At 66.4% G+C, this 109,336-nt stretch carries 95 protein-coding genes and 1 pseudogene (1 of these 96 only partly in view); 44 read left to right on the top strand and 52 right to left on the bottom strand.

Going from position 1 to position 109,336, the window contains the following annotated elements; genetic code table 11:
• Window positions 1-123: 123 nt before the first annotated feature.
• Window positions 124-915, bottom strand: a complete 792-nt coding sequence (locus ACFW6D_RS16720) for a TIGR03084 family metal-binding protein (protein ID WP_379329008.1) — start codon at window positions 913-915, stop codon at window positions 124-126.
• A 106-nt stretch (window positions 916-1,021) separates the two neighbouring features.
• Window positions 1,022-2,377 (bottom strand): hypothetical protein, encoded by a 1,356-nt coding sequence (locus ACFW6D_RS16715; RefSeq protein ID WP_379329006.1) that lies wholly within the window; start codon window positions 2,375-2,377, stop codon window positions 1,022-1,024.
• A 229-nt stretch (window positions 2,378-2,606) separates the two neighbouring features.
• On the opposite strand from ACFW6D_RS16715, the gene ACFW6D_RS16710 reads away from it, so the two are divergent.
• The 3 genes from ACFW6D_RS16710 to ACFW6D_RS16700 all read left to right on the top strand — a co-directional run bounded on the left by ACFW6D_RS16710 (window position 2,607) and on the right by ACFW6D_RS16700 (window position 6,281).
• On the top strand, window positions 2,607-3,488 hold the full coding sequence (locus tag ACFW6D_RS16710; RefSeq protein WP_379329004.1) for a 3-hydroxyacyl-CoA dehydrogenase family protein: 882 nt from the start codon (window positions 2,607-2,609) through the stop codon (window positions 3,486-3,488).
• Window positions 3,489-3,492: 4 nt separating this feature from the next.
• Entirely contained in the window at window positions 3,493-4,380 is an 888-nt protein-coding gene (locus tag ACFW6D_RS16705) for a hypothetical protein (RefSeq protein WP_379329002.1), read from the top strand.
• Window positions 4,381-4,541: 161 nt separating this feature from the next.
• Window positions 4,542-6,281, top strand: a complete 1,740-nt coding sequence (locus ACFW6D_RS16700) for a protein kinase (RefSeq protein WP_379329000.1) — start codon at window positions 4,542-4,544, stop codon at window positions 6,279-6,281.
• A 316-nt stretch (window positions 6,282-6,597) separates the two neighbouring features.
• Here ACFW6D_RS16700 and ACFW6D_RS16695 read toward each other — a convergent pair whose 3' ends face one another.
• Window positions 6,598-7,215: a TetR/AcrR family transcriptional regulator gene (locus ACFW6D_RS16695; protein WP_379328998.1), complete on the bottom strand. Its 618-nt coding sequence runs from the start codon at window positions 7,213-7,215 to the stop codon at window positions 6,598-6,600.
• 83 nt (window positions 7,216-7,298) lie between these two features.
• Here ACFW6D_RS16695 and ACFW6D_RS16690 point away from each other — a divergent pair, with 83 nt between their 5' ends.
• The 4 genes from ACFW6D_RS16690 to lon all read left to right on the top strand — a co-directional run bounded on the left by ACFW6D_RS16690 (window position 7,299) and on the right by lon (window position 12,161).
• Window positions 7,299-8,078 (top strand): hypothetical protein, encoded by a 780-nt coding sequence (locus tag ACFW6D_RS16690; protein WP_379328996.1) that lies wholly within the window; start codon window positions 7,299-7,301, stop codon window positions 8,076-8,078.
• A 30-nt stretch (window positions 8,079-8,108) separates the two neighbouring features.
• Window positions 8,109-8,279: a DUF2613 domain-containing protein gene (locus tag ACFW6D_RS16685; RefSeq protein WP_379239505.1), complete on the top strand. Its 171-nt coding sequence runs from the start codon at window positions 8,109-8,111 to the stop codon at window positions 8,277-8,279.
• Complete coding sequence (locus ACFW6D_RS16680) at window positions 8,276-9,349, top strand: DUF3068 domain-containing protein (RefSeq protein WP_379328994.1); 1,074 nt, start codon at window positions 8,276-8,278, stop codon at window positions 9,347-9,349. The genes ACFW6D_RS16685 and ACFW6D_RS16680 overlap by 4 nt, the downstream gene beginning before the upstream one ends.
• Before the next feature lie 178 nt (window positions 9,350-9,527).
• A complete protein-coding gene (lon, locus tag ACFW6D_RS16675; protein WP_379328992.1) occupies window positions 9,528-12,161 on the top strand; it encodes an endopeptidase La in 2,634 nt (877 codons plus the stop codon).
• An 87-nt stretch (window positions 12,162-12,248) separates the two neighbouring features.
• Here the strand turns inward: lon and ACFW6D_RS16670 are convergent, their stop codons facing one another.
• The 4 genes and pseudogenes from ACFW6D_RS16670 to ACFW6D_RS16655 all read right to left on the bottom strand — a co-directional run bounded on the left by ACFW6D_RS16670 (window position 12,249) and on the right by ACFW6D_RS16655 (window position 14,046).
• Window positions 12,249-12,569: a type II toxin-antitoxin system PemK/MazF family toxin gene (locus ACFW6D_RS16670; RefSeq protein ID WP_379239508.1), complete on the bottom strand. Its 321-nt coding sequence runs from the start codon at window positions 12,567-12,569 to the stop codon at window positions 12,249-12,251.
• Entirely contained in the window at window positions 12,566-12,790 is a 225-nt protein-coding gene (locus tag ACFW6D_RS16665; protein ID WP_379239509.1) for a hypothetical protein, read from the bottom strand. The genes ACFW6D_RS16670 and ACFW6D_RS16665 overlap by 4 nt, the downstream gene beginning before the upstream one ends.
• A gap of 243 nt (window positions 12,791-13,033) precedes the next feature.
• Window positions 13,034-13,441, bottom strand: a pseudogene (locus tag ACFW6D_RS16660) (PaaI family thioesterase); the annotation flags it as partial.
• 41 nt (window positions 13,442-13,482) lie between these two features.
• Window positions 13,483-14,046 (bottom strand): TetR/AcrR family transcriptional regulator, encoded by a 564-nt coding sequence (locus ACFW6D_RS16655; RefSeq protein WP_379328990.1) that lies wholly within the window; start codon window positions 14,044-14,046, stop codon window positions 13,483-13,485.
• Between the two features lie 77 nt (window positions 14,047-14,123).
• Between ACFW6D_RS16655 and ACFW6D_RS16650 the strand changes: the two genes are divergently transcribed.
• Entirely contained in the window at window positions 14,124-15,191 is a 1,068-nt protein-coding gene (locus ACFW6D_RS16650) for a DNA polymerase IV (protein WP_379328988.1), read from the top strand.
• Window positions 15,192-15,452: 261 nt separating this feature from the next.
• The gene (locus ACFW6D_RS16645) at window positions 15,453-16,433 is read left to right on the top strand and encodes an acryloyl-CoA reductase (RefSeq protein ID WP_379329030.1); all 981 of its coding nucleotides are present in this window, start codon (window positions 15,453-15,455) and stop codon (window positions 16,431-16,433) included.
• A gap of 305 nt (window positions 16,434-16,738) precedes the next feature.
• On the opposite strand, the gene ACFW6D_RS16640 is transcribed toward ACFW6D_RS16645, so the two are convergent.
• Entirely contained in the window at window positions 16,739-18,622 is a 1,884-nt protein-coding gene (locus ACFW6D_RS16640; RefSeq protein ID WP_379328986.1) for an ABC transporter ATP-binding protein, read from the bottom strand.
• 357 nt (window positions 18,623-18,979) lie between these two features.
• Between ACFW6D_RS16640 and ACFW6D_RS16635 the strand changes: the two genes are divergently transcribed.
• Window positions 18,980-21,922 carry an FAD-binding and (Fe-S)-binding domain-containing protein gene (locus tag ACFW6D_RS16635; protein WP_379328984.1) on the top strand — a complete coding sequence of 981 codons (2,943 nt, stop codon included), beginning with the start codon at window positions 18,980-18,982 and terminating at the stop codon, window positions 21,920-21,922.
• A 76-nt stretch (window positions 21,923-21,998) separates the two neighbouring features.
• Window positions 21,999-22,940 (top strand): DNA-3-methyladenine glycosylase family protein, encoded by a 942-nt coding sequence (locus tag ACFW6D_RS16630; protein ID WP_379328982.1) that lies wholly within the window; start codon window positions 21,999-22,001, stop codon window positions 22,938-22,940.
• Here ACFW6D_RS16630 and ACFW6D_RS16625 read toward each other — a convergent pair.
• Window positions 22,937-23,143: a hypothetical protein gene (locus ACFW6D_RS16625; protein ID WP_379328980.1), complete on the bottom strand. Its 207-nt coding sequence runs from the start codon at window positions 23,141-23,143 to the stop codon at window positions 22,937-22,939. The two genes, ACFW6D_RS16630 and ACFW6D_RS16625, sit on opposite strands and share 4 nt — an antisense overlap.
• Before the next feature lie 176 nt (window positions 23,144-23,319).
• Between ACFW6D_RS16625 and ACFW6D_RS16620 the strand changes: the two genes are divergently transcribed.
• The 3 genes from ACFW6D_RS16620 to ACFW6D_RS16610 are packed head-to-tail and all read left to right on the top strand — an operon-like array spanning window position 23,320 to window position 24,634.
• On the top strand, window positions 23,320-24,231 hold the full coding sequence (locus ACFW6D_RS16620; RefSeq protein ID WP_379328978.1) for a helix-turn-helix domain-containing protein: 912 nt from the start codon (window positions 23,320-23,322) through the stop codon (window positions 24,229-24,231).
• Window positions 24,228-24,428 carry a DUF397 domain-containing protein gene (locus ACFW6D_RS16615; RefSeq protein ID WP_379239438.1) on the top strand — a complete coding sequence of 67 codons (201 nt, stop codon included), beginning with the start codon at window positions 24,228-24,230 and terminating at the stop codon, window positions 24,426-24,428. The genes ACFW6D_RS16620 and ACFW6D_RS16615 overlap by 4 nt, the downstream gene beginning before the upstream one ends.
• On the top strand, window positions 24,425-24,634 hold the full coding sequence (locus tag ACFW6D_RS16610) for a DUF397 domain-containing protein (protein WP_379328976.1): 210 nt from the start codon (window positions 24,425-24,427) through the stop codon (window positions 24,632-24,634). The genes ACFW6D_RS16615 and ACFW6D_RS16610 overlap by 4 nt, the downstream gene beginning before the upstream one ends.
• Before the next feature lie 327 nt (window positions 24,635-24,961).
• Here the strand turns inward: ACFW6D_RS16610 and ACFW6D_RS16605 are convergent, their stop codons facing one another.
• From ACFW6D_RS16605 to ACFW6D_RS16595, 3 genes are read right to left on the bottom strand one after another with little or no spacing between them, the layout of a single operon-like run.
• Entirely contained in the window at window positions 24,962-25,708 is a 747-nt protein-coding gene (locus ACFW6D_RS16605) for a succinate dehydrogenase/fumarate reductase iron-sulfur subunit (RefSeq protein WP_379239440.1), read from the bottom strand.
• Window positions 25,709-25,710: 2 nt separating this feature from the next.
• Complete coding sequence (locus ACFW6D_RS16600; protein WP_379328974.1) at window positions 25,711-27,633, bottom strand: fumarate reductase/succinate dehydrogenase flavoprotein subunit; 1,923 nt, start codon at window positions 27,631-27,633, stop codon at window positions 25,711-25,713.
• Window positions 27,634-27,663: 30 nt separating this feature from the next.
• Window positions 27,664-28,503 carry a hypothetical protein gene (locus ACFW6D_RS16595; RefSeq protein WP_379328972.1) on the bottom strand — a complete coding sequence of 280 codons (840 nt, stop codon included), beginning with the start codon at window positions 28,501-28,503 and terminating at the stop codon, window positions 27,664-27,666.
• A 247-nt stretch (window positions 28,504-28,750) separates the two neighbouring features.
• On the opposite strand from ACFW6D_RS16595, the gene ACFW6D_RS16590 reads away from it, so the two are divergent.
• Window positions 28,751-29,926, top strand: coding sequence for an acetyl-CoA acetyltransferase (locus ACFW6D_RS16590; RefSeq protein ID WP_379328970.1), 1,176 nt, complete (start codon window positions 28,751-28,753; stop codon window positions 29,924-29,926).
• A 469-nt stretch (window positions 29,927-30,395) separates the two neighbouring features.
• Here the strand turns inward: ACFW6D_RS16590 and ACFW6D_RS16585 are convergent, their stop codons facing one another.
• The 3 genes from ACFW6D_RS16585 to ACFW6D_RS16575 form a co-directional block, all read right to left on the bottom strand.
• On the bottom strand, window positions 30,396-30,686 hold the full coding sequence (locus tag ACFW6D_RS16585) for a hypothetical protein (RefSeq protein ID WP_379328968.1): 291 nt from the start codon (window positions 30,684-30,686) through the stop codon (window positions 30,396-30,398).
• Between the two features lie 191 nt (window positions 30,687-30,877).
• Window positions 30,878-31,825 carry an alpha/beta fold hydrolase gene (locus tag ACFW6D_RS16580; RefSeq protein WP_379328966.1) on the bottom strand — a complete coding sequence of 316 codons (948 nt, stop codon included), beginning with the start codon at window positions 31,823-31,825 and terminating at the stop codon, window positions 30,878-30,880.
• 263 nt (window positions 31,826-32,088) lie between these two features.
• Entirely contained in the window at window positions 32,089-33,270 is a 1,182-nt protein-coding gene (locus ACFW6D_RS16575; RefSeq protein ID WP_379328964.1) for an AAA family ATPase, read from the bottom strand.
• A gap of 108 nt (window positions 33,271-33,378) precedes the next feature.
• Here ACFW6D_RS16575 and ACFW6D_RS16570 point away from each other — a divergent pair, with 108 nt between their 5' ends.
• From ACFW6D_RS16570 to ACFW6D_RS16555, 4 genes are all read left to right on the top strand, one after another.
• Complete coding sequence (locus tag ACFW6D_RS16570; protein ID WP_379328963.1) at window positions 33,379-33,642, top strand: hypothetical protein; 264 nt, start codon at window positions 33,379-33,381, stop codon at window positions 33,640-33,642.
• 361 nt (window positions 33,643-34,003) lie between these two features.
• Window positions 34,004-34,543 carry a C40 family peptidase gene (locus tag ACFW6D_RS16565; protein WP_379329028.1) on the top strand — a complete coding sequence of 180 codons (540 nt, stop codon included), beginning with the start codon at window positions 34,004-34,006 and terminating at the stop codon, window positions 34,541-34,543.
• 3 nt (window positions 34,544-34,546) lie between these two features.
• Window positions 34,547-34,948 (top strand): RNA-binding S4 domain-containing protein, encoded by a 402-nt coding sequence (locus tag ACFW6D_RS16560; RefSeq protein WP_379328961.1) that lies wholly within the window; start codon window positions 34,547-34,549, stop codon window positions 34,946-34,948.
• A gap of 470 nt (window positions 34,949-35,418) precedes the next feature.
• The gene (locus ACFW6D_RS16555) at window positions 35,419-36,360 is read left to right on the top strand and encodes an MBL fold metallo-hydrolase (RefSeq protein ID WP_379328959.1); all 942 of its coding nucleotides are present in this window, start codon (window positions 35,419-35,421) and stop codon (window positions 36,358-36,360) included.
• 101 nt (window positions 36,361-36,461) lie between these two features.
• Here ACFW6D_RS16555 and ACFW6D_RS16550 read toward each other — a convergent pair whose 3' ends face one another.
• A complete protein-coding gene (locus ACFW6D_RS16550) occupies window positions 36,462-37,388 on the bottom strand; it encodes an NAD-dependent epimerase/dehydratase family protein (RefSeq protein ID WP_379328957.1) in 927 nt (308 codons plus the stop codon).
• Window positions 37,389-37,550: 162 nt separating this feature from the next.
• Between ACFW6D_RS16550 and ACFW6D_RS16545 the strand changes: the two genes are divergently transcribed.
• On the top strand, window positions 37,551-39,923 hold the full coding sequence (locus ACFW6D_RS16545) for a YbhN family protein (protein WP_379328955.1): 2,373 nt from the start codon (window positions 37,551-37,553) through the stop codon (window positions 39,921-39,923).
• 431 nt (window positions 39,924-40,354) lie between these two features.
• On the opposite strand, the gene ACFW6D_RS16540 is transcribed toward ACFW6D_RS16545, so the two are convergent.
• Window positions 40,355-41,191 carry a hypothetical protein gene (locus tag ACFW6D_RS16540; protein ID WP_379328953.1) on the bottom strand — a complete coding sequence of 279 codons (837 nt, stop codon included), beginning with the start codon at window positions 41,189-41,191 and terminating at the stop codon, window positions 40,355-40,357.
• Window positions 41,192-41,491: 300 nt separating this feature from the next.
• Here ACFW6D_RS16540 and ACFW6D_RS16535 point away from each other — a divergent pair, with 300 nt between their 5' ends.
• Entirely contained in the window at window positions 41,492-42,265 is a 774-nt protein-coding gene (locus tag ACFW6D_RS16535) for a GntR family transcriptional regulator (protein WP_379238493.1), read from the top strand.
• Window positions 42,266-42,285: 20 nt separating this feature from the next.
• Here ACFW6D_RS16535 and ACFW6D_RS16530 read toward each other — a convergent pair whose 3' ends face one another.
• The 3 genes from ACFW6D_RS16530 to ACFW6D_RS16520 all read right to left on the bottom strand — a co-directional run bounded on the left by ACFW6D_RS16530 (window position 42,286) and on the right by ACFW6D_RS16520 (window position 46,379).
• Entirely contained in the window at window positions 42,286-43,725 is a 1,440-nt protein-coding gene (locus ACFW6D_RS16530; protein ID WP_379328951.1) for a threonine/serine exporter ThrE family protein, read from the bottom strand.
• A 132-nt stretch (window positions 43,726-43,857) separates the two neighbouring features.
• A complete protein-coding gene (locus ACFW6D_RS16525) occupies window positions 43,858-44,976 on the bottom strand; it encodes an NAD(P)H-dependent flavin oxidoreductase (RefSeq protein WP_379328949.1) in 1,119 nt (372 codons plus the stop codon).
• Window positions 44,977-45,020: 44 nt separating this feature from the next.
• The gene (locus ACFW6D_RS16520) at window positions 45,021-46,379 is read right to left on the bottom strand and encodes a wax ester/triacylglycerol synthase family O-acyltransferase (protein WP_379238488.1); all 1,359 of its coding nucleotides are present in this window, start codon (window positions 46,377-46,379) and stop codon (window positions 45,021-45,023) included.
• Between the two features lie 266 nt (window positions 46,380-46,645).
• On the opposite strand from ACFW6D_RS16520, the gene ACFW6D_RS16515 reads away from it, so the two are divergent.
• Window positions 46,646-47,659: a ParB/Srx family N-terminal domain-containing protein gene (locus ACFW6D_RS16515; RefSeq protein WP_379328947.1), complete on the top strand. Its 1,014-nt coding sequence runs from the start codon at window positions 46,646-46,648 to the stop codon at window positions 47,657-47,659.
• Between the two features lie 98 nt (window positions 47,660-47,757).
• Here ACFW6D_RS16515 and ACFW6D_RS16510 read toward each other — a convergent pair whose 3' ends face one another.
• Entirely contained in the window at window positions 47,758-48,666 is a 909-nt protein-coding gene (locus tag ACFW6D_RS16510; RefSeq protein WP_379328945.1) for a hypothetical protein, read from the bottom strand.
• 67 nt (window positions 48,667-48,733) lie between these two features.
• A complete protein-coding gene (locus tag ACFW6D_RS16505; RefSeq protein ID WP_379238482.1) occupies window positions 48,734-49,183 on the bottom strand; it encodes a MarR family winged helix-turn-helix transcriptional regulator in 450 nt (149 codons plus the stop codon).
• A 106-nt stretch (window positions 49,184-49,289) separates the two neighbouring features.
• Between ACFW6D_RS16505 and ACFW6D_RS16500 the strand changes: the two genes are divergently transcribed.
• Window positions 49,290-50,462 carry an MFS transporter gene (locus tag ACFW6D_RS16500; protein ID WP_379328943.1) on the top strand — a complete coding sequence of 391 codons (1,173 nt, stop codon included), beginning with the start codon at window positions 49,290-49,292 and terminating at the stop codon, window positions 50,460-50,462.
• Window positions 50,463-50,608: 146 nt separating this feature from the next.
• Here the strand turns inward: ACFW6D_RS16500 and ACFW6D_RS16495 are convergent, their stop codons facing one another.
• From ACFW6D_RS16495 to rpsF, 8 genes are all read right to left on the bottom strand, one after another.
• Complete coding sequence (locus ACFW6D_RS16495) at window positions 50,609-52,306, bottom strand: cutinase family protein (RefSeq protein WP_379328941.1); 1,698 nt, start codon at window positions 52,304-52,306, stop codon at window positions 50,609-50,611.
• Between the two features lie 167 nt (window positions 52,307-52,473).
• Window positions 52,474-53,640, bottom strand: a complete 1,167-nt coding sequence (locus tag ACFW6D_RS16490; protein ID WP_379328939.1) for a cation:proton antiporter — start codon at window positions 53,638-53,640, stop codon at window positions 52,474-52,476.
• Window positions 53,637-54,014 carry a hypothetical protein gene (locus ACFW6D_RS16485; RefSeq protein ID WP_379329026.1) on the bottom strand — a complete coding sequence of 126 codons (378 nt, stop codon included), beginning with the start codon at window positions 54,012-54,014 and terminating at the stop codon, window positions 53,637-53,639. The genes ACFW6D_RS16490 and ACFW6D_RS16485 overlap by 4 nt, the downstream gene beginning before the upstream one ends.
• Before the next feature lie 137 nt (window positions 54,015-54,151).
• A complete protein-coding gene (gene dnaB, locus ACFW6D_RS16480) occupies window positions 54,152-55,534 on the bottom strand; it encodes a replicative DNA helicase (protein ID WP_266294617.1) in 1,383 nt (460 codons plus the stop codon).
• A gap of 582 nt (window positions 55,535-56,116) precedes the next feature.
• On the bottom strand, window positions 56,117-56,569 hold the full coding sequence (rplI, locus tag ACFW6D_RS16475; RefSeq protein WP_379328937.1) for a 50S ribosomal protein L9: 453 nt from the start codon (window positions 56,567-56,569) through the stop codon (window positions 56,117-56,119).
• 17 nt (window positions 56,570-56,586) lie between these two features.
• Window positions 56,587-56,838, bottom strand: a complete 252-nt coding sequence (gene rpsR, locus ACFW6D_RS16470) for a 30S ribosomal protein S18 (RefSeq protein WP_056823934.1) — start codon at window positions 56,836-56,838, stop codon at window positions 56,587-56,589.
• 32 nt (window positions 56,839-56,870) lie between these two features.
• Window positions 56,871-57,443 carry a single-stranded DNA-binding protein gene (locus tag ACFW6D_RS16465; RefSeq protein ID WP_379238472.1) on the bottom strand — a complete coding sequence of 191 codons (573 nt, stop codon included), beginning with the start codon at window positions 57,441-57,443 and terminating at the stop codon, window positions 56,871-56,873.
• Between the two features lie 95 nt (window positions 57,444-57,538).
• The gene (gene rpsF, locus ACFW6D_RS16460) at window positions 57,539-57,826 is read right to left on the bottom strand and encodes a 30S ribosomal protein S6 (protein WP_056823926.1); all 288 of its coding nucleotides are present in this window, start codon (window positions 57,824-57,826) and stop codon (window positions 57,539-57,541) included.
• A gap of 158 nt (window positions 57,827-57,984) precedes the next feature.
• Here rpsF and ACFW6D_RS16455 point away from each other — a divergent pair, with 158 nt between their 5' ends.
• Complete coding sequence (locus ACFW6D_RS16455; protein ID WP_379328935.1) at window positions 57,985-59,361, top strand: glycosyltransferase family 87 protein; 1,377 nt, start codon at window positions 57,985-57,987, stop codon at window positions 59,359-59,361.
• A gap of 138 nt (window positions 59,362-59,499) precedes the next feature.
• Here ACFW6D_RS16455 and ACFW6D_RS16450 read toward each other — a convergent pair whose 3' ends face one another.
• From ACFW6D_RS16450 to ACFW6D_RS16440, 3 genes are all read right to left on the bottom strand, one after another.
• Window positions 59,500-62,526: a hypothetical protein gene (locus ACFW6D_RS16450; RefSeq protein ID WP_379328933.1), complete on the bottom strand. Its 3,027-nt coding sequence runs from the start codon at window positions 62,524-62,526 to the stop codon at window positions 59,500-59,502.
• A 158-nt stretch (window positions 62,527-62,684) separates the two neighbouring features.
• The gene (locus tag ACFW6D_RS16445; RefSeq protein ID WP_379328931.1) at window positions 62,685-63,794 is read right to left on the bottom strand and encodes a DUF475 domain-containing protein; all 1,110 of its coding nucleotides are present in this window, start codon (window positions 63,792-63,794) and stop codon (window positions 62,685-62,687) included.
• Window positions 63,795-63,863: 69 nt separating this feature from the next.
• The gene (locus ACFW6D_RS16440) at window positions 63,864-64,439 is read right to left on the bottom strand and encodes a TerD family protein (RefSeq protein ID WP_379328929.1); all 576 of its coding nucleotides are present in this window, start codon (window positions 64,437-64,439) and stop codon (window positions 63,864-63,866) included.
• Window positions 64,440-64,758: 319 nt separating this feature from the next.
• Between ACFW6D_RS16440 and ACFW6D_RS16435 the strand changes: the two genes are divergently transcribed.
• The 4 genes from ACFW6D_RS16435 to ACFW6D_RS16420 are packed head-to-tail and all read left to right on the top strand — an operon-like array spanning window position 64,759 to window position 70,507.
• Window positions 64,759-65,844 carry a hypothetical protein gene (locus ACFW6D_RS16435; RefSeq protein WP_379328928.1) on the top strand — a complete coding sequence of 362 codons (1,086 nt, stop codon included), beginning with the start codon at window positions 64,759-64,761 and terminating at the stop codon, window positions 65,842-65,844.
• 33 nt (window positions 65,845-65,877) lie between these two features.
• A complete protein-coding gene (locus ACFW6D_RS16430) occupies window positions 65,878-67,089 on the top strand; it encodes an HpcH/HpaI aldolase/citrate lyase family protein (protein ID WP_379328926.1) in 1,212 nt (403 codons plus the stop codon).
• A complete protein-coding gene (locus tag ACFW6D_RS16425; protein WP_379328924.1) occupies window positions 67,086-69,680 on the top strand; it encodes a phosphoribosyltransferase in 2,595 nt (864 codons plus the stop codon). Before ACFW6D_RS16430 ends, ACFW6D_RS16425 begins: the two co-directional genes overlap by 4 nt.
• Before the next feature lie 38 nt (window positions 69,681-69,718).
• A complete protein-coding gene (locus tag ACFW6D_RS16420) occupies window positions 69,719-70,507 on the top strand; it encodes an HAD family hydrolase (RefSeq protein WP_379329024.1) in 789 nt (262 codons plus the stop codon).
• Between the two features lie 46 nt (window positions 70,508-70,553).
• Here ACFW6D_RS16420 and ACFW6D_RS16415 read toward each other — a convergent pair whose 3' ends face one another.
• The 3 genes from ACFW6D_RS16415 to ACFW6D_RS16405 are packed head-to-tail and all read right to left on the bottom strand — an operon-like array spanning window position 70,554 to window position 72,656.
• The gene (locus ACFW6D_RS16415) at window positions 70,554-71,318 is read right to left on the bottom strand and encodes an AIM24 family protein (RefSeq protein WP_379328922.1); all 765 of its coding nucleotides are present in this window, start codon (window positions 71,316-71,318) and stop codon (window positions 70,554-70,556) included.
• A 4-nt stretch (window positions 71,319-71,322) separates the two neighbouring features.
• On the bottom strand, window positions 71,323-72,024 hold the full coding sequence (locus ACFW6D_RS16410; protein WP_379328920.1) for an AIM24 family protein: 702 nt from the start codon (window positions 72,022-72,024) through the stop codon (window positions 71,323-71,325).
• Between the two features lie 8 nt (window positions 72,025-72,032).
• Entirely contained in the window at window positions 72,033-72,656 is a 624-nt protein-coding gene (locus ACFW6D_RS16405; protein ID WP_266294590.1) for an AIM24 family protein, read from the bottom strand.
• A 181-nt stretch (window positions 72,657-72,837) separates the two neighbouring features.
• On the opposite strand from ACFW6D_RS16405, the gene ACFW6D_RS16400 reads away from it, so the two are divergent.
• Window positions 72,838-74,160 (top strand): TerD family protein, encoded by a 1,323-nt coding sequence (locus tag ACFW6D_RS16400; RefSeq protein WP_379328918.1) that lies wholly within the window; start codon window positions 72,838-72,840, stop codon window positions 74,158-74,160.
• Between the two features lie 39 nt (window positions 74,161-74,199).
• Window positions 74,200-75,759 (top strand): TerD family protein, encoded by a 1,560-nt coding sequence (locus ACFW6D_RS16395; protein ID WP_379328916.1) that lies wholly within the window; start codon window positions 74,200-74,202, stop codon window positions 75,757-75,759.
• A 7-nt stretch (window positions 75,760-75,766) separates the two neighbouring features.
• Here ACFW6D_RS16395 and ACFW6D_RS16390 read toward each other — a convergent pair whose 3' ends face one another.
• The 3 genes from ACFW6D_RS16390 to ACFW6D_RS16380 all read right to left on the bottom strand — a co-directional run bounded on the left by ACFW6D_RS16390 (window position 75,767) and on the right by ACFW6D_RS16380 (window position 81,019).
• Window positions 75,767-77,500, bottom strand: a complete 1,734-nt coding sequence (locus ACFW6D_RS16390; RefSeq protein WP_379328915.1) for a glycosyltransferase family 87 protein — start codon at window positions 77,498-77,500, stop codon at window positions 75,767-75,769.
• Between the two features lie 21 nt (window positions 77,501-77,521).
• Window positions 77,522-79,681 carry a transglycosylase domain-containing protein gene (locus tag ACFW6D_RS16385; protein WP_379329022.1) on the bottom strand — a complete coding sequence of 720 codons (2,160 nt, stop codon included), beginning with the start codon at window positions 79,679-79,681 and terminating at the stop codon, window positions 77,522-77,524.
• A gap of 921 nt (window positions 79,682-80,602) precedes the next feature.
• The gene (locus ACFW6D_RS16380) at window positions 80,603-81,019 is read right to left on the bottom strand and encodes a DUF5318 domain-containing protein (RefSeq protein WP_170112103.1); all 417 of its coding nucleotides are present in this window, start codon (window positions 81,017-81,019) and stop codon (window positions 80,603-80,605) included.
• A 173-nt stretch (window positions 81,020-81,192) separates the two neighbouring features.
• On the opposite strand from ACFW6D_RS16380, the gene ACFW6D_RS16375 reads away from it, so the two are divergent.
• Both ACFW6D_RS16375 and ACFW6D_RS16370 read left to right on the top strand, forming a co-directional pair.
• A complete protein-coding gene (locus tag ACFW6D_RS16375) occupies window positions 81,193-81,750 on the top strand; it encodes a PadR family transcriptional regulator (RefSeq protein WP_379238509.1) in 558 nt (185 codons plus the stop codon).
• Complete coding sequence (locus tag ACFW6D_RS16370; protein ID WP_379328913.1) at window positions 81,743-82,852, top strand: inositol-3-phosphate synthase; 1,110 nt, start codon at window positions 81,743-81,745, stop codon at window positions 82,850-82,852. The genes ACFW6D_RS16375 and ACFW6D_RS16370 overlap by 8 nt, the downstream gene beginning before the upstream one ends.
• A gap of 54 nt (window positions 82,853-82,906) precedes the next feature.
• Here the strand turns inward: ACFW6D_RS16370 and ACFW6D_RS16365 are convergent, their stop codons facing one another.
• The 6 genes from ACFW6D_RS16365 to ACFW6D_RS16340 form a co-directional block, all read right to left on the bottom strand.
• The gene (locus ACFW6D_RS16365) at window positions 82,907-83,338 is read right to left on the bottom strand and encodes a GyrI-like domain-containing protein (RefSeq protein WP_378634896.1); all 432 of its coding nucleotides are present in this window, start codon (window positions 83,336-83,338) and stop codon (window positions 82,907-82,909) included.
• On the bottom strand, window positions 83,338-83,793 hold the full coding sequence (locus tag ACFW6D_RS16360; protein ID WP_379328911.1) for a GyrI-like domain-containing protein: 456 nt from the start codon (window positions 83,791-83,793) through the stop codon (window positions 83,338-83,340). Before ACFW6D_RS16360 ends, ACFW6D_RS16365 begins: the two co-directional genes overlap by 1 nt.
• A gap of 176 nt (window positions 83,794-83,969) precedes the next feature.
• Window positions 83,970-86,330 carry a transglycosylase domain-containing protein gene (locus ACFW6D_RS16355; protein WP_379328909.1) on the bottom strand — a complete coding sequence of 787 codons (2,361 nt, stop codon included), beginning with the start codon at window positions 86,328-86,330 and terminating at the stop codon, window positions 83,970-83,972.
• A 94-nt stretch (window positions 86,331-86,424) separates the two neighbouring features.
• Entirely contained in the window at window positions 86,425-87,312 is an 888-nt protein-coding gene (locus tag ACFW6D_RS16350) for a carbohydrate ABC transporter permease (protein ID WP_379328907.1), read from the bottom strand.
• Window positions 87,313-87,323: 11 nt separating this feature from the next.
• Window positions 87,324-88,301: a carbohydrate ABC transporter permease gene (locus ACFW6D_RS16345; RefSeq protein WP_379328905.1), complete on the bottom strand. Its 978-nt coding sequence runs from the start codon at window positions 88,299-88,301 to the stop codon at window positions 87,324-87,326.
• A gap of 45 nt (window positions 88,302-88,346) precedes the next feature.
• Window positions 88,347-89,624, bottom strand: coding sequence for an ABC transporter substrate-binding protein (locus tag ACFW6D_RS16340; protein ID WP_379328903.1), 1,278 nt, complete (start codon window positions 89,622-89,624; stop codon window positions 88,347-88,349).
• Between the two features lie 262 nt (window positions 89,625-89,886).
• On the opposite strand from ACFW6D_RS16340, the gene ACFW6D_RS16335 reads away from it, so the two are divergent.
• Window positions 89,887-90,687, top strand: a complete 801-nt coding sequence (locus ACFW6D_RS16335; RefSeq protein ID WP_379329020.1) for a DUF2786 domain-containing protein — start codon at window positions 89,887-89,889, stop codon at window positions 90,685-90,687.
• Window positions 90,688-90,885: 198 nt separating this feature from the next.
• A complete protein-coding gene (locus ACFW6D_RS16330) occupies window positions 90,886-91,413 on the top strand; it encodes a TIGR04338 family metallohydrolase (RefSeq protein ID WP_379328901.1) in 528 nt (175 codons plus the stop codon).
• Between the two features lie 305 nt (window positions 91,414-91,718).
• Here the strand turns inward: ACFW6D_RS16330 and ACFW6D_RS16325 are convergent, their stop codons facing one another.
• Together ACFW6D_RS16325 and ACFW6D_RS16320 are read right to left on the bottom strand one after the other, a co-directional pair.
• Window positions 91,719-92,669, bottom strand: coding sequence for an o-succinylbenzoate synthase (locus ACFW6D_RS16325; protein WP_379329018.1), 951 nt, complete (start codon window positions 92,667-92,669; stop codon window positions 91,719-91,721).
• Between the two features lie 230 nt (window positions 92,670-92,899).
• Window positions 92,900-94,069 carry a thiolase family protein gene (locus tag ACFW6D_RS16320; protein WP_379328899.1) on the bottom strand — a complete coding sequence of 390 codons (1,170 nt, stop codon included), beginning with the start codon at window positions 94,067-94,069 and terminating at the stop codon, window positions 92,900-92,902.
• Window positions 94,070-94,166: 97 nt separating this feature from the next.
• Between ACFW6D_RS16320 and ACFW6D_RS16315 the strand changes: the two genes are divergently transcribed.
• Window positions 94,167-94,682, top strand: coding sequence for a winged helix-turn-helix transcriptional regulator (locus ACFW6D_RS16315; protein WP_379328897.1), 516 nt, complete (start codon window positions 94,167-94,169; stop codon window positions 94,680-94,682).
• 77 nt (window positions 94,683-94,759) lie between these two features.
• Here the strand turns inward: ACFW6D_RS16315 and ACFW6D_RS16310 are convergent, their stop codons facing one another.
• Window positions 94,760-95,839 carry an ABC transporter ATP-binding protein gene (locus tag ACFW6D_RS16310; protein ID WP_379328895.1) on the bottom strand — a complete coding sequence of 360 codons (1,080 nt, stop codon included), beginning with the start codon at window positions 95,837-95,839 and terminating at the stop codon, window positions 94,760-94,762.
• Between the two features lie 156 nt (window positions 95,840-95,995).
• Between ACFW6D_RS16310 and ACFW6D_RS16305 the strand changes: the two genes are divergently transcribed.
• The 6 genes from ACFW6D_RS16305 (at window position 95,996) to ACFW6D_RS16280 (ending at window position 101,580) form a co-directional block, all read left to right on the top strand.
• The gene (locus tag ACFW6D_RS16305) at window positions 95,996-96,493 is read left to right on the top strand and encodes a hypothetical protein (RefSeq protein ID WP_379328893.1); all 498 of its coding nucleotides are present in this window, start codon (window positions 95,996-95,998) and stop codon (window positions 96,491-96,493) included.
• 44 nt (window positions 96,494-96,537) lie between these two features.
• Entirely contained in the window at window positions 96,538-97,332 is a 795-nt protein-coding gene (locus tag ACFW6D_RS16300; RefSeq protein WP_379328891.1) for an LLM class F420-dependent oxidoreductase, read from the top strand.
• A gap of 165 nt (window positions 97,333-97,497) precedes the next feature.
• Entirely contained in the window at window positions 97,498-99,276 is a 1,779-nt protein-coding gene (locus ACFW6D_RS16295; protein ID WP_379328889.1) for an ABC transporter substrate-binding protein/permease, read from the top strand.
• Window positions 99,273-99,998 carry an amino acid ABC transporter ATP-binding protein gene (locus ACFW6D_RS16290; protein WP_379328887.1) on the top strand — a complete coding sequence of 242 codons (726 nt, stop codon included), beginning with the start codon at window positions 99,273-99,275 and terminating at the stop codon, window positions 99,996-99,998. Before ACFW6D_RS16295 ends, ACFW6D_RS16290 begins: the two co-directional genes overlap by 4 nt.
• Before the next feature lie 111 nt (window positions 99,999-100,109).
• Window positions 100,110-100,406, top strand: a complete 297-nt coding sequence (locus ACFW6D_RS16285) for a hypothetical protein (protein WP_379328885.1) — start codon at window positions 100,110-100,112, stop codon at window positions 100,404-100,406.
• A 106-nt stretch (window positions 100,407-100,512) separates the two neighbouring features.
• Window positions 100,513-101,580 carry an alpha/beta hydrolase gene (locus ACFW6D_RS16280; RefSeq protein ID WP_379328883.1) on the top strand — a complete coding sequence of 356 codons (1,068 nt, stop codon included), beginning with the start codon at window positions 100,513-100,515 and terminating at the stop codon, window positions 101,578-101,580.
• A gap of 3 nt (window positions 101,581-101,583) precedes the next feature.
• Here ACFW6D_RS16280 and ACFW6D_RS16275 read toward each other — a convergent pair whose 3' ends face one another.
• From ACFW6D_RS16275 to ACFW6D_RS16260, 4 genes are all read right to left on the bottom strand, one after another.
• Window positions 101,584-102,801, bottom strand: coding sequence for a CHAT domain-containing protein (locus ACFW6D_RS16275; RefSeq protein ID WP_379329016.1), 1,218 nt, complete (start codon window positions 102,799-102,801; stop codon window positions 101,584-101,586).
• Window positions 102,802-102,920: 119 nt separating this feature from the next.
• Window positions 102,921-104,435: a tetratricopeptide repeat protein gene (locus ACFW6D_RS16270; protein WP_379328881.1), complete on the bottom strand. Its 1,515-nt coding sequence runs from the start codon at window positions 104,433-104,435 to the stop codon at window positions 102,921-102,923.
• A 116-nt stretch (window positions 104,436-104,551) separates the two neighbouring features.
• A complete protein-coding gene (locus tag ACFW6D_RS16265; protein WP_379328879.1) occupies window positions 104,552-105,874 on the bottom strand; it encodes a hypothetical protein in 1,323 nt (440 codons plus the stop codon).
• Window positions 105,874-107,160 (bottom strand): hypothetical protein, encoded by a 1,287-nt coding sequence (locus ACFW6D_RS16260; protein ID WP_379329014.1) that lies wholly within the window; start codon window positions 107,158-107,160, stop codon window positions 105,874-105,876. Before ACFW6D_RS16260 ends, ACFW6D_RS16265 begins: the two co-directional genes overlap by 1 nt.
• Before the next feature lie 157 nt (window positions 107,161-107,317).
• Here ACFW6D_RS16260 and ACFW6D_RS16255 point away from each other — a divergent pair, with 157 nt between their 5' ends.
• From ACFW6D_RS16255 to ACFW6D_RS16245, 3 genes are all read left to right on the top strand, one after another.
• Complete coding sequence (locus ACFW6D_RS16255) at window positions 107,318-107,833, top strand: lipoprotein LpqH (protein WP_379328878.1); 516 nt, start codon at window positions 107,318-107,320, stop codon at window positions 107,831-107,833.
• Between the two features lie 37 nt (window positions 107,834-107,870).
• The gene (locus ACFW6D_RS16250) at window positions 107,871-108,671 is read left to right on the top strand and encodes a hypothetical protein (protein WP_379328876.1); all 801 of its coding nucleotides are present in this window, start codon (window positions 107,871-107,873) and stop codon (window positions 108,669-108,671) included.
• Between the two features lie 142 nt (window positions 108,672-108,813).
• Window positions 108,814-109,336, top strand: partial view of a PhoX family protein gene (locus tag ACFW6D_RS16245; protein ID WP_379328874.1) — the start only. Its footprint extends 1,529 nt past the window's final position; only the first 523 of its 2,052 coding nucleotides appear in the window; it begins with the start codon at window positions 108,814-108,816; the stop codon falls past the right edge of the window.

The raw sequence follows: 109,336 nt of genomic DNA, 5'->3' as shown, positions 1-109,336 counted from the left end.
GCTGCGCCGCGGACGCAACGGCGGCTAACTCGCGGCCGGGCCGCTACGCCGCTGCGCGGCGGCCCTCCCTAGGGGTCGGGCGTGGGGGCTGGGAGTGTGGTCTGGGTGCGATTCGGGGTGGGGTTAGGCGAACTGGCCGGCTTTGCGGCCGGGGCCGGGGGGGCCTGCGAAGGCTTGGGCGATGCCGAGCCAGTGGTCGGCGTCGGGGCCTTCGGTGACCAGGGTGGTGTCTTCGCGGTGGCGGCGTTGGGTTGCCGCCAGGCAGAAGTCGAGGGCGGGGCCGGTGACGCGTTGGGGGGCGTCTTCGGGGCCCCAGGTCCAGAGGGTGCCGTCGGGGGCGGTTAGTTCTACGCGGAATTCTTCGGGGGGGCCGGATTCGCCGTTTACCAGGTAGGCGTAGTTTCTCGCGCGGACGCTGATGTGGGCGACGGTGCGTAGGCGGGCGGTGGGGGTGCGGGTGACGCCGAGGGCGTCGGCGACGTCTTGGCCGTGGGCCCAGGTTTCCATGATGCGGGCCGAGATCATTGACGCGGCGCTCATGGGTGGGCCGAACCAGGGCAGTTTGGTGCCTGGGGGGACGGCGGCCAGTGCGGCGATGAGTTGCTCGCGGCCGGTGCGCCAGCGGACCAGCAGGTCGGCGGGCGGGGTTTGGGCGATTTCCTCGGCACCTTCGTCGACGAGGGTGAAGGCTCGCGATGCTGCCTCGGTGAGGAATGCGGCGAAGCCGTCGGCGTCGGTGGCGGCGATTACCGACACTTCGTCGGTCCAGGTCAGGTGGGCGATCTGGGTGGCGATGTCCCAGCGCGGCGCGGGTGTCGGTGTCTTCCACTTGGCGGGGGTCAGTGGTGCGACCAGGTCTTCCAGATCCGCGCATTCGGCGGCGAAATCGTCGAGCAGCGCTGCGAGGTCAGCCATGGAGTTCCCTTGCCGATCATGGCGCGACCCGGTATCGGTGCGCCGTCGTCACCAAGGGTCGCAGCGACCGCCAAAAAATGCAAGCACGCGTGCTTGTATTTTCCCCCTACCAACCGAAGGTCAGCAGGTGCAGTGCGCCGACGCCGATGCCGAGCGCTCCACCGTGCAGATACAGCAACCACGCGTCCTGTTCGACCGACGCGTAGAACATCTCCATGAACTCACCGGGCGTCAGCGTCCGCAGCTTGCGGGCGGCGAAATCGTCGATCTTCTTCGCCTGTTCCAGCACGAACTCCTCGTCCTCGACCATCGTGCGCGCCGAGATCACCCCGGCACCGGCACCCGAGATCGCCAGATTGTCGAACTGCTTCTTGCCAAGCGCGGCCCGCACCATGAACGCGGTGGCTCCGAGCTGGTTGTGGATCTCCTCCGACACCACCCGCTCGATGAGCTGGCGGGTCTTGTCCCCGTTGGGCCCTTCCAGCAGCTCGTTGGACAGGTTCTCCACGGTCAGCACCTGGTAGGCCAGGATGTGCGCGAGGTCGGTCGCGGCCTGGGGCTGACGCTTGGCCAGCAGCGCCTGACGCCACAGGTACTTGTAGCGCGGCTGCGGGTCGCCGGGTTCGAACACCATCTTGATCGCGATGACGTTCACCGTCACGCCGATCATCGCCGAGGCGAACAGCACGATCACCCAGGCCGGAATCGCGCCCCAGTACGGAATGCTCGAGTGAATGTGCAGGTAGAGCGCCAGAATCAGGCCGAACGGCGCGCCGAGCAGACCGATTCGCGCCATGAACTTGAGCTCGGGCGCGGCGATGGTGGTGGTCAGGTCCTTGAGGATGGCCGGGTTCTTCTCCAGGTACCGGATCACGAAGTTCTTCACGTCGAGCAGCTGGTCGATATTGTCGCCCAGCGTCTCGAACGCGCGCCGACACAGCGCGGGCAGTTGCCGGTCGATCCGCTGGTAGATGGCCTGTTTCACCGGCCGAGGCAGTGAGCGCCACAGGTCCGGGTTCTCCCGGTACATGATCTCGTCGACGATCGGCTGCACCTGATCGCGCGCCCGTTCGGCGAGGTAGTCGCCGATACCGTCGAGGTCGAGTTCGTGGATGAAGTCGCGCGGGCTCCCGATCCGCATCAGCGCCTTGTCCACGCAGATGCTGGCCATCTTCTCCGCGCGGGCCGGGATGAAGCCCTGGAAGCCGAGCATGCGCCCGTCCCCCGAAAAGGTGGGCAGTACCTGCACCCGCCGCGGCAGGTACGGGTACAGCACGTGCAGCATCGGCACCCGGAAGCCTTTGAAATACAGCGGCCAGAACAGCATCAGCACGCCGGTCCAGTTGGTGAGCCACCCCGCCAGCGCGCTGAAAATGGGAAAACTGACCAGCTCGACGACGAATTTCGACTGCCCCGTCAGCTGCTCCCAGTCGATGAACAGTCCGGAGGCCAGTGTGGTCATCGAGGTGCCCCCTAGTGCTGACGCGCGCAAATACGTTAGGTCGTGAGGATAAGGCAACCACATTCTGACCAGTCGTGACGGGGTGTCAACCCAAGTCGGCGCTCCGCGTACCTCCGCCTGCGCTCCGCCCGTGCGCGGCATGCGAGCGCTCCGCGCCGACGCCCATTAGGCTGGCAAAGTTGGAGCGCATCACCGAGTTCGTCCCGTCGCCTGTGCAAAGGGAGTCGCTGTGAGCAATGTTCCGAAGAATCATTTCGAGCGTCCGGTCGCGGTGATCGGCGGTGGCACGTTGGGCAGACGGATCGCCCTGATGTTCGCCACCAGGGGCGGTGAAGTCCGCATCATCGATCCCAATGGTGACGTCGGCAACGCGGCCGTGGCCTTCGTGGAGAATCAGCTGCCCGAGGTGGCCGCCACGGTGCCCGATGGCAAGCCGGGGACCGCCGAATACGTGCCAGACCAGGCCATCGGCGTCAAGGGCGCGTGGCTGGTGGTGGAGGCGGTGCCGGAGATCCTCGACCTGAAGAAGAAGGTCTTCGCCCAGCTCGACGCCGATACCGACGCCGACGCGATCGTCGCCTCGAACTCGTCGTCGTATGCGAGCCGGTTGTTCACCGAGGGTTTGAAGACCAGCGATCGGATGCTCAACACCCACTTCTACATGCCGCCGCAGTCGACTGTGCTCGACGTGATGTCGGACGGCAACACCTCGAAGGATGTCCTCGACTTCGTCCTGAAGACCTTCCCGGAGTACGGCCTGCACCCGTATCTGGTGCGCAAGGAGTCGACCGGCTTCATCTTCAACCGCATCTGGGCCGCCATCAAGCGCGAGTCGCTCGAGGTGGTCTACGAGGGTGTGTCGGTTCCGCACGATATCGACGAGATGTTCATGCGCAACTTCGGCACCAAGGCGGGCCCGTTCCGGATGATGGACCAGGTGGGTCTCGATGTGGTGCTCGATATCGAGGAGCACTACGAGAAGGAGAATCCGAACCTGCCGAAGGGTCCGGTGAAGCTGCTGAAGAAGTATGTCGACGCGGGCAAGCTGGGAGCCAAGACCGGGGAGGGCTTCTACGACGACTACCCGAAGCCCAAGCCGAAGCAGGGCTGAGCCGATGACCGAGATTCTGGCCTTGGATCTCAAAGCCGGTGCGATGCACGCCGTTTCGCTCGACGGTGAACACGTGCGCACCGTGGTCGACGGCCTGGACCGGTTCCCCGACGGTGTCGTGGTCGACAAGCTGCGCGGCCATATCTATTGGACCAACATGGGCACCCCCGACGCGCGCCCGGCGCCGGGGGTCGAGCCGGAGTTCTTCTCCCGCAACGGTTCCATCGAGCGGGTGGACCTCGACGGCGGCAACCGCACCACGATCGTCGCGATCGGCGCCTTCACCACCGGTAAGCAGCTCGCCATCGACACCGAAGGGGGCAGGCTGTATTGGTGTGACCGCGAAGGGATGCAGGTTCTGACCTGCGATCTCAACGGTGACGACCTGCACACCCTTGTGGTGACCGGCGACGATGCCGCGGTGGTGCGCGATTGGTGCGTCGGCATCTGCCTGGACCTCGACCGCCGCCTGCTGTACTGGACGCAGAAAGGCCCGGCCAAGGCAGGCGACGGCCGCATCTTCCGCGCTCCGCTTGACCTGCCACCCGGCGCCGATCCCGCGGCCCGCACCGATATCGAACTGCTCTGGGAAAATCTGCCAGAGCCGATCGATGTCGAACTGCACGGTGTCGGCGAGCTCGTCTGGACCGACCGCGGCGCCGCCCCCCACGGCAACGCCCTGTACCAAGCCCGGATCCAACCGGAGGTCGGCACCCCGGAGATCATCTCCACCGGCTACCGCGAGGCCATCGGCGTGACCGGTTTCGATTCCCGCTTCTACGTGAGCGATCTGGGCGGCACGATCCGCCTGGTAGACCTCGGCGCGGGCACCGACACCGACCTGGTCCGGATCGGCAGCCCACTCACGGGGGTCGCGCTGGCAGATCTGTAGAGCTGCAACGGGTGTGGACGGGGATTTCCGGCCCGGTGTCCGGGCTCCTGCACAGGGACTGAACCAAGACTGACGGGCACGAACAACCGCGGCGCCGATCGGGTCGAACACAGCTACAGTGACCCCGCAGGCATGCTCGTGTTCGGAGGAACTAACCCGTTATGCAACCGCTCGGCCCGAATGATCCTCGGCGGATCGGTGATTACCGATTGCTGGGTGTGCTCGGTGCGGGTGGCATGGGCAAGGTGTACCTCGGGCGCAATCCGGGTGGTCGCACGGTCGCGGTAAAGGTGATTCGGCCCGATCTGATCGATGGTGAGTTCCGTGCGCGGTTCCGTCGGGAAGTCGCGGCCGCGCAACGTGTCGGCGGTGCTTTCACCGCACCCGTTCTGGACGCCGATGTCGATGCCGAGGCGCCGTGGTTGGCGACCGGTTACGTCGCCGGGATCTCGTTGACGGACGCGGTGACACAATTCGGCCCGTTCGCCGAGCCCGCCCTGGTCTCGTTGGGGCACGGGCTCGCTGAGGCGCTGGTCGCGGTGCACGCGGCGGGCATCGTGCACCGTGATCTGAAACCGTCGAACGTGATGCTGGCGATCGACGGTCCCAAGGTGATCGATTTCGGTATCGCCCGCGTGTTGGCGGACTCGGCCCTCACCACCACCGGAAAGTTCCTCGGCTCACCGGGTTTCATGTGCCCGGAGCAGGTGAGCGGCGAAACCCTCGGTCCCGCATGCGATGTCTTCGCCCTCGGCGGCGTCCTCACCTTCGCGACCGCGGGCCACGGGCCGTTCGGCACCGCCGAGGTCATGCAGATGCTCTGGCGCATCGTCTACGAAGAGCCCCGCCTCGAGGCTGTCCCCCCGAGCCTGCGACCGCTGGTCGAGTCCTGTCTCGCCAAGGACCCGGCCGCCAGACCGACACCACACCAGGTTCTTTCGGAGCTGACCCGCGTCGGCGCCCCCGAACGTGCGGGTTGGCTACCACCACAAGTAATAGAGCACATCAGTACCAGCGCGGTCCGCCTTCTCGACCTGGATTCCGGCCCTGCCGACCCGTATCCGGCTGTCCCGGAGGGCGGTTGGCCGACAGTCACCTCGACACCGAACCGGCCTCTCACGAACCCGGCGCAAAACCCCCCGACCGGCACTTCGGTACCGAACCGGTCGGGGTCGATGCCCCCGCAGTACCGGCGGACCGGCGGATTCACCGCAGGCACCGATCCGGAATCGCGGCAGGCCGTCACCTATGCCGGACCTGGATCGCATGCTCCGGGCGGCGAATCAACACCGCCGCCTTTTGTGACCACGCACAACCACACCGGCGAACTCACCGCTCCCCGATCGGTGGCTTCGCACAGCGCGTCCCGCCGCACCCGCGCATTCCTGATCGCCGCGTCGGCGGTCGTCGCGGTGGCGGTCGCAGTCGGCGCCTACCTGATCGGCACCCGGTTGAACACCGAGCCCGCCGGTGGCGCTGCGACGAGCACCCTCGCCGGATCCGGTCCGACCACTACCGCCGCGCGGCCGACCACTGCCTCGACCTCGGCACCCGCGTCGAACACCGTCCCGGCCGCGTTCGTCGGCACCTGGACGGGCCGCGCCGGGGACGCCCTCGCCCAGTTCGACATCGAACTCACCATCACCGAAGGCACGGTGGGTCAAGAACTCGCCGTGTCGGCCAACACCAGCGCCCTCGTTCGCGACCGTTGCGAACGTGCGGAGACCCTCACCGCGGCCACCGCGAACAGCCTCAGCTTCCGTGCCAGGCTGACCAAGGGCCCCGGCTGCGTCGACGACGGCAAGCCTTCGACGGTCACCCTGCAACCCGACGGCACCCTCGCCTACGAGACCCCCAGCCTCATCGGTGGCTTCATCGCCGGCACTCTCCGTAAGGGCTGATCGGATGCCCTTCGACACTGGAACAGGTTGCTACTCGATAGCCCGCCCGCACTCCAGGGAGCGCGCAACCGGTCGTTCGTCCAGGAATAGGCACCGCCGCCGAGCCGCGAATGGCAGACTGAGTGATACGAGCTGTCACCGGATATCCCCAGGTGGCACCGGTCTCAGAAGTTCTGCCATTGCGATCTGGGTCACTAATATGTCAAACTCTCGCCCACACTGTGAAGCCAGTCGGTCTCACAATGTCTGGAAAGGGAGTCGATTGAGCAGGCGGCAGGCACGAGTATTTGCCAGCGCCATGACGGCTGCCCGGATGTCAGTCGAACGTGACCAGCGCCAGCGCCGCCCCGGCGAGCATGTCGACCAGGTCGTCGACGGGCGGGCGCGACTCGCGCAGCAACCATTCGTGCGCCACGCCCGTGACCGCCCCGGTGATCAGCGCGGTCGTCAACTGCGCGTCCCCGCGCAACCGCACGCCGACTTGGTTCAGCGCCCCCTCGATCAACGCCGACCAGGCGTGCCGACGGTTGCGGCGATGACTTTCCATCCGGTCGCTCACCCCGACCACCTCGATCAGCGCCACCTGCGCGCGATAGGGGTCGGAGCCGAGCGATTCCAGGTACGCGCCGAAACCGGCCCGCAGCGCGAGCTTGGGATCGGTGGAGCCGAGCGCGATCAGCGCGGTGCCCACCGCGGCGGCCGCGTCGTCCTGGATCCGGTCGTAAGCCGCGACCAGCACGTCTTCGCGGGTTTCGAACTCCTCGTAGAACTGCCGCTTGGACAGGCCCGCGGCCGCGCACACCTCAGCGAGCGAGCACGTGGCGTACCCGCGTTCGGCGAAAATTCGTGTCGCTGCTTCCAGGAATCGCAGTCGTCGTTCGGCTTTACGCGCGACGACCGTACGACCCCCATACCGCCTGTCCGCTGTAGTCACCTCTCCAAAGTATCTGAAACCCGGGATAACACTGACCTTTCCGGGTCGCTTCATCTATCCAACGAACAAAGGACGGCCGACCAGTGCTGAGCACTCGAGCATCGCGGACCGCATTGTCCGCCCTCGTACTAGCGGCGGGTGCGGCACTCGTGGCACCCACGCCCACGATGGCTGCCCCGCAGTCTGCCGCGACGCAGCCGAGCGTCCCCGCCATCGCCGAGAACGTCCCCTCGGGCACGCTCGCAGCGCTGGCACCGACGATCGTAGGCGCGATTTCCGCCCCCGGCCCCATCGCCGACGGCGGACAGGCCGCGATCCTGGCTCAGGCCCGCGTGCTGCTGGCCACGCCCGGCATCCCCGCGCAGGTCAAGGCCACCCTCGAAAAGGTCATCACCTTCCTCGACGGCAGCGGCGGCGGCGGACCCGAACTGCCGCCCACCGACGGCCCGCGCATCGCGCAGTTCCTCTACCCGACCATCGGCAAGGGCTGCATCGGCCCGACCTCGGATTCCGTCGGCACCGCGCTGGCCGTCCCCGGCCCGGCCGAGCTGCCCCCGCCCGGACCGGCCGCGGGCCAGACCGGCTTCGTCTTCACCGCACTCGGCACGAAAAGCGCCACCGCCGTGCAGAATCCGCCGATGACGGTGCAGTGGGTCAACCTCGACAACCGCCGCACCGGCACCCAGCCGCTCACCAACGCCGCCGGCATCAACCCCGACGGCCCGGCCACCCTGTCCGCGATCGCCGACACCGGCCCCGGCCGGGTCGCCGCCGTGATCACCGGCTCGCTCACCACGGCCACCGCCGACGGTGACCGGACCTGCTCGTTCGCCCCGACCCTCGGGTTCTTCTCCGTCGGCTGATTCTCGCACCACGCAATTGGAGTTCGATCTATGAAGTTTGTCGTCCCCGGCCTGGTCAGCGGCCTGGCCGGCGCGGTCCTCGGGGTGATTGCCGTTTTCGGCATCACCGCGGGCGCGCAACAGAATTCGATCCCGGCGCCCGAGGAGTCCGGTGATCCGGGCTCGTCGCTGCTCGGCAACGTGCAGTACGGCTCGCGATGAGCAACGTGCGCAGGCTGATCGCCTGCATCCTCGTCGGACTCGGCGCGCTGCTGCTCGCGGCCGCGGTCATGATCCCCACCTACACGGTCGGCAAGGTCGCCAAGACCCCGCTCGACCTGCGCATCACCACCGTCGCCAAGAGCGTTCCCGGCGAGGAAAGCCTTGTGCTGGACGCGAAGTCGCTCACCGCGACCGAGGGTGCGGCCACGGTGAACACCAACGTCCCGCTCGTTTCGCAGCGCTTCCTGACGGTCGAGGAGCCTTCGGACTCCAGCGAGATGACCGTCCAGGCGGGCCAGACCCTGCGTCGCGACGACCAGGATCCCAAGGACGGCCTGCTCACCGCCTCGGTCGACCGCGTCACCATCGACCGCGTCACCGGCGCGCCGATCGACGCCTCGCCCAACGGTTCGATCGCTGTAGCTCAGGACCCCAAGTCGGGCGCCGAGATCCCCACCGAGCAGCAGCGCCACGGCCTGCAGTACCGCTTCCCGATCGGCACCGAGAAGAAGTCGTACCCGTACTTCGACCTCAACGCCCGCGCCACCCACGACATCGATTTCGTCGAGGAGTCGCAGATCAACGGCGTGCCGGTGTACCACTTCCGGCAGACCATCCCGGTGACGAACATGTGGGACGTCGTCAAACACCCGTCCTATCAGCTCGCCCTGCCCGCCGCCAAGTGGGGCCTCGACGGCACCGAGCCGGTCACCATGACCCGCTTCTACACCAACACCCGTGACGTGTGGGTGGAGCCGAGGACCGGCGCCGTCCTCAAGGGTGGCGAGAACATCCACATGTACTACGGCCGCACCGCGGGCCAGGTCGACGTCACCGTGCTGAAGTCGCACCTCGTCTTCGACGAGGAGACCATCGACGCGCAGATGGCCGTCACCCAGGAGAGCCTGGACAAGCTCGACCTGTACGGCAAGACCCTGCCGATCATCCTCGGCATCCTTGCCGCCCTGCTGCTCATCGGCGGCGCGGTCCTCGGATTCATGAGCGCGGGTTCCACCTCGGGCCGTCAGTTCGATCCCCCGACCGAGCGGATCCGTTCGTCGAACCTGTAAGACAACTTCGGCCTCCCGGTCCTCAACCCGGGTAGCCCTTCCATCACCTCGGCCTTCCCGGTCCTCAACCCGGGGAGGCCGAGGTGTTTTTCGCCGTCAGTGAACGTGGCGCACCTGCAGGAACAAACACCCGGGGGTCCATGTTGAGTCAGCAAAGCTCAACTTTGGAAGGGTCGACATGACTTCAGCTCAGAACCTGCCGGTGCTGTTCCTGACCGATCCGATCGTGCTGCCGGGCATGGTCGTGCCCATCGAATTGGACGAATCCGCACAGGCCGCCATCGACGCCGCTCAGGCGGCCAAAACCGGTTCGGTGCTTGTCGCGCCGCGCCTCGACGAGGGGTACGCGTCCTACGGCGTCGTCGCCACCATCGAACAGGTCGGCCGGATGCGCGGTGGCGCGCCCGCGGCCGTGTTGAAGGCCGAGCGCCGCGCGCGGATCGGGCACGGAGTCACCGGGCCGGGTGCCGCGCTGTGGGTGGAGGCCGAACCCGTCGAGGCCGTCGAGCCCGACGAAAAGACTCGCGAACTCGCCGCCGAGTACAAGAAGCTGGTCATCGCCGTGCTACAGCGGCGCGAGGCCTGGCAGATCATCGACATCGTCAACCAGCTCGACGGCGTCGAATCCATCGCCGACACCGCGGGCTACGCCCCCTACCTGTCCAACGAGCAGAAGCGCGAACTCCTCGAAACCCCCGACGTCGCCGCGCGCCTGACCCGTCAGCTCGAGTGGATCAAAGACCACATCGCCGAGGTCGAGGTCACCGACAAGATCTCCGAAGACGTCCGCGACGGGATGGAGAAGTCGCAGCGCGAATTCCTGCTGCGCCAACAGCTCAACGCCATCCGCAAGGAACTCGGCGAGGACGAACCCGACGGCGCCGACGACTACCGCACCCGCGTGGAGAACGCCGACCTGCCCGAGAACGTGCGCGCCGAGGCGCTGCGCGAGGTCGGCCGGTTGGAGCGCGCCAGCGACCAGAGCCCGGAATCCGGGTGGATCCGCACCTGGCTCGACACCGTGCTCGACCTGCCGTGGACAGTGAAAACCGAAGACAGCACCGATGTTTCGGCCGCTCGCGCGGTGCTCGACGCCGATCACCACGGCCTCGAAGAGGTCAAGGACCGGATGGTCGAGTACCTGGCGGTGCGTTCGCGTCGAGCCGCGCGTGGGCTCGAAGTGGTCGGTGGACGTGGGTCCGGTGCGGTACTCGTGCTGGTCGGGCCGCCCGGTGTCGGTAAGACCTCGCTGGGTGAGTCGGTCGCAAAGGCTTTGGGCCGCAAGTTCGTTCGCGTCGCCCTCGGCGGTGTGCGCGACGAGGCCGAGATCCGCGGCCACCGCCGCACCTACGTCGGCGCGCTGCCCGGTCGGATCGTGCGTGCGGTGAAGGAGGCGGGTTCGATGAATCCCGTTGTCCTGCTGGACGAAATCGACAAGGTCGGCTCCGATTTCCGCGGTGATCCGGCGGCGGCCCTGCTCGAGGTCCTCGACCCCGCGCAGAACCACACCTTCCGCGACCACTACCTGGACCTTGACCTCGACCTGTCCAACGTCCTGTTCATCGCCACCGCCAACGTCATGGACACCATCCCCGGCCCCCTGCTCGACCGCATGGAGCTCATCACCGTCGACGGCTACACCGAAGCCGACAAGGTGGCCATCGCCCGCGACTTCCTGGTCCCCCGCCAGCTGGAACGCAATGCCCTTACCTCCGAAGAGGTTTCGATCACCGACGCGGCTTTGCGTGAGATCGCGGCCAACTACACCCGCGAAGCTGGGGTGCGCCAAATGGAGCGCCTCGTCGCAAAAGCCATGCGCAAGGCAGCAACTCGCCTTGTCGTAGGCGACGTCGAACCCGGTCTCGCCAACGACGCCACGCTCGGCAGTGACGCCTCGCTCGGCAATGGCGCCGCGCTTAGCAACGATGCTGGGGTCGGCAATCGCGCCACGTCCGGCGACGACGCCACGCTTGGCAGTGACGCTGCGCTCGGTAACGCTGTTGTCGGTGGCGCGCTCGACACGAACTCTGCCCTTGTCGACAAGGGTTCGCTCAGCGACGGCGCGGTGCTCGGCTACGACCCGGAACTCGGGTACGACAACGTCATCGACATCGAAGCCGGTCCGCAGCCGGCCGGTCAGGTGACGAGCCTGACCGTCGACCTCGACAACCTCACCGACTACCTCGGCCGCCCCCGCTTCACCCCGGACTCGATGGAGCGCACCTCCGTCCCCGGCGTGGCGACGGGCCTCGCGGTAACCGGTGCGGGCGGCGACGTCCTCTACATCGAAGCCAACGGCGCCGAGGGCGAACGCTCCCTCACCCTGACCGGCCAACTGGGCGACGTCATGAAGGAATCCGCCCAGATCGCCCTCACCTACGTCCGCTCTCACCTGGAGGAAATCGGCATCGAGCCCAAGGTCCTCGACCGCAACATCCACATCCACTTCCCCGCGGGCGCGGTCCCCAAGGACGGCCCCTCCGCAGGCGTCACCATGGTCACCGCCCTGGTCTCCCTGGCACTGGGCCGCCCGGTCCGCGGCGACGTAGGCATGACCGGCGAGGTCACCCTCAACGGCAGCGTCCTGCCCATCGGCGGCGTGAAACAAAAGCTCCTCGCCGCCCAACGAGCAGGCCTGAAAACCGTCTTCATCCCGGCCCGCAACGAACCGGACCTCGACGAAGTCCCGGCAGAGGTCCTCGCGGCCCTGACCGTCCGCCCTGTAGCCGACGTGGCAGACATCCTGGCCTACGCCATCGAACCCATCACCGAACCCGCCGCCGACGGCAAGACCTTCGCCGTCAGCGCCTGACCGAAACCGGCGTAATCGCCCCCTTCGCGTCCCTCCAGTCAGATATCTGACCGAAACGAGCCGAAGTGGGCGATTACGCCGGTCTCATCAGAGCAGCCCGAGCTTCAGCATCAATGCCCGGTCCAGATCCCTCAGCTCCACACCTTCGAGCGATCCTTTGAACTCGCCGAGCCGTTCGGGCGCGATGGTGAAGATCTGGTCCGTGAGAATCCGTGTCTTGGTGCCATCGAATTCGATTTCGGGTCGATAAACCGCCGGACCGGCCCCGGTCGAGGTCATCGCGACGATCACCGTGCTGGATGGAAACCGGTCAGACTGAATGATCACGCAGTACCGATGGCCGCGTTGTTCGTGGCCGCGAGCACCGGGGATCGCCTTGATCTCGTAAATCGCGCCACGAAAGATCACTCCGCGACGCCCATGAACCGCTGGATCGCGAGCATCTCGGCCCGGTCGTCCGGATCGTTTTCCAGCCGCTCGGCATCGGCGGTGGCCTGCTCGAGCAGGAGTTCCTTGTAGGTCCGAAGCAAGGCATAGCGAACCGCCTCGGATCTGGAGCGGCCCTCGCTGGTGAGAATGTTCAGCGCCTTCTCCATCGCTTCGTCGGTTCGAACGTTCAGTGCTCCCATGTCTCAAGTGTAACGCAATTTGTATTACATTGAATTGGTCGCTGATTACTCCGCGGCGACGATGGACCAGGCCTGGGTGTTGGCAGGCTTGTTCGGGGCGATCGCTTCGAACTCGTCGGTGACAGGTTCCTCGGTCGGCTCTGCGTCGGGTGTGTCCGTGGCTTCGTCGTCGTCCTCGTCTAGTTCGTCCTCGGCGAGATCTTCAGGCTCGCCGCGTTCGAGGTCTTGTTCCACGCGCCGGGTCGTCCCCTGGGCGACGGCGCAGAGGATGGGTTCCTCGCCTTCGGTTTCGGCGTAGACGTCGCAGTGGGTGACGGCTTGGCGGCGGGTGGCGCCGAGGACGGTGGCGTGCACGCGCAGGCGTTCGCCCTGGGCGGGGCGCAGGTAGGTGATGGTGAAGCCGCCGGTGAGGACGTTGGGGCCGAGGACGGTGCCCGCGGCGAAGGTGAGGGCGTTGTCGGCGGCGTAGGCGAGTACCCCGCCGTGTACGAAGCCGAACTGCTGGCCGTGTTCGGGCTGGATATCGATCACGAGAGTGGCTGCCCCGTCACCGAATTCGGTGAGTTCGGTGCCGACCAGACGGGCGAACGGTTGCGCGGCGAGCACTTGGCGCGCCAAGTCGAGGTCGAGGGTGGTGGCTTCGGTCGGCATCGGGTGTTCCGTTCTTCGAGTTGCGTGGCGCTGCATGGTGTCTATTCGGTGCCGTCGGCCCGCAGTGTCGCCCACGCGGCGGCGGCGAGTTCAGCGGCGACATCGGTTGGCGCGGTACGGATATTGCCACCAAGCCATTGCCGCGAGTATTCCTGTGCCGCACCCAGCCACAGCGCGTAGACCAGGTCCAGTTCGAGGTCACGCACCGTGCCGTACCCCGCATGGGTCCGCCACCAGCGCCGGACTGTGGTGAAGAACTCCACATTGCGCTCGCTTTCGCGGACACCGGGCGGGCGCGCGGTGGTGAGAATCGTTGCGCGATACTGGTTTTCCTGCACCCAGCGCAGGTGCGCGTGTACCCCGGCCACGATGCCTGCGTGCGCGTCGGCGCTGTCGGCCACCGCGTCCCAGAAGTGCTGCTGATAGTCGGTGAGCGCGTTCGCCCAGACCTGCCGGTAGAGGTCGGCCTTGTCCGGAAAGTGGTGGTAGAGCGCGCCGACGCTGGCTTCGGCGGTGGCGCGAATGTCGTTCAAGGTGGCGTCGAGAACACCGTGTTCGGCGAACTGCCGCTCGGCGGCGAGCAGTAACCGATCTCGGATCTTCATAGACAGAATTTAGTTCTGTTTCGACGGCGACGCAAGAGTCGGGGCAAATTGTCGGTGCCATGGGGTAAACCGGAACTGTGCCCCGGTGGCTCCTGCATGTGGACCTCGACCAGTTCCAGGCGGCGGTGGAATTCCGGCGCCGCCCCGAGCTGCGCGGCCAGCCGGTCATCGTCGGCGGCGAGGGTGATCCCGCCCAGCCTCGCAAGGTCGTGACCTGCGCTTCGTATCCCGCGCGGGCCTTCGGTGTGCGGGCGGGGATGGCGTTGAAGATGGCGCAGCGCAAGTGTCCGGAGGGTGTTTTCCTACCGGTCGACATGGCCGCCTACGAGGTGGCCTCCGAGGAGATCATGGCGACGCTGGGCCGGGTGGCGGGCGCGGTCGAGGTCTGGGGGATGGACGAAGCCTTCGTCGCCACCGACGCCGACCCGTGGCAGCTCGCCGCCGAAATCCGCACCGCCATTATCGAACTCGGCCTTACCTGCGCGGTCGGCATCGGCGACAACAAACTGACCGCGAAGCTCGCCACCGGTTTCGCCAAGTCCACCGGCAAGACCTCCGCCGAACCCGAACACGACCCCGGCGCCGCCACCGGCATCTTCGAACTCACCGCCGCCAACTGGTCCGACCTCATGGGCCACCGCCCCACCGACGCCCTCTGGGGTGTCGGCGCCCGAATCGCCAAACGCATGGCCGAACTCGACATCGCGACGGTCGCCGACCTGATGGCCGCCGACCGCCAACGCCTCGCCGCCGAATTCGGCCCGAACACCGGCCCCTACCTGTGGGTCCTCGGCCACGGCAAAGGCGACACCGAACTCTCGACCACCCCGCGAATCCCCGTGGGCCGCAGCAAATCCGAAACCTTCCCGCACGACCTCACCGACCCCGACGAAATCCGCCGCGAAGTCGCCCGCATCGCCACCGAAGTCGCCGAGGAAATGCGCGAACACCACCGCATCAGCACCCGCGTCTCGGTCACCGTCCGCACCAAAACCTTCTACACCCGCAGCAAACAACAAAAACTCCCCGCCCCCACCGACGACATCCCCACCATCACCGCCACCGCCTCGGCCATCATCGACCGCTTCGACCTCGACCGCCCCATCCGCCTCCTCGGCGTCCGCCTCGAACTACTCCCGCCCTAACCGGAGCCGACTGGACATCTGATCACCATGTACTGGTGCAGGATCCTTCTCGCGCGATGCTTGCACGAGTACATGGTGATCAACTGTCCAGATCCACGACCGTCGCCGGACGTAGGCGGATCAACTATGTTCGGTAAGTACATGGGTAACTCGCCGGGTACGGGCCAACACACGTTCGGTCGATCCGGCGGCCGCGTCGCTACTGGTAGCGCCGATAAGTCTGGCTGAATTACCCGGAGAGGCGGAACTGTGTTCTCTGCGATGGTGGCCCGTGAATCCGACGGTGGAATCGTGCTTGCGCGCGAAACGGTGGGGGATGACTTCCTCGGCACCGGCGATGTGACGATCAAAGTCCATTACTCCAGCGCGAATTACAAAGACCTGCTGGCGATCACGCCGCGGGGCGGTGTGGTTCGCAACTATCCGATCGTGCCCGGTATCGACCTCACCGGTGAGGTGATCGCCTCCGATTCCGACGACTTCGCCCCCGGCGACCAGGTCATCGCCCACGGCTACGACCTCGGCGTCTCCCGCAACGGCGGCTTCGCCGAGTACACCAAAGTCCCCGCCGAATGGGTGGTGAAACTCGACGGCCTCGACACCCGCGACGCCGCCACCGTCGGCACCGCGGGCTTCACCGCCGCCATGAGCGTGCAGGCCCTGCTCGACCACGGACTCACCCCCGACGACGGCGCGGTCCTGGTCACCGGCGCGACCGGCGGCGTGGGCACCGTCGCCATCGACATCCTCTCCGGCCTCGGCTTCGAGGTCATCGCCTCCACCGGCAAAACCGACGCCAGCGACCTGCTCGCCGAACTCGGCGCCAACGAGGTCATCGGCCGGCTCCCCCTCGACCCCGACGCCAAGCCCCGCCCGCTCAACAAGGCCAACTGGGCATCCGCGGTCGACAGCGTCGGCGGCGCCTCCCTCGCCCACGTCCTCAGCGCCATCGGCTACGGCGGCGCGGTAGCGGCGAGCGGCCTCACCGGCGGCGCCGACCTCCCCACCACCGTCCTCCCCTTCATCCTGCGCGGCGTGAGCCTGCTCGGCATCGACTCGGTCCAACTCCCCATCGAAAAGCGCCGCGCCCTCTGGACCGCCCTCGGCAAAGAGCTTCGCCCCCAGCATCTCTCGACCATCGAATCCTTCACCCCGATCACCGAAGTGGGCACCGTCCTCCAGTCGATCAAGGACGGCACCCACTCCGGCCGCACGGTCATCGGCGTAGCCAACGAATTCTGAGACATTGGCGGCTGGTGCCGCGGTTCTCGGCGCTTGACTCCACCCCTTCCCTCCCTCCGGGCACTCCTTCGTCGCAGGAGTGACGAGTCAGCTCTAACCCGGGACCCTCCGGTCAGTCCATCGGCGGAGGCGCGCCGAGAACAGGGCAACAGACGGCCGTTGCCGGGCAGAACGGATCATCGGCACCATGGAGGAGATCCGGCCCATCGACGAGCTGAGCCGGTCCAGGTAGCGGTCCACTTCGTGCGTATGTCGCACGGCACGCCGACCCTGGGGGTTAGCCCCTGGCCGGCGTGCCGTGTGGATCAGACGGTGGCCGGGGCTACCGGGTCGTCGGCGAATTGGGTTCGGTAGAGCTCGGCGTAGCGGCCGTCGGCGTTGAGGAGGGTGGCGTGGGTGCCTCGTTCGATGATGCGGCCTTCTTCCAGGACCAGGATCTGGTCGGCGGCGCGGATGGTGGACAGTCGGTGGGCGATTACCAGGGCGGTGCGGCCGGTCAGGGCCTCGGCCAGCGCCGCTTGAACGGCTGCTTCGGAGGTGGAGTCCAGCGATGCGGTTGCCTCGTCGAGGATGACCACGCGCGGTTGCTTGAGGAGTAGGCGGGCGATGGTGAGGCGTTGGCGTTCGCCGCCGGAGAGGCGGTAGCCGCGTTCGCCGACCACGGTGTCGAGGCCGTCGGTGAGTGAGGTGACCAGGTCGTGGAGGCGGGCGCGGTCGAGGGCGTCCCACAGTTCGTCTTCGGTCGCCTCCGGGCGGGCCAGCAGCAGGTTCGCGCGGATGGTGTCGTGGAACAGGTGGCCGTCCTGGGTGACAAGGCCGACGGTGCGCTGGATGGATTCGGTGGTCAGGTCGCGCACGTCGGCGCCGTTGAGGCGGACCGCGCCGGAGTCGACATCGTAGAGGCGCGAAACCAGTTGGGCGATGGTCGATTTGCCCGCGCCGGAGGAGCCGACCAGGGCGATGAGCTGGCCGGGTTCGGCGCGCAACGACACCTCGTGCAGCACCTCGACCCCGCCCCGGCTGTCCAGCGTCGCCACGTCTTCGAGGGAAGCGAGCGAGACCTTGTCGGCCGACGGGTAACCGAAGTTCACCCCGTCCAGTTCCACCGCGACGGGGCCGTCGGGCACCGGGGTGGCGTGCGGGGCGTCCTCGATGAGCGGCTTCAGATCGAGTACCTCGAAGACGCGCTCGAAACTCACCAGCGCCGACATGATCTCCAGCCGGGCGCTGGCCAGTGCGGTGAGCGGGGTGTAAAGGCGGGTGAGCAGCAGCGAGAGCGCGACGACCGAGCCTGCGTCGAGGCTGCCCTTCAGGGCGTACCAGCCGCCGAGCCCGTAGACCAGCGCGAGCGCGAGCGCGGAGACCAGGGTGAGCGAGGTGACGAAGGTGGTCTGCAGCATGGCGGTACGCACGCCGATGTCGCGCACGCGGGTGGCGCGCACCGCGAACTCCGACGACTCCTGCTTCGGCCTGCCGAACAGCTTCACCAAGGTGGCGCCGGGTGCGGAGAAACGCTCGGTCATCTGCGTGCTCATGGCCGCGTTGAGCTGGGCGGCTTCGCGCTGCATGGCGGCGAGTTTGTTGCCCGCGCGCCGGGCCGGGATGACGAACACGGGCAGCAGCACCAGCGCGAGCAACGTGATCTGCCACGAGATGCTGAGCATCACGGCGAGCGTGAGCAGCAGGGTGACCAGGTTGGTGATCACGCCGGACAGCGTGTCGCTGAACGCACGCTGCGCACCGATCACATCACTGTTGAGCCGGCTCACCAGCGCGCCGGTGCGGGTGCGGGTGAAGAACGCGACGGGCATCTTCTGCACGTGATCGAACACGGCGGTGCGCAGATCGAGGATCAGACCCTCACCGATCCGGGCCGACAGCCAGCGGATGGTGATGCCGAGGGCCGCGTCGGCGACGGCCAGACCGGCGATGGCGAGCGCGAGCAGCACCACCGTGCGTGGCGCGGAACCGTCGACGATCCCGTTCACCACGCGCCCCGCCAGCACCGGTGTAGCCACACCGAGCACGGCGGCCAGCACGCTGAGCAGCAGGAACCCGCTGATCCGCCGCCGGTGATGCTGCGCGAACCGCAGGATCCGCCGTGCCGTCACCATGCTGAACGGGCGCAGGTCTTCGGGGGCGTTCGCCCGCCGGTACATCTGGCTGTATGCCACTGATTCGATACTCACTGCCACTCTCCTCGAGGCTCCCCACCCATTGAACTCCTGCCCACCGACACTAAAACCTCAACAAAGGTTTAGTGCAAGAGGCTGTGTTTGTTGGAGCGCTGGCGCGCTCGAGCGCGGCCCCTGGGGGGCCGCTACCGCCGCTGCGTGGCGGGACCCTCCTCGAGGTCGGGTCGTGCGGGGCTGGGAGTGCGGTCATGGCGGGGTTGGGGTGTGCGTTGTGGCTGAGAGTGCGGTCATGGCGGACTTTGGGTGCGTCGTATGGCTGGGGGTGTGGTCATGGCGGAACAGGGGTGTGCGGTGTGGCTGGGTGCTGTCATGGCGGATCTGGGGTCTACGGGACGCGCATAGGCTCACAGGGTGGACGATGATCGGAGTGTGGAACGGCTTGCCGATGCCGTGCGTGCGCGGGTCGGGTGCACGGTCGACGCGTCGGTGCGTAGGCGCGTCGAGTACTCCTCCGACGCGTCCAACTACCGCGTTCGGCCCGCGATGGTGGTGTTTCCGCAGGGCGATGATGATGTCGCCGCGACCGTGGTCTTCGCGCGTGAGAACGGGCTGTCGGTCACCGCTCGCGGCGCGGGCACCTCGGTCGCGGGCAATGCCATCGGGCCGGGGGTCGTGCTGGATTTCAGCAGGCACATGAAGGCGGTGCGCGCGGTCGATGTCGAGGCGCGAACGGCCACGGTGCAGCCGGGGGTGGTGCTGTCGGAACTGCAGCGCAAGCTGCGACCGCACGGGCTGCGGTTCGGGCCCGATCCGTCGACGCAGGATCGCTGCACGTTGGGCGGAATGATCGGCAACAATGCCTGCGGACCGCATGCGCTGGCCTGGGGGCGCACCGCCGATACCGTGCGTGAACTGCGCATTCTCGACGGTACGGGGCAACGGCGGACGCTCGGCACCGACCTGACCGCAGTGCCCGGTCTGGCGAATTTCACCACTGCGAACTTGGCTGTCCTGCGCACCGAACTCGGTCGCTTCGATCGACAGGCATCCGGCTATGGTCTGGAACATCTGCTGCCGGAACATGGTTCGTCGGTCGCGAAGGCTTTCGTGGGCTCCGAAGGAACCTGTGGACTACTTCTGGAAGCAGATGTCGCGCTCACGCCGGTACCCGCGGCAACGGTACTGACGGTCCTCGGATACGCCGATATCGCTTCGGCCGCAGACGATATCGCCGCTGTGGTCAGATGCGCGCCGATCGCGGTGGAGGGCATTGATGCGGGCTTGGTCGATGTAGTCCGCGCGCACAGGGGAACCGTGCCCGAACTACCGCGAGGCCGCGGATGGCTGTTCGTCGAAACTGCGGGAGCAACCCCGGCCGAAGCATTGGCTGCAGCCGAACTGCTTTGCGCGACAAGCAATGCCGATGACCACCGAATAGTTACCGATTCTGTTGCCGCGGCGGCGCTCTGGCGTATCCGAGCCGACGGCGCGGGTCTGGCGGGTCGAACGCCTGACGGAAATCCGGCCTGGCCGGGTTGGGAAGACGCGGCCGTCCCACCGGAGAATCTGGGCACCTATCTCCGCGAATTCGCCACGCTCACCGCTGAATACGACGTAACCGGTCTGCTCTACGGCCACATAGGCGACGGTTGCATCCACGTCCGCCTCGACTTCCCGATCGCCGACGCCCCCCAACGCTTCCGCACCTTCCTCTTCGATGCCGCCGAACTAGTTGTGCGCCACGGCGGCTCACTCTCGGGTGAACACGGCGACGGCCGAGCCAGATCCGAACTCCTCGAAGTCATGTACTCACCGGCCGCCCGCGCGGCGTTCTCGGGCTTCAAATCCCTCTTCGACCCCGGCAACATCCTCAACCCCGGCGTCCTCGTCGCCCCGAACCCCGTGGACGCCGACCTGCGCGTAGCCGGTCTCGCACCGTTCCCCGCGCGAGGTTTCGCCCTGTCCACAGACTCCGGCGATTTATCCACAGCTGTGCACAGATGTGTAGGAATCGCCAAGTGCCGCGCGGACACTCGCACGTCCGGCGGCTTCATGTGCCCGTCGTATCTGGCCACCGCCGACGAGAAGGACACCACCCGCGCCCGCGCCAGAGTGCTCCAGGAGGTCGTGCGCGGTGAACTCGACTGGCGCGCACCGGCAGTCGAGGAATCCCTCGATCTCTGCCTGTCCTGCAAAGCCTGCGCCTCCGACTGCCCCGCCGGCGTCGACATGGCGACTTACAAGTCCGAGGCACTGTACCGCCGCTACCGAAACCGCCTCCGTCCGCTGGATCACTATGTCCTGGGCCAACTCCCACGCTGGCTCACCATCGCGCAACGCTTCCCCCGCCTCGCCAACGCCCTGGCTTCCCGTCCGCACCTCCGCCGAGCTGGCATGCGTCTGGCCGGAATCGACCCCAGACGCGCGGCACCGCGACTCGCCCCTACATCGCTGCGCCGGATCTGGAAAATTTCGGGCCGAAACGGCACCCGTGCTGCGGTCGAGACCGCCTCCGATCGTGGCTCGCGGCTCTGGAAAGTGCTGGACCGAACCGACACTCACGCATCGGACGGGATCACCTCCGCCGCATACGATCTCGACTCGGCCCGAAGCCATGGCGTCGGGCCGGCCGTAGTCGGCAATCCGCACGCACGGGAAGTGATGCTGTGGATCGACACCTTCACCGACACCTTCGACCCCGAAAACGCCCTAGCCGCAATCCAACTGATCGAACAGCTCGGCTACAAGGTCACCATCCCGAACACCAAAGTCTGCTGCGGCCTCACCTGGATCAGCACCGGCCAACTCGACGGCGCCCGCACCCGCCTACGCGCTACTCTCGACGCGGTCTCCGACCACGTAACCGCAGGCGGCCTGATCATCGGCCTCGAACCCTCCTGTACCGCCACCCTGCGCGCCGACCTCCCCGAACTACTCCCCCACGACCCCCGCGCGAAACAGGTCGCGGCCTCGGTCCGCACCCTGGCGGAGTTCCTGCTCGACCACCCCACCTGGCAACCACCCCGGCGCCCACAGGACACGGTGATCGTCCAACCCCACTGCCACCAGCACGCCGTCGGCGGCTTCGAAGCCGAACGCCGAATCCTCGAGACCATGGGAGTGACGGTCAAGGAACTCGCAGGCTGCTGCGGCCTGGCAGGCAACTTCGGCATGCAGAAGGGCCACTACGAAGTCTCGGTCGCGGTCGCGGAAAACGCCCTGCTCCCGGCCCTACGAACCGCCGCGCCGAACACGATCTTCCTGGCCGACGGCTTCTCCTGCCGCACCCAAGCCGCCCAGCTGGCCGATGTCCGCGGCGTCCACCTGGCCAGGTACCTGCTCGAGCTGCGGTGATCGGCGAGCTCACCGGAACCCATGTTGCGCGAGGTCGGCGGTGGGGGGACGCCGATCACAGGCGCACAATGGTCGAGTGCGTGACCAGACCCTGGACCAGGACCTGGCCGGTCTGTCCAGAACGGTCCGGTCGAGCCGACCCTTCGACGTCGCCATCACCGTCGAACCCCTGCGTCGCGGCGGCGGCGACCCCTGCCACCACATCACCCCCGACGGCGCCCACTGGCACGCCTCGCGCATGCCCACCGGTGTGGTCACCTACCGCCTCACCCAGGACGGCCGTGACGGCGCCACCGCTCGCGCCTGGGGCCCCGGCGCCGAAGAATTCCTGGCCGACCTCGAGACCATGCTCTGCCTCGAGGAGAACCTGGACGACTTCTCCCCCGAACACCCCAAGCTCAAAGAAGCCCACCGCACCGTCCCCGGCCTGCGCATGCTGAAGACCGGCCGGGTGATGGAGTCGCTGGTCCCCGCCATCCTCGAACAAAAAGTGCACACGAAGGCCTCGTTCGCCTCCTGGCGCACCCTGGTCCGCGAGTTCGGCACGAAAGCCCCCGGCCCGGCCCCGACCGGCCTGATGGTCGCACCGGACGCCGAGACCTGGCGACTGATCCCGTCGTGGAAGTACCACCGAGCCAATGTCGGCCCGCAACGCGCACAGACCATCGTGCGCGCCGCCAGGGTCGCAGACTCGATCGAACGCACGGCAACCCTCGACCCGACCGAGGCCGCGCAACGTTTACGCAGCCTGCCCGGCATCGGCGTGTGGACGGTGGCCGAGACCGCGCAACGCGCCTTCGGCGACGCCGACGCCCTCTCGGTGGGCGACTACCACCTCGCCGCCGTGGTCGGCTGGAGCCTGCTCGGCCACCCGATCGACGACGACGCGATGATCGAATACCTGCGCCCGCTACAACCCCACCGCTACCGCGCGGTACGACTCCTCGGCCTGAGCGGCCAGGCGCACAAACCGAAGTTCGGCCCGCGCGACCCGATCACCGATCACCGCCACCACTAACGCGTGGCGCGCGCGTCCAGCACGCAGCGGCCTGCTTCGACGAGGGTGTTGCGGGCGCGCCTGCGCACCCGACACACTTCGACCGTGCAGTCGAGGTGCAATTGCATTGCGGCATGGGCTTGTTCGGGATCCATCGGTCCCGGATCGGTAGAGCAACTCAGCAGTGCTGTGGCGACGCGCATGTTCACTTCGCTCAATTGCATGAACCAAGCACAGCACGCAAACACCCGGCTAACGGTGAGTACACGCGGCCTTCGCGAGATTTACCGTGAATTCCCAGCACAACATCCAAGGGGGAGTGCAGGATTCCCCACAGTGGACGAAATCCATCCTCGCAGTGGGGCTCGGCGCGGATGTGCGACACAGAAGGAGTGGGGCTGTGGCAGCGATCGCATCGAACGGAACAGACGGGCACGGTGTCTCCTCGACCCTGCCACGTCGTCAACTCGGCCGCTACCTGCGTGATTGGCGCACGCAGGCCGGGCTGACCATCGCCGAAGCGGCCCGGCTGATGGAATGGGGTGCCAGCACCCTGCAGCGACTGGAAAAGGGGCAGGCCGACCGTATTCGCACCATCGATATCCACGAACTGTGCCGGATCTACGGCATTCCCGAACACCTCGCCGACGGTCTCACCGGCCTCGCGCAGCAGGCCGCTGTCAAGAGCTGGTGGCACGCTTACGGCGATCTGATTCCCGAGAACTTCGATATCTATGTGGGTTTGGAGGCGTCGGCGCATCGGTTGCGCGCCTATCAGTCCGAGCTGGTCCCCGGTCTGCTGCAGACCGCGGAATACGCGCGGGCGCTGAATCATCTGGGCTTTCCCCAGGATTCGGTCGACGAGCTCGATCGGCGGGTCGCGCTGCGACTACAACGCCAGGCGTTGATCACCCGCAAGCATTCGCCGGCCGAGATCGACGTGGTTCTGCACGAATCGGTATTGCGCAGCGTCGTGGGTGATGCAAAGGTGATGGCTGCGCAGTTGCGACACCTCGCCGACGCGAGTACCCGAAGTAATGTGGCATTGCGCATCATGCCGTTTGTCGCCGGTGTTCCACTCGGAGTCTCCACCGGACCTTTCACGGTTCTCGAGTTCGGTACCGACGGCAAGGGGCAACCGGTCGAACCGCCGGTGGTGTACGCCGAAGGCTTCACCGGCGACCTCTACCTGGAACGACGCGCGGATGTTCGAAGGTACGACCGGGCTCATGAATCCCTCCAGCGCGTCGCGTTGGATATCCAGTCGAGTAGAAACCTGCTCCGGCAGGTCGCGAAGGAGTATGTGGCATGAGTTTCGATCTCGTCGACGCACACTGGTTCAAGAGCACTCGTAGCGGTGCGGGCAAGGATTGCGTCGAAGTTGCTTTCCTGTTCGGTGGGCAGGTCGGGGTGCGTGACAGCAAGAACCCCGCGGGCCCCGCGCTGGTCTTCGACGGCGCCAGCTGGGACGCGTTCACCCGCGGCATCGACACCGGTGTCTTCGCGTGAACACCAAGCGCGATATCGACACCGCGGGCGCCACCTGGCTGCGTGCGGGCTCGGCCGAGGGCAGTGTGGAGGTCGCCATGCTGGCCGACGGATACGTCGCGCTGCGCGACAGCAAGAACCCCGACGGCCCGGTGCTGATCTTCACCCCTGGTGAATGGACAGCCTTCACCGCGGGCGTGCACGACGGCGAGTTCGACCGTCCTTAGATCACAGAACGATAATTTTTCGCCGTAGGGCGTGGTTTGGTGCGGTGCCTGGTCGGGTAGACCAGGTATATGGACCGAGGGTTGAAGAAGATGCCACCCCGGTACCGGAGGCTAGCGCCTGAGGACGGGGTGGAACGCCTGATCGTGGTCCTGCTTTTCGCAGTATCGGCGGTCGGAATCTTCGTACTCACCGGCTCGTTGCTGTCGGCGCTGTTCATCGGATTACTGGTCGGATCAGTCGCTATGGGGACTGTCGCTGTCTTATAGACAGCTGATGCTGCGGGTTTCGCAACCCGCAGCATCAACAGTTCGCAGCGTCAGTATGTTTCAGCGTCGGAAAAGTTTATTTCCGAGCCAGACAATCGGGTCATATTTGCGATCCACCACCCGTTCCTTCAGTGGAATCAGCGCATTATCGGTGATCTTGATGTGCTCGGGGCACACATCGGTGCAGCACTTGGTGATATTGCAGTAGCCCAAACCTGCTTCCTCCTGGGCCATTTCGCGTCGATCGCGCGTATCCAGGGGATGCATCTCCAACTCGGTGATGCGCATCAGGTAGCGCGGACCGGCGAAGGCGGGCTTGTTCTCCTCGTGGTCACGCACCACATGGCAGGTGTCCTGGCACAGGAAGCACTCGATGCACTTGCGGAACTCCTGCGAGCGCTCCACGTCGACCTGTTTCATCCGGTAGTCGCCCGGCGCGAGACCGGCCGGTGGCGCGAACGACGGTATCTCCCTTGCCTTCTCGTAGTTGAACGAGACGTCGGTGACGAGGTCCCTGATGATCGGGAAGGTCCGCATCGGGGTGACGGTGATGACTTCCTCCGGCGTGAACGTCGACATCCGCGTCATGCACAGCAATCGCGGGCGCCCGTTCACCTCCGCCGAACACGAACCACACTTGCCCGCTTTGCAATTCCAGCGAACCGCGAGGTCGGGGGTCTGGGTGGCCTGCAGGCGATGGATGATGTCGAGCACCACCTCGCCCTCGTTCACCGCCACCGTGTAGTCCTCGAGCTGACCGCCGTCGATGTCGCCGCGCCAGACCCGGAACCGGGCGTCGTATCCCATGGTTACGCCTTTCCCTCGGCTGTCGGGTGCTCAGCCAATTCTTGCTCGGTGTAGTACTTTTCGAGCTCGCTCACTTCGAACAGGGCGAGCAGGTCGTCGCGCATCGGCGTCTGATCGGCGGGAGTCACGGTGACATCCGGGATCTGCGCCCGCGAACCGGGTGCGGCCGCGCAGACCAGCAACTTGTTGCGCCAGTCCGGGTTCATGCCGGGGTGATCGTCGCGGGTGTGCCCGCCACGGCTCTCGGTGCGCAAAAGCGCTGCCTGAGCGACACATTCGCTCACCAGCAGCATGTTGGCCAGGTCGAGAGCCAGGTGCCAGCCGGGGTTGAAGGGGCGCTTGCCCGCCACCGTCACGTTCGCGTAGCGGGCGCGCAGTTCGTTCAGCTTGTCGATCGCCGCGCGCACCTCGTGCTCCTTGCGGATGATGCCGACCAGGTCGTTCATCGTCTGCTGGAGTTCGGAGTGCAGGGTGTAGGGGTTCTCGCCGGTCTCATCAGCGGTCGAATCGAACGGTGCCAGTGCGGTTTTCACCGCATCATCGACATCGGCCTCGGCCGGTACCGGCTTGGCCGTCAGCTGCTGGACATACGCCGAAGCACCGAGCCCAGCCCTGCGACCGAACACCAGCAGGTCCGAGAGCGAGTTGCCGCCGAGCCGGTTCGAACCGTGCATCCCCCCGGAACACTCACCGGCAGCGAACAATCCGGGCACGACCGCCGCGCCGGTATCGGGGTTCACCTCGATCCCGCCCATCACGTAGTGGCAGGTGGGCCCGACTTCCATCGGCTCGGCGGTGATGTCGACATCGGCCAGTTCCTTGAACTGGTGGTGCATCGACGGCAGCCTACGCACGATCTCGTCGGCGGGCATGCGGGAGGCGATGTCGAGATAGACGCCGCCGTGCTCGGTGCCGCGGCCTGCCTTCACCTCTTCGTTGATCGCGCGCGCGACCTCGTCACGGGGGAGTAGGTCGGGGGTGCGGCGCGCGGAATCGTTGTCGCGCAACCACTGATCGGCTTCTTCCTCGGTTTCGGCGTACTGGCCCTTGAACACCGGCGGGATGTAGTCGAACATGAACCGCTTGCCCTCGGAGTTCTTCAGCACGCCGCCGTCACCACGCACGCCTTCGGTGACGAGGATGCCCTTCACGCTCGGTGGCCAGACCATGCCGGTGGGGTGGAACTGCAGGAATTCCATGTTGATCAGCGTCGCGCCGGAGCGCAGGGCCAGTGCGTGCCCGTCGCCGGTGTACTCCCAGGAATTCGATGTCACCTTGTAGGACTTGCCGATTCCGCCGGTGGCCAGCACGACAGCCGGTGCCTTGAACAGCACGAACCCACCGGATTCGCGCCAGTAACCGAACGCGCCCGCGATTGCGCCTGCGTCGGTGAGCAATTCGGTGATCGTGCACTCGGCGAAGACTTTGATCCTGGCCTCGTAGTCGCCGGTCTCGGCGTAGTCCTCCTGCTGCAGCGACACGATCTTCTGCTGCATCGTGCGGATCAGTTCGAGGCCCGTCCGGTCGCCGACGTGGGCGAGACGTGGGTAGGTATGGCCGCCGAAGTTGCGCTGGCTGATCCGGCCGTCGGGCGTCCGATCGAACAGTGCCCCATAGGTTTCCAGCTCCCACACCCGATCGGCCGCCTCCTGGGCATGCAGTTCGGCCATGCGCCAGTTGTTGAGGAACTTGCCGCCGCGCATGGTGTCTTTGAAATGCGTCTGCCAGTTGTCCTTGTCGTTGGCATTGCCCATCGACGCCGCACAACCACCCTCGGCCATCACGGTATGTGCCTTGCCGAACAACGACTTACACACCACCGCCACCGAAAGCCCTTGTTCGCGAGCCTCGATCACGGCTCGCAGACCCGCGCCGCCCGCCCCGATCACCACGACGTCGTAGTCGTGCCGTTCAACCTCTGACATTGGAATTCGAGCTCCTCGCGTTGTTACGGCTCAGTTGACGAACCGCAGGTCCGAAATGGTTTCGCTCGCAACCAACATCACGTAGAAGTCGGTGAGCACGAGGGTGCCGAGAGTGGTCCAGGCCAGCGCCATGTGGCGGGTGTTGAGCTTGGAGATCTGGGTCCAGTACCAGTACCGCACCGGGTGGGCGGAGAAGTTCTTGAGCTTGCCGCCCACGATGTGCCTGCACGAGTGACACGACAGGGTGTAGGCCCACAGCCCGATCACATTGACCAGCAACACGACATTGCCGAGGCCGAAACCGAAACCGCCACTGCTGCCGTGGAACGCGGTGATCGCGTCATAGGTGTTGATCAGCGTGACAACCAGCGCCACGTAGAAGAAGTAGCGGTGCGAGTTCTGGATGATCAACGGCAACCGTGACTCGCCCGTGTAGCGCGCGTGCGGCTCGGCCACCGCGCAGGCAGGCGGGGAGAACCACACCGAGCGGTAGTAGGCCTTGCGGTAGTAGTAGCAGGTCAGCCGGAAGCCGAGCAGGAACGGCAACACCACGAAACCCAGCGGGATCCACATCGGCAGCTCGGGAAAGGGTGTGCCGAAATGAGCCGAGCCCGGCACGCACGAGTCGCTCAGACACGGCGAGTAGAACGGGGTCAGATAGTGGAACTCGGGTACCCAATAAGCTGTGCGCACAAAGGATCTGATCGTCGCGTAAGTGACGAACGCGAAGAGTCCGAGCGCGGTGAACAGCGGCGGCAGCCACCAGCGGTCGGTGCGGAGGGTGCGCGCGGAGATGCGGGCACGTGTTCGGCTGAAGACGCCGGTCCCCGCGGAGTGCGATGCGGGGGAGGCGGTCGGTGCGGCACTCACGGTGGATGCCTCGCTGATCTTCGGGTCGGCGGGGAGTGATCATTACCCACCGCGATGGATTGTGATGTGGAGCACCATACGCCTGTGTTCGCGCCGCTCGCGCCGGGTCTCACGCACTCGGTCGCCGCACATAGCGGTGATCTCGATCACAGCCGTGACGTCGGTGACGACGTGTCATGCCCGTGCAACAAACCTGTGGTGACCTGTGACAGGTAATCCCCCGCCGGGGAGAGGAGCGTGACGCGTAATGAGAAGAGCCGCGATCGTGGCACCCGTTCGCACGCCCAGCGGCGTCGAGGGTGGTGCGCTGTCGGGTATGCCCGCCGAATGGCTGGCTACCACGGTGTTATCGGCCGTGATCGAACGCTCCGGGATCGACCCGCTACGCATCGAAGACGTGGCCATGGCCTGTATCGACGGTGGTCTCTCCGATGTGCCCGCGGTGGGTTCGCTCGCCGCGCGCGGTGCCGGATTACCTTTCGCTGTACCCGGTTTCATCACCGACAAACACGGTGGCAGCGGCCTGCAGGCGGTGATCACCGCGGCGATGATGGTGCAGACCGGTGCCGCCGATGTGGTGGTCGCGGGTGGGGTCGAATGCGCGTCGTCCGTGCCGGGACTGCCAGGCGGAACCGCTGGGCTGCACAACGCCGAGCACCTGGCGCACTACTACGGGATCGATCGCAATGCCGCCGACGAGTTCGCGGTGGCAAGCCATCGCAAGGCGGCCCGCGCCTGGCGGCAGGGTGCGTTCGCGGCCGAGGTGGTCGGCGTCGCGGCCGGATACGGCGACCACCAGATCACCCGTGACGAAGGTGTCCGCGACGACCTGTCGACACACACCCTCGCCGGCCTGCGCCCCCTACTCGCCGACGGCGTGGTGACGGTCGGGAACATGAGTACGCATCGGCTCGGAGCATCCGCGTGCTTGGTCGTGGCCGAGGACCGGCTCGGCGAGCTCGGGCTGACCCCGATGGCGTTTCTCGCCGGATGGGCGGCGGCAGGGTGCGACAGTGAGGGGCCGGGACTCGGGGCGGCGCCCGCGGTGTCGAAACTGCTCGGGCGGACCGGCTGCACCCTGGACGAGATCGACTTGCTCGAGATCAACGAGGGTTATGCGGTGGAGGTGCTCGCGCTGGCCACCGAATGGGAACTCGACCCACTCGACCGGCTCAACGTGAACGGTTCCGACATCGCGCTCGGCCACCCGGTCGGGGCCACCGGCCTGCGGATCATGACGACGATGCTGCACGAACTGGGCCGCACCGGCGGTCGCTACGGGCTGGAGGCCATCGCCCTCGGCCACGACCACGGGATCGCGGCACTGTTCGAATCGGCGGAGGTCGACGAGCCGGTCGAAGTGCCTCGGGGGGCTCGGTTCCATGGGTCTCGGACACGCAGGCTCGGTCGACACCGGGCTTGAGTTCGGATCGGGCTGTACCGAGTCCGGGTGGTTTTGGCTGGCGAGTTACCGGGTCCGGGGCAGGTGTACTTTTTGCTGTGTTTTTGGAGCGCTGGCGCGCTCGAGCGGGGCCCCGGAGGGCCCCGATCTTCCCTCCCTGCGGGTACTCCTTCGTCGCACCCTCCGGTCAGTCCAGATCGGGGCGGGCCCCTTTGGTAGAGACTTCCTGGTGATTACCCGACCCAGGGTTGTCAGCGCATCGGCCGCTACGCATTCTTTGTTGACCCGACCTGGGATGTAGAACGTCGATGGTCGCTGCGCATCCACTCGACCTGGGATGTAGAACGTCGATGGTCGCTGCGCATCCACCCGAACCGGGATGTAGGCAACGGTCGCAGCGCGTCCTGCCGAGTCGGCCGAGGGTGTGTCAGGTGTACACAGGTCGGCGCGACGACCCTGTTCGCAGGGCCGTCGCGCCGGTGATCAAGCCTTACTTCGTGCGCGGGCGGGAGTGGAAGCCCAACCCCTCGTCCTGGGCGCCCATCCAGGCTGCTTCATCCGACTTGCTGTCGGGGACGTAGATCGGCTCCGACCTGCGGGGGACCGCCAGTTCCGGCGGTGGTTCCTGTTCGAAATCCTCGGCGTCGATGACGAGCCGCTCCAGGTCGTTCTCCAGGCGGCGGATTGCGCCCGCATCGCCGTAGTTGGAACGCAGTGCGCCGATCGATTGCCGGAGTTGGCCGACCGCGTAGCGCAGTTCCGCAATATCGCTGCGTGTCATCGTTACCTCCTGGGTATATGGCGGGCATACCGACTCGCCGGATCACGGGTACGCCCGTAAAGTCCCCGGGCCGCACTGCACCGAGTGTGTGACTCACCACACATCGTGATCTCCACCACAATAACGGATCTTTTCGGTTTACGCCCGTTGTTGTGGGGGATCACAGGATTGCCGTCGGGTAACTGTTCGCCCTACCCGGCGACGGCGTACCTGACACGGATCCCGGCGCTCGCCCGGTCGAGCAGCGCGGTGATCGAATGCGCCACCTCCTCCGCGCGTTCGAGGATCACGCTGTGACCCGCGCCCTCGATCCGCACCAACTCCGCGCCCGCCAGCTGCGAGGCCAGCACCACCGAGTGTGCGAACGGCACCATGAGATCGGCCGAACCGGCCAGGACCAGCGCGGGTAGGTCGCCGAAGCGGGGGAGGGTGTGCGCCTCGTCGAACTCGAGCAGCGAGCTCAGGAACCCCGACATGGTGAGCAGCGCGGTCTCGTTGAGGACGGCGGTGGCGATGGCCGCGACCCGCGGATTCACCCGCCGGGTACCCGTGCTCGCCTCGCGGATCAACGGCCCGAAGACCCAGCGGGACAAGCGCTTCGACGCCTGCATTACCCGAGGCGCGTGCACGACGGCGCGCTGCAGCGAGGCCACCGCGTGCCGGTTGAGCAGCCTACCCAGGCCGACCTCGGTGATCCCGCCCGCGGCGCCGGCGATCAGGCCGATCCCGGCAACCCGCTCGCCGATGGCCTCGGGGTACAGGCGCGCGTAGGCCAGCACCACCATCGCGCCCATCGAATGCCCGACCAGCACCACGGGTCCGGTCGGCGCGACCGCGCGCAGCACCGCGTCGAGATCGGTGGCGAGCTGGTCGATCGTGTAGGTGTCGTGGTGGGCGTGCCCGGATTCGCCGTGGCCGCGGTGGTCGTAGAAGACCATGCGGGTGTCGGCATCCCCGTCGCGCAGCAGGTGTTCGCGCAGGAACGACCAGGATTCGGTGTGCAGGCAGTGGCCGTGGACGAAGACGACGGTCAGGGCCGCGTCGGCGGCGCCGAAGCTGCGGACCGCGATCGGCACACCGTCATCGGTGACGACAGTGCAGCGGCGACCGCTGTCGGTGCTAGGGAAGGTCTTCGACATTGCGGCCTCCTCCGTCCGGCGGGACGCGCCTCGGGTGGCGGGTTCCTGCTGGTGTTTTCGGAGTAGGTTTCCAGCACGTTAACCGCTCAACCCTCGCGTTATCCACCCGATGCGCAACCGATCCCGGGCGGGCTCGCACCGTTACTCAGGAAAATCTTCTGGTTTCTAGATATTTCACTAGAAATTTGTAGACGACTGTCGAGATGCGGCTTCGCAGGTATCTATTCCGATTTCTAGTAGAGGGTCTAGAAACGGGAAGAAACTCATACGCTCCGGAGATAGCGGCCAAAATGGGGGACGGTGAAGCCGATCGTGCCGCGTTCGGCCGAGTAGATGAGGCCCTTCTTGATCAGGCCGTCGCGCGCGGGCGACACCGACGCAGGCTTGCGCCCGAGCTCGGCGGCCACGGCCGAGGTCGCGACCGGCGCGTCGTCGCCCGCCAGATCGGCCATCGCGCGCATGTACTCGCGCTCGGCGGGCGTCGCGCGTTCGTAGCGGGAACCGAAGAACCCGACCGCCAGTTCCTCTTCGGCGGCGGGGGAGGCCACCGCCACGTCTTCGGCGGTGATCGGGCTGTCTGGTGCCTGATCCCAGGCCGCCTTGCCGTAGGCCTGCACGAAATACGGGTAGCCATCGGCTCTTTGGTAGAGCGAATCGAGCGCCGTTTCGGTGAACTTCACGTCCTCGCGTTCGGCGGGCGCGATCAGCGCGAGGTCGGCCGACTCGCGGTCGAGACGATCGATGCGGTGATAGCTGAACAGTCGCTCGGAGTAGCTTTTCGAGGCCGAAAGCACCGCGGGCAGATGGGGCAGACCCGCACCGACGACGATCAGCGGTGCGCCGTCCTGGCTCAGTTCGTGGCAGGCGCCGCAGATCGCGGACACATCGGCCGGGCCGAGATCTTGCATTTCGTCGATGAAGACGGCAATGCCGACGCCGATGTCGGCGGCAAGCGCGGCAGCCTCTTTGAACAGCTCGATCAGGTCGATCTCGATATCGCCGGAATCGGCGCGACCCGTCACCGCGGGCACGTCGATGCCGGGCTGCCAGCGTTCGCGCATGCCCTTGTCCGCGGTGGCGCGCAGGGCGAAGGCCTTGAGGATGCCGAGGAAATCGTCGACCTGTTCGGCATTGCGGGCATTCATCGCGACCGCGCGCACCGCCATGTGCAGTGCCGAGGACAGCGGCCTGCGCAGATCCTGGTCGGGCCTCGCCTCGATCTTGCCGGTGCCCCAGCCGCGCGAGATGGCGGCGGAGCGAAGTTGATTGAGCAGCACGGTCTTTCCGACGCCGCGCAAGCCGGTGAGCATCACGCTGCGTTCCGGGCGACCGCGCGCGATGCGCTCGAGCACGATGTCGAACGCGGCGAGTTGTTTGCCGCGCCCGGCCAATTCGGGCGGACGCTGGCCGGCGCCGGGTGCATACGGATTGCGCACGGGGTCCATGCCGGATAACCGTAGCGCGTGCGCACCGGAGAATCTCGGTAACTCTGCGTCGTGTCCTAGATACTGCTAGCGAACAGAAGAATGTCCGCGAATTCGAGATGGAGGGTGATGTCCGAGCAACCGAGGTCCACCGCCGAAATGGTCGCCGCCTGGCCGCTGCCGCAGGGGGCGCATCTGGCCGACTCGGTCCGGCGGGCACTGCTCGCGACGCTAGAGGCGACGGTGGAGGAGGGCTACAGCGAACCTCCGCCGGAGTCGCTCGCCACGCTCGCGCTCGGACCGCTGCTGATCATGCTCGGCAGGCTAGAGATCGATCTGGCCGACGCACGCACCCGCATCGACGAACTCGAACGAGCGTTGGGTACGCGGTAACGCACCGCGAGACGGCGGCGATGAAATCGTTACTCGCGCCGACACGCCGGTGCCGTGGCCCCTGTTCTGGGCTTTTCCCGTCGGAGGAAAACAACTTGCGTGCTTCGCTGGACAGCGCTCATCACAGGCCGTAATCTTCTCGTGACTTAGTGGAGTCTGTCGGTTCGTCAGAGAAGCGGCGCCATTGGGTCACCGCCGAATAGTCGTCGTCGCCACCGCGATTCACGACGAAGCGGCGGGTGAGTAGCAAGATCGGAGACTCGTCTCGGTGGGTAAACACAGCTTGCAGCGGGATTCTCGACTGCCGAATTCCGTCAAGGGCGCCCTCGTCTTGGGTGCGGTGGCCGCTACAACCGGTGCGATGCCCGCGCTTTCGCAGGCCGCCACGATCAACATCCCCGGTCTCGGAAACTTCGATCTGCCGCCAGAGCTCGAGCAGCCGGCGCAGGAAGCCGAGAAGCAGCTGCAGTCGATGGTCGCCCCGCAGGGCCAGGCCGCACCGCAGCTCCCGAGCCTGCACTTCGAGGTCCCGTTCGAGCAGCCGCAGCAGCAGCAGTCCGCGGGCAACATCGCCCTCGACGCCGCGCGCGGCAAGCTGGGCGCCCAGTACAACTGGGGTGCCGCGGGCCCGCAGAGTTTCGACTGCTCCGGTCTCGTGCAGTGGGCATACCGCCAGGCCGGTGTCGAACTGCCGCGCACCAGCTTCGAGCAGTCGCACGTCGGCGCTCCCGTTTCCTTCGACAACCTGCAGGCCGGTGACATCGTCATCACCAACGGTGGCGGCCACGTCGGTATCTACGCGGGCAACGGTCAGCTCCTCAACGCCGTGCAGTCGGGCACCCCGGTGTCCTACACCCAGCTCTCCGCCGACGACGTCGTTACGGCCCGTCGTATCGTCTAAGGGGTGACGCCCGCCCCTTCGAGTGCCAAGCACTCCGACACCCAGGCCCGCGTGGATGCGTGGACCTGGGCGGTGCGCCTGTTCAAAACACGCTCGGCCGCGGCAGCAGCTTGCCGCGCCGGGCATGTGCGCGTTAACGGGGTCACCGCGAAACCGGCCCTGACCGTCCGCCCCGGCGACGAGATCAGGGTCCGTGCCGCCGGGCTCGAACGCATCGTGATCGTCGAGCGGATCATTCACAAGCGCGTCGGCCCGCCCGTGGCCGCCCAGTGCCTGATCGACCGCAGTCCACCGCCGCCGCCGAAGGAAGTCCTCGCGACCCTGCCAGTGCGTGAGCGTGGTGCCGGGCGACCGACGAAACGCGAACGGCGCGAGACTGATCGGCTCATGGGCCGTACCGACTGAGTTGTGAGCGCTGGTTCGGAGGCGCTGTCAGGACATTTGCTTTACCGGGTCCGGGTCAGCTGTACTTTTTGCTGTGTTTTTGGAGCGCTGGCGCGCTCGAGCGGGCCCCGGAGGGCCCCGATCTTCCCTCCCTCCGGGTACTCCTTCGTCGCACCCTCCGGTCAGTCCAGATCGGGGCGGGCCCCTTTGGTAGAGACTGCCTGGTGATTACCCGACCCAGGGTTGTGGACGCATCGGTCTCTACACATCCACGCTTACCCGACCCAGGCTGTATACACAGGTCGCTACGCATCCCGCCTACCCGTCCTGGGCTGTGAGCATCGGTCGCTACGCATCCCGCCTACGCGACCCGGGCTGTGGAGGTGGGGCGGTACGCGGATGTTGTTTGCGTTAGCCGAATTGGCGTCGTCGGGGTGTGGGCGAACCTCGTCCGGTGGTCGGGGTGTGGGGGATCGCCTACGGTGACAGGTATGGGTGAGCGCACGACGATGTTATCGACTGTTCTCGCCTGCTGTGTCGCTGTCGCCGCGACGGGACCGCGGCTGCTCTGGCCGCGTGGGGCGAACAAGGCATTTCTCGACCGGCTCGAGTCCGCTCCGGTTCCGCCCGCGCACAACACCGTTGAGCTGACCGCGCTGATGCAGGCGGATCTGTGCGCGCCGACGGCGATCGTCGCCGAGGGTGTGCGGACGCTGCGGTCCACCCGGCTGACCATGTCGACGTTCCTGATCCGCCACCCCGACGCCACCTTCCTGGTCGACCCGGCGATCTGCGCGGGCGTACACCAGCGGGTACTGCCCGAGCTGGGATTCCCAGCCGCGCAACTGGTCGCCCCCGACGATCCGATCCACCCGCTGACCGACGTGCTCGCCGCACACGACCTCACCGGCAACGACATCGACTTCGTGCTGCCGACACACCTGCACTGGGACCACGTCTCCGGCCTGTACGAGCTGCCCGGTCTCGTCCCGATCCGGGTGCCCGCCGTCGAATACCGTTGGGCGATGGCCGGTTCGCGCACGCCGCTCGGTGTCGCCCGCGGTCCCCTGCGCGGTCGCGCCTTCGACCTCTACGAACTCGACGGCCCGCCGATCCTCACCTTCGCCCGCAGTCACGACCTCTTCGGCGACGGCTCCGTCCTGATCGTCGACCTGCCGGGTCACACTCCCGGCAGCGTCGGCATCCTGCTCGCGGTCGACGACGGTTCCCGCGTCCTGCTCGCGGGCGACGCGGTCTGGAGCACCCTGCAAATCGACCTGCTTCGCGAAAAAGCTCCGATACCAGGCGAATTCGTCGACACCGACCGCGACAAGGCCTTCGAAACCATCCACCGCCTGCACGCCCTGCCCGCCGAGATCGAAGTGATCCCCGGCCACGACCACGCCGCTGTTGCTGCCCGCGCCGCAAGCTGAGCCGCCCGGAGTGTCGGCTTTCGAGCTCGGCCAGAGTGTCGGCTGGCGAGCTCGGCTGTGGTGTCAGCCTGCGAGCTCGGGCTGAGCGTCAGCCCGCAGCGTCAGCAGGCGAGCCCCGCTGCGACAGTGGAATAGCTTGGGCGCCAACTCAATTCATCATGGGCCAGTTCGCTCGAGATGCGCATCGAAGTATCCGACATGAGCGCACCGATATAGGGCACAGCCAGTCGAATCATCCACGCGGGCAGCCGAATCGGACGCGGCGTGTCCTGACTACGCGACACCGCGGCGAAGAACTCTCCCCAGCTGATCGGGTTGTCGTCGGCGACGTTGTACGCGCGACCTGCTGTCCCGCGTTCCAGCGCGGCGACCGTCGCGGCGGCCGCGTCGTCGACATGGACCCAGGTGTTCACACCCCCGGAACCGAGCGGCCCGACCGGACTGCGCTTGCGCATCATGTCCGCGAACAAGTCACTGAACGCGCCGGGCCCGTAGAACAGCCCGTACCGCAACGCGATCCCTTCCACACCGGGGGCGTCGAACACCTGCTGCTCACCGGAAACGCACGCGCGAACCACCTCGTCGGCCACCCCGCCGTCGTACACCCCGAACCGATCGCGCTCGGTGACGAGCCGCTCGCCGTGGTCGTGATACCCGTACCCGAGGATCAGCGACTGCGTGAGGAACCGTCTCGCACCCACCACCTCGGCCGCATCGAGCAGATCGGCGGTGCCGACCGTGCGCAGCAGGCTGGTCGGATCGTCGGCCGGAATCCGGCGCTGCACCTTCGCATTGCGCAACGCGGTGGCCTGATGGATCACCGCATCGGCGCGCAGGCCGTCGACCGCGCGCAGTAGTCCGTCGTGGTCGAGTATGTCGGCGGTGATCGGAGTGGCGCCGAGTTCACGCACCAACGGGTGCGCACTCGGACTGCGGACGAGCGCCGAGACCGTGTGCCCGTTCGCGATCAACGCGCGGATCAGTGGACGGCCGATGGCGCCGGTGGCGCCTGCGAGCAGAACCTGCATGATCGAACCTTTCGACTGGATGGGTGTTTCCCTACTCCTTGGACGGGGTATAGCCGAGTTGTGTGACGGCCTGTGATCGGCTTCACCGCACGCGGGAACGACCGCGCCGATTGGGTGATGTCACGGCGGGTCAGCGGCGTGTCGGTGTGTATCGTGCGGCTCATGCGAGTCGACGGTCGGGATATCCCGGTCACGGGGAAACTCCTGCAACCGCTGATCCGGCGTACCAGTGACATCGTCCGGGTAGTGCTGGCGGGGTTGGGTGTCGCCGTGGTGATCGCGGGCTCGCTGATCACCCGGCCGGAGTGGCTGGCGCTGGAACGCTCGGTCGCCAAAATCATCGACTTCCTCAGCCCGGATCAGTCGACCATGGTCTATCTGATCTACGGAATGCTCATCCTGGCACTGCCGTTCGCCATCTTCATCGAACTCGTGCTGCGCAGGCAGTGGAAACTGCTGCTCGGGTACGGGGCGGCGGGCCTGCTCGCGGTGCTCGCCCTGTCGATCACCGGCGCGGGCATCTCCACGCCGAAATGGCACCTGCCGGTCCCGGACCGCTTCGACACCTTCCTGTCGCAATTCCTCGACGATCCACGCTGGATCGCGATGCTCGCGGCCATGCTCACCGTGTCGAGTCCGTGGCTGCCGACGCGGACCCGGCGCTGGATGTGGTTCCTGCTGCTGATGTTCGCGCCGATTCACCTGGCGGTGAGCTCGGTGGTGCCCGCACGGGCGATGCTCGGCCTTGTGGTCGGGTGGCTGGTCGGCGCGGTGATCGTCTGGCTGGTCGGCACGCCCGCGCTCGAGGTGCCGCTCGACGCCGCGGTCCGGGTGCTCGCGGGGCGCGGATACACGGTGAAAGCTTTCCGGGTCGACAGGCCTGCCGGGCGTGGACCGCTGCTGCTGGCCACCGAGGTCGACGGGCCCGAAGACGAGATCATCGTCGAGATGTACGGCAAGAACCAGCGCAGTTTCGGCGCGATCCGGCAGGTGTGGCGCTGGATCACCTTCCGCTCCAGCGAGACCGCACCGCTGCACGGATCGATGCACCGGGCGGTGGAACATCGGGCGCTGCTCGGCATCGCGATCGGTGATCTCGGGATGGCCGACAGTCATCAGGTGGCGGTGGCCGGGCTCAGTCGCGGCTGGATGCTGTACGCGCACACCATGCCTCGCGGTACACCGATCGCCACGCTGTCGGCGCAGGTGCTGCCAGGGGTGTGGCGGTCGCTGCTGCGCCTGCACGAGAACCAGATGAGCCTCGGCGATCTGCAACCCGACTTCGTGCGAGTCAGCCAGGGCGACACCCTGTTCGGCGGTTTCGCCGCGGCCGAGTTCGGTGCCGCGCAAGCGCAACGCCAAACCGATATCGCCCAGCTGCTGGTGACCACGACCTCGCTCTACGGTAAACACGAGGCGGTCTCGGCGGCGATCGAGGTGCTCGGCAAACACGAGGTCGCCTACGCGGCCCGGCGGCTGACGAAATCGGCGATGTCGATCGGCATGCGAAAGTCGTTGCCGCAGTGGACCAAGGTGATGGCCACCGCCCGCGAGGAAGTGCGCAGGCAGACCGGTCACGACCGCATCCAGTCCGAGCAGATCACCCGCTTCTCCCGCAATCAGATCATCCAGCTCGTGCTGCTGGTGGCGCTGGTCTATGTGGCGTACCCGTTCATCAGCCAGGTGCCGACGTTCTTCAGCCAGCTGCGCACGATCAACTGGTGGTGGGCGCTGGCCGGCCTCGCGGTGTCCGGACTCACCTACCTCGGTGCCGCCGCCGCGCTCGGCGCCTGCGCGGACGGGCTGATCAAGATGCGGTACCTGGTGGTGGAGCAGCTGGCCAACACCTTCGTGGCGACGACCACCCCCGCCGGGGTCGGCGGACTGGCACTGAGCGTGCGGTTCCTGCAGAAGGCGGGTATGTCGACGCTGCGGGCGACGGCCGCCGTCGCGCTGCAGCAGTCGATGCAGGTGATCACGCACCTGGTGCTGCTGGTGGTGTTCAGTGTCGTCGCGGGCACCTCGACCAACCTGGCCCACATCGTGCCCGACGCGACTGTGCTGTATCTGATCGCCGGTGTCGGCGTGGGGTTGATCGGCGCGTTCATGTTCGTGCCGACTCTGCGCCGGTGGGTGAATCATTCGGTGCGCCCGCAACTCAAAGAGGTCTTGGGTGAACTGGCTGACCTCGCCAAGGATCCCAAACGTTTCCTGATCATCGTCGGCGGTTGTGGTGCGATCACTCTCGGGCAGGCGCTGGCGCTGTGGACGGCGGTCGAAGCTTTCGGTGGTGGAACGGATTTCGTGGCCGTCACCATCGTCACCATGATCGGTGGCACGTTGGCTTCGGCTGCGCCGACACCCGGTGGCGTCGGTGCGGTCGAGGCGGCGCTGATCGGTGGTCTGGCGGCCTTCGGGGTTCCGGCTGAGATCGCGGTTCCTGCGGTTCTGCTCTACCGGGTGTTGACCTGTTGGATTCCGGTCGGGTTGGGGTGGCCGGTGATGCGTTGGCTGGATAAGAAGGACATGATCTGAAGGGGCTGGCAATTGTTCGTTGGGAGGATCGAACAGGTTGTGGCGGGGGTGATCCGGACTTGATGGTGTGGCAGAGTTTCGGGGTTTGGGTGGTGCCGGGGTGGGTTGTGGGGCAGAGCTTCGGGTTTGAGTTGTCCCAGGGCGGGATGTGGGGCAGAGCTTCGGGGTTTGAGTTGTCCCAGAGGCTTGACGCTGTGTTTTTGGAGCGCTGGCGCGCTCGAGCGCGGCCCCTGGGGGGCCGCTACGCCGCTGCGCGGCGGCCCTCCCTAGGGGTCGGGTGTGGGGGCTGGGAGTGCGGTCATGGCGGGTTTGGGGTGTGCGTTGTGGCTGGGAGTGCGGTCATGGCGGGTTTGGGGTGTGCGTTGTGGCTGGGAGTGCGGTTATGGCGGGTTGGGGGTGTGGGGTGTGGCTGGGGGTGCGGTTATGGCGGATCAGTTGGCGCGTAATGCGATTACCAGGCCGTCCTTTGAGCACACGGACGGGGTGGTGGGGTCGGGTTGGGCGTTGCACTGCCAGCCTTCGACGACGACCGCATCCGACGGGGCGATGGTGGTGACGTAGGTGGTGGCTACGTTGATGGCCTCGGTGCAGCCGGGGCGGCCTGCGGCGTTGCCGACCGCGATCACGGTGCGGGTGGCGCCGCCGGCGTCGGTGACGGGGCCGCAGTTGACGTCTTCGACGGTGGGGGCGGGGGCGGGGGGCACGCTGCTGGTGGTCGTCACGGGGGGCTGGGTGGGGTCGACCGTGCGGCGCGGGGAGGGGGCTGGCGGCGGTGGGGAGGCCGGTGCTGCGTTACCGCGCAGGCCGATGGTCAGGCCGCCGTTGAAGCAGATGTGCGGGATCGTGGTGTCGGGCTGTGGCTCGCAGGTCCACCCGTCGACGGCCGCGGCGTCACCGGTGCGCGGGACGTCGAGGTAGTCGGAGACGACATTGATCGCCTCGGTACATCCGGCGCGACCCGCGTCGGATGCGAACGCGATGACGTTGGCGGTCGCGCCGTTTCCGCCGGTGACCGGCCCGCAGTCGACATCGGCCAGCGGTGCGGGCGCCGGAGCGGGCGGGTGCGTGGGGCTCGGCGGCGGCAGCGGAACGGCGGAACTGCCGGTGAGCTTCGCCGGTGTGGTCGTCGTGGCGGCGGTGGTCGTGGCGGCCGCCGTGGTGCTCGAGGCGTGCGCGGAGTGGTCCTCCTTGTCCTTGCTGCAGCCGGACAGACCCACGATCACGGCGAGTACGGCGACCGCGCCGACGGCGAGGCGAGTTCTTCTCACTGTTTCCTCCCAAGATGTTTAGCTGAACGGTTGCCTGCGTATTCAATCACGGTGTCGCACAGTGCTGTCTGATCCAGCTGCGCGCGTTGCCCGGTCACGTATCCGCCGGTCGGGCTTCGCGTGCGGGGATACCGCCCGGATTGCCGACAGCTTGCCGAACGGGCTGTTCGGTCGGATCCAGGCAATGAACGGCTGTGCGAGGCGAACCGCACCGGCGCAGCGCTGGTTGGTGCGGGTGTCGGCCGGACCACCTAAACTGTCTGGGACGTAGCCGGATCATGACCGAGAGGTGTTGTTTCGATGGGATCCCGGACGGTGGTTGCCGACGTCGCCGACGAATTGGCACGTCGCGTTGCCACCGGCGAGTACCGGCCCGGCGAGCTCATGCCGTCGGTGCGCCAGGTCGCCGACGAGTTCGGGATGAACCGTGCCACCGCCCAGCTCATCCTCGGCCGGCTCGAGTCCTACGGTTTCGTCGAGGCAAGGCGCGGTAAGGGATTCACCATCCGCGACGTGCGGGTCGAGGGCGGCATGGACGTCTACCGGCACCTGTTCCGGTTCTCGATCACCGCGCCCGCCGTCGCCGCCGAGATGTTCACCGACATCGTCGAAGTGGAGCGCGGCATCGTCGGCGAGGCACTGCTCGCCTACACGGCGGGGGAGAAGGTGCTCGACTCGGCCGAGTTGGCCGCCGCCGTCGACGAACTCGAGGCGATGGTCCGCGCCGCCGTACCCGACCACGCTCGCATCATCACCGCCGAGATCGCGCTGATCCGCAAGCTGCTCGGTGTGCTCGAGATGAGTATGCAACGCGCGGTACTGAATTCGATCGCCGATATGGTCGTCGAGGTGCCGGAGGCGCTCTCCGCCTACTTCGCCGTCGCGCCCGATCTGCATGTGCTCGTCTGGCGGGCGCTGCTGGCGGTGTGGGACGCCGAATCCGCGCCGAGCGAGGCGCAACTCGCGCTGTTCGGTGATCTCTTCGCGCTCTACCACGAGAAGGTGATCGCCCGCTTCCACCAACTCGTCGGCGAGACACCGATCCACACCGTGCCCCTGAGCTCTGCCGTCTGAAATCCGGCTGTCTGAACCGACTAGCTGTCTGAGCCGGGCTTCTCGGTGACGCGCGCCGTGTGATGCCACGGCAGGTGACGCGGCACCACTGTGTCGATGATCGTGCTCACCCGCGGAGTGTGCGCGGTCGCCAGACCCGACCCGACCATCACGCCCAGCGCGATCGACATCACCGACAGCAGCGCCGACACCAGCACCTCCAACCCGCCGCTCGCCACCCCCGACAGTGAGTGGTTGACCAGGTCGGAGATCCCGGTGAGGCTGATGCCGCCGGGCACCAACATCCAGAACGCCGGCAGGAAGGCCACCTGGGTCGGTGGCGCGTGTTTGCGGCCCTGGATCAGATACGCCGCGTTCACCGCGACGATGCCACCGAAGAACGCGCCCGTCAGCGGGCCGGACACGTGCTTGCCGAGGAACTGCGCCGCGTAGGTGATGTAGAGAACCATCAGCAGCCAGCCCACTGTGTTCGCAGGCGCGCTCGATCGCCACGAATGCCCGTAGCCGATCAGCAGCACCCCGAGTATCGGTGCCCACCAACCCAATTGGGCATGGCTCACCGGCGGATCCGACAGCGGCCCGAGCAGACTGATCCCCACATACGAACCGAGCGCCAGCAGGAACAGCATGTTGATGCCGTAGACGACCCGGCTGGCACCGGCCACCATCGAGCCGGTCGCCAACTCGATGGTGCCGTTGGTGAGCATCGCCCCTGGCAGCAGCGTCGCCACCGCGGGAATCAGCAACTGCTGCGGCTGCCCACCGGCGAGCGCGCCGGGAAAGCCGTACGCGAGCAACGCCACCACCGCCGACGCAACCACCGGCAGGGCCATCGACAGCAGCCGCCACTTGTCGGCGAGCTGGGTCAGCGCACCGACGACCAGGCCGAGCACCACATAGCCGACCAGTGCCCGCGCGCCCGGATTGAGCATCATGCCGATGCCGACGGTGAGCACGACCTGTCCGACCAGGATCAGCCACGGCGGACTGCCGGGCTTCTGGGTCAGGATCTTGTCGAGATCCCTCGACGCCCGGCTCGGCGGCGGCGCGTCCTCCTCGATCTGGTCGATGAGCCGGTAGAGGCCCGCGATCTGGTCGAGCGGCAGGGTGCCCACGCGGGCATCGAGCATGTCGAGCGCGGAACTCTCGTCGGTGCGCACCCGGACGAACACGGCGGTCGGCAACACCATGAAGTGGATGTTGTCGGTGCCGTAGCGCTTGGACAGCTTGTCGAGGATGGTCTGCACGCGCGCGGAGGTCTCACCCGCCCCGACCAGCGCCACGCCGAGCCGACACAGCAGATTCAGCAGATCGGCGGGCACCGGCGGTTCGGCGACCGGTTTGTGCTCGGTGGGCTTCGGCGGTGCCTTCTCGTACTCCGAGCGGATCTTGGCCATGGCGTGCGTGACCCGGTGCCGGGTCACCGTCCAGGTCCTGCGCGCGTATTCCTCCGAAGCCATGTCACCGCCGTCCGCAACCGTTGGGCAATGGTGCGGGACAGGTGTGCGTCGCTGCGCACCACCCCGCATCGCTGGTGAGATATGCCGAGTGTAGGACAGAAGTGGCGGCGACCGGTGGCGCTCAGCTATCTATCAGCCGTTCAGTTGGGTGAGCCTGTCGTAGGCGGTGACGTACTCCTGCACGAGGCGGTTGATCACGTCGGCGCTGCGTTCGACCTTGTTCATCATGCCCACCACCTGGCCGACCGGATTGAAGTTCACATCCTTGGCGGCCTCCGGGTAGCGGTGGCCGCGCTTCACGCCGTCGAGGGCCACCATCATCTGCAGCGGCATGGGCAGCGGGTCGGGAGTTTCGGCGGACTCCCAGGCGTCGGTCCAGTCGTTGCGCAGCATGCGGCACGGCTTGCCGGTCCACGACCGCGAGCGGATGGTGTCGTGGCTGGATGCCTCGAGGTAGGTCTCCATCTGCGCGGGCGGCACATTGGCCTCCTCGACGGTGAGCCACAGCGACCCGGTCCACGCGCCCGCCGCGCCCATCGCCAGCGCCGCCGCCACCTGCGCGCCGTTGCCGATCCCACCGGCCGCCAGCACCGGCGTATCGCCGATCGCGTCGATCACCTGCGGCCACAGCACCAGCGAGGACACCTCGCCGCAGTGCCCGCCGCCCTCGGTGCCCTGGCACACCACGAAGTCCAGGCCGGCAGCCTTGTGGTTCATCGCGTGCTTGACCGAGCCGCACAGCGCGCCGATCACCCGGCCGGAATCCTGGATGCGTTTGATCACGTCGTCGGGCGGGGTGCCGAGCGCGTTGGCGACGAGCTTGGCCTTGGGGTGGTTCAGGATCACGTCGACCTGCGGGCCCGCGGTGGTCGCGGTCCAGCCGAGCAGCTCGTTGTGGTGTTCACCGTCGGGCAGCGCGGGCACGTGGTGGTCGGTGAGGATCTGCTGGGCGAAGTCGCGATGGCCCTGCGGAACCATCTGCGCCAGTTGCTTTTCCAGCTGTTCGGGGGTGAGCCCGTCGACACCCTTGCCCTCGTATTTCGACGGGATCACCAGGTCGACGCCGTAGATCCCGGTGACGTGTTCGTCGAGCCAGGCCAGCTCGACCTCGAGTTGTTCGGCGGTGAAGCCGACCGCGCCGAGCACCCCCAAGCCGCCCGCGTTGCTCACCGCCGCCACGACGTCGCGGCAGTGGGTGAAGGCGAAGATGGGGAACTCGATGCCGAGCTGTTCGCAGAATTCGGTACGCATACCGAACTGTAACACGTTCTAGTTTGCCCTCGGAGGGAAAATTTCTAGAGCGCGGCGTCCTCCAGGGCAGCCAGCGAATCCTCGAGATGATCGAGCAATCGATGCAGGTCGGGCAGGGTGCGGCGGCAGCCGACCAGGCCGAAATCGAGGTTCTCGCCACTGGAGGTGAGGGTGATGTTCACGGCCTGGCCGTCAAGCGGAATCGACAGCGGATACGTGGCATCCAGCCGAGAGCCGTTCCAGTACAGCGACTCGTTCGAACCGGGCACATTCGAGATGACGATGTTGAACGGCGGCGTCGCCACCGACGCGAACCCCGGCAGCAGCATCGCCGCCAGCGGACTCAACATCACCCCCGCCATGGCCAGCGTCTGCGCGGGCGAGAGCGAGCGGTACACCTCCTTGTTGCGGCGCGCCGAATCACTCACCACCCGAAGACGTTCCAGCGGATCGGCGATATCGGTGCCCAGGTTGCACAGCAGCGCAGCCACTTTCACGCCCTGTGTATCGACATCGTCTTCCTCGCGCAACGACATCGGTACCAGCGCGATCATCGGCTTGTCCGGTAAGGCATTGCGCTCCAACAGGTACGCGCGCAACGCGCCCGCCGACATCGTCAGCACCACATCGTTGACCGTGGCGCCGGTCGCCTTCTTCACCTGCTTGATCCGATCCATCGACCAGCTGCGCACCGCGCATTTGCGGGCACCACCGATCGGCACATTGAACAGCGTGCGCGGCGCCTCGAACGGCAAGGTCAGCTGCTGCTGCAGCAGGCCGGTACGGGCCGCCTTCATCACCGCGGTCGTCGACGAACCCGCCGAAGATACCGTGTCCAGCAGGCTGGTGAGCCGGGACTTCTTCGGGCGCCCGGCATCCGGACGCTGCATGCGCGGCAGGTTCCACGGCCGCATGAACTCGGTCGCGAACGGGTCGGTGGTCAGCGTGCGGCGCATGATGCGCTGGGCGGAGACACCATCGACGAGCGAGTGGTGCATCTTCGAATACAGGGCGAACCGGCCGTCGGCAAGGCCCTCGACGAAATGCATCTCCCACATCGGGCGGTGCCGATCGAGCAGGCCGCTGTGCAGGCCGGAGGTGTGGTCGAGCAGCTGGCCGATGCGCCCCGGTCCGGGCAGGGCGCTGCGCTGCACGTGATAGTCGAGGTCGACCACGTCGTCGGTGGTCCACGCCAGCTGCGGCGCGCCCAGCCAGGTGGCGGGACGCTTACTGAATGTCGGCCGAACGTTCTTGTCGGCCAACAGGGCGTCGCGGAACTCGCGCAGATACTCGGGTCCGGCGTCCTCTGGCGGTTCGAACAACTGCAGCGAGCCCACGTGCATCGGGTGCTCACGGGATTCGGCGAGTAAGAACAGCGCATCCAACGGCGCTATGAGATCCATGACAGATCGCCCCCTGACGAGAGTGGATCGTGAATGGTTTTTCGACGGATCGACCACGCTGTCGGGTACGGCACCCCTGCGTGCCGTATTACCAAGTTACCCGCCATTAGGGGGCCACGTCACACGATCGCTCGAACCATGACCTACGTCATGGTGTTCGCCGGATGTTCAATTCGCGGAACAGTACTGGACGCTCGCGGTGATTAGACACAGCGGGCCGCTCCCAATCGGAAGGGGCAACGTTTCGCTGTAGGAGTTCACGTCGTATGCACACCACTCTGCGCCGGTCGGTGACCATGGTCGCCATCGCGGCGGGTCTGTTCGGATCGTCCACCACGCTGTCCCAGGCCGCGCCCGGCGATTTCCCGTGCGCGCCCGGCAACAGCAACCCGGTGAACTACTGCGACGCGAAGGTCGACCAGCTGGTCGAGGTCTCGCTCGCCGATCTGCACCCGACCCAGCCGTCGCTCGGCCACGACGAGGTGTTCTACAAGCTCGGCCGCTACACCCAGGGCAAGGACGCGATCAACAAACAGTTCGACGACTGGTGTGAGGACAACGGCCAGAAGGAAGCCGCCTCAGCGAATCCCGGTGCGCGACTGTCGGATCCGGGCTCGTTCACCTGCAAGGTCGCCGTCGGCGCGGAAACCCCCGCCACCATCGCGAAGATGAAGACCGCCGTCGTCGGCCCGCGCGGCGATCTCTACCTCACCGACGGCCACCACTCCTTCACGGCCTACTCCGAGACCCCCGGCGCAGGCCCCAACACCCGCATCCGCGTGCGCATCACCGGCAACCTGTCCGACCAGAATCCGGCCGCGTTCTGGCAGACCATGCAGCAGCGCGGCTGGACCTGGCTGCGCAACGCCGCCGACCAGCCCATCACCCCGCAGCAGCTGCCCGCCAAGCTCGGCCTGGCGCAGTTCGGCAACGACCCCTACCGCGCCGCACTGTATTTCGCCCGCGACATCAGCTACACCCAGGACGGCGGCCCGGCGTTCCAGGAGTTCTACTGGGGCCGTTGGCTGCGCGCCCAGACCGACCCTGCACTGCGCCCCGAAGGCGCCAACATCGCCGATCACGCCGCCTACCTGCAGCTGATCCGCAATATCGCCACCGCGATGGTCGCGCTCGACCCGAATGCCGTGGTGAGCGATGGGAAGACCGCGGCGCAGCTGGGCAAGCTGGGCGCGTTCAACGAGAAGGAATTCACCAAGCTGTCCAAGCCGATCAGCGATGAGAAGCCGGGCAAGCTGGCCTACATGCTCGCCTACAAGTAGGACTCGACGAAAAGCGGGCCGCGACAACATGTGTCGCGGCCCGCTTGCGTTGTCGAACGCGGCCACCTCAGACGCACTGGAAGCCGGGTCGACGAGCGTTAGATCCTGACGGTCTGGGCTTCGCGCGGATCGACGCGCGGATCATCTTGCTGCGGTGACCCATTCGCGTGCTGCGCAGCAGTGGGCGGCTGCGACTGCTGGGGTTCGACCGACAACTGCTGCTGCTCGGCAGGCTCCGAGGGCTCGGCATGGTGCTGCGCCTCGGCAGGCGGCTGGGGCTCGGCGTACTGCTGAGGTTCGGGCTGCTGCTGAGTTGGCTGTTCCGAGGCGACCTCCTCGAATGCGACTTCCGCCGAACGCGTTTCGACGACCACCGACTGCGGCACCGGATCTACCCCTTTCGAGGCGATCTCGATCCCGAGTTCGATCCGCGTGGTCTCCACCAACGCCCGCTCCTGCTCGGCCGCATGGCGCATCGCCTTCTGCCACAGCGACGCCATCTCCTCCAGCTCGTCGACAGTGGCTTCGACGTCGATGTGCAGTTTCAGCCGCTGCATCGTGATGTGCTGCGCGGCAGTGAGAGTGCGCAGCAGGTCCTCACATTTGTTGGGAATCCGGCGATGAGCCACCACCCGCAGGCGAGTCAGCATGCCGCCGGGGCGATCCCAGATCACCTTGTGAACCTGCGCGCTGAACCGGTCGATCTCGTCGTTGGTAACCATGTCCCACTCGCCGCAGGTGGTCAGATCGGCGCGCACCGAGGCCGAGGTCTCCAGGATCGAAGCGACCGCTGCGAGCACGGCTTCACGCCGCCACGCCTCGTGATCGCGCTGGTCACCCACCATATTCGACAGCTCGACATTGCGCTGCGAGGCGTCGAGCGCCTGCCTGCCGCGCTCGTCGGCGGCCGCGATTGCATCACGGTGGGTTCGGTTGTTGGCCATCACGCCGACCAGAACTGCGCCGGCGACGGGGAGCGAGCCGAGGAGGGGGAGCCACTGAGTCACCAAGCGATCATTGCACCGGTGCCCGCAACAGTCACCATGATCGGCGCGTTGGTGTCGATGTCGCGTGTCAGCTAGGCGCCGGAACTCCGTGCAGGAAACCGACGAGCGGCGCCAGTTCCGGGATCTGCTCGGCGTCGGCGAGCGCCTTCTCGAGCGCGCGATCGTGAGTCGGTTTGGCCTTCTCGTAGGCGGCGCGGCCGGAGTCGGTGAGTTCGGTGTAGATGCCGCGGCGGTCGTCGGCGCACAGCACGCGCACCAGGAAGCCGCGGTCTTCGAGCCGATTGACCAGCCGGGTGGTCGCGCTCGCCGAGAGTGCGGCGGCGCGGGCCAGCTGGGAGATCCGCATGTGCCAGCCGTCCTGGCGGGTGAGTGCGTCGAGCACGGTGAACTCGACGATCGACAGTTCGTGTTCGCGCACCAATTCGCGTTCGAGCGCGGTCTCTATGTGTCCGTGCAGTGCCGCGAGGGTGCGCCAGCCGGTCGCGCGGACCTCGATGGCGTCATCAGCAATACCCATGTGACGAGTATAGCTGGCGGTTGCAATATAGCGCGTGTGCAACTATCGTCGGATATCGTTAGTTGCACACGCGGGTAATCGGCCCCTGATGGAAAGAAGCGTTCACATGCCACTCGGTCTCATCGCTCTCGCACTCGGGGGCTTCGGCATCGGGCTCACCGAATTCGTCATCGCGGGGCTGCTCTCCCCGGTGGCGGCCGACCTCGGCGTCTCGGTGCCCACCGCCGGATACCTCATCTCCGGGTACGCCCTCGCCGTCGTCGTCGGCGCGCTCGCCCTCACCCCGCTCGTCAACCGCTGGCAGCCAAAGCGCGCCTTGCAGCTGCTCATGATGCTGTTCACCGTTGGCAACGCGGCCTCGGCACTGGCCCCCGGCTACGCCGCGCTGCTCGGCGGGCGGATCCTCGCGGCGCTCGCACATGGTGCGTTCTTCGGCATCGGAGCCGTCCTCGCGTCCTCGCTCGTCGCACCGGAGAAGAAGGCCGGAGCCATTTCGATCATGTTCGGCGGGCTCACCATCGCGAATGTGCTCGGCGTTCCGCTCGGCACGTTCATCGGCCAGCAGTGGGGTTGGCGGGCCACATTCGTGGTGATCACCGTCGTCGGGCTGGTCGCGCTGGCCGGGATCACCGCCCTCGTTCCCGACGCACCCGCCTCGCGCGAACGCCCGAACCTGCGGGCCGAGCTCTCGGTCTTCCGCAACACCCAGGTCTGGTACTCGCTGGTCATGACCGTGCTGGTGTTCGGCGGGATGTTCGGGGCGTTCATGTACATCGAACCGCTGCTCACCCGCGTCACCGGATTCTCCGACGCCACGGTGCCCTGGCTGCTCGTGCTGTTCGGCATCGGCCTCTTCTTCGGCAACCTGCTCGGCGGCCGCTGGGCCGACCGCGCCCTCACCCGCACCCTGCTGGCCCTCACCCTGGCCCTCGCGCTCTCGCTGGCGGCCTTCGCGCTACTCGCCGACTACAAGCTCGCGGCGCTGCTGCTCCTGCCCGCCATGGGCTTCTTCGGCTTCGGCGCCACCCCCGGCCTGCAGATGCGGGTGCTCGACAATGCCGGGGCCGCACCGACTCTCGCGTCGTCGGCCAATATCGCGGCCTTCAACGTGGGCAACTTCCTCGGCGTGTGGCTGTCCGGCCTGGCGATCAGCGCCGGGTTCGGGTGGGTGTCGCCGCTGTGGGTCGGCGTGGGATTCGCGGTGACCGGGCTGCTGGTGTTGATCGCGGCGACTCGCGGTGAGCGCGTCGATCGGCCCGCCGTTCCTGTCGCGGTGTAGTTCCACGGCTGCTCGACTGGCGTAATCGTACAAAACGCGTCGTTTCAGTCAGATATCTGATCAAAAGTGGCCGAAGTGGGTGATTACGCCAGTCGGACACAGCGAATCCCCGGCGAGAAAGCTCGCCGGGGATTCGTGGTTGGTGACTAGTTGGCCGACGGAGTGGTCGTCGGGGCAACGGTGGTGCTGGTCGGTTCGCCCGTGGTGGTCGGCGCGACGGTCGTGGTGGGGGCCACGGTGGTCGTCGGGGCGACCGTGGTGGTCGGGGCGGGTGCCACCGCCTGGTTGGTCGCCGGCTCCGGAGTGGTGGTCGGCGGGGTGGTGGTCGAAGGCGCCGTGGTCGACGGAGTCGTGGTGGGGGCCTTCGAGGTCGTGGTCGGCTTGGGGGTAGTGGTCGTGGCCTTCGCCTTCGACGTGGTGGACGGCGCGGTGGTCGTCGTCGCGGGCTTGGTCGGCGCGGACAGCGCGGCCGTCACCGTGGCGTCGTCCGGCGCGGCCTTCTTGTCGACCGTCTCGCCCGCCTGCGCCTGCTTGGCCATGCTGGTCAGCCAGGCCGCCGCGTACTCCGCCGAGGTCAGCGGCTTGCCGTTCGCGGCATCGGAGTCACGCCAGTAGTCGAAGTGGTGACCGGTCCCGTTCGGGCCAAGCGTGAGCTGGTACGGGTCGTTCATGATCACCGGGATGGTGTTCTGGTTCGTCACGATCAGCCCGATGATCTCGTTGAAGATCTTCTGCGGCAGGTACGCGAGCGAGGAGACCTGCTCGCCTGCGATTGTGTCGACCTTGGCGGGCGCCTTGGTCTGGCCCGGCTTGTAGTCCGGGTCGGAGACCTTCAGCATCACGTCGAGGAAGGTTTCGTCGCTGGCCATCCAGTTCGGGTTCGACCCGATATCGGCGAACGCGGCCATCGCCATCCGGCCCAGCGTGAAGGCCATGTCCTGGCCCATCGCCGGGGAGATGCCCGCGATGCCGTTACGCTGCAGGTCGGCGCGTTCCAGTTCGTCGATATTGATCTGGCGACCCACATTGGCGGCCAGTTGCAGCAGCGAGATGTTCTCCGGTGCCGCGCAGGTGAGGTCGCCCTCGGAGCAGAACGAGGCGATCTTGCCGTTGAGCGCACCGAAATCTGCGCCCGTCGTGATGCCCTGACCCGAGACCGGCTTACCGCCGTTGGAGTAGTTCTGGTCGAAGTTGTCGGGGCGGTTGGGGTCCTGGGCACCGAGGAAGGTGCCGTCACCGGCCTTGCGACCTGGGTCGGCGAACATCACCACGCCGAGCACGTCGTCGGGGTTCACGGTCGTGTACCCGTCGGCGGGGTCGTCGTTGCCGATGCCCTCGGCCACGCGACGAACCACGTCGGCGCCTTCGCTGTAGCCGACGATGGAGAACTTGGTGTCGGGGCAGGCTGCGGAGATCTCGCGCATCACCTGCTGGGTGTTGGCGACACCGGTGTTCACCGCGTCCTCGTAGGTCCCCATATCGGCCGGATAGGCGATGTACACCGCCGCGTACTCGCCCTCGGCGAGGTCGTCGCGTGGTGCGTTCACCACCGGATCCACCCACACGCTGCTGTGATCGCCCGACAGCGCCGCGGGCAGCGGGTTGCCGTTGGCGTCGAGCAGCATCGCCGTGGTGCCCTCGACCGGGGTGTCGTTGCGACCGGCCACCGAGATGGTCACCATCTCGCGGCACTCGGTCACCGACGTGGTGAGGGTGTACGAGGGCGACTCCGGCTGCGAAGTCACCGCGAACGACGCGGCGACAACCGCCGCAACCCCCAACGCCGCCGGAGCGGCAACCGCCGAAGCGATGCGATGTTTCGCAAGAAACTCACGCAGATTCATATGTGATCCCGTTCGAATGACCTACAGGTGGGCAGGCCCCCCGACGGGCCGCATGTCACGAACAATGTCGTGCCCACCAGCAAGATCGTTACTGCCGCGAACTTCGAACCTGTGCCCCCATTTTCTGGGTCATGCGCTGCGGCTATCGTTCCCGGCGCATCACCCGGTCAGGGTGAGTCCGGCTTTCGCGGTGGCTCGGCCGCAACCGCAGGCGCCTTCTTCGCGATTCGCCCGGCCGCGATCGCCGCCACCGCGATCGTGCACAGCGTCGCCAACATGATCGCCGAACCCTCACCCGGCACGAGAACCCCCAACTGACTTCCGACGGTCACCGCCGCTACCGGCACCCCGATCTGTGCCGCGGCGAGCGCGCCGTAGGCCACTGGTTGACCGAGCAGTCGTGCCGCGCAGTGCACGCCGACAGCACCGAATCCGAGGACAAGGCCGAGCAAGACGAACCTGGGATGCTCCCCGAGCTCCCGCAGATCCAACCGGGCCCCGAGCCACACGAAGAACAGCGGAGCGAGCAAGCCGTCACTGATCGCGAACACCTGCTTGGCCACCCGTCGTGGCGCACCCACCCCCGCCACCGCCAGCCCCGCCGCGAACCCGCCGAGCATGATCGACACGTGCATCGCGCTCGCCACCCCGCACAGCGCGAACACCAACACCAGACTCACCCGCAGCTCGAGCGTGAACTTCCGCTCCTCGGACACCTCGTGCACCTGCCGCCGCGTACCCGTCTTCTCCAAATAGCGCAGCACGAGGAACATCACCACCGCACACAGCGCGACGGCCACCGCGCCGATCGCGGCTCTGACGGCATTCGCCGGATCGATCACCAGGGGCAGCGCGACAATGCACGCGGTATCGGCAATCGCCACCTGCGCGGTCAGCGCCAGCACCGGCGGCCCGCTCAACCGCATCGAATCGATGATCGGCAAGGCCATCGCCGCCGACGACGACGCCATCAACACCGCGTAGATACCCGCATGCCCGAGATCGAACGCCTGCGCCACCGCCCACCCCGCGACCGCCGCGACCACCCCGACCAGCACCGCACGCAGCGCACCGGCCCCGAGCGCGCTGCGAACCTGCGGATCACGCACCGGCACATGGGTACCCGCCGCGAACATCACCAGCGCGAAACCCATATCGGCGAGAAAGACGAAAATCGGGTCGGACGGATCGAGAATGCGAAAACCGGTGGTGCCGAAGATAATTCCCGCGATCAGCTCACCCAGCAACACCGGCAGATACCACTGCCTCGGCAAAGCCAGCAGCGGCCCGAGCAACCCGAGCGCGACCACCAGCGCCAGGGTCGCGAACGTCATGGCAGCGCGGCGATCTTGGCCGGGATCTCGATGTTCTCGTCAGCCCAGTACAGCGCGCACACCCGGTGATACCCGTCGGCGATCAGCATCGGCACGTCCCTGCGACAGTCCCCGCGCACCAGCAGGATCGGCGACAGCTTCTTGCCCTCGTTCACCTTGAGCAGGTCCCTGCGCACATGCGGATTGTCCGGGGTGAGCGCGTCGAGCCGAGACGCCCGCAGAATGTCCTTGGCCTTCTTGACAACCACCGGCGCCGCCCTGAGCTCGGCCACGATCGCATCGACCATCGCCTCGTCACCCAGCAGCGCGAGATAATCGGCGGCCGCCGGATAGTCATGATCTTCCGGCGCTGACTTCCACTTCACCTGCAGGATCGGGTCGGTCACCGGATCATCATCCGACCGGTTCACCAACAGTTCGCTCCCCGTTGTCGATCAGTTGCGCGATCGGTACCGCCCCGTGGTCGGTTGAAATTCCGCGATGGTGCGCGGTGGTCTATGACAACCTCGCGTCAGCCGCGGGCCATATCCACGAAGCGGCTGAGGTGCAGCTGGTGGGCGACGGTGATCGTGGCCGTAGGGCCGTTACGGTGCTTGCCGACGATGAGGTCGGCCTCGCCGCCGCGGGGGTCATCGCGTTCGATGGCGTCGGGCCGGTGAAGCAGGATGACCATGTCCGCATCCTGCTCGAGCGATCCAGATTCACGCAAATCGGACACCATCGGTCGCTTGTCGGTTCGCTGTTCCGGACCACGGTTCAGCTGCGAGATCGCGATCACGGGAACTTCGAGTTCCTTGGCGAGCAGCTTGAGGTGACGCGAGAATTCCGAGACTTCCTGCTGACGCGATTCGACCTTCTTGCCCGAGCTCATCAGCTGCAGGTAGTCCACCACGACAAGTTTCAGATCATGGCGCTGCTTGAGCCGCCGAGCCTTCGCCCGAATCTCCATCATCGTCAAGTTGGGCGAATCATCGACGAACAACGGCGCCTCGCTGATCTCGCTCATGCGGCGAGCCAGCTTGGTCCAGTCGTCATCGCTCATCCGCCCGGACCGCATATCACCGAGCTTGATCTTCGCCTCGGCCGAAAGCAGACGCATCACGATCTCGGTGCGGCTCATTTCCAGCGAGAAAATAACGCTCGCCATACCGTGCTTGATCGAGCAACTCCGCATGAAATCCATTCCAAGCGTCGATTTGCCGACGCCAGGCCTGGCGGCAACAATAATCATCTGACCTGGGTGAAGACCGTTGGTGAGCTCGTCGAGTTCGGTGAAGCCGGTGGGGACGCCGAGGGAGATGCCGCCTCGGGAGGCGATGGAGTCGATCTCGTCCATGGTGGGCTGGAGCAGTTCTTCCAGCGGGGTGAAATCCTCGGTGGTGCGGCGTTCGGTGACTTCGTAGATTTCGGCCTGGGCGCGGTCGACCACCTCGGCGACGTCTTGGCCGTCGGCGCCCGCGTAGCCGAACTGGACGATGCGGGTGCCTGCTTCGACCAGGCGGCGCAGGATGGCCTTTTCCGCGACGATCTCGGCGTAGAAGCCGGCGTTGGCCGCGGTGGGGACGGTTTGGGTGAGGGTGACCAGGTAGGGCGGGCCGCCGATGCGTTTGAGTTCGCCACGGCGGTCGAGGCCCGCGGAGACGGTGACGGGGTCGGCGGGTTCGCCGCGGCTGTAGAGGTCGAGGATCGTGTCGTAGACGGCCTGGTGCGCGGGGCGGTAGAAGTCGCCGGGGCGCAGCACCTCGATCACGTCGGCGATGGCGTCCTTGCTCAGCAGCATGCCGCCGAGAACGGACTGCTCAGCGGCCATGTCGTGCGGTGGCTGACGACCGAAGTCCTCGCCGGGGGGTTCAGGGGTGAACTCCGTTTGCGCGCGGTCACCGGTGGTTGTCACCAGACGTCCTCTCTGCCCGCAGAACCGGGGGTTTCACATCGATGTACTCGTTGTACTCCCGGACACCGACACCTTTGTCAGCAATCGGTTGCCTGCGTGATACCGGGGGCCGCGCGCAGGGCGATGCGACGAACCTAGGCGACGTTTTCGGGACTCGCCAACCCGACATGTGCACACAACTGTGGATAACTTGGGGGTAGTTCACCTGTTGTTGTGCACGACCTGTGGAAAACATGGGGAAAACCCAGGTCAGTGCAGAGAAAGACCCTGCTAGACCACGCTTTACCAAACCTCAGGCCTGTGGATGAAAGAAGTCCCGGCGTGTCGGCCGAGGTGAACGGCCGGGCGTGTTCGGTAAACGGTCGGTGGGCAGGCTATGACCGGAGTCACAAATCTCCCGGTCGGTTTCCTCGGTTATCCACAGGCAGCATAACCGGAGGTCACAGAGTTACCGACCGTGAGCCGCGCAACACGACCTTCGCCGGACACCACACAAGCAACCGGCCAGTTATCGCAAATTCAGCCTGAAAAAGGCAAGCAGAAACCACCCCTACGCGCGCGCAGGGGTGGTTTCCGGCGAACTCAGTTCGCAGCAACCTCGAGGTTGAACTTGGCCACCACATCGGGGTGCAGGTGCACCGAGATGCCGTGCTTACCGGTCGCCTTGATGTGCGACTTCGGCAGCTCGATGGAGCGCTTGTCGACCACGGGGCCACCGGCCGCCTTGATGGCCGAGGCCACGTCGGAGGTGGTGACCGAACCGAACAGCTTGCCGCTGTCGGCGGTCTTCACGGCCAGCGAGACCGCGGCGAGGCCCTCGATGGCCTGCTTCAGCTCGTTGGCGTGATCCAGGTCGCGCACCTTGCGGGCGTCCTGGGCGCGACGGATTCCGTCGACCTGCTTCTGGGCGCCACGGGTGGCCGCAATGGCCAGACCGCGGGGCAGCAGGAAATTACGGCCGTAGCCGTCCTTGACCTCGACAAGGTCGCCGGGGGCGCCGAGGTTGTCGACATCAGCGGTGAGGATGAGCTTCATCTGTGTGACTCCCTTTCTCAGCGAGCGGTCGACACGTAAGGAAGCAGAGCCACCTCACGCGAGTTCTTGACGGCGACAGCGATGTCACGCTGGTGCTGCACGCAGTTGCCGGTGACGCGGCGAGCGCGGATCTTGCCGCGATCGCTGACGTACTTACGCAGCAGCGTGGTGTCCTTGTAATCGATATTGACGATTCCGGACTTTGCTTCCTTGCAGAAAGCGCAGGCCTTCTTCTTCAGTACCTTTTCGCGCGCGGGCGCTTTAGGCATGGTTTCTCTCCGTAGCTATGAGTGCCGTTCGATCAGAACGGCGGTTCGTCATCCATGCGGCCGCCGCCCCCGAAGGAGCCGGCCGCGGGCGCGCTACCCCACGGGTCGTCGTCGCCACCACCACTGGCATTGCTGCCTGCAGCGGCAGGACGTCCGCCACCGTTGTAGCCGCCTGCGTTGGACCCACCACCGGCATTGCCGGAACCACCACTGAAGCCGCCACCGCCGCCACCGCCACCACGACCGGCCTTGGAGACCTTCGCGGTTGCGTAACGCAGCGAGGGACCGACCTCGTCGACCTCGAGCTCGACCACAGTGCGCTTCTCACCCTCGCGGGTTTCGTAGGAGCGCTGCTTGAGCCGACCGCTCACGATGACGCGAGCGCCTCGGGTCAGACTCTCGGCGACGTTCTCCGCTGCCTCACGCCAGATGTTGCAGCGCAGGAACAGTGCTTCGCCGTCTTTCCATTCGTTCGAATTGCGATCGAACACACGGGGAGTCGACGCGACGGTGAAATTAGCCACCGCCGCACCTGCGGGCGTGAAACGAAGCTCCGGGTCTGCCGTCAAGTTTCCGATGACGGTAATGACCGTGTCGCCTGCCATGGGGTTCCTCCTGCTCGGGGGTGCAGTCCGCAATCTCGGGATTTGCGCACGAGCCTAAAGCCAAGCTCTGACACAAATGGTGAGAAGGGTGCGGACTACTTGTCGTTGCGCAGAACCTTGGTGCGCAGCACCGTCTCGTTCAGGCCCAGCTGGCGGTCGAGTTCGCTCACGGTGGCCGGGGTCGCGGTCAGGTTGACGATCGCGTAGATACCTTCGGCCTGCTTGGCGATTTCGTAGGCGAGCCGGCGGCGGCCCCAGATGTCGACCTTGTCGACGTTGCCGCCCTCGGTCTTGACGACCGTGAGCAGAGTATCCAGGGACTGCCCGACGATGCGCTCGTCCAGGCTCGGGTCGAGGATGACCATTACTTCATATTGACGCACGGACCAATCACCTCCTGTGGACTAGGAAACGGCCATGGACTCTCCATGGCAGGAGGGTTCGTTGCGTCAGCAACCCGCCAAGGCTACATGAGCGGGTAGTGACCAGCGAAATCGATGCCTGCCGTGCGATCGGGGCCGGTCCCCTTAATGTGTTGGACATGACCACCGTCGACCCGCGGCAGCGCGCAGCACGACGCAGCGCGACGCGGGCCGCGGCCTTGAGCGTGCTGGTGACGCTGCTGTGTGGGCTCACCCTCGCCTTCGCCTATGCCAACAAGGCACGCTGTGCCGGTGGCGAGATCGACGAGTCCGGTCGCAGCCTGGTTTTCGAGGAGCGCAAGGACTCCGAAGTCTGCTACTCCGATATCCAATTCCTTTGGCTCGGACGCGATATCGACAACCACGTCTTTCCGTATGTCGACGGCGCCATCACCGAGGACGGCGCGCTGACCGGCGGTGCGGTGGAATACCCGGTGCTCAGCGGGGTGCTGATGTGGGTGGGTGCGATCGGGGTCGACAACGACGCCGATTTCCTGTGGCAGTCGGCGCTGCTGCTCGCGCCGTTCGCGCTGCTCACCGCCTGGATGCTGGCCAGAATCGCTGGCCCGCCCGCGCTGCTGTGGGCGCTCGGTCCGCCGCTGGTTTTCTACGCCTTCCACAATTGGGAACTGCCGGTGGTGTGCACGGCGGTGGCGGCGGTCTACGTGATGACCATGCTGACCGGCCTGTCTGTGCGCACCCGAGGAATCATCGCCGCGGTGCTGCTCGCACTGGGTTTCTGCCTCAAGCTGTATCCCGGAATCTTCGTGCTCCCGCTCGCGATCTACGTGCTCACCGAGGGCGCCCCGCGCGGTCCACGCCGGATCAGCGAGCTCGACGTGGCGGGCGCCGCGCAGACTCTGCTCGCCGCGATGGGCACGGTCGCGGCGGTGAACCTGCCGTTCATGCTGGCCGGACCGGAGGGCTGGCGCGCCTCGATCACGTTCCAGCAGTTGCGCCAGGCCGATATCACCACGAATTCGATCTGGTACTGGGGTCACCAGCTGATCTTCGGTCGCGACGCCGAAACGACGCAGACCTGGCACGACATGGTCGCAATCGCCTCGCCCGCCCTGATCTTCGGCGGTTTCGCGCTGGCGATGTGGTTGGGCTGGCGGCGCTGGACGCCCAATTCGGCGTACCCGTGGGTGGGGGTGAGTGCGGCGATGCTGGCCGCGTTCATGCTGTTCCACAAGGTGCATTCACCCCAGTACACCCTGTGGATAATTCCGTTCCTGGTGCTGCTCGAGGTCCCGTGGTCGCTGGTCGCGGCCTATCTGGTGGCCGATGCTGCGGTGGGCGTGGGGGTGTTCCGGTACTTCGCCGCGCTGGGTGAGGGCGAGGGTGTGGAGCTGATGGAAGGGGTCGTCCAATTCGGCGTGTGGTTGCGCGCCGCTCTGTTGATCACCCTGTTCTTCCTCTTCCTGCGGGCAAAAGCGCGTGGCGCGAGTACCAGGCCAGTCTCAGTGTCTGGACGTGAACTGCAAACCGCATAAATGAGAAAGGGCACGGATCTCGGGAAGGACTCGCCGCGCCTGGATATTCGGCGTCGGATCGGGTTCCCTAGAGCATATTTCTTGGTGTCCTCCAGGTCGGTGCGGATTTCCAGCTATACGGCCAGACGGTGCTTTGGCTCAGCTTGAGAAGATCCTCCAGAACTGTGCGACACGAGAATTTTGTTGATCTTTCCGGCGCAAAGTGTCGATCGAGACATTGAATTTAACCCGCAATATCTTCTGCCCCGATGCCGATAGTGGCTTAAGCGCAGCGCAACCCGTGCCGAGAAGTGCGTTGATGAACTCAGACCACAGGTCAGGGCCATATTCGCCCATCCATTTTACGTGGCCCTCGGTCGGTCGGTGCCCCTTCTCAGTTACGTAGAGCGTATCCGCTCTGAGTCGGAGATTGCTGAGGTAGAAGTCCATCGCCTCAATTCGATACGAATCGGCAGAGCCCTCCTTCTTGTACTCGATTGGTGCGCCCAGTTCGTGTAGTTTGGCGGCGATTTCACTCGGTTTGTCAGTGTGGGAATCCTGATCGAGGATCTGCAGTACGGTGTTCTTTTCGAAGACCGATATCCCTTGTAGTGGGCGGTTACTTCGTCGAGTCTGAAGAGTGCTGATGGTGCAGTTGCTGAATCGCAGGTCCCAGGAATGTCCAGCTGGTGGAAGGGTCAGTGTCCGAAAAATGCACCCGGTGAACTCAAGTCGCGAGACTTCTACCGTAGTAAGATCTATGTCTTCGAAAGTGGCGCCGGAAATCATGGTATCGCCGAGAGCATCCGACCGGTGCAGCAGCGATTCCCAGAGTAGTCCGATGTTCGAGCGTATCGCCGCCGACCGTTCCGATTGCTCGGCGGCCGCACGCACTGGTGTGCTCGTGAGCGCTCGGCGAGATTCATTTGGTGCTAGGCGCGCGATTCTTGCTGCGGTCGCAGACCGCCATTGCATTCGTCCGAGCGCCCCTACCGCGTCCTCGGCAGTGTTGATGGCGCTCATCGTGACGTCCGCGAGGAAGATGTCGAAGAATATCTCGTGCTGGAAGGCGAACCTTCGGTCAGTATCGTTTCCACCAGCTACGGTGATACCGCACAGAACGGTGAGTCGATTCGCGAGTCCTCGTCTGGTGTCCAGTTCGTCGCTAATTGCTATCTGGGTAGCGTATTGCAGTTCCTGTAGTGGAATCTCACGCTCCCCGTATTCGGCCATCAACAGGGCCAGATTCTCGAAGACCGATCTCAGCTCATCGGTATCGAGTAATGGCTTCTGATCGCCGGAGCCCTCATTTAGTTTGCTCGCTTCGCGGGTGAGGTATTGATTTACGATCACATCCGGCAAGGGGCTGATTCCCAGGCTGCCGCGCTTTACCGCCTCCACGTAGACGCGCGCGAAGAATGGCAGGCCGAGTAATTTTCGATCGTCAGTTGACAGAGCATCGAGGTCGCTAGTAGGGAGGTTATGGAATTCTATAAATTTACTGATCTGTCCAGGTGTCCATCGTTTGAACTCCGCGACGCGATGTTCGACTGAGAGATTCTGGTTTTGATCGAGACTGGAGCGATATTGGTTCAAGTAGTAGGACGATCGGGCCGACACCACGATCACTCCTCGTCCGCCGAGCGCTTCGATCCAGGGTCGGAGAGATCCTAGTGCATTGTCGTAACCAACACCACCTAGAAGCTCATCGAAGCCGTCTACAAAGAGCGCGATCAGGCCATTTCGGCATAGCGTTTGAACGCTCTTCTCGTTCAGATTTCTTGTATATGCAACCGCATCGTTGACTACTGTGGACAAGCTGCTGAGTACTTGCCCGGTCGATCGTACATAGAGGAACAGCGGCAGTCGGTCAGTGTACGAGCTAGCGGTGTCTTCGACTTCGACTAGCTTGGAGCGCTCAAGCGCAGTGGTTATCAGCGTGCGAGTCTTGCCAATACCAGCTTCACCCGATATAAAGAATATGCGGGTCTGCGACCCGCGGACCTTTAGTCGGTCATCAATTTGTTGACGCAACTCTTCGAAGGGTATCGGTGCAGATCCGCTTTCACGGGTCCCCTGTAAATTCGTGACGTCCACGAACGGCTGGATCATTGAGTCCGAACCTGGCGACCAGTCTAGATTCTCCTGCTCGTCCTCAATCAGCTTGCGCTCGATCTTCTCCAGACGCTGCCGCGTAGAACGAGCAACGGCGGGCCAGTTGGCGATTTGGCGGAGGAAGAGGGGGTAGCTTACCCAGTTTCCATGATCATCCCGCCACTCTCGCCGGTCCCCGTCTCCTAACCGAAATAGGTCCGAACGCTCCTCAGGGTCGTCGCTGGTTGCTCGGACCCACAGCATGTTGACGACACCGGAGACTTCGTGGTGGTACGGCTCGGAGTCTGGGTCTCGAAATCCCTCTAAGTCATCGCGCAGTTCGCCGACGAAATTCGGCAAGCTCTTGTCATCGGCCCGAGGCACGAATGATTCGTTTAGCGCGGCAATGAGGTTGTCGCTGCGCCCTGCCACCCGAACATCATGATTATCGCGACGGATGTAGTAGGGCGTATTGCCTGTGCAACTGGAGAATACGCACCAGTTGTCACTCGAATCGGCACATATAAAAGGCCACAGCTCGAGCCTGTTTCCTTGTGGCCACAAGAGTTCTAGGTGCTTGAGTCCCTCGTCAGTTATGCCAGTCACATACTCGGCGTCGGTAAGAAATGAGGTGATCGCTACATGGAGGGCATCTGCGGCCGTCTGCACGCGCGCCTTCCAGGCCTGCTTGCGGTTAATGTCCTCCGGTATGGACCCGCCGTGCGCAATGTGGTCGCGAAGTTTCTTTAGGGTGCCGAATTCTTGCTCTTGCCCGTTTCCTGCCTGTACCGCCTCAAGCGCTGCCCGGATGATCTCCAGGACGCAGATATTCAACGGTTGGTGAGATGTACTGACCGCACGGAGCTGCTGCTGCGCCCAGGCGAGGGAGCTAATATAGCCGCCGAAGCCTGGCGAGCGGCTTAGCCGGACGTGGTTGGGATCGGCGGCACGAAGGGCTGCAGCAGCACACATGGTGACGAACCGCAGCATGAAGTCGGTTGCAGCCAGCTGCTCATGGATTGTGAGCTCGTCGGTACCGATCCGTGGTCGGTAGGACGACTCAAATTGGGCGTAGCGCTGCAGAGCAGTCACGTTTTGGCTAGCTCCCAAACAAGAAGTGGCATTCAGGTGATCCTGGCAGAAACCAGCCGCAGACGGAACCCTCCCTAGTACGCGGGCGGAGTCCGGTGTGACACAAATCTCTGTGCCACGCCGGACTCCGTGGTTGCCGTGTCGATAGTGGCGGTGGATCAGCTGACCGGAGTGGATTCCTTGGCGTCGGCCACCGCGTCGGGCTCTGCCTTGCGGTTGCGGATGACGCTCGAGATGAGCGCCGCGCCGATGAACGCCACGCCGATCAGGCCCGTGATGAGCTCGTTGACGTGCACGCCGATCGAAACCAGCAGGATCGCCGCCAGCGCACCGATCGCCCAGTGGGCGCCGTGCTCGAGGTACACGTAGTCCGACAGCGTGCCCTGGCGAACCAGGTACACCGTGATGGACCGGACGAACATCGCACCGATCAGGCCGAGGCCCAGCGCGATGATGATCGGGTCGGAGGTGATGGCGAACGCGCCGATGACACCGTCGAAGGAGAACGAGGCGTCGAGCACTTCCAGGTAGAGGAACAGGAAGAACGCGGCCTTACCGGTCGCCTTGACCAGCGTGGACGGTCCGCCCTGCGGTCCCTCTTCGAACTCCTCGGTGTGGAACATCGAACCGAGGCCGTCGACCAGGATGTAGACGATCAGGCCGAGCAGACCGGCGACCAGCACCGTCGAACGGTCCTTGTCGGCGGCGAGGAATTCCGCGACCAGCACGAGGCTCGTACCAGCGACGACCACCGACAGCATGTCGAGCTTGCCCGCCTTGGCGAGGGGCTTCTCCAGCCAGCTGAGCCAGGTGATCTCACGGTCTTCGAAGATGAAGTTCAGGAACAGCATCGCCAGGAACATGCCACCGAACGCCGCGATCTGCGGGTGCGCGTCGGTGAGCAGCTTCTCGTAGCTCGGACTGCCGTCGGCGAACTCGAGCGCGTCGTTCGCCGGCGGGTTGAGGGCCAGATCGAAGGCCTCGATCGGGTTGAGTCCGGCGGTGACCCACACGATGGCGAGCGGGAACACCAGACGCATACCGAACACGGCGATCAGCACGCCGATGGTCAGGAAGATCCGCTGCCAGAACTCGCTCATCCGTTCCAGGACGGTGGCGTTGATGACGGCGTTGTCGAACGACAGCGAGACCTCGAGAATGCCGAGGATCGCGCACAGTGCGAGTGCGGTCAAGCCACCGTAGAGGTAGGCCACGACCAGCGAGACCACCGTGATGGCGATGGACAGGCCGAAGATGCGCGTTATCACGCGGAGGGACCTTTCTGTTTCGCACAAACAGGGGGCTCGATGTGTCGAGCCCCCTGTTCGCGATGATGACTAGACGTTGACGCCGTAGTCGCGGGCGATGCCGCTCAGGCCGGAAGCGTAGCCCTGACCGACAGCGCGGAACTTCCATTCTGCACCGTTGCGGTAGAGCTCGCCGAAGACCATGGCGGTCTCGGTCGAGGCGTCCTCGGACAGGTCGTAGCGAGCGAGCTCGGTGCCGTTGGCCTTGTCGACCACGCGGATGTAGGCGTTGCGCACCTGGCCGAACGACTGCGAGCGGGTCTCGGCGTCGTAGATCGAGACCGGGAAGAAGATGCTCTCGATGGTCGGCGGGGTGTTGGCGAGGTCGACGTCGATGACCTCGTCGTCGCCGTCGCCTTCACCCGTGGTGTTGTCGCCCTTGTGCTCGATGGCGCCTTCGGGGGACTTCAGGTTGTTGAAGAAGACGAAGTGCTTGTCGGAGACGACCTTCTTGTCGGCGCCGGTCGCGATCGCGCTCGCGTCGAGGTCGAAGTCGGCACCGGTGGTGGTGCGCACGTCCCAGCCGAGACCGACCGACACTGCGGTCAGGTTCGGGGCCTCTTTGGTCAGCGAAACGTTGCCGCCCTTGGACAGACTGACACCCATGCGGGAATCCCTTCGGTTAGTCCGGTGTGTCGTTTCCCAGCATGTCCGAATCGCCGGGTACCGCTACGACAGTAATAGGTTTCACGGATCTTGCGTAGGAACCGTCTGCAGCCCAGGTTAACGGGGCGAATCTCCTACCATCGACGGCAGTGAGTGGCGAACCGCAGCCGCGGTTCGGAAAGGGGACGTGCCGGTGACACCTCGCAGACGCGGATGGTTCAGATCGGGGGCCGATCATGAGTGGATCAGCGGGGCACGGGCCGCGACGTCGGCCGCCTTTCTTGACATGGATCGAAGGCAGTCGGCGGCGGAGGCGGGTGTGTCGGCAAGTGAGCAGGTCTATCCCGAGCGCCGGATCGGTGCGGTCTGGGAGCCGGTGCGGGCGCGTTGTTACGCGGCGGCGGGCGCGTATCTGAGTTTCACCGAAGAGCTCGACACCGCCGAGGCCGCGGGCACCGCGATCGCCGATGGTCCGGGCAGGGCCGATGTGCTGGTCCGTCAGCTGAACGACGCCGCGCGCGGGGTCGACGATTTCTACAACGCGCACCGCAACGGCCTCGCCGAAGCCGCGACTGTACGGGCGTCGGTGCCGCAACTGCTCACGCATGTGCGGGCCGAGGCCGAGCAGGCGTTGGCCGCCGCCGCGTCGTCGGAGTTCACGAAATACCCCTCCGTGGAAGGTGGTGTAAGGAGGCTGAATGAGGCTCTGATCACAGCTTCCGCGGTCGATCCCGGTACCGCGGTCGCGGGCGCGCGCGAGGCCGCCGGGCGGGTGAAGGAGGCTACCTCGGAATTGTCGAATGCCTTGGCGCAGGCCCCTTCTCGCGCCTCGGCCGCATCGAACGCGATTGCCTCGGTGACCACTCGGCTGGCCGCCGTCCGCAATCGCGCCGGGGCACTCGGACCCGCCTACTCCGCACTGCTGCGTGAGTTCAGTGCTGCGAGTTCGGCGGACTTGACCAACAATGAGCGGGAAAGCCGTCGCGGCATGGACGCCGCCGACGAAGCGCTGGTCGGCGCGCGCGTCGCGGCAGCTGATCGTGATCCGGAGACCGCCCTTGACTTGACCGCCACCGCACGCGAGTACCTCGCCGAGGCCGAGCAGTTGGTCGACGCCGTCACCCGGCGTCTCGAATTGCTACGAGAGGTACGTAGCGACCCCGAAGCTCAGGCCCGCACCGTACGATTCCGGCTGCGGGATGCGCAGATGCTCGCGGTCGACCGAGGGCTGGTCGCCGAGTGGGGCTCGGTTCTCGATGCACAAGCAGAACGCCTCGACCGCATCACTGCTGGACTGACGGGTCGTCATCCAGACTATTGGGCGTATGTTACGGAGCTACGGACCGTCGCAGAGTTCATCGCCGGAGTGGTCGAGCGCATCAGAAAACACGTTGCCGAAAAGTAGAAATGACATGGGTCGACAGATGAGGTGGGGGGAATGACCGCGGGCTACGCCATCGCGCCGGAAGTTTGCTTGCGTAAGCAGGTACCGCTGCGCCATTTCCGGCAGTTGCAGGGACCACGGAGCCGGGAGTTGTTCCTGGTCGAACCGGAGCCGATCCAGGGCCACGACGACCGGGAGCTGCTGGCGACCGCGCTCGGCGCGACCCTCTATGTGCCGGCGACCCGCCCCGATCTCACCGAGACGATCCGCAGACGTGCCGCGCGCGGGGTGTGCTCGATGGTGATCGATCTCGAGGACGCCGTCGCCGATCACCAGGTGGAGGCCGCCAAGCAGCACGCGGTGGACACCCTCGACCTGCTCGCGCGCAGCTCCGACGCCAATCCGATGCTGTTCATCCGGGTCCGCGACGCGGCCTCGGTCGGCGAACTGGTCGCCGCGCTCGGCCCGGGCGCCGACGTGCTCACCGGCTTCGTCTTCCCCAAGTTCGACGCCGACACCGGGCCCGCCTACCTGGCCGCGCTCGACGACGCCAACCGCGCGCTCGGCCGCCCCGTCTACGCGATGCCGGTGCTCGAATCGGCGAACCTGGTGCACCGCCAGACCCGCGACGAGCAGCTCGCGCGCATCGCCGACATGCTCGCCGGTCACCGCGAGCACCTGCTGGCGGTACGAATCGGCGCCACCGACATGTGCTCGACCTTCGGCATCCGGCGCGACCGCGACCTCACGATCTACGACGTGCGGGTGATCGCCGACGTGATCGCCGACATCGTCAATTACCTCGGGCGCGTCGACGGCACCGGTTTCATCATCACCGGCCCGGTCTGGGAGTACTTCGCCGACCACGAGCGGATGTTCCGCCCGCAGCTGCGCAGTGCGCCGTTCGAGGAATCCGACGCGGTGAAGTTCCGCCAGTACCTGGTGAGCCGCGACCTCGACGGCCTGCTGCGCGAGATCACCCTCGACCGCGCCAACGGCATCCAGGGCAAGACGGTGATCCACCCCTCGCACGTGCCCGTCGTGCACGCGCTGCAGGTGGTGACCCACGAGGAATACGCCGACGCGCTCGACATCCTGGCCGCCGACGTCGGTGGCGTGGCGGCCTCGGAATACCGCAACAAGATGAACGAGATGCGCCCACACCGCAGTTGGGCCCGCCAGACGCTGGTTCGGGCCCGTGCGTTCGGGGTCGCGAACAAGGGAGTGTCTTTCGTGGACTTGCTGACAGCGATGATCGCCGAATGAGTGCGGTCGAAACACCGTGGGCGACGGTGAATCTCGGTATCGAGCTGCATCACGGTGAGTCCTTCGCCGCGCGCTCGGCCGAGGACGCTTCCCGGGCGGGGGTCGCTGTCGTGGAATCGGGCGTCGGCTTGCCTGCGGCTGGAATCGCCGCGAAGTCGGCTGACAATGTTGCTCTTGTCGGGGCCGATGCCGCGCAGGTAGCGTCTGCCGCGCCGTGCGCCGAGGGTACGCCCGAGGCTGCCGCGTTCGCGTCCGCTGAAGATGTTCTGCCGCCAGAGTTCTCGATCGATGCACTGGTCGTGCCGGGTTTGCGCCGCAATCCGCGCCGGGCACATCTGCTGGTCTCGACGGTGCTCGGCAAGCATCTGCCTACAGATCCGCGCATCGTCATCGGCGCGGGCAACCGCCTCGGTGATCTCGTGCGCGAGGTGCTCGGAGAGCGAGAAGCCGTTGTGCTCGGATTCGCCGAGACCGCAACCGGTTTGGGCCACTGCGTGTCCGCGCGGATCGACGCGGGCTGCTACCTGCACTCCACCCGCAGACACGAACCCCGTGCCACCACACTGACCGGGTTCGAAGAGGGCCACTCGCACGCCACCTCGCATCTGCTCCAGCCCGCGCCCGCCGCGATCTTCGCCAACGATCTGCCCCTGGTGCTGGTCGACGACGAGATCTCCACCGGCGACACCGCTATCGACGCGGTGCGCGCGCTGCACACCTTCGCGCCGCGTTCGCATTACGTGCTCGCCTCGCTGGTGGACATGCGCACCCCCGCCGATCGGATCAAATTCGAAGCTGCCGCAGCCGAACTCGGTGCGCGTATCGACACGGTCTGCTTGGCATCCGGTCGTGTCGACCTGCCCTCCGGCCTGATCGACACGGTGACCTCTCTGCCTGATCCGCAGTTGAATCCGGTGGCAGCGCAACCTGGTTTGTACGGACGCATCGAATTGACCTGGCCCGCAGACGTTCCCGAGGGCGGTCGACACGGAACCCTGCGCTCGGACAACGCGGCTTTCGACATCGCGCTGAAATCCATTGCCGTCGAGGTGAACGCCCGACTCGAAGCCGAGTTCGCCGGCCGCCCGGTCATCGTCATCGGCCACGAAGAACTCATGTACCTCCCCCTGCGCCTGGCCGCCGATCTCGCCGACGCGGGCACCCCCACCCGCTTCCAAACCACCACCCGCTCACCGGCATACGTCCTCGACGAACCCGGCTACCCCCTCCGTCGCGGCTTCCGTTTCACCGCCCCGGAACTCGACCCCACCGCCCAGCGCTATGTGTACAACGCCCAGTGGCCCGACGCCGACCCCGTCTTGCTGGTCGTCATCGATCCCCCCGCCGACACCCCCGAACTCGTCGCCCCCGGCGGCCTGGTCGACGTGCTCACGGCATCGGGCGCCGATGTTCTCATCGCGGTCCTGCCCGGTGCGGACCCCCGCGCACTGCACGCGGGCCGCACCTTTGAGCCTGTAGCTCTGCACGGACCCGAGTTCGGTTCCTATGCGCCCGAGGATGTTTCGTGGCTGCTGAAGGATCTCTCGGAGGCCGATCTCGAGGCCGACGTCGCCGAACGCGAGCAGCGGATTCAGGCCGGTGTTGCCCACTACGCCGAGTCACTGCCGGTCGAGTTCCAGCCGGATGCCGAATACCGCGAGCTCTTCGATCGCGTGCTGGCCGAGAGTGCTGAACGACTGGCGCTGGCCGTCGCGACCGTGGCGGAACTCGTTGTCGCCGAACGCGGTGAGAACGTCGTCCTGGTCTCGCTGGCCAGGGCAGGAACCCCTGTCGGCGTACTCATGCGCCGTTGGCTCACCAGCGGCATCGGCCGTGCACCGCTCACCGTCCCGCACTACGCCGTCTCGATCGTGCGCGACCGTGGTATCGACGCCGTGGCACTGGATTATCTTGCCCACCACCACGACCCGTCCTCGATCGTCTTCGTCGACGGCTGGACCGGCAAGGGCGCGATCACCCACGAACTCACCGCCGCCCTCGACGCCTATCACGCTGCAGGTGGCGCCAGGTTCAACGATGAGCTCGTAGTACTTGCCGACCCCGCGAATTGCGTGCGTACCTACGGCACCCGCGACGATTTCCTCATCGCCTCGGCATGCCTCAATTCGACTGTGTCCGGCTTGGTTTCACGAACAGTCCTCAACGAAACCTACATCGGTCCCGGCGAATTCCACGGTGCCAAGTTCTACCGCGACCTGATCGATTCCGACGTCTCGAACAAGCTGATCAACTCCGTCACAGCGGCTTTCAGCACCATCAGCGAAAGGGTTCCTGACGCGGTCTCCGCGATCCAGCGGTCCGACCGCACCCCGGACTGGTCCGGCTGGGCCTCCGTGGAGAAGGTTCGCGCCGAATACGGCATCAGCACAGTCAATTACGTGAAGCCGGGCGTCGGCGAGACCACCCGCGTGCTGTTGCGCCGGGTACCGTGGCGGGTGCTGGTCCGCGAGGCAGACGCACCGGAGCACGCCCACATCCGCCTGCTCGCCGCGGCGCGCAATGTCCCGGTGGAAGTGGTCCCCGACCTGGCCTACTCCTGCATGGGCCTGATCAAGGAGTTATCCCGGTGACCGCCGAGTCCCTCTTCGCCACCGATCTCGACCGCACGATGATCTTCTCCCGCAACGGTTTCGGTGGCGCCGAAGCCGTGGCGAAGGAATGTGTCGAGTACTACGAGGGCGAGCCGCTCTCGTACATGACGATCACCGCCATCGCCGCCCTGCGCGGGCTGGCCGCGATCGCCCCGGTGATTCCCACGACCACCCGCACGGTCGAGCAGTTCCAGCGCATCAGCCTGCCGGGTGCCCCTTGGCGCTACGCGATCACCAGCAACGGCGGCAACATCCTCGTCGACGGCATCCCCGACCCGGCCTGGCGCGTCGCCATCGACGACCAGGTCAACGCGTCGGGCGCCACCCTCGCCGACGTCGGCGCCGAATTGCGTTCGCGCATCGATGATTCCTGGGTCACCAAGTATCGCGAGGCCGACGAGCTGTTCTGCTACCTGGTGGTCCGCCCCGACGAGGTCCCCGCCGGTTTCCTCGCCGAATGGGACACCTGGTGCCGCGCCAACGGCTGGTCGGCCTCGCAGCAGGGTCGCAAGATCTACACGATGCCCGATGCCGTCTGCAAGAGTCTCGCTGTCGCCGAAGTCCGCAAAAGGCTCACGGAATCAGGCGAATTAGCCAGCGGTGCAGCGCTGTTCACCGCAGGCGACGGCGCACTGGATGCCGAAATGCTGAAAGCGGCCGACGCTGCGATCCGCCCCCGCCACGGCGAACTCGAAGAATTGAACTTCACCGCCCCCAACCTGACCATCACCGCCGCAACGGGAATCCTCGCAGGCGAGGAAATCCTCGAGTGGTTCGCGGGACAGCTCGCAGCAGTACCGGCGTAAAGCAGCGAAAACCCGGGCACCGCAATGGCGCCCGGGTATTTCCGAATCAGTAGTGCTGCTGCTGACCGGCCAACTGCTGCGCGATCACACCTTGAATCCGCTGCAGCCCGCCGACGGTGACGCCGCTCTGCAGCTGCCCCTCGATCGTGCGCACCAGCGCGTTGTCGCTCATGATCTTCTCGGTCGACTGGATCAGCACGGTCCCAGCACCGGTGAAGTCGAACTGCCGTTCCTCGCCGGAGTTGGCACCCATCCTGGCCGCGCCCGCCGCCAGAAAACTGCCGATCCAGCCCTGGTCGTAGTGATGGCTGGGGGAGGGGCAATCCGCCCAGCCGACAAGGGATTCCGGGTCCACGCGCAGCGGCGGTTCGGCGAACATCACCGGCCCGTTCGACGACGCCAGGAACTTCCCGGTGCCGATCAGCGTGAGGAACCCGGGCACGATCGACTGCTTCAACGCCAGCCCCGGTTCGAAGGCAAGCAGGTTCGCACCACGAATGGTGAGGTTGCCTTCTTCGAGGTCATAGGAATTGATGTCGTAGCCGCGGTCGCCGATGATCAGCTTGCCGTGACCCTGCGCCACCACATAGTCGCCGGCGAACAGCGGCGCGGAGAACTGGCTGCTCACCATGTGCATCAGACCGCCCTGCAGCCCGTGCGTGAGCATCTGGAACTCGATCTGCCCGTAGTAGGCGATCATCGCGCCCTTGCGCATGAACCACGGACCGGTCAGGTCGATGCAGTAGGCGTAGCTGTTGCCCGGAATGTTGTCGCTGGCACCGAGATTGTTCGGCGAGAGGATTTCGCTCATCGATTCACAACTTCTCTTCGGAGGCCTGCACGTACACCACACCCTGTCCGTGGCAATGCAATTGCATCGCCTCGCCCGCGCCGCGACCCACCGCGTCACGCCAGCTCATCGCCGATTTCAATTCGGTCTGCACATTGCCGTACGCGGCGACGAAGGCCTGTGGGTCGACAACGATCGGATTCGGCCCGCCCACTTGCAGTTCCAGGAAGCCGCCGTGCGCGAGCAGCACCGCCGAACCCTGTCCGCTGAGCTGCGTGGTGAACATGCCCGTACCGGTCGCGACACCTGCGGCGGCACCGCGCAGCGCGCCCATCAGACCGCCGCCACCGCCACCGCTGCCACCCGAACTCGCCACGGAGACAACGGAAGCCTGCAATCCGGCCGACTGCGCGAGCAGGCGCGACGCCTCGGCCCGTAACACCGCGCCCGACTGCATCTGCACCACGTGCACCTCGAGCCCGGCGAATCCGTAGTGGACCTCACCGTTGCCCTGCGCCAGCATGGTCCGCTCGTGCTCACCGGCCATCATCTGCCCGGCCATCCGCATCAGACCGCCGCCGCCCATACCCTGACCGGCGCCGGGAATCTGATGCGGCGCGAACGCCACCTGACCCGTATAGAAGAGCATCGCGCCGGAGCGAGCGACGACGCCGCCCGCCTGCCCGACGTTGACCTTGACGACCTTGCTGTTGACCTTCTCGAACATCGCCCGTCCTACCGTTCCGCCGGCTGGATCAGCACGACGCCTTGGCCGTCGAACCGCAGCGAGAACGCCTCGCCCGCATCCTGACCGACCATCGTCCGCCAGGAAACATCGGTGATGAACGACTGGTTGAGATTGCCGCGCGAGGCGACGAACGCGTCGGGATCCACGATCAGCGGAAACTGCGGGGATACCTCGAGGTGGATCAGCGGCCCACCGGCCGACAGCAACGCCACCTGACCCTGCCCACTCACCGTGGTGGTGAACAGTCCCGCACCCGACGACATCCCGCCGACCCCGGCGAACCGCACATCGGTGCGCAGATTGCCCGCGAAAGCCAGCAACTGCTGCGACTCGACCTGCAACGTCTCGTTGTTCAGGTTCACCACGGTGACGTTCTGCCCGTTCACCGCCAGGAAAACGCGCCCGTTGCCGTTGCATTCCATCAGTGACAGTTTCTCGCCGGTGGCGCGGCGCTTGAGGCCGTTGAGCACGCCCTCGCCGCCGCCGAACCCGGCCGATTTGAACTGCACATTGCCTTCGTAGGCCACCATCGAGCCCGAGATCGCGCGAATACTGGTCCCCGCGAGCTGCGCCTCGATCACCTTCTTCGATTGTTCGAACAATTGCGCCATGTCAGGTGCGTGGCCCCTCTGCGAAGGCGGATTCTCCGCCGGTTGTGACTGCGACGTCACCCTAACCGATCAGGCGAAAGTGCGCCCGAGCCACAGAGCCCGGACGCATGCCGCCGGTTTCTCGTAGAGTGGCAAGCACTGCCGTGGAACCGTCCACCAAACGACAAGCGAAGGGTCTAACTTGTCTGCAACACTCGCCAAGGGCCAGAACGGCCCGCTGGCCGTCAGCGACGTGGTGATCTCGCTCCAACTCACCGCTCCGGCCGACCTGTCCGCGCTGCTCGTCACCGAGCAGGGCAAGGTCCGTACCGACGCTGATTTCGTCTTCTACAACCAGCCGAGTGGGCCGGGTGTGGATCTGCGCCCCGGACCCGCGGGTCAGCCTGCCTCGCTTGCTGTTTCGCTCCCTGCGGTGCCCGCCGACATCGATCAGATCCGCGCGGTGATCACCCTCGACGACGCGACGAGCAATTTCGGCCGCTCCGCCCCGCCCACCGCGATCGTCTCCGACGCCTCGGGCAACCAGCTGTTCAGCTACACGATCGAGGGCCTCAACGCCGAGTCGATCGTGATCGCGCTCGAACTGTACCGCCGTCAGGGCAGCTGGAAGGTGCGTGCGGTCGGCCAGGGTTATGCCGGTGGATTCGCCGCGCTGGTCACCGATCACGGTGTGCAGGTGGATGATTCGCCCGCGCAGGCCGCCGCGCCGCAGCAGGCCGCGCCGCCTCCGCCGCCCGCGCCGAGCTACCCGCAGCAGGCAGCGCCCGCTTACGCCCCTCCCGGTGGGGGCTACCCGCCGCCGCCCGGCCCGGCCCAGCAGCCGGCCGGTGGTTATCCGCCGCCGCCCGGACAGGGCTACCCGCCGCCGCCCCCGCAGGGCGCGCCCCAGCAGCCTGCCGGCGAGATCAGCCTGAGCAAGGATCGCCCGGTCAGCCTGCAGAAGGGCCAGCGGGTCACCCTGCGCAAGGAGGGCGGCGCCGCGCTGACCTTCGTGAAGATGGGCCTGGGCTGGGACCCGGTGCGCACGCGCGGCATGTTCGGCAACCGCACCGTCGACATCGACCTCGACGCCTCGGTCTGCCTGTTCGCCGACCAGAACCTCGTCGACGTGGCCTACTACGGGCAGTTGTCGTCGAAGGACGGTTCGGTGCGCCACCAGGGTGACAACCTCACCGGCGAGGGCGACGGCGACGACGAGATGATCCTCGTCGACCTCACCAGGATCCCCGCCCACATCACCACGCTGCTGTTCATCGTCACCTCGTACAAGGGCCATTCCTTCGAACAGGTGCAGAACGCGTTCAGCCGCCTGATCGACGGCACCACCAACGGCGAACTCGCCCGCTACACCCTCGCGGGCGGCATGCCGTTCACCGCGATGGCGATGGCGAAGGTGTACCGCGTCGGCGCCGACTGGAAGATGCAGGCGCTCGGCGAAGGCTTCAACGCCAAGCATCCCGGCGAAGCGGTGCCGCAACTCGGCCGCTTCCTCGGCGGCAACTGATACACGCACCACAACACAGCGCAATAGGGGCTAGCGACAGTGATTCACCTGAAGGCCGGGCAGAACACTGCTCTGACCGCTGATTCCGTGCGCTTCACCGCGCAGACCACCAGCGCCGTCGAATTCGGGGCGCTGGTGGTCGGCGAGGATCTGCGAGTTCGCGACGAGCACGATCACGTGTGCGCGTCGCTGCCCGCGGCCCCTGGCGTGCGGTTCGCGGGGGCGGCGGTGGATCTGACGCTGTCGCAGGTGCGCGCCGATGCCCATGCCGTGCTGCTGTTCGTCGCGGCCGGTCAGACACTCGGCGCGGTCACGGCATCGCTGTTCGAAAATGGCAGTCCCACTGCGGAATTCGTCATCGCACCGACTGCCGGTGAGAGCGCGCTGATCTGCCTGGAGGTGTATCGGCGCGCGGGCGGCTGGAAGTTGCGCGCCCTCGGCCAGGGCTACGCGGGTGGCTCGACACAGTTGCTGACCACCCACGGCATCTCGGCGCCCACACCGGCGCCCGCCCCGGCGCAGGCGTGGCAGCCCGCCCCGTTGGCACCGCCGAGCGCGCCGACGGAGACGGTCGCGCGACCCGTCCCCGCCTCGGGCATTCCGCTCGAAGTCGACCACGGCCTGCAACGCATGTGGATGATCTTCGAAGATGCCGCCCGCTCGGCCGCCGCGCTGCTCTCGGCCCGTGACTACGCGGCCAAACGCCTGGATCAGGAACTGTCCGAGGCGGTGTCGAACCCGGCCACCCGCAACACCCCCGCCGCCGACGCGGCCCGCACCGCCGCCCAGCGCCGTCACGACGACCTCGTCGCCGTCGCCGATGCCAACCACAGCCGCGACAGCGACCAACTCGGCCTCGAGATCGCCGAGGCCGACGCCGCCATGCCCGCCGCACTGGCCTCCTGGCTGGCCCCCGCCTGGACCACCCGCGCCGCCCGCAGCGACGGCATCCGCCTCGGCGAGCTCTACGCCCTCGACCGCGGCGGCCTGCGCGTGCCGTATTGCGTTCCGGTGCCGCTGAATCGGCCCCTGTGGGTCGACACCGAATCCTCCGCCGCGGCCTCCCGCGTTGTCGGCGCCCTGCTGGCCCGCCTCGTCGCCGCCATCCCCGACAAGCCGACCAAGGTCGACCTGATCGACCTCACCGCAGGCCTACGCGCCCTCGCCACCCCCCTCGCGCCACTACTGGCGGGCCCGGTCATCACCGACCACAGCGAAATCTCCCCCCGCCTTGCCGAACTGGCACACGCGGCCGAACTCGCCGAAATCGCCTACAACAGCGGCCAAGCCGTACCCCCGACCGAACACCGCATCCTGGTCGCCGCCGACTTCCCCCACGGCTACCAGTCCAGCGACGTCATCCGCCTCGGCCAACTGATGGTCCGCGGCGACCTGATCGGCCTGTCCCTGGTCATCGTCGGCAGCGGCAGCGCCGAATCCGGCGACGGCCCGGTAGAACTCCTTGCCCAATCCTGCCGCCACCTCCCGACAATGCCCGGCACCCCCCTCTTCGACCCCTGGACCGGCAACGCCTGGGAACTCGACCTCGACATGCTCCCCGCCGAACCCGAACTCCAGGCCCGCTACCTGCGCATGTAATGCCGGGTCAGTTCAGTACGGATACCGGGCGTGAGCTGATCGTGGCCTGTTTCGGGCGGAGGAATTCGGGGAGCCAGGGTAGGAGGGGGTCGAGGGCTCGGTCGAGGACGCCGCCTGCTGGGTCGTCGACGAAGTCGCGGCGGACTATGTCGTGCTGGGGGCGCAGGATTTCGTAGACGATCAGGGTGCAGAGGCCGAGGACTGCCAGGTCGCGGAGGACGACGGTGCCGGTGAACCACTGTTCGGGCAGGCCTTTGTTGTCCTCGCCGAGGTAGTAGTACATGCGTGGTACCCAGACCAAGGCGTCGATTGTCATCCACGCCAACAGGATTCGTCGGTGCGGGAGCGCGAGAACCGCGAGCGGCACCAGCCACAGCGAATACTGGGGGCTCCACACCTTGTTCGTCAGCAGGAACGCCGCGACGACCAGGAAGCACAGTTGGGTCAGGCGGGGGCGCCGTGGTGCGGTGAGGGCGAGGTAGGCGATGCCCGCGCAGGCGGCGGCGAAGGCCACCAGCGAGACCGTGTTCAGGATGGTCGGTGGTTGGCCGTGGCCGATCGCCCCGTCGAAACCTTCCCAGCCGGTGAACGAGGTGATCACGTTGTAGATCGAGTCGGGGTCGGCGTGTCGAGTGGTGTTGAGCCGGAAGAACTCTCGCCAACCGTTTGGATAGAGCGCCGCGATCGGCAGGTTCACCGCCGCCCAGGTACCCACCGCGGCGACCACGGCGAGGGTGGCTGCGCCGATTGGACGCAAAGCGAAAAGCTGTGTCCTGGCGGGTGTTTCACGCAACCAGGCCTTGACGGCAGCGAGGCTGTCGATATCGCGCAACCGCAGCCCACCCCGCGCCGCAGGCTGACGCTGCATCGGATCGATCCGCAAGCACAGCACCACGATCGGCCCGAGCAGCAACAGCGGATACAGCTTCGCCGCCCCGCCGAGCCCCAGCAGCACCCCGGCCAACACCGGCTTACGCCGCGCCCACGCGAGCAATCCGGTCGCCGCGAAAGCCGTTGCGAGAGCATCGAAATTGGTGAAGATGTGCACGATCACCAAGGGCGACAACGCGATCAGCGCCACATCCCACACTCGCCGCCCCGCTAATCGCGACGACGCCCACACGGTGATCAACCAGCCCACCGCGAGCCCGAGCGCGACCACGTTGAAATACACCACCACCGACATCGCACCGGGTACCGGCAGGTGATCCCAGACATTGCCGATCTGCATCGCCACGTACTGGTACAGCCCCGAAAGTACCGGGTACTCCATGTATCTGGTCTCGGTGCCGCCGTCGGGCGTCGACTCGGTCCAGGACTTCTTGTACGGGAAGGCGCCCTCGTTGAGCCGTTCGGCCCCGTAGAGCGGCACGGTGTCGGAGTAGCACATGGCCACGTACTGGCGACCGTTGTTCCAGTCGAGCATGAGCCCGCCGTTGCCGTCGCTGGTCTGCTGGATGCAGGGGGCCTTGGCCGTCCAGCCCAGCGCCAGGAAGATCACCGTGAAGGCGAACAGCACCCGCAGCGGCGTCCAGAACCGCACCCGCCCGATCAGCGCGTGATCGCCGACCGGGCCGCCGATCACGGTGGACAGCTGCGCGGTCAGCGAGTCGTTGCGGCTCGGTCGATCCCGCGCATCGACCGAGCGCAGGTCGGCTGCCAGCGCAGCGGGCGCCACGTACCCGCGGCCCTGCCGGGTAACACTGGACGCAGGCTGGTCCGCGAGTTGCTGATCGGTCACGACATCCGAGGCTACCGGTGGCTACCTGGATCTCGTCGGCGTGGCTCCCGCGCCGCCGCTTTCCTCGTCGTTGCCGCCGCCCTGACCGTTGCCGGGCCGGGCGCCCGTCGTCGGTGAACCCTCAGGCCCCGCCGTCGGCTGGCCGGGCAGCGGGCCCGTACCGGTCTCGGGCGTCTGCTGCGACTGCGGCACCGCGGGCTGCTGCACCCCTGGCACCGGAATCCGGATCCCGGGCAGGATCTCGACCTGCGAAGGCACGATCACCGGCGGCACGATCACCGGCGCGGTGGTCTCGGGCGCGGTGTAGGGCGCCGACCATTCCGGCACACCGGCCTGACCCTTGATCGGGGACGGCTTGGGGAAGGACTCGTTCGGCGTACCGGACAGCGCACCGTCCATCGCCGCCTTCCAGATATCGGAAGGCAGCCCGGAACCGTAGATGATGCTGCCGCCGTAGTTCTTGATCGGCTCGCCCTGCTCGGTACCGATCCACACCGCGGTCGACAGCGACGGGGTGTAACCGACCATCCAGGCGTCACGGTTGTTGCCGGTGTCGCCGAGCTGGTGGGTACCGGTCTTGGCCGCGGACTCTCGGCCGCCGGCGAGGTTGTGGTTGCGCGAGTAGGCCGCGATCGGCTTCATCGCGGCGGTGACGTTGTCCGCCACCGCGGCGCTGATGCGCTGTTCACCGGCGGGCTCGCCGCGGTCCATCAGCACCTCGCCCTTTGCCGTCACCACGCGCTGCACGAAATGCGGTGCGTGATAGACACCCGACGCGGCGAACGTGGCGTAGGCCGAGGCCATATCCAGCGGTCGCGACTGGTACTGGCCGAGCACGATGCCGTTGTTGGGGCCCGCGCCGCCGGGCTCGGTCAGCGTGGGGCCGACGCCGGGCAGTTCCTTGGCGATACCGAGCTTGTGGCCCATGTCGGCGATCTTCTGCGGACCGTTCTGCATGTCGAGCTGCATGCGGTAGAAGCTGGTGTTCAGCGAACGCTTCATCGCCTCGGCGATGGTGCACATGCCGCAACCCTCGCCCTCGACATTGCCGATCTGGATGCCGTTGACGGTGATCGGCGAGCTGTCGTAGAGCTGCGAAAGCGGAATGCCCTGTTCGAGATTGGCGGCAAGACCGATCGCTTTGAACGAAGAACCGGTCGGCAGACCGGCATTGGCGAAGTCGTAGCCCTGGCCGTCGTTACCGCCGTAGTAGGCGCGGACCGCACCGGTACGGGGGTCGATCGAAACCACTGCGGTGCGCAGGTTCTCGGGCTCACCTTCGAGCTTGCCCTGCGCGGCCTTGATCGCGGCGTCCTGCGCCTTCGGGTCGATCGTGGTGGTGATCTGCAGGCCCTCGGTGTTGAGCTGCTGCTCGCTGATGCCAGCGGACGAGAGCTCCTGCAGCACCTGGTTCTTCACCAGGCCCGACGGGCCCTCGTCGTTGTTCTTGTCGCCGAGCGAGGCCAGCGACACGACCTGCGGGTACTGCATCGACTGACGTTCGGCGGCGGGCAGGTTGTTCTCCGCGACCATGCCGTCGAGCACGTAGTCCCAGCGCGATTTCGCGCCGGTGGGGTTCTTCTCCGGATCCAGCATCGAGGGCAGCTGAATCGTGGCGGCGAGCACCGCGCCCTCGGCCACGGTCAGTTCCTGCACCGGCTTGCCGAAGTAGGACTTGGCCGCGGCGTCGACGCCGTACGCGCCACGACCGAAGTAGATCGTGTTCAGGTAGGCGGCAAGGATGTCTTCCTTGCTCCACTGGCGCGCCATCTTGGCCGAGATCACCAGCTCGTGCATCTTGCGCGTCATCGACCGCTCGTCACCGACCAGCGCGTTCTTCACGTACTGCTGGGTGATCGTGGAACCACCACCGGCGCTTTCCTTGCCGAGGATGTTGTCGCGGGCGGCGCGAGCGAAGCCCGAGACCGAGAAGCCGGGGTTGGTGTAGAAGTCGCGGTCCTCGGCGGCGATCACGGCATTGCGCACGTGCGGCGGGATCTGATCGATCGAGACCTCGGTGCGGTTGCCCTGCGGCGGAACCACCTTGCTGATCTCGGTGCTGCCGTCGTTGGCGAAGATCGTGGCGACCTGGTTGGTCTCGAGGTCGCCGGGTTTGGGCACCGACACCGCGGTGTACGCGACGAGGAACACCGCGCTCGGCACCACGATGGCCAGCGCCATCAGGACATAGAGCGTTCGGCGAACGATGCGCCACGGTGATTTCTTCACCGCACCATCACTACCCGAGCCGTCGTCGCCCCCGCCACCATCGCGGCGGTTGCGCGGACCGGTCGGCGGCGGGCCGCCCGGACGACGTTCACCGGCGAGGGCACGACGCTCACCCGACACCGGGCCGCCCGCCGCGGTGGCGCGACGCTCACCGCTGGTCGGTCCGCCGGGGCGGCGACCCGCACCGGCACGTGCGGCCGCGGCGGCGCCACCCGCGCGGGTGGCCCGTCCGAGATCGTCGCCGCCCGCACGCACGGTCCGGTCGGCGCCCGGCTGACCCGAGCGCACCGTCGGCTCCTCGGGAGCACCGGGACGGGGAAGTTTCTGGGTCGCGTTAGCCGCGGGAGGCAAGGGACGACCAGGCTGCGCGGGCCGACCCTGTGGCGGCCTGCCCTGACCGGGCGCACCTTGCGGAGGCGGTCCACCCTGCGGTCCACCCGGACGCTGCGGCGGCTGACCCGGCCGACGCGGCGGCACGCCACCGGGCGGCGGACCCTGCTGACGACCGGGCGGCGGCCCCTGCGGACCACGCCCACCGGGCGCGGGCGGACGACCACCCTGCGCGGGACCACCGGGCCCACCCTGCGGGCGCGGACCGTTCGGCCCCGGCAGACGCGGCGGCGGACCACCGGGTCGATCACCCGACTGTGGGGGGAGACCCGGTTGTGCACCCCGAGCGGGACGGCCGCCGCGCGGATCATCGCCGTGGGGGGAGGATTCGTAGGGCGAACTCACTGACCAGATCTCCATAACTTGTAAGGTTCGGGCACACAACATCCGCGCCGGAGTACCGGCGCGGAAAGGGTGCACCCCGAACAGCGGCGCATCACGCGGTGGCCACCATCACTCGGCAGTCCATCACTCGGCAGCACATCATTCGGCAGCAGAGCGCCGAGCTCGCGAACTCGTTCGTCGCCGAGCCGGCGCCGGGGCCGTGCCGAGTACATACGACTGCACCAGATGGTTCCAGCTGCACGAACGACACACCTCGACGACATGCACCGAGAATTCCTCGTTCGACTCTGCCATCCGAATCAGTTCCTCGGGTGTGCGCGCCGACCCAGCCGCTTGGCCGAGCCCGTCACCGAACACCCACGAAACCAACGTCAGCTGCTCTTTTCGACAGATCGGGCAGGTCGCCTCACTGCCCCGGCCGTGAAACTTCGCGGCCCTGAGCAGATACGGATTCGCGTCGCACACCTCGGCGACGCCGACCCGCCCCGCGTAGACATCGGCCAGCAGGGACCTGCGCCGGAGCGCATAGTCCACCACCTGCCGCTGAATTCGCACGATCACCAGAGTAGCGGGGTTCAGATAGGCACGCCCATGGCACAAGAGATGACGGAGTGATCTGCGTCATTACGTTGTGCGTTGTTATATCGGCCCGATATAGTTGGAACTCGCATCCACGGTTAGGTTCGTACGGTCTGTCAGGCCGTCATAGTCAGGGAGTGAGGTCGGCAGTGCTCGAATTGGCGATTCTCGGCCTGCTCCTCGACGCGCCCATGCACGGTTACGAGCTGCGCAAGCGGTTGACGGGCCTGCTCGGGGCGTTCCGGGCCTTCTCCTACGGTTCGCTCTACCCGACGCTGCGCAGGATGCAGGCCGACGGGTTGATCGCCGAGGAGCTTCCGGAGGGCGCGATCGCGCGCCGTGCGCGCCGCGTCTACCGGCTCACGCCGGTCGGGCGGGAACGGTTCTCCGAACTTCTTGCCGACACCGGTCCGCAGAACTACACCGATGACGGTTTCGGCGTTCACCTCGCCTTCTTCAGCCGCACTCCCGCCGAGGCGAGAATGCGGATCCTGGAGGGCAGGCGGCGTCAGGTCGAGGAGCGACGAGAGGGTCTGCGGGAGGCGATCAAGAAGGCCAGTGGGTCTTTGGATCGCTACACCAAGCAGCTCCACCAGCTCGGATTGGAATCAAGCGAGCGCGAAGTGCGCTGGCTCAACGAGTTGATTGCGGCGGAGCAATCGACGAAGGCGGCACCACAGAAAGAGGGAAAGAGCGGCCATGAGTGATGTCAACAAGGTTGGATCCGGCGAAGTCCGCGTCGCGATCGTCGGTGTGGGCAACTGCGCATCGTCGCTCGTGCAGGGCGTGCAGTACTACAAGGACGCCGACGAGAACCAGGTCGTTCCCGGCCTCATGCACGTCAAGTTCGGCACCTACCACGTGCGCGACGTGAAGTTCGTGGCCGCGTTCGATGTCGACGCCAAGAAGGTCGGCTTCGACCTGGCGGAGGCCATCTTCGCCAGCGAGAACAACACCATCAAGATCTCCGATGTGCCGCCGACCGACGTGACGGTCCTGCGTGGCCCGACCCTCGACGGCATCGGCAAGTACTACTCCGAGACCATCGAGCAGTCCGAGGCGCCCGCGGTAGACGTGGTCAAGGCGCTCAAGGATGCCAAGGTCGACGTGCTGGTTTCCTACCTGCCGGTGGGTTCCGAAGAAGCCGACAAGTTCTACGCGCAGTGCGCGATCGACGCGAACGTCGCCTTCGTCAACGCGCTGCCGGTCTTCATCGCCTCCGACCCGGTCTGGGCGCAGAAGTTCGTCGACGCCGGTGTCCCGATCGTCGGCGACGACATCAAGTCCCAGGTCGGCGCGACCATCACCCACCGCGTGATGGCCAAGCTGTTCGAAGACCGCGGCGTGGTGCTCGATCGCACCTACCAGCTCAATGTCGGCGGCAACATGGACTTCAAGAACATGCTCGAGCGCGAGCGTCTGGAGTCGAAGAAGGTCTCCAAGACCCAGGCCGTCACCTCGAACCTCACCGGTTCGCTGGCGGGCAAGGTCCACGACCGCAACGTCCACATCGGTCCCTCGGACTACGTGGAGTGGCTCGACGACCGCAAGTGGGCCTACGTGCGCCTCGAGGGTCGCGCCTTCGGTGACGCCCCGATCAACCTGGAGTACAAGCTCGAGGTGTGGGATTCGCCGAACTCGGCAGGCATCATCATCGACGCTGTCCGCGCGGCGAAGATCGCCAAGGACCGCGGCATCGGCGGACCGGTCATTCCGGCTTCGGCCTACCTGATGAAGTCCCCGCCCGTGCAGATCGCCGACGATGTCGCGCGCACTCAGCTCGAGGCGTTCATCATCGGTGCCGATTAATCACTGAACGAAAAAGCCGGTGCCCCATGATCTTTCGTGGGGCACCGGCTTTTTCTAATCCAGGGAGACGTACACCTCGACGGAAGTCGGTCCGGTGTAGCGCTCGAGTTCGGCGGTGTGTGAGCGGGTGATGGTGCCTGCGTTCTCGGCTTTGATGACCTGTGCCCAGGCGGTGCGTAGTAGGTCGTATGGCTTGTCCGAGACCACGAACTTGGCGTAGCGGCCCGCTGGAATGCGGGTGAGTACGTCGCCTTCATCGATGTCGTCGAGGCCTGCTACCTCGTAACCGAGCACGGCCACCGCGTGATCGTTCTGGCCGATGTAGGCCGCGGCGCGTGGCACGGTTTTCTCTCGTGACAGGTATCTATCCCAGGTGAAATTCACCAGATCGAGGTCGCGCGCGGTGACCTCACGCCCGGCCAACGGCACGGTGAGGCCCGCGATCAGCCCGTCGTCGAGGGTGACGATTTCGAAATCAACGGCCATCAGCTGTTCTTCTCCTCGATCAGCGAAACGAAGATCTCGACGGTGTTCTCGTCGGGATACTGCTCGCAGTCGCCGGTGTAGGCCCGCTCGAATTCACCCGCGGCCTCGGCGTCCCAGACCTGGCGCCACAGCCCGACGATGGTGTCGCCGAGGTTGTCGCCGCTGGCGACGAAGCGCGCGTAGCGGCCCGCGGGGATTCGGCCGAGCACATCGCCCGCCTGCAGGTCGGCGAGCGTTTTGCACTCGTAGCCGACGATGTGAGTCAGGTAGGAATTGATCTCCGGCGCGAAATCCACGTAGCCCGTCGCGACCGGCCCCGGTAACGTTCTCGCCCGCAGGTGCGCCCATGCCTCGACCACCTTGGCGCGGCGCGGCCCCTCGACGGCGAGCGCCGGACTGCGGAGCACCGTGCCCGCGATCAGCGTCTCGGGACGGTCAACGACATTGAAATCCACCTGCGTAGCCCCTATGTCTAGTGTTCCTCGCATGTCGGTACCGACCGCACATCCTCCCGTATCGGTCCGACAGGTTCCGCGCCGGGATCATTCGACCTGGTCGGGCGGTTCGCGCTCTGGGCAACGATGTTGCCATGTCCCCACGGTAGTCGGGTGCGGCTGCGCCAACTCGTGATCTATCGCGGCCCTTCGCCACCGAGCCCGGGGAACAGCTCGCCGGGCGCCGCGGGCGTCGGCGCGGGCGGAATGATGATCAGCGGCGGCGGGGTGGGGCGCGGTGAGTTCGTCGGCGGACCGAAGATGTCGAAGCCACCGCTCGGCGGCGCCTGAGTCCCGGGGGAGGGCACCAGCGGCGGGCTCGGCAGCGGCTGCACCTCGAACTGTTCGACCGGTGTCCCCGCCAGCGCGGCGTCCATCGTCTGCTTCCAGATGTCGGCCGGCAGCCCCGAACCCCAGATGGCCCCGCCGCGCCCGTTGCGCAGCGGCTGCGGGTGCTCGGTGCCCACCCACACCGCGGTCGACAGCGAGGGCGTGTACCCGACCATCCACGCGTCCTTGTTGTCCTTGGTCTCGCCGAGTTGGGTGGTTCCCGTCTTGCTCGCCGACTGTCTGCCCTCGGCGAGGCCGTGCCCGTTGGAGTAGTTGGCGATCGGCAGCATCGCCGAGGTGGTGGCGTCGGCGATGGCGGCGGTGATGCGCTGTTCGGGTTCCGAGAGTTGCCTTCCCGCACGGTTTTCCGCACCACGGTCGAGCAGCACCCGGCCGTCGCCGGTGCTCACCTTCTGTACGAAGTAGGGCTGGTGGTAGATCCCGGAGGCGGCCAGCGTCGCGTAGGCCGACGCCATGTCGATGGGCCGCACCAGATACTGCCCGAGCACGATGCCGTTGAGCGGGTATCCGTCCGGCTCGGAAAGGCTCACGCCGTCGACGCCGGGAATGTATTCGGGGATACCGGCCAGGTGCGCGGCCTCGGCGATCGAGCGTGGGCCGTCGGCCATCGTCATGGTGAGCCGGTAGAAGCTGGTGTTGAGCGAGCGTTTGAGCGCCTCGGCGAGCGAGCAGCGCCCGCACGAGTCGCCCTCCACATTGGTGATCTCGGTGCCGCGGTCGGTGATCGGCGAGCTGTCCATCGCCCGCGTCACCGGGATGCCCTGCTGTTGGGCGGCGACGAGCGCGAAAACCTTGAACGCCGAACCGGTTTGGAGCGGTGCCTGCGCGAAATCGAAGCCGGTGCCGTCCTCGCCGCCGTAGTAGGCGCGCACCGCCCCGCTGCGCGGATCGATCGATACCACCGCCGAGCGCAGTTCCGGTGGCTGCCACGAGAAACGTTCACGCACCGAGTCGACCGCACCGGCCTGCGCTGCGGCGTCGATGGTGGTGGTGATCTGCAGTGCGCCCGTGTTGATGTCGGCGTCGTCGAGGCCCGCGGCCCGCAGTTCGCGCAGCACCTGGGTGCGGATGTGGCCTTCGGGTCCGAGCGCCACCGCTTCCACGGACACGTCATCCAGGGGGATGATCGGCGGGAACACCGTCGCGTCACGATCACCGGGTGCCAGCACGTTCATCTCGACCATCCCGTCCAGGACGTACTGCCAGCGCGCCCGCAACTGGTCGAAATGGTTCTCCGGATCCAGCACCGAGGGAGAGCGGATCACCGCCGCCAGCACCGCGCCCTCGGCGAGGGTCAGCTCGGGCACCGGCTTGGCGAAATAGGCCTTCGACGCGGCGGCGATCCCGTATGCCCCGCGCCCGTAGTAGATGGTGTTGAGGTAGGCGGACAGGATCTCGTCCTTGCTCCACTGCCGCGCCATCTTCGCCGCGATGATCAGCTCCCGCATCTTGCGGGTCACGGTGCGTTCGGAGCTGAGGAAGGCGTTCTTCACGTACTGCTGGGTGATCGTCGAGCCGCCGCCCGCGTTGTCCTGGCCGGTCAGATTGTCGCGGGCGGCGCGCAGGAAGCCGCTGGTCGAGTAACCGGCGTTGGTGTAGAAGGTGCGGTCCTCGGCCGCCAGCACGGCGTCACGCACCGGATACGGCACGTCCGTGAGCGGGATGGGAATCCGATTGCCCTGTGGCGGAATGAATTTCGTCAGCACGGTGGTGCCGTCGGCGGCGAGCACGGTGGCGGGTTGTTCGACCGCGACCTCGGCCGGTTCGGGTATCTCCGAACTCCAGTACACGGCCACGAGCAGCAGGGCGGGCACACACACGAAGATCAGGAAGAGCGCGAGCAGCAATCGGCGGATGCGCTGGCCTCTGGTGCGCGGTCGACGTTGCTGAGCGTCGGTACCGAGCCGCGCGGACTGTTCCCGCCGAGCCGCGCCTTTGCCGGGGGGATCGCCGCCGAACCGCGCAGCCTGGTCCCGGCGCGCCGCGCCCTTGTCAGGCGGGTTGTCGGCGGCGAGTCTGGCTGCTTGCGCCCGTCGTGCCGCTCCCTTTGCCGACTTCTGCTCGTTCGCCAGCGGATCGCGGAACCCGGCTATCGAGGTGTACGGCACGTCCTCGTCGGAACGCCCGCGCCCGCGCTGGGAGGCCACACCATCTCCTTTCGGAGCGAGAAGAACTCACCTGCACCGACGTCGATATCGGTGCAGGCGACTCTACCCGGCGGTACGCCCGGATCCCGGCAGGTCAGCTCTTGACGCCGCCCGCGGTGAGACCGGAGATGATGCGGCGCTGGAAGATCAGCACCATGATCACCAGCGGCACGGTGACGATCACGCCCGCCGCCATGATCGCCGCGTACGGCTGCACCAGCGGGTCGTTGCCCGAGAAGCTCGCGATCGCGACCGTCACCGGCTTGGTGTCGTCGCCAGAGAGCAACCGGGCCAGCAGGTATTCGTTGATCGAGGCGATGAACGCCAGGATCGCGGTGGTGAACACCGCGGGCGCGGCCAGCGGCAGCATGATCAACCGGAAGGCCTGGAACTTGCTCGCACCGTCGATGCGCGCGGCTTCTTCGAGCTCCCACGGCAGTTCGGCGAAGAACGAGGCCAGGATGTAGACCGTCATCGGCAGCACGAACGAGATGTTCGGGATGATCATCGCCTGGTACTGGCCGATCCAGCCGATGTCGGTGAACAGCTGGAACAGCGGTGTCACCAGCACCACGGCGGGGAACATCGACGCCGACAGGATCAGCCCCGAGATCAGGTACTTGCCTGCGAAGGTCATCCGCGCCAGCGCGTAGGCCGCGAGGACGCCAAGGATCAGCGCCACGGCGGTGGTCGCCGAGCCGATGATCACGCTGTTGAGGATCGCCTTGCCGAAGTTGTTGCCGCGGCTGGTGTCGAAGGCGTTGCGGAAGTTCTCCAGCGTCACGTGGGTGGGCCACGGGGTGCTGTCGAAGGTGTGGGCCGGGTCGCGGAAGGCGACAACGGCCATCCAGTAGAACGGTCCGAGACCCCACACCAGCACGATGGCGACGCCGAGGTACATCCGCACGGTGCCGAACCGCTTGCGCCACGACACCGGCTGCTTGGGCACCGAATTCGACTCGGCGCCAGCTTCTTTGGTCATCGAGATGCTCATCAGTTCGCCTTCCGCTGTTCTTCCTGCGTGCGAACGGCGTTGGCGCCCAGCACCTTCACCAGGACGAACGCGATCGCGAAGACGAGCAAGAACGTGATCACCGACAGTGCCGCGGCGCTGTTGGGACCTTGGCGCACCTGCTCGACCACCAGGATCGACAGCGTGTTGGTCGCCGGGTTCGCGCCGGTCATGATCGCGGGCAGGTCGTACATGCGCAGCGCGTCCATCGTGCGGAACAGCACCGCCACCAGCAGCGCGGGCTTGAGCAGCGGCAGCGTGATGTGCAGGAACCGCTGCCAGGCCGACGCACCGTCGACCTTGGCCGCCTCGTACACATCGGCCGGAATCACCTGCAGCCCGGCCAGAATCAGCAGCGCCATGAACGGCGTGGTCTTCCACACGTCGGCCGCGATCACCGCGAAGCGCGAGGCCCACACATCCGAGGTCCACAGGATGTGCGTGCCGAGCACCCGGTTCACGACACCGTCGTACTGGAACATGAACTCCCACAACCGCGCTGTGACCGCGGTCGGAATCGCCCACGGGATCAGCACGGCGGCACGAAGCAGCGCCCGGCCGCGGAATGTCTTGCCCATCACCATGGCCATACCCAGACCCAGCAGGGCCTCGAGCGATACCGTGATCACGGTGAAGAACAGGGTGATCCCGACCGCCGACCAGAACTGTGAGCCGAGCGTGCCGGTGGGGCACGACACCGTGCCCATCAGCGACCCGCACTGCTGCATCAGCCAGTGCGTGTAGTTGCTGAACCCGGCGCCGCCGCCCTCGACGAACATCCCGGTGGCCGGGTCGATGCCGGAGTCCTTTTGCGTGGACATCCAGATCGCCTCGACCACCGGATAACCGATGACCACGGCCAGTGCGACCAGCACAGGCGCGACGAACAGCCACGCCTTGCCGGATTGTCGCAGGTGCAGCGCTAGCCCGCGCTGCTTGGCTCCCGAAGGATCCGACACCGTTACTACTCTCCTACGGTCTGGTCGGGTCCGCTGCGCGTACCGCTACGAACCTGCGGTCTCGATGCCCTTTTGCATGCCCGCGACGGCGTCGTCGACGGACTTGGCACCGGTCAGTGCAGCATAAGCGTTGTCCTGGATGGCCTTCGACACCAGCGGATAGAACGGGGTCACCGGACGCGGCACCGCGCTGGCGATGGATTCCTTCAGCGTGGGCAGGTACGGCATCTTCGCGATCAGGGCCGGGTCGTCGTAGAGCGAGGTGCGCACCGAGGGCAGCGAGCCCGAGGCGATGATCTGCTGCGCCTCTTCGCTGATCAGGTAGCGAACGAAGTCAGCGGCGGTGGCCTTGTTCTTGGAGAACGCGCTGATCGCGGCGTTGTAGCCGCCGAGGGTCGAGGCGCCGACGCCGGTGTTGCCCGGCAGCGGTGCGACGCCGAACTTGTCCTCCACCGCGGAGCCGTCGGCCGAGGCCTGGGCGTAGAGGTAGGGCCAGTTGCGCAGGAACAGCAGCTTGCCTTCCTCGAACGCGCTGGCGCTCTCGCCTTCCTTGAAGGTGATGGCTTCCTTGGGGATGTCACCGTTCTTGTAGGCGTCGACGAGGACCTTCAGGCCCGCCTTCGACTCCGGGCTGTTCACGGTGGGGGTCTTGCCGTCGGCACCGACGAAGCTGCCGCCGAAGGCGTTGATGACCTCGGAGGTGTTCACGGTCAGGCCCTCGTAGGGGGCGAGCTGACCGGCGTAGCAACCCATGTTGTTGTCGCGGGCCACCTGGCACTGGCCGAGCATCTCGGTCCAGGTCTTCGGCGGGTTGGGCACCAGGTCCTTGCGGTAGTACAGCAGGCCGCCGTTGGTGTTCTTCGGGGCCGCGTACAGCTTGCCGTTGTAGGTGGCGCTGGCCACGGTCGGCGCGAGCAGCGGCGCGGTGTCGATCGCGAAGCTGCCCTCGAGCGGCTGGACCCAGCCCTTCGCGGCGAACTCTGCGGTGTCCTTCACGTCGAGGGCGACGACGTCGTAGCCGTCCTGCTTGGCGCGGAAGTGCTCGGCGAGGTCGTCGTGCTGCTGGGTGCCGTCGGCCGACTGCTCCTTGAACGTCACCTGCTCGTTCGGGTGCGCGGCGTTCCAGCGATCGATGAGCTGTTTCACCACACCGGTTTCGGTGGTGTCCTTGCCCTCGACGTAGGTGATCGGGCCGTGCCCGGTCAGGTTCTGGTCGAGCGCGTTCCCACCGTCGTCACTCGAGCATCCACTGGCGAACGTTGCGGTGAGCAGGGCGATCGAGGCAGCAGCCATCGTCGCTCTGGGGACAAACTTCAAAGCCATCGCGGACACTCCAGGGTCAAGACGTGAGCAGCAGCACACCGTGCGGTGCAACAGGCAACATACAGTATTTGTGGCGGGCCGGGGCCCGCGTGTTCTCGGCCCTGAGGGCCTCGATCTTCCCTCCCTGCGGGCACTCCTTCGTCGCACCCTCCGGTCAGTCCAGATCGAGGCGGCCGAGAACGGGCAAAGACTTACACAGTTTGTGTGTCGGTGGGGTGGCTTAGGGTCATTGCTTGTGACAAGTCCCGCGACCCCTGATCGGATGCTCACCCGCATCGGTGGTTTGCTGCGCAAGGCCGAGTCCACCGACAACGCCCACGAGGCGGAGGCCTTCCTCGCCGCCGCGCAGCGACTCGCGACGAAATCCTCGATCGATCTCGCGGTCGCCCGCTCCCATGTCGCCTCGCGCGAGCGCAGGTCGGCGCCGGTGCAGCGGATCATCCCGATCGGCGAACCCGGCCGAAAAGGCTTGCGCACCTATGTCCAACTATTCGTGGCGATCGCCACAGCCAACGACGTTCGCTGCGATGTCGCCCGCACCTCCGCCCAGGTCTACGCCTACGGCTTCGCCGCCGACATCGACACCTGCGAAGCCCTCTACGCCAGCCTGCTCATCCAGATGGTTCGGGCGTCGGATCACTACATCAAATCCGGCGCGTATCGCGAGGCCACGGTCTCGAAGGTCGTCACCGAGAAGCGCTTGGGCCGCGCGGTGCGTCGCCGGGTGGAGGTCCCGGTGGCCGGGGTGACCGCGCGGCTGAACTTCCAGATGGCTTTCGCGGCCCGCATCGGCGCACGGTTGGCCGAGGTGAAAGCCGAAGTCGTCGCCGAGGAATCGGCCGTCGAGTCGACCGGAACCGCCTTGGCCCTACGCGACAAAGAAGTAGCCCTCACCGACTTCTACACGGCCACCTCCGAAGCTCGCGGAACCTGGCGCGGGCCACAGACTTCCACCGGTCACTCCGCCGCTGCCCGTCGCGCGGGGGACCGAGCGGGGCGAACGGCCCGCTTGGGTACCTCGCCGGAGCTGCCTGCCGCTCGTCGACGACTGACGGACCGATGAGTTCGTGGAACCCTGTGGGCAATCGCGGGGGCGCAGGGCCGCCCGCGCCACGGTGTCGACCGCTTGCGGATCCATCGTCGAGCGGGGCGTTCGATCCCCGGCACCCGACGCGCTTGTGGCGTGCGCCGAAACTGCTCGCCGGACACCCTCCGGGTTCGGCACGGCAGTCGAATGCGGCGACGGTCGATCGGACTAGCTGTGCCGCACCATGATTCGGCAGAGACGCAGCGTGACAGTCAGCGGGTCAAAGTGTACGACGGTGAGCAATTGGTACGTGGCGTGTTCGATCGGGCCGATGAGTTCGGGCATCGCACGGTCGACGTCTACGGTTCGCAGCTGACCTTGCCGGTGGAGCGGCGTTTTGCTTCTGTGGAGTCGGTGCAGAGTTATGTCGACAAGGTGCTTGCGCTGAATTGGGTTCGTGTGCAATGGGAGCGGGCTGCGGTGCCGGTTCGTGTCCGCGCTCGTGGTGGTTCCGCGGCGGCACATTATGAGCCCGCGAATGCTGTTCTTGCCGTGCCGCTCCACACCGGTTCGACTGCTTGGGCGCTTCGTGAACTGGTGGTCCTGCACGAACTCGCCCACCATTTGGCTGATCCTGCAGAAGCGGCGCACGGGCCTGAATTCTGTACCCGGTACGTCGAATTGGTTGACGGCGTTATCGGTGTGGAGGCCGGATTGTTGATCCGAACGACATTTTCCGGCTGTGGTGTTCGGTTCGGTTAGCTGATTGGTCGAGCCTCGGGGTTTGCCGACCCGGGTGGTTTGAGGCTGTGTTTTTGGAGCGCTGGCGCGCTCGAGCGGGGCCCCGGAGGCCCCGATCTTCCCTCCCTCCGGGTACTCCTTCGTCGCAGGAGTGACGAGTCAGCTCTAACCCGGGACCCTCCGGTCAGTCCAGATCGGGGCGGGCCCCTTTGGGTAGAGACAGCCTGGTGATTACCCATCGAGTAGGGCGCTGACCCGCTCATGTCTACGCACCCTCCGGTCAGTCCAGATCGGGGCGGGCCCCTTTGGTAGTGACTGCCTGGTGATTACCGATCGAGTAGGGCGCTGACCCGGTCGTACCGGCGCAACCACCAGTCGACCCGTTCGGGATCGGGGTGTCGGTACTTGTCGAGCAACGCGAGGTCGGGCTCCGGTGGCGCGGTCGGCACCGGCAACCACCCGTCCACCGGCAGCAGCGAATCCGCGACGAGGTCGCCTTCGAACAGCGCGAGAGTGCCTAACCCGCAGGCGAATTCGAGCTCGGGCAATGCCCCCGCCAGCGCGAGCTGCGCGGACAGCCCGACGCTGGTCTCCAGCGCCGACGACACAACGGTAGGCAGCCCGGCCGCCCCGGCCACCACCAACGCCCGCCGCACCCCACCCAGCGGCGTGCACTTGAGCACCGCCACATCAGCCGCTCCCGCCACCGCGACCCGCATCGGATCCTCGGCCCGCCGAATCGACTCATCCGCGGCGATCGGCACCGAAACCCGCGCCCGAACCTCCGCCAATTCCTCGATGGTCCGACACGGCTGCTCTACATACTCCAAACCCCCAGCAGCCCTATCGATCTCCCCGATATGCCGAACGGCTGTCTCCACGTCCCACACCGCATTCGCATCGACCCGAACAGCCCCCGCTTCCCCGATCGCCTCCCGCACCGCCGCCACCCGCGCCAAATCCTCGGCCAGAGAATCCGGATGATCAGCCACTTTCACTTTCGCAGTGGCACAACCGGATTCCCGCACAATTCGCCCCGCGCGCTCCGCATCTACCGCGGGCACAGTGCAATTCACCGGAATCCGATCGCGTACCGGCGCAGGCCACCCCACAGTCACCTGCTCAACCGCAGTGGCCAACCATCCGGCAGCCTCCCGGTCGTCATACTCGGGAAACGCGCAGAACTCCCCCCATCCCAACTCGCCGCGAATCAACATCCCCTCACGCACGGTGATCCCCCGAAACCGCGTCCGCAACGGAATCGCATAAACAAACAAGTCGGCGTCCACCCGACCGATCGTAGAGGGCCTGCAGATACCGGCAACGAACCTTCTTCCCCCGGGCAGCGCCATCGCAACCTGATCCGGAAGGCGGCGCTCACGGGTGAGCGCCGACCCCGGTGCCACGGACGCGCAGGGCGGCGACGCCCACGGTCAGCGCGGCCGCCCGATGCTACGACGCGGAGATGAGGGGCCGGCTTCGAAGGTGCTCGCGCCGACCCCGTCGTTCACAAACGTTCGATGATGGTGGCGTTGGCGAGTCCACCCGCTTCGCACATCGTCTGCAATCCGAAGCGCGCCCCACGCTGCCGCATCGCGTGTACCAGCGTCGTCATCAACCGGGCCCCGGACGCACCGAGCGGATGCCCGAGCGCGATCGCCCCACCGTTGACGTTCACCCGGCTCATATCCACCCCGGTCTCCTTGGCCCACGCCAGCACAACCGGCGAAAACGCCTCGTTGATCTCGAACAGGTCGATGTCGGAGATATCGAGACCCGCCCGCCGCAAGACCTTCTCGGTGGCCGGGATGACTGCCGTGAGCATCAGCAACGGATCGTCGCCCGCGACGGAGAAGCTGTGCAGCCGGGCCAACGGGCGCAGTCCGAGCTGCTCGGCGCGTTCGCCGGACATGATCAGCACCGCCGAACTCCCGTCGCTGACCTGACTGGCCGAGGCGGCGGTGATCTCCCAGCCGATCTGCGGGAATCGCGCCGCCATCGCGGGGTCGTAATAGGCCGGCTTCAGTTTCGCGAGGGTATCGAGAGTGCTGCCGACCCGGATCCCCTCATCTGCGCTCAGCGCGTTGATCGGCGCGAGTTCATCCGCGAAGAGCCCGTCTTTGGTTGCCCGAGCGGCCTTTTCGTGACTCCCGAGCGCGAACTCGTCGAGCTGGGTACGAGTAAGCCCCCATTTGGCGGCGATCAACTCGGCACTGATCCCCTGCGGAACGAGATCCTCGGGATAGCGCTCCGCGAAAGCAACGCCGGACAGGTCGGTGGCTCCAACAAGATTGGCCCCCATGGGAACTCGCCCCATCGATTCCACACCCGCGGCCACCACAATGTCATAGGCACCCGCGATAACCCCTTGTGCCGCAAAGTGAATCGCCTGCTGACTACTACCGCACTGCCGATCCACCGTCGTGGCGGGAACCGATTCCGGATATCCAGCGGCGAGGGCGGCCCGCCGAGTCATATTCGACCCTTGTTCCCCGGCCTGGGTGACGATCCCGCCGATCACGTCGTCGATCAGCACGGGATCGATCCCGCTGCGCTCGACCACCGCCCGCAGGCTGTGCGCCAGCAGATCAACAGGATGAACGTCGTGAAGTGCGCCGTTCGGCTTACCCCGCCCGATCGGCGTGCGTACCGCTTCGACGATGACCGCGTCTCGCATGGAAAGTCCTCTTTCGACACCGCTGACTCTAGCTGACAATAGCCAGCGTAAGCCCTAACTATCATCAACTCAAGTCAGATTGGCTATGATGTCTCTCATGGCAGCCGTGATGGAAGGACCCCTGGCCGATCTCAGCAGATGGAACACCGAAGGCTGTTCCATCGCCAGAGCCATGGACCTCATCGGCACCCGCTCCGCGATGCTCATCCTGCGTGAGGCCTACTACGGCACCCGCCGCTTCGACGGCTTCGCCCGCCGCGTGGGCATCACCGACGCCGCCGCATCGGCCCAACTCCGCAAACTCACCGCCGCCGGCCTCCTGGAAAAACGCCCCTACCAGGAAGAAGGCAAACGCACCCGCCACGAATACACCCTCACCACAATGGGCCGAGAACTACTCCCCGCCGTAGTGGCCCTGTGGCAATGGGGCGACGCGTACCTCCAGCCGGGCCCCCCGCCACTGCTCCGAGTGGACGCCGAGACAGGCGACCCGGTCCGGGTCGACCTCCGCACCCCCGACGGCACCGAAATCCCCCTCGAACGCCTGGCAGTCCGAGTGAACGACGACTACCTCCGCGACCGAGCCGAGCGCCGAAAGAAACTGGACAGCTGATCACCAGGCTCTGGTGGTTTTCCCTCTCGGGCGATGCCGCCAGGAAAGCCTGGTGATCGACTGTCCAACAAGCTGATTCAGCGCAGGCGGCGGCCGTCGACGCTGAAGAAGTACACGTGTTCGGGGTCGGCGGTCAGGCAGAGGCGATCGCCCTTGCACGGCGGGTTGCGCCAATCCACGCGCGCCACAATGGTTTCGCCGGTCTGGCCGCTCGCGCCGGCGGAGAGTGCGCGGCCGTAGACGTAGGCGTCGGAGCCGAGCTCCTCCACGACGTCGACCTCCATCTCGAGGCCGCCGTTGCCCACCTCGAGGTGTTCGGGACGGATGCCGAGCACCACAGAACCCTCACCGGCGTCGGCCACCGCGCGCGGGACCTGGACCGAGTAGCCGCCGATGGTGACGGCGCCGTCGGTGACGGGCAGCGTGAACAGGTTCATCGCGGGCGAACCCATGAAACCGGCGACGAACATGTTCGCCGGATCGCGGTGGAGGTCGCGCGGGGAGGCGCACTGCTGGAGCAGGCCGTCCTTGAGGACCGCGACGCGGTCGCCCATGGTCATCGCCTCGACCTGGTCGTGGGTGACGTAGACCGTGGTGGTGCCGAGTCGTCGCTGCAACTGCGCGATCTGGGTGCGGGTCTGCACGCGCAGTTTGGCGTCGAGGTTCGACAGGGGCTCGTCCATCAGGAACACCCGCGGCTGCCGCACGATCGCGCGTCCCATCGCGACTCGCTGACGCTGACCGCCGGACAGTGCCTTCGGCTTGCGATCCAGGTACTGCTCGAGGTCGAGCAGCTTGGCCGCCTCTAGCACCCGCTCGTCGCGCTCGGCCTTGGACACCTTGGCCAGCTTCAGCGCGAAACCCATGTTCTCCGCGACCGACATGTGCGGGTACAGCGCGTAGTTCTGGAACACCATCGCGATATCGCGATCCTTGGGTTCGGCGTTGGTCACGTCCTTCTCGCCGATCCGAATGCACCCGCTGTTGACTTCTTCGAGCCCGGCCAGCATCCGCAGCGAGGTCGACTTGCCACACCCGGAGGGCCCGACGAGGACCAGGAATTCGCCGTCGGCGATCTCGAGGTTCAGTGCGTCGACCGCGGGTTTGGTGGCACCGGCGTACAGCCGGGTAGCGCGGTCGAAAGTAACGGTAGCCATGCGTAGATCAACATCCCATCCCGGCAGGAACGTGCCGGACGATCCGAGTACGGGTTCTTATTCGGTACGAGCGCCATCACAGTAGCCGCCCCCGCGACGCCAGGCGAGGGACCTGCACGCCGGTTGTCGAGCAGTGCATCTGTGTAATCCTCGATCATGCGGAAAGTCAGAACCTGGGTTGTCATGTCGGCCGTATCGCCGATCGTTTTTCCGCTGGTCGCCGTCGGTGTGGCATACGTGGTGGACGCGATCACCGGAACTGGCGCCGACATCGCCTGGAACTGGTTGTTCGTCCTGATCCTGGGGATCGTCCTTTTCCTGCCCGGAATCTGCGCGACGCTGGTCGGTGCCGCCTTGCTCCCGCGCCGCTCCGGCGCAGTCATCACCTTCATCGGGCTGCTGCTGAGCTCGGCCGCGGCCGCATTGCTGATCACCGGCGGGCTCGATGACGCCCGCAACAGCCTCGATGGTCAACCGCGGATGACCCCGCGGTTGTCGATTTCAGAAGCGTTCGTGTTCGCGGTGCCCTACGCACTGGTCATCCTCGTCAGCCTCTATGCTGCCTGGCGAGTTATCGCGGCGGCACGCACCCGCGACGAGACCACCGGGCCCATCACACCGCAGGACCATGCGACCCCAGCGAGCTCCGGGTAGCCTCGGTCGCGGAGCAATCGGCGAGCCCTCGAGGAGCTAACGGTATGAGTCGTCCGGTGCGTATCGGAGTCCAGCTTCAGCCTCAGCACGCGCCTGATTACGGGCTGATCCGTGATGCGGTGTTGCGGGCGGAGGACGCCGGGGTCGACATCGTCTTCAACTGGGACCACTTCTTTCCGCTCACCGGTGATCCGGCGGGCGCGCACTTCGAATGCTGGACGATGCTCGGTGCTTGGGCGGAGCAGACCGAGCGGGTCGAGCTGGGTGCGCTGGTGACCGGGGGTGGGTACCGGAATCCGGATCTGCTGGCCGATATGGCGCGCACGGTCGACAACATCAGTGGTGGCAGGCTGATTCTGGGGATCGGCGCGGGCTGGTTCGAGCGGGATTACGACGAGTACGGTTATGAATTCGGTACGCCGGGTAGCAGACTGAAGTTGTTGAAGGACAGCATGTCTCGCCTCACCGCCCGGCTGGCGAAGCTGAATCCGCCGCCGGTCAGGGACATCCCGATTCTCATCGGCGGTGGTGGTGAGCGCAAAACACTCCGGCTGGTCGCCGAGTACGCCGACATCTGGCACTCCTTCGCCGATGTGTCGACGCTCGCGCACAAGAACAAGGTGCTGGCCGAGCACGCGGCGGCCGTCGGGACCGACGAGTCGCGGATCGAACGTTCGGTGCAGTGGCAGGGTCGCGACGAGGCGAAGGCGTTGCACGATGCGGGCGTCACCCTGTTCACCGTCGGCGTCTCCGGCCCCGACTACGACCTCACGGAGGTGCGTCGCGCGATCGAATGGCGCGACGAGGTGAACCCGGAAGTGCTCGAGGGGCTGGCCTGAGCCCGACCCGGAATGACAACCTGAACCGCGTGCTGCTCGAGGCGTGCCAGTGGTAGCGACCTGATCCGATCGGACCCGGCCGATGGCTCGATCCGGTAGGAGCTACGTCATACCGCCGCGCTGCGTAACCTTCGATTCGCAAGGTTGCGGCTAGGGTTTATCGCCATGGCAGGTGTACGAACCAAGGCGCGGATCGCCGCCCTCTTGCTCCTCGTCGGCGTCGCGGCGACCGGTTGCGGTGGCTCCGACAGCGGCACCGCGCGCGACCTCTGTTCCCCACCTGGCCCGGCAGCTGCCGCGGCCGCCCCGGCCAACCTCGCCGCAGGCGAGACCGCAGGCCCCGACCGCTACACCACGGCGACCACCGCACCGGTCGAGCAGATCGACACCTCGAAACTCGGCCTGCTCAACCCGGGCGTCCTGAGCGTCGGCACCCTCTCCGACGCCCCGCCGAGCATCTGCGTCAACGGCCAGGGCTCGTTCACCGGCTTCGACAACGAACTACTGGCCGCGATGGCCGCGAAACTCGGTCTGCGCGTGGAGTTCTCGGGCACCGAGTTCGCCGGCCTGCTCGCCCAGGTGTCGGGCAAGCGCTTCGATGTGGGCTCGTCCAACATCACCACCACCGACGCCCGCCGCGAACTGGTCGGCTTCACCAATGGTTACGACTTCGGCTACTTCTCCCTGGTCGTCCCGCAGAACAGCGCGGTCAAGGGCTTCGGCGACCTGACCGGCAGCTCGCGCATCGCGGTGGTGCAGGGCACCGTGCAGGACGAGTTCGTGGTGAACCAGCTGAAGCTGGACCCGGTGAAGTTCCCCGATTACAACACCGCCTACGCGAATCTGAAGTCCGGCCAGGTCGACGCCTGGGTGGCGCCGTCCGCGCAGGCCGAGGGTGCGATCAAGCCCGGCGACGGAATCGTGGTCTCGCAGAACACCTTCAGCCTCGACAACTTCGTCGGCTACGCGGTCGCCAAGAACAACCAGCCGCTGATCGACGCACTCAATTCGGGCCTCGACGCGGTGATCGCCGACGGCACCTACGCCCGCCTCTACGCCGACTGGGTCCCGCGCGAACTCCCACCCGGCTGGAAGCCCGGCTCGAAAGCCGCACCGGCACCACAACTTCCGGACTTCAAAGCGCTGGCAGCCGAGAAGGCCCCGGAGACAGAGCAAGTCGCGCAGAAGTCGACCTTGCAGCAGCTGAAGGACACCTTCTTCGACTGGTCGCTGTACCGCCAGGCCTTCCCCGATCTGATCAAGACCGGTCTGCCGAATACCCTGATCCTGGCACTGGTTTCGGGGATTCTCGGCACCGTGATCGGCATGCTCCTCGCGGTGATGGGCATCTCCCGAACCCGCTGGTTGCGCTGGCCCGCCCGCGTCTACACCGACATCTTCCGCGGCCTGCCCGCCGTCGTGATCATCCTGCTGATCGGCCTCGGCATCGGTCCTGTCGTCCGCAATATCACCGGCGGCAACCCGTACTGGCTCGGCGCGGTCGCGCTCGCGCTGCTGTCGTCGGCCTACATCGGCGAGATCTTCCGCTCGGGTATCCAGTCGGTGGAGCCGGGCCAGCTCGAAGCCGCGCGCGCCATCGGTTTCGGTTACCGCCAGGCCATGACGCTGGTGGTGATCCCGCAGGGTGTGCGCCGGGTGCTGCCCGCGCTGATGAACCAGTTCATCGCGCTGATCAAGGACTCGTCGCTGATCTACTTCCTCGGCCTGCTCGCCTCCCAGCGCGAACTGTTCGCCGTCGGCCGCGACCTCAACGCCCAGACCGGCAACTTGTCCCCGCTGGTCGCCGCGGGCCTGATGTACCTGGTGCTCACCATCCCGCTCACCCACCTGGTCAACTACATCGACCAGCGGATGCGCACCGGCAAACCCACCCCCGCCGACCCGATCGAACAGGCAGTCATCACAGAAGGGCGAGGTGCATGAGCGCATCGCTGACGGGCACCGGTCTCAACCTGACGCTCGGCAACAACCACATCCTGCGCGGCGTCGACATCCACGTCGAGGCAGGCCACGCCACCACCGTGATCGGCCCGTCCGGCTCGGGCAAATCGACCCTGCTGCGCGTGCTCAACCGCCTGCACGAACCCGATTCCGGCGACGTTCTTCTCGACGGCAAGTCCGTACTGAAGGACAACCCCGACAAGCTGCGCCAGCGCATCGGCATGGTCTTCCAGCAGTTCAACCTGTTCCCCCACAAGACCGTGGCCGACAACATCGTCCTCGGCCCGCGCAAACTGCGTGGCCTGTCCGCCGACGAAGCCCGCGCGCTGGCGATCGAACAGCTCGAGATCGTCGGCCTGGCCGACAAGGCCGATGCCAGGCCCGCGTCGCTGTCGGGTGGCCAGCAGCAACGCGTGGCCATCGCCCGCGCGCTGGCCATGAAACCGGAGCTGATGTTCTTCGACGAGGCCACCTCGGCGCTGGACCCGGAGCTGGTCAAGGGCGTGCTCGCACTGATGGCCGACCTCGCCTCTGGCGGCATGTCGATGATCGTGGTGACCCACGAAATGGGCTTTGCCCGCGAGGTCTCCGACAGTGTGGTGTTCATGGATCAGGGCGTCGTGGTGGAGACCGGCACCCCCGACGCCCTGTTCGACGACGCCACGACCCCGCGCCTGCGCCGCTTCCTCGACCAGGTCCTCTGACCGGATACGAGGCCTCCCAGCAATTCATGCGCAACTGCTAATGTCGGAAGTGCTCCAGCTCCGTTCGATCAGTACCGGGCCACGTGCCGGGAAACCGGAAAGAGAGAGCCGATGACCACCACACACTCCGAGCACCCGCAGCACACCCATGTTCACGGACCCACCTGCGGCCACGTCTCCATCCCGCACCAGGACCACGTCGACTACGTCCACGACGGCCACCTGCACCGCGAACACGAAGGCCACTTCGACGAGTGCGAGACCTCAGCACACGTCGAGCACACCGCCCACACCCACGAACACGGCCCCGGTTGCGGCCACGTCTCCGTGCCGCACGGCGACCACGTCGACTACATCCACGACGGCCACCGCCACGCCCCGCACGCGGACCACTACGACGAGCACTGACAGCTAGGCCTCCTACCGGCTCGACGGCCGACCGGTTCCCCCGTTACTGTCTGTGCCTGCGGCTTGCGTTACGCCTGCCGATTCATGGATAGGGAACTCTCGGCCGATGGGCAAAACAATCAGGCGCGCACTGGCTTTCGGTGTCGCGGGCAGTGTGCTGGCCGCGTGCGTCGCCACCTTCGGGGTGGGCGTCAGCCTGGCCGACGGGCGCGATCCGATTCTCGAATCCAAGAAGCTCCTCGCGACGCCGACCACGGCGAACGGCTCGAACATCATCTCGAGCCGGGTCGATGACCGAAGTCTGACCATGCTGGTCTTCTCCGCCGCGATGAACAAGGCCGTCACGGTCAAGGTGCAGCGCCCACGGGACGCGTCCGTTCCGCGCCCGGCGCTGTACCTCCTCAACGGCGCCGGTGGCGGCGAGGACCGGGCCACCTGGTGGCAGAACACGGACGTCGGCGACTTCCTTGCCACCAAGGACGTCAATGTGGTGATGCCGGTCGGCGGCGCGTTCGCGTACTACACCGACTGGCAGCGCGACGACCCCGCGCTCGGCCGCAACAAGTGGCGCACGTTCCTGCTCGACGAACTCCCACCCCTGGTCGACGCGGCACTGGGCACCAACGGCGTCAACGCCATCGCCGCCAACTCGATGACCGCCACGGCCGTCCTGCAATTGGCGCAGGCCAAGCCCGGTTTCTACCGGTCCGTCGCCGGCTACAGCGGCTGCGCCCAGATCGCCGATCCGGCCGGTAAACAGTTCACCAAACTGGTGGTGGAGACCTACGGTGGCGGCGACGTCCGCAATATGTACGGCGCCGACGACGACCCGGCCTGGGAAGCCAACGACCCGGTCATCCACGCCGAAAAATTGCGTGGTACAAGGCTTTACATCTCGGACGCGTCAGGACTGCCCGGCCCGCACGACAACACCGGCGATCCGTACATGATGAACCCGACCCCCTACGGTCTGGCCAACCAAGTCGTCGTCGGCGGCATCATCGAAGCAGCGATCAACTGGTGCACCCGCAACCTCGAAACCCGCCTGACCGAGCTGAACATCCCCGCCACCTTCGACCACCAGCCCACCGGCACCCACTCCTGGGGCTACTGGCGCGATGCCTTCCACCGCTCCTGGCCGACCCTCGCCGCAGGCCTCGGCCTCCCGGAATAGTCCTCAGTCGCTGACGGTGGCGAAGGCTGCCCAGAGGAGGGGCGAGTTTTCGGGGGTCGGTGTGGATCGCCAGGTGGACAGGCGCGCTCTTTGCCAGGTCAGCAGGGTGGGGATGGGTGTGGGTGAATCGTGGGCGGTGTCCACGGCGCAGATGGCGGCCTGCAGAGGGTAGGCCGTGGTGGGGGTGAGGGTGTGGAAGGCGTGGTCGGTGGGCAGCGGCCAGCGGGTGGCGGTGACCAGTTCCGCGCCTGCTGCCAGGGCGGCGGTGGTGAGGCCGAGGGCTTCGGTGAAGCGGAGGTCGCCGCCGCTTTCGCAGGCGATGAGGGCGACGCGGCTCGGCATCGGCCACAGGTCGCGACCGGCGATCGGCGACGGGTCGAGGGAGTGGGTTCCCAGGAGTAGGTCTTTCGCCGAGAGCGGGCGGTGGGTGCGGTTCGGGGTGGCGAAGCCGCGGGTGTCGGCAGTACAGCTCAGGTGTAACTCGGCGTGTTCGCTCTGGCCGGATTCCGGTGCGGCGGAGGTGACATGGCCGACGTAGACGAGTCGACTCGCGCCTTGCCGCAGGGCGTCGGACAGCCAATCGCGGTCGGTGTCGGCGCGCCGGAAGAGCTCTACCGGATCGGCCACCTCGGGGATGAGGCGCGCACCGTAGCGGCTGAAGTGCTGGGCCACTGGGCTTTCCGCGTTCGGCCGACCGAGGACCGAGCCGAGTTCGGAATCCGCACGGTAACCGGGAACGCGCGGATCCAGTACCGCGACAACAGGTAGATCGCGAGTTTCGTTCCACCGGTGCGCAATTCGCTCCGGCGAATGCACCACCGACACCGGCGCCAAGAGACTCACATCGGCGATATCGAGCAGCCGGATCTCGGGATCGGGCGCGATGATCTCCCATGGAACCTGTGCGAGTCGCGGCGAAGGCTGAATCCGCAGATGCGGTCGGATGCCACGTTGCGACAGTTCATACAGCTGCACGGCCAACCCATACGGCAACAACGTGCGTGACAAGTGCTGTGCCAGAACGTTTTCCGCTACAGGATCGAGGAGCCCACCCTCGGTCATCACCTGCCGCAGATTCTCGGGCCGCGCGGGATCGGGCACCGCGTCGGCCAACGTCCGCAGCACTTCGCGCACCTCATCCCGAGGCAGCACCGCAACGCCACGCGCCAAGGCATCATCGGCCCACCGCCACGACACGTAGACATCGCCCGCATCCGCCATTCGCAGGAAGGCAGTCGGTTGCGCCGTCGAGGTTTGCGGCCCAGAGGACGGGGTGTGCGCGGGTGTAGCGGCCACAGCTGAGGACGCATCCTCGGAGGCCGGGGGCATTGCCGGCGGGTTCACAGTGTGATCAATCGATTGTCGCGGACGGGGCAGCCGTAGCGTTGCTCGGCGTAGGTGATGAAGTCCGACAGCACTATTCGGTCGCCGTCTGCCAAACGTGGTGGGGGTGCGACAGGGATTCCAGCGGCTGCGGCGACGTCGGCGAGGGCGGCGCCGAGTTGGAGGGCAGGCGTGGCTATTCGTTCCGGGACGGTGAGATCGAGCAGTTCGAATCCGAGGGTGGGGACGGTTGCCTCGGTGAAGGCGGTGAGATCGAGAGTTGTTCCGGCGCACTGGGTGTCGATCAAGTCACTGACCAGCTGGCCGTTGCCGGCGAGGGCGGCGCAGCGGAAGGCCAGGCGCATGGCGGGCTCGGCGACGGTGCGGTGCCAGTGTTCGCGCTGGTTGCCGTTGGGGAGCGTGTGGCGAACGGCGTCGATGGCGAGAGCGGCGGGAACCGCGAGGGATACCGCGCGGCTGAGGAGGTTCGGATCCGGTTGTGTCGCTTGCTCGATCACGTCGTGGAGGAGTTCGGCATGCCAGTAGTCGAGCTGGGCGCAGTGCATGCCGAGTCCGTGTGCGGCGTAGACGGCGAACGACTCGTCGAGTAGTTCTTCAGCGGCGCCGAGATCACCCTCGGCGCACGCGACGGTGGCGAGCCGCAGTCGCACGTCAGCCGCGTCCACCACGGCACCGGTTGCGTCGAACTGCTTCAGTGCTGTCTCGTAATGCGCATGGGCCGCGCCTGATTCACCGCGACGCTCGGCGAGAAAGCCCATCGCTTTGGCCCCGATCCCGGCCCAATGCCCCAGCTCAGCCGCCTCGAAGAACTCCTGACTGGCCCGCAACGGCTCCTCGGCTTCGTCGAAGCGCCCCGCCCGCACCAGCATTGTCGCCAGGTTCTGCCGTGACTCGGCGACGGAGGCGTCCGCGCCGGCTGCGGCGAAGGCGGCCACTCCTTGTCGAGCGAAGTCGATGGCCAGTTCCCAGCGCCCGGTCTCGAACGAGCAGGCAGCCAGGTTCATCAGCGGATGACCGGCCAGCTCGGGTGCGAAACGTTCTGTCACCCCGAGTGATTCGGTGGCCAACTCGCCCGCACGCGCCCACTGCTGTCGATGCAACGCCACCGCCGTCAGCGACAAGAGGCAGGCCACCCGCAGCAGCCCTTGGTCAGTACTGTCCGCGAGCAGCGCCCGCGCCTCCTCGAGCACATCCTGCGCCGCATCGAAGTCGCCCAGGTGCTGAAAGGCCTGCGACAAGTTCACCAACGCCGCAGGTCGTTGATGTGCAGCATCCTCCGGCATCTCAGCGAGGGCCGTCCGGAACAGCACCACCGCCCGTCGATGGTCCCCGAGTTCGTCGGCCATGCTCGCCGCGTTGACCAGCGCCGCACTTCGCAACCGAGGCGCCGCACCGTCGGCCGCGTTCTCGAAGATCTCGAGCGCCGCGATAACATCGCCACGCTGGTACGCCGCGTATCCCGCGGTGAGCTGCGCGTCGTCCTGATCGGATGTTCTGCCCGTGGCTGCCATCTACCTGCTCCCGATCCGCGCTAGGCGCACACTCTTCGCGTTGACGGTCGAAATCCGGACCACCGCACCGATTTGTGAACTGTCAGCGCAGTTGCCGGCCCCACCTACCGACGCCATCAGAAGTCCTCGTCCGCTTCGGCAGCGGCAGTTTCGGCAGTCAGCCGCGCATCGCCCCCGGTGAGACGGCGGCGGGCGAGCCGGCGAATCCGATCGCGAGCGGCCACTTCGTCGTCCGCCGGATCGGCGGGGCCGACACCGGGAACGAAAACGGCGACGTCAAGCGATGTTTCAGGCGTCCCAGGGAGCTCGCCCGTTCCCGTCCAGACGTCCCCGCGCAGCTGCAACGCGATCTCCACGTCGGCCGATGGCGGTGACACCGCACGATCATCTGGGGCGGACGGCCGACCCCGCCCGGTAACCGACGACGCCGCGCGCTCGTCGTCGGCGGACGGCGACTCGCTCTGCTCGGTGGCGGCGGACCGCCGCGCGACCGATCGCACGCGTGCGAAGGGTCGAAGATGTTCGGGGACGGTTCTCCGACAATCGGGCGCGGCGACCACACTGACCTGCGCCGTCGACACCCCGGCCGACCGTGTCACCTGCCACGACACCGCCTGCTCGCTCGCGTCGAGAACGCCGGGCGGGCAACGCCGCCAATCCCATCCACCACTCCCACGCGCGACGATCAGTCCGCCACCCTGATCCTGACCACCGGCAGCCAATGCGTAATCATCAGCCTGCCCACGAGATTCACCGCGCACACCTCCACCACGCCCGGCGACCCCACCGTGCTCACGCCCGTCCGATACGGCCCCGCCGGCGTCCCGACTACCTGACGTGGACCCGCTGGCGTCCCGACCACCTGATGCGATCCCTCCGGCCTCCCGACCACCCGACGCGATCCCGTCGTCATCGACAGCCGCATAGTCACCGTGCTCGATCCCCATTCGACGGAGCCCCGCACCATCAGAGAAAGCGGATTCTCCATCGTCGATCCCCTCATCGAGCACCATTTCGCAAGTCCCGGTGAGCGATTCGATCTCATCCAGGAGCAGCCGAGCATCCAGCGATGGAATTCCGTCGATAGTCGACGCGGGCCACCACCGAATTGCCCAGTGTGCGTAGGCAAGCCGACGCAGAGCGGTCACCAGTTCGGGCCGGGCAGGTACGGCTGTGAGTGACTGTGGATCGTTTCCGGCGACAGCCAATGCGATCGCTTCGCCATAGACAGCCCACACCCAATCCTGGGCCGCCTCGACATCGTCGATCACCGCGGCGGGCAATTCGGCACCGTCCAAGAGACTCCAACTCAGGTGCCCGCCAACAACTTCGAGCACGAGTACATCGAGCCCCGGTGCAGCATCGGTGACCAGCGGCGCACCGCTGGGCGCGATCACGAGCAGTCCGGGTTCAGCACGGCGAAGATCGACAACAGTCATCAGCTGGCCCTCGCTTCCAGTACAGCCGCCTCAGCGGTGAGCGCCTGTTTGACCCTCGTGCGGTGGTCCAGCATCACCGACCGCGCGACACCGTCGAGCAGATCCCACAGCTCACCGGGCTCGTACACCGGCATCTCCCGCACATCCCGCCCGTGCAACCGCACCCACAACCTGCGCAGATACGGCCGCCACGGGGTACGCAACTCGGCCGCCACCGTCGCCAGCGGACCCACCCCGTCGATCGCGTGCACCGCATACCGCCGCGCCTGCAGCACATACCCTTCGCGCCGCCACCGACTGTTGACCACCTCGTGCGCGCGCGAAGTCACGCCAGACGCTTCGATCGGTGAAAGTCCCAGCGCCAGTTCGCAACCCGCGGCAGCGGCAACCCGCAGCGACTCGTCGAGCAACCCCCACGGTGAACAACTGCGCGAGATCTCCCGCGTCACCAGTTCCGCAATCTCCGGCAGATCGGTTCGATCGAGACTGCCTTGGAGCACCGTGAACACTCGCTCGTACACGGTCCGGTCGAACGGCAGTCCGAGATTCGACGTCGACGCCGACGCACCCAGCGCGGGCTGTCGCGGGCTCGAATGTGTGGTGAGCCCCAGATCATCGGCACCGTGAGCAGGATGTTCCAGCCACAGGGCGATTCCGCGACGGGTGCCGGCCCGGTCGTCGACGATGTCGTCGAACAGTGGCCCGGCATCGGCCGGATCGCCTTCGCGGGCCAGCGTGCACGCCTCGAGTAGTTCGGTCAGCTCGGCCGCCAGATCGCGAGCGCCGTAGGGTGCGAGGGGCCGTCGGGCCCAGGCGATATCCAGCAGGTCGGCCAACTCGGCGGCCCGATGTGGTTCGGTCACATAGGTTTTCAGCGCGGCGGTGGTACGCCCGCCCGTGCTCTCGTGAACCTCGCGCAACGCCTCCTCGGCCCTCGCCCGACCGTCGCCTTCCGGCGCACCGCACAGGATCGCGAGCTCGAAGCAGCGCTGGAAGTACAGATCCTGCGCGTTCCCCTCGGTGATCCGCAGCGCCCGCCGCGCCTGCTTCAGCACGGTGAACCACGACGCACAGGCCCGCAGGGTGTCGGACTGCGCGTGCACCAGCGCGGTCAGCAGTGCGATCCCGTCGGCATCGAGCACGCTCGCCGCCAGCATCGGATGCTGCATCGGCCGCAACACCAGCGGATCGAGGATCAACTTCACCGTCCGCCGCAACGGCCCACCGGCGGCCCCACTCAGCGCGTCGACCCCGTCCAACTCCCGCCACACCTCATCGAGAACCATGGCGCGCGGTCTGAGCATCGCACCAGGTTATAGGTATCTTCGGCCGCTCGCGCCGTACCTGCCCACCCCCAAAGTTGGGATCGGTAGGCGGCGCGGGATTTCTACCTTTCTCTCAACGGGTTACCAGCCCGAACCACCCAGAGAAACGGAAACCACCATGAACACCAAGCTGATCGCCACCCTCGCCGCTTCCGCCGCCGCCACCGCGCTGTTCGTCACCGGCTGCAGCGACGACGCGAGCACCACCTCTCCGAGCACCCCGGGATCGGCGGCCCCCGCCCCGGCGGCCGGCAAGTCCACTGCCAGCGTCGACGGCAAGGAATTCACCGCCGAGTTCGACACCACCTGCGCGAAGCAGGCAGGCACCCTCGCCCTGGCGCTCACCGACACGGCCAACTCCACCTACGGCAGCCTCTCGGTCAGCGCCTCGATCGAGGGCGAAAAGGTCCAGGCCGTCGCAATCGCGGGTAGCCAGGGCGGCGCCAACGGCCTGCCCTACGCGGTCGGCTACGGAAACGGCCAGCCCGGCGGCTCGGCCACGCTCGCCAAGGACGGCAACACCTACCGCGTCACCGGCGAGGGCATCAGCGCCGACATGACCAACCCCCTGGCGGGCCCGTCGACCGTGAAGTTCGACATCACCTTCGCCTGCTCCACCATCGTCGGCGCCTGACCCATTCGCGACCCGGTCGCACAGAAGGAGAAGAACCATGAAGTCCAAGCTCCGTGCGGCCGCGGTCGCCTTCGGAATTCTCGCCGTCGGTTATTACCTCTACTACGGACTCACCTACACCCCCGACGAATTCACCGGCGCGATGCTCGGCTGGGTCGGCCCCCAGATGGCCCTGCCGATCATCGCCCTCACCATCGTCCCGATGGTCTTCGCCTTCACCGGCGACGGCATCCTCGAAGCCTTCACCGGCCGCAACAGCAGCGAGTTCCGCGACGCCGCGGTCGGCATCGGCACCATCACCTCGTTCCGGCAGACCGGCGTCTCGGTGAACGACCAACCGCAGGTCAAGATCGCTTTCCGGGTCGAGGGGTCCGATGGAAAGGTCTTCGATTCGCACGCCAAGATGATCGTTCCGCTCACCGAACTGGCCCTGCTGCAGCCGGGCGTGGTCCTGCCGGTCCGGTACCTACCGGGTCGCACGGACAAGGTCGAGGTCGACCGCTCCGGTGACAACGGCGCCGCCCAGCGCGCGATGAACGAATCCCTGATCCGCAAGGGCATCACCACCCGCGGCAAGCTCGACATCGCCGAACGCGGCATCGCCGCCCAGGCGGTGGTCCGCAGCCTCGACGTCCCCGGTCGCATCCGCGGCGGCTACACCGAGATCGCGCTCGGCCTGGTCGTCACCCGTCCCGACGGCACCACTTTCGAAACCCGCGCGGAGAAGTATCTGCCCCCGACGGCGATCGGATCGGTGCAGGTCGGCCGCATCGTCGGGGTGCACTACCTGCCCGGCAACGAGCAGGAGGTAGTGATCGCCCTTCCGGTCAACGCCTGATGACAACCACCGCGCGCTGTGCCCGATCCCTGTGATCGGGCACAGCGCGCGCCGAGTTTTGGTCGTGTGTTCATCTTCGCGTTCCCGACGGCTCGCTTGGGCTGCTTACGGTGCCGGGAGTCCGTTCTACTCAGGAGTCACCGTGAGTCCGAAACCGCTCGCCCTGTTCGTCAAGCATGACGGCCAGTCGGCACGCGCCGCCCTGACCTGTGAATACAAGTGCGGCAACGCCTGCTTCCACGAGGTGCCCAACACCTCCGACGGTGAGTACTTCGGTGACATCGTCGCCGGACTCAACCGTCGTGGCCTGATCAAGGGCGGTGCCGCCGTCGTTCTCGGCGTCGGCGCGGTGAGCGTGCTGGCCGCCTGTGGAGGCGACGACAGCTCCGACACCGGCTCCACCGGCTCGCCAGGCACCGGCACCGGCTTCACCGCCGTGGCGCCGAACAAGGAAGACGCCGTTGTCGTGCCGGAAGGCTACGACCAGTCGGTGCTGATCCGCTGGGGCGACGCCGTGATCGAAGGCGCACCCGCGTTCGACTTCGACAAGCAGACCCCCGCCGCCGCGGCCCAGCAGTTCGGTTACAACTGCGACTTCGCCGGCCTGCTGCCGATCGACGGTCAGGCCGACAAGTACCTGCTGGTCGTAAGCCACGAGTACAGCA

It is taken from the genome of Nocardia sp. NPDC058705 (genome assembly GCF_042749305.1).
Lineage (GTDB): Bacteria > Actinomycetota > Actinomycetes > Mycobacteriales > Mycobacteriaceae > Nocardia.
Note: the sequence above shows the minus strand (reverse complement) of the source record. Positions and strands in the feature narration are given on the sequence as shown.

Bases quoted from the DNA above. Each gene is read 5' to 3' on its own strand.
- ACFW6D_RS16715 (WP_379329006.1), bottom strand. From the start codon at position 2,377: ATGACCACACTGGCCTCCGGACTGTTCATCGACTGGGAGCAGCTGACG.
- ACFW6D_RS16310 (WP_379328895.1), bottom strand. From the start codon at position 95,839: ATGGCTACCGTTACTTTCGACCGCGCTACCCGGCTGTACGCCGGTGCC.
- ACFW6D_RS16545 (WP_379328955.1), top strand. From the start codon at position 37,551: ATGCGAGTCGACGGTCGGGATATCCCGGTCACGGGGAAACTCCTGCAA.
- ACFW6D_RS16385 (WP_379329022.1), bottom strand. From the start codon at position 79,681: ATGGCGCTGGCCATCGTGGTGCCGAGCGCGGTGTTCCTCGTCGCGTAC.
- ACFW6D_RS16520 (WP_379238488.1), bottom strand. From the start codon at position 46,379: ATGGATCTCATAGCGCCGTTGGATGCGCTGTTCTTACTCGCCGAATCC.
- ACFW6D_RS16680 (WP_379328994.1), top strand. From the start codon at position 8,276: ATGAGCAACGTGCGCAGGCTGATCGCCTGCATCCTCGTCGGACTCGGC.
- ACFW6D_RS16605 (WP_379239440.1), bottom strand. From the start codon at position 25,708: ATGGGATACGACGCCCGGTTCCGGGTCTGGCGCGGCGACATCGACGGC.
- ACFW6D_RS16490 (WP_379328939.1), bottom strand. From the start codon at position 53,640: ATGACGTTCGCGACCCTGGCGCTGGTGGTCGCGCTCGGGTTGCTCGGG.
- ACFW6D_RS16655 (WP_379328990.1), bottom strand. From the start codon at position 14,046: ATGAAGATCCGAGATCGGTTACTGCTCGCCGCCGAGCGGCAGTTCGCC.
- ACFW6D_RS16555 (WP_379328959.1), top strand. From the start codon at position 35,419: ATGGGTGAGCGCACGACGATGTTATCGACTGTTCTCGCCTGCTGTGTC.
- ACFW6D_RS16440 (WP_379328929.1), bottom strand. From the start codon at position 64,439: ATGGGTGTCAGTCTGTCCAAGGGCGGCAACGTTTCGCTGACCAAAGAG.
- ACFW6D_RS16305 (WP_379328893.1), top strand. From the start codon at position 95,996: ATGCGGAAAGTCAGAACCTGGGTTGTCATGTCGGCCGTATCGCCGATC.
- ACFW6D_RS16515 (WP_379328947.1), top strand. From the start codon at position 46,646: ATGCACACCACTCTGCGCCGGTCGGTGACCATGGTCGCCATCGCGGCG.
- ACFW6D_RS16465 (WP_379238472.1), bottom strand. From the start codon at position 57,443: ATGGCAGGCGACACGGTCATTACCGTCATCGGAAACTTGACGGCAGAC.
- ACFW6D_RS16525 (WP_379328949.1), bottom strand. From the start codon at position 44,976: ATGCGTACCGAATTCTGCGAACAGCTCGGCATCGAGTTCCCCATCTTC.
- rplI (WP_379328937.1), bottom strand. From the start codon at position 56,569: ATGAAGCTCATCCTCACCGCTGATGTCGACAACCTCGGCGCCCCCGGC.
- ACFW6D_RS16645 (WP_379329030.1), top strand. From the start codon at position 15,453: ATGGTGGCCCGTGAATCCGACGGTGGAATCGTGCTTGCGCGCGAAACG.
- ACFW6D_RS16270 (WP_379328881.1), bottom strand. From the start codon at position 104,435: ATGGCAGCCACGGGCAGAACATCCGATCAGGACGACGCGCAGCTCACC.
- ACFW6D_RS16320 (WP_379328899.1), bottom strand. From the start codon at position 94,069: ATGCGAGACGCGGTCATCGTCGAAGCGGTACGCACGCCGATCGGGCGG.
- rpsR (WP_056823934.1), bottom strand. From the start codon at position 56,838: ATGCCTAAAGCGCCCGCGCGCGAAAAGGTACTGAAGAAGAAGGCCTGC.
- ACFW6D_RS16720 (WP_379329008.1), bottom strand. From the start codon at position 915: ATGGCTGACCTCGCAGCGCTGCTCGACGATTTCGCCGCCGAATGCGCG.
- ACFW6D_RS16625 (WP_379328980.1), bottom strand. From the start codon at position 23,143: ATGCAATTGAGCGAAGTGAACATGCGCGTCGCCACAGCACTGCTGAGT.
- ACFW6D_RS16705 (WP_379329002.1), top strand. From the start codon at position 3,493: ATGACCGAGATTCTGGCCTTGGATCTCAAAGCCGGTGCGATGCACGCC.
- ACFW6D_RS16505 (WP_379238482.1), bottom strand. From the start codon at position 49,183: ATGGGTATTGCTGATGACGCCATCGAGGTCCGCGCGACCGGCTGGCGC.
- ACFW6D_RS16290 (WP_379328887.1), top strand. From the start codon at position 99,273: ATGAGCGCATCGCTGACGGGCACCGGTCTCAACCTGACGCTCGGCAAC.
- ACFW6D_RS16600 (WP_379328974.1), bottom strand. From the start codon at position 27,633: ATGTCAGAGGTTGAACGGCACGACTACGACGTCGTGGTGATCGGGGCG.
- ACFW6D_RS16685 (WP_379239505.1), top strand. From the start codon at position 8,109: ATGAAGTTTGTCGTCCCCGGCCTGGTCAGCGGCCTGGCCGGCGCGGTC.
- ACFW6D_RS16365 (WP_378634896.1), bottom strand. From the start codon at position 83,338: ATGGCCGTTGATTTCGAAATCGTCACCCTCGACGACGGGCTGATCGCG.
- ACFW6D_RS16455 (WP_379328935.1), top strand. From the start codon at position 57,985: ATGACCACCGTCGACCCGCGGCAGCGCGCAGCACGACGCAGCGCGACG.
- ACFW6D_RS16565 (WP_379329028.1), top strand. From the start codon at position 34,004: ATGCCCGCGCTTTCGCAGGCCGCCACGATCAACATCCCCGGTCTCGGA.
- ACFW6D_RS16255 (WP_379328878.1), top strand. From the start codon at position 107,318: ATGAACACCAAGCTGATCGCCACCCTCGCCGCTTCCGCCGCCGCCACC.
- ACFW6D_RS16570 (WP_379328963.1), top strand. From the start codon at position 33,379: ATGTCCGAGCAACCGAGGTCCACCGCCGAAATGGTCGCCGCCTGGCCG.
- ACFW6D_RS16590 (WP_379328970.1), top strand. From the start codon at position 28,751: ATGAGAAGAGCCGCGATCGTGGCACCCGTTCGCACGCCCAGCGGCGTC.
- ACFW6D_RS16275 (WP_379329016.1), bottom strand. From the start codon at position 102,801: ATGGCGGATGCGGGCGATGTCTACGTGTCGTGGCGGTGGGCCGATGAT.
- ACFW6D_RS16585 (WP_379328968.1), bottom strand. From the start codon at position 30,686: ATGACACGCAGCGATATTGCGGAACTGCGCTACGCGGTCGGCCAACTC.
- ACFW6D_RS16370 (WP_379328913.1), top strand. From the start codon at position 81,743: ATGAGTGATGTCAACAAGGTTGGATCCGGCGAAGTCCGCGTCGCGATC.
- ACFW6D_RS16550 (WP_379328957.1), bottom strand. From the start codon at position 37,388: ATGCAGGTTCTGCTCGCAGGCGCCACCGGCGCCATCGGCCGTCCACTG.
- ACFW6D_RS16335 (WP_379329020.1), top strand. From the start codon at position 89,887: ATGCTCACCCGCATCGGTGGTTTGCTGCGCAAGGCCGAGTCCACCGAC.
- ACFW6D_RS16250 (WP_379328876.1), top strand. From the start codon at position 107,871: ATGAAGTCCAAGCTCCGTGCGGCCGCGGTCGCCTTCGGAATTCTCGCC.
- ACFW6D_RS16350 (WP_379328907.1), bottom strand. From the start codon at position 87,312: ATGACCAAAGAAGCTGGCGCCGAGTCGAATTCGGTGCCCAAGCAGCCG.
- ACFW6D_RS16315 (WP_379328897.1), top strand. From the start codon at position 94,167: ATGGCAGCCGTGATGGAAGGACCCCTGGCCGATCTCAGCAGATGGAAC.
- ACFW6D_RS16575 (WP_379328964.1), bottom strand. From the start codon at position 33,270: ATGGACCCCGTGCGCAATCCGTATGCACCCGGCGCCGGCCAGCGTCCG.
- ACFW6D_RS16410 (WP_379328920.1), bottom strand. From the start codon at position 72,024: ATGTTCGAGAAGGTCAACAGCAAGGTCGTCAAGGTCAACGTCGGGCAG.
- ACFW6D_RS16615 (WP_379239438.1), top strand. From the start codon at position 24,228: ATGAGTTTCGATCTCGTCGACGCACACTGGTTCAAGAGCACTCGTAGC.
- ACFW6D_RS16420 (WP_379329024.1), top strand. From the start codon at position 69,719: ATGATCTTCTCCCGCAACGGTTTCGGTGGCGCCGAAGCCGTGGCGAAG.
- ACFW6D_RS16280 (WP_379328883.1), top strand. From the start codon at position 100,513: ATGGGCAAAACAATCAGGCGCGCACTGGCTTTCGGTGTCGCGGGCAGT.
- ACFW6D_RS16415 (WP_379328922.1), bottom strand. From the start codon at position 71,318: ATGAGCGAAATCCTCTCGCCGAACAATCTCGGTGCCAGCGACAACATT.
- ACFW6D_RS16285 (WP_379328885.1), top strand. From the start codon at position 100,110: ATGACCACCACACACTCCGAGCACCCGCAGCACACCCATGTTCACGGA.
- ACFW6D_RS16265 (WP_379328879.1), bottom strand. From the start codon at position 105,874: ATGACTGTTGTCGATCTTCGCCGTGCTGAACCCGGACTGCTCGTGATC.
- ACFW6D_RS16405 (WP_266294590.1), bottom strand. From the start codon at position 72,656: ATGGCGCAATTGTTCGAACAATCGAAGAAGGTGATCGAGGCGCAGCTC.
- ACFW6D_RS16295 (WP_379328889.1), top strand. From the start codon at position 97,498: ATGGCAGGTGTACGAACCAAGGCGCGGATCGCCGCCCTCTTGCTCCTC.
- ACFW6D_RS16340 (WP_379328903.1), bottom strand. From the start codon at position 89,624: ATGGCTTTGAAGTTTGTCCCCAGAGCGACGATGGCTGCTGCCTCGATC.
- ACFW6D_RS16425 (WP_379328924.1), top strand. From the start codon at position 67,086: ATGAGTGCGGTCGAAACACCGTGGGCGACGGTGAATCTCGGTATCGAG.
- ACFW6D_RS16580 (WP_379328966.1), bottom strand. From the start codon at position 31,825: ATGTCGAAGACCTTCCCTAGCACCGACAGCGGTCGCCGCTGCACTGTC.
- ACFW6D_RS16260 (WP_379329014.1), bottom strand. From the start codon at position 107,160: ATGGTTCTCGATGAGGTGTGGCGGGAGTTGGACGGGGTCGACGCGCTG.
- ACFW6D_RS16300 (WP_379328891.1), top strand. From the start codon at position 96,538: ATGAGTCGTCCGGTGCGTATCGGAGTCCAGCTTCAGCCTCAGCACGCG.
- ACFW6D_RS16430 (WP_379328926.1), top strand. From the start codon at position 65,878: ATGACCGCGGGCTACGCCATCGCGCCGGAAGTTTGCTTGCGTAAGCAG.
- ACFW6D_RS16495 (WP_379328941.1), bottom strand. From the start codon at position 52,306: ATGAATCTGCGTGAGTTTCTTGCGAAACATCGCATCGCTTCGGCGGTT.
- ACFW6D_RS16700 (WP_379329000.1), top strand. From the start codon at position 4,542: ATGCAACCGCTCGGCCCGAATGATCCTCGGCGGATCGGTGATTACCGA.
- ACFW6D_RS16500 (WP_379328943.1), top strand. From the start codon at position 49,290: ATGCCACTCGGTCTCATCGCTCTCGCACTCGGGGGCTTCGGCATCGGG.
- ACFW6D_RS16665 (WP_379239509.1), bottom strand. From the start codon at position 12,790: ATGGGAGCACTGAACGTTCGAACCGACGAAGCGATGGAGAAGGCGCTG.
- ACFW6D_RS16530 (WP_379328951.1), bottom strand. From the start codon at position 43,725: ATGGCTTCGGAGGAATACGCGCGCAGGACCTGGACGGTGACCCGGCAC.
- ACFW6D_RS16535 (WP_379238493.1), top strand. From the start codon at position 41,492: ATGGGATCCCGGACGGTGGTTGCCGACGTCGCCGACGAATTGGCACGT.
- lon (WP_379328992.1), top strand. From the start codon at position 9,528: ATGACTTCAGCTCAGAACCTGCCGGTGCTGTTCCTGACCGATCCGATC.